Source organism: Thalassoroseus pseudoceratinae (genome assembly GCF_011634775.1).
In the GTDB taxonomy this organism is placed as follows: domain Bacteria; phylum Planctomycetota; class Planctomycetia; order Planctomycetales; family Planctomycetaceae; genus Thalassoroseus; species Thalassoroseus pseudoceratinae.
In genome coordinates this window covers 346,029-461,371 of the sequence record NZ_JAALXT010000002.1, presented here as the reverse complement: position 1 = coordinate 461,371, position 115,343 = coordinate 346,029, and the positions used below count along the sequence as shown (strand labels likewise).

The window sequence follows — 115,343 nt, the reverse complement described above, 5'->3', positions numbered from 1 at the left end:
AAACCGTTGAAAAAGGGATTTTGTATCCCCCCACCCACATTCCCAGTCCCCTACGTCACCGATCGCACCGATTTAATCGCCCCAATCCAACCGTTCCCTGGTTCCTTCACATTTCCCAGGAACCCATTTCGCGATCAGTATTGATTTCAGCGAACCGACCCACTAAAAGAGTAACTTGATGTGTAACCCGTGCGAAAAGCACAACACATCAACCAAACGGGACGTGGCGCAGCCTGGTAGCGCGCTTGACTGGGGGTCAAGAGGTCGCAGGTTCAAATCCTGTCGTCCCGACTTAACGCAAACCAATGCAAGATAATAGTTTACGACGAGGCCGCGAAAGCGGCTTTTTTTGTTTTACGGACTCGGTGATACCTTTTTGGCGAAATTCGATCCGTAGATGGCGATTTGCCCGTTGCGTACATCCTCTTGCCTGACATGTCGCAATGTCACTCTTTTCTGTCGGTGACAAGCTACGAATTCCCCGGATTTCGATCCCCAGAGCTGATACTCTCTCCGGCAGCAAGCTATTCGATTGTCTGCCCGGACGCGGCCGATTAGATGCCTGGTCTTTGCGACCAGCGTTTTTAGTTTCCCCCCAGTTCAAGATCCTCTGGATCGAGTATTTTTGCGGGGACGTGCTTGGTCACCGTAGCCGGGTTCGAGTCGGGTGGGTGATGTCGGCTGGGAACTGTGGGAGATGATTGACCGCATCGCACGCGGTGGCGACTATGGTCGAAGCGTCACGGAACGTCCGCAGGCGGTGCGTCCGGAAAGCCCCCGCGGACCGACGCCAATTCTGCGTCCGGCGGTCGCCCATTCGCATGTCGAATCGCATTCGATCACCAGCGGGGCCGTTTACCGCAGCGACCGCCTGCCGCAGCTCCGCGACGCATACATCTACAGTGACTATGTCACCGGCAAACTTTGGTGATTTTGTCACCAAAACGGTCAGGTGACTGAGCGACAGGAAATAGCAGACTCTTCACTTGCAATCATCACCTTCGGTGAAACTCTCGTGGGGGAGTTGTCCATCGTTGGCTACGACGGCACCGATGCCAAACTCGTATCGACTGGTGGAACGGAAAAAAACGATTATCGTGTCGATGAGTCGATACCCAGGGGCCGTCAACAGCAGACGTGGCGGTTCGCGAGTCGGGCGGAATGCCTTGTCTGCCACACGACCTGCAGCGGTTCGATTCAAGGCTTCCGTGTCGAGCAGCTTGATCGACCGGTCGGCTCCGGTCAAAATCAATTGACGCATTTCGTCGAGATGGGGCTGTTCGATGGCCCCGACTCTCTACTTGCGAAGCTCAAGGTCCAGCCGCAAAGGTCCAGCCGCATCCGCTGACCGATCCGTCGGACACCAGTGCTGATCTGCCTGCCCAAACGCGGTCCTACCTAGCCTTGAACTGTGCTCATTGCCACATCCGTGGCGGCGGAGGGACGGCGAATTTTGAAGTGCGTCGCGACTTGCCGATGGAGAGAACAGGCCTTGTCGGCGAACGCCCGACACAGGGAAAATTCGAGCTATTCGCTGCGGAAATCGTGGCGGTCGGCGGTCCCGACCGCAGCGTCCTGTTCTATCGAATGGCAACGCTCGCCTGCAGCCGCATTCTGCACATCGGCTCATGTGTCATTGACGCAGCGATCTGGGAGCGGGACGACGCGAACTTTGCCCCCTTGGCTTCGCGAATGAAGAGCTAATGTCGGTCAAAGCCAACGTCTTTCACGCGTAACCGCACCGGCCTTGTATGACGTTTCTGTTCGTGGCCTCGCAGCTTTGATGAGAATGGGATCGGCGGCGAAATCAGACCGGTCCTTACGCACGCATTCGCAGGCTTCCTCCCCACGGTCGGTCGCCCTTCCGCAGTTGCCCTCACCTCGTACTTTGTCGATCGGAGCGATCATTGGGTATACTGAGCTCCTCAAGACTCCCAATCTCGTACAAGGGACTTGCACCCCATAGAATCACGCCCATGCCGGGCGTACACAAAGCGATGAACGCGGAGCCGCCGAAAGCGCGATTTCAAATGGAAGATCAACCGCGGCGGCCCGGTTATCGCAATCGTTATCTGGCAAGATCAGCGTCGTACAGAGCATGGGCACGATCTTCACATACATCGCCGATGTCATCTTGCCCCAACGCTTACTTTGGGGGATATGGATCGAGGAGTGAGTGTTGCGATTTGGTTGGTGACGGCTTGCGGGGCCGACGTTTGCGATCAGGTGGTAGAGGTGGTGTCTTTGGTTTGGTAGTCAAAGGGTCAAAGAATCGCATGTTCTTGCCGACACGGTCGTAGTCACCAAGATCAGATCGCATTTCTTCCGCTAGTCCTAGCAATTGTTGAACCACCTGGGGATGTTCGGCGGCGACATTCGTTGTTTCACCAATATCGTTTTCGAGGTCCACTAGGAACGGCTTGTCGAAGCCGATTCGATCCGCCGGTGCGATATGTGTATTACGACTAAAGGGCGCCGCCCCGACCGGTTCCTTTTCTCGCGGCAGATGCAGCTTCCATTTCCCTTGGCGAACAGCTTGAAGATGGACGCGAAGATAGTAGAAGAATGTTTTCTCACGGTTGGCTTGTTCGAACTTACCGTGAAAGAGATGTGTGATGTCTTCGCCATCGATCACGCGGTCGGTTGGTATCTCCGCCCCGGCGAGATTCGCAAATGTTGGCAGGATGTCTAATGTGCTTGCCAATTGATGACACGTTAATCCCTTAGGAACACGTCCGGGTCCCCATAGAATGGCAGGCACACGCACACCACCTTCGAATGTCGAAACTTTCCCGCTTCGCAACGGTCCTGCCGATCCCCCATGATCGCCTTTCAGATGTCCATCGGCGTGTTTCCGATTCTTGATTAGCCACGGCCCGTTGTCGCTCGTAAAAAGAACATATGTGTTATCTGCTAGTCCGAGGTCGTCGATCGCATCAAGAAGTCGCCCCACATTGAAGTCGATTTCCTCAATGACATCACCATAGATTCCACGGGGACTTTTCCCTTTGAACTTTGCAGACGCTGCCAACTTCGTATGTGGCATTGTATGGGGAAGGTAAACGAAGAAAGGCTGCTTCTGGTTCCTAGTCATGAATGCGATTGCCTCATCGGTATAACGCTGAGTCAGCGTCGCCAACGGTGTCGACTTCTCAATCAACTCTTCGTTTCGATAGAGATTGGCAATTCGGTCATTGCTTGTTGGTGTTCCAAAGAAATAGTCGAAGCCTTGCCGAGTGGGAAAGAGGTCAATGTGGAAGTCAGTCTGTGAGTGCTTCGCAAGATCCCACTTGCCGAAGCAGGCGGTTTGATAGCCTTTCGACTTTAGAACTTCCGCAATTGTTACTTCGTCCTCGTGAAGAATCGGGTGTATCTGCTTGATATTCCCCCGCTCGGCAACACGCATTGGATAGCAGCCAGTCATCAACGCCGCACGAGATGGCCCACAGATCGGCTGGGCGTAGAAACTCGTGAATCTCATGCCTTGCTTGGCCATCTCATCCAAACGCGGTGTCCGGATATCAGGCGAACCGAAACAACCAACATCTTGATAGCCCTGGTCGTCCGTGAAAATGATCACGAAATTCGGTCGAGCATCGTTCGCAACTGAATTGGCACTCCATGAAATGAGTGTAGTGATCACAATGGCAATGAGTCGACACCCGCTATTGAGAGTCGATTTGGTCCCGAAAGTACGATTCATTGCGTGACCTTCAGTGCAAAGAATAGTGACAGAGTCAGGCGATAATGTCGTGGATCACATGACCATGCACATCGGTCAGCCGCATGTCGCGACCGCTAAAGCGGAAGGTCGAACGTGTGTGATCAACGCCGAGAAGATGCAGCATGGTGGCATGGAGGTCGTGGATTTCGACGCGATCTTGAATCGCTTTGTATCCCCATTCGTCAGTCGCTCCGTAGATCATGCCCGGTTTCACGCCTCCGCCGGCTAGCCAGACGGTGAATCCATATTGATTGTGGTCGCGACCGTTCTTCCCTTGGGCGAATGGCGTCCGTCCAAACTCACCTGCCCAGACAACGAGCGTGTCGTCGAGCAGACCGCGTTGTCGGAGATCCTTCAAGAGTGCGGCAATGGGTTGATCTACCGCACGCGCATTGTTCTCGTGACCGGACTTCAAGTTCGAGTGTTGATCCCAACGATCCCCACCAACTTTTGGACAAGTCAACTCGATGAAACGAACACCCTGCTCGATCATTCGGCGAGCAATCAAACACTGGGCGGCATAGATTCGTGTTGGCTCGAAATTGGATTCCATCCCATACATTTGTTGTAAGTGCTGAGGTTCTTTCGCTAGTGACATCACTTCAGGAACTGCCATTTGCATTGCATAGGCTAGCTCATAGTTTTTGATTGCAGACTCTAGACTATCGTGTTTCCCAAATTGCTTCGTTGCGAGTCCATCGAGTTGATTGATGAGATCGAGTTTCGCGCGTTGTTTGACCGGTGTTGTTTCGGTCGGTTTGATGTTTGCGACACCGGTTCCGGATGGTTTGAAGACTGAGCCTTGATAACTCGCCGGCAGAAACCCACTCCCGAAACAGTCGAGTCCACCTGGCGGAATAAGTCCGCCGTTAAGAACGACGAAACCGGGCAGATTTTGGCATTCACTTCCTAAACCGTAGTTCACCCAAGCGCCCATACTCGGCCGCCCTTGCAAGCCGCTACCGGTGTGTAAGAAGTAATTCGCGAAGGTGTGCTCCGGGAAGTTTGACGTCATCGAGCGTACGACGGCTAATTCATCGACACATTCCGCCACGTGGGGAAAAAGTTCGCTTACCGGGATACCCGACTCACCATGCTGCCGGAACTTCCAAGGACTGGCAAGCACCGTGCCGTTATTGTTGAACTGGGTCGGCTCGACATCGAAAAGGTTTCCGGGGTCCTTGCCATTGTATTTGTCGAGCATTGGCTTGGGATCGAACGTATCGACTTGGGACGGTCCACCGTCCATATAGAGAAAAATGACGTTCTTCGCTCGAACCTTATGGTGCGGGCCGTGCCCAGCATGACCCGGTCCCGATGTTGATTGATCACCAGCGAACGTCGGATCAGATTGCAACGCCGCCAGGGCGAGCGCGCCAAATCCACCGGCACACGTTGCCAGCATTTCGCGGCGTGTTGTGGGTCGTGATTGGTAGCGTTGGCAGGGGTATGGGTTTGGTGTGTTCATCGGAGAAAAATAAACTCCTTTGTATTGACCAGCACATGAGCAAGGTCGGCCCAGAGGTCCGAGTCGTCAGGCGTCACATTCCGCTCCGCCGCCTGAGACTGAAGAAAATTGAGGGCTGTCTCACGTTCCTGTGTGGTTGGGTATCTACCGAAACCAGAAAGATACAGCCAGTTGATTCGCTGAGCGGCTGCATCTTCGCTGGCCCCTGCTGTTTGCTCTAACGCTCTCTGCCCCCATTCGCGGGATAACTCCACTACCAGGGGATCGTTCAGAAGTATTAAAGCTTGTGCTGGCACATTTGAAACATTTCGCCGTCCCATCGAACTGAAGGGATTCGGCGTGTCGAATGTTAGCATCATTGGCGACAAGAAATTGCGACGCACCGCAATATAGATTGAACGTCGTCCGGCCCCATCCAATGGTCCACTTTGATTCGGACGACCGCGACCGTCCATAAATGGTGTGAGGTGAATCGGAATTGGCGGACCGAACTGAGTTTCATCCAGACGGCCCGACAATGCGAGTAGCGAATCCCGAATAACCTCCCCTTCCAACCGTTGAGGCGGTCGGTAATGCCAAAGCTGATTTTTGGGGTCGGCTGCGATGGCATGGGGGTCAGCGTGACTCGACATTTGGTACGCTCGTGACAGGACGACGTACTTGATCATCTGTTTGAGACTCTGGCCATCCTTGCGAAGTCGTGTGGCGAGGTGGTCGAGCAATTTAGGATGCGTCGGTCGTTGGCCGAGAAATCCGAAGTCATCGACGGTGGGAACAATCCCCCGCCCCATCAAGTGATGCCAAATGCGATTGACAATTACTCGCGATGTCAGCGGATTCGTTGGGGCATTGATCAGCCGGGCAAGTTTCAATCGGCCACTTCCCGATTCGATCTCCAGGGGTTCATCGCCGGAGATTGCCGTCAGAAAATGACGCGGTTCGATATCACCTGGTTTCGAGGAGTTCCCACGAATGAAGATATGTGCGTCTTCTCCGGTTCCATCCATCATCGCCGGTGCCACGTGCGACTTCCGCAAAATTTGTCGACTGATCTTCTCACGTTCGTCAGTCCAGGCACGGAGGATACGATTTGCGACCACACTGCCTTTCGTTTCGGAATCGGCTTTCTGGAACACAATGTGATCGACCCCGATATTCCCCCAACCGCCTTGGTGATTGTCGACAACCTGAATCATCGCCTTTTTGCCTTGATACGGCCGCACGTCCCAACGGTGAACCGACATCTGGTTGTTGTTGCGTCCCGTGGCCGTCAATTCGACTTCGTCGTCAATGACCAAGTTAACGCACGTCTTTCCCTGATGACTTCCGCCACCCACGAGGAATTCAATCGTGTCGAAGTCGATCGTGAATTCCGTCGAAGTCAGCGTTCCCGTCAGCCGATCCCCTTTGCGAACGTCGCCCCCGGGGCGAATGTTGTGCGAATTGACGAAGTATTTCCCGCGGCCGTTGATACGTCCCTGGTACGGAGCGATCGTTTCCAGCGTTTGTGGGATCGCCCCGAACGCCTCGCCGGTGGCTGTCCAACCGTCGTAGTTTCCGGATTCGAAGTCAGCGAAGATGCGTTCCTCAACTTGAACCTTGCTGTTCAAGACAGCTTCAGCAGCCTGGGCATATTCAACATGAGGTTTGTCCAACACGGTCAGTTTTCGGTCAATCTCCGCCCGTCCCGCCGCATCCAATCCCTGTGTGATCATCCGGACGGACAACTGAGCGTTCTTCGCCGGAACAAATTCCAGATGAATTCGATGACCGACATATCGTGAGAGATTCAGATTGACCCAATGCGTGCCGGGTTTGATGGGCCGGATTGTCTCTTTGTGAAGTGGACCAGCGACGAGGCGATGTGAATCCACGCAAGCGAAAACGTGCCCTTCCCCTTCGACAAGGCAACTCACAGCCCCATCTTTCAGTTCAAACGTAGGCGACCGCAGGGTGCGACCGCTTTTTGGAAGTTTCGCAATCGTGCTTCTATTGTGAACCGACCCTGCTGTGATTGACTCCAGTCCCGACCAGATCGGATCGTTCACAGCGGATGCAAACTTGGCAATTTCGACCGAACCACTTTGAGCCGTGGGATATGCGAAGCCCTCTCGTCGCGGTGACGATCCGAAGATGAAGCCATCCTGTCGAAATTCGGTTTGAGGAATGGTTCCGTAATCGACAACAATTGCTTCGTCATCGAGATAGCTCGTTTGCTTTGGTCGTGAAATCCCCTGGTTATCAAGAAACTTGGCAATCTGACGCTGATATTTCGCATCAACCTCCGCAAGACGTTCGGCCAAGCGGCGATTGTGGGCCGCCGTTTCAAACCGAACTTGGCGATAATCGCTGCTTTGAAGAAATCCCGTTAGCGAATAGTAATCCGCCGTTGAAATGGCATCGAACTTGTGATCGTGGCACCGAGCACAGGCTACAGTTACACCTAGAAAAGTCTTCGACATCACGTCGAGCATGTTGTCAAAACGATCGGCCTCATCCTTGCGAACATCAACGGGTGAGTGTACCCATTCGCCGAGATGCCAGAATCCTGTGCCCAGCACCGATTCGTTGAACTTTTCCGTCGGGTGCAGTCGCGGTTTGGGCAGCAAGTCCCCTGCGATATGCTCGCGGACAAACTGATCATACGGGACATCGGCATTCAATGCCCGAATCACATAGTCCCGATATTGAAACGCATTCGGCGTATCATTGTCGAATTCATGCCCCCGCGATTCCGCATATCGCACGAGATCTAACCAATGTCGAGCCCACCGTTCACCGAAATGCGGAGAACTCAGTAACTCATCGACAACTTTCTCGACCGCTCCATCGCTCTCGTCCGCAAGAAATGATTGTACCTGGGCGGGCGTTGGCGGAAGCCCGATCAAATCGAAATAAAGTCGTCGCAACAAAGCAGTTCGGTCCGCATCACCAGACGGCCTGAGACCGGCCTCTTCGAGACGTGCCAGAATGAAACGATCAATGTTGTTCCGGGGCCAATTGTCTTGCTGAACCAAAGGGGCTTTTGGATCGGTAATTGGCTGCCAAACCCAGAACTCGGCTTTGCGTTGAGCGAGGTCAAATTCTTCGATGGTCGCCTCGGCGGTCGGTGCTGGTTCGTCCGGCCAAGGGGCCCCCATGTTGATCCACCGCACAAGAATTTCGATCTCGCGATCCGGTAGTTTGCCTTTGGGCGGCATCTCGTAGGATTCGTAGCGTACCGCTTCGATCAGCAAACTGTTGTCGGCATCCCCGGGAACAATGGCCGCTCCTGAATCCCCGCCCCGCAAATGAGCTTCGCGACGATCGAGCAATAGTGAACCTTCCACACGTTTGGCATCGGCACTGTGACACTGATAGCAGTGCTTCGCCAGCAACGGCCGAACTTCCTTCTCGAAGAACTCCAGTTGTTGAGCGGTCGCGGCTTGTTCGTCTGCGTGGACCGACTTCGGACCGACCAGCCCAAAAACGCCGGATGCCAAAACCAATGTGAGAAGGGTTGGGAAATTTGTCATAGCGGTTATCGGAGGGATAAACTGCGGCAATTGAGACAAGCACCTAGCCTGCAAATCAATTATCGCACCGACATGGCCGCTGTCGAGTATAGAATGCGACACGGGATTAATGATTTGCGACACTTCGATGCTGCGCGGAACTGATGATTGCAACTCGGCAAACTGCATTTTTGCCGGGGTGACATACGACGGTTCCGAGTGTTCACGGCATCGTCGGAAAATTCTACGACACGAATACCAGAAATGCCACAACGCGGCGGTTGTCCCGCCTTAACCACGTTTCTTCAGATGACCGGAAAGTCCGGGAATGCCAATCAAAACTGGCCACGATGAGTCCATGAAAGTCCGTGTCGCATACTTTCGACTCCAACCGCCAGCCGGTTTCGTGTGCTGGGATGTCATCCATGTTCCAGTCGAGTTCAGCACACACTCGATACATTGGATGCGTGCTTCGTGATCACCGATCTTACACGTAGAACTCTTCCAATGGCCCCCGGTGCATGGATTCGTCCAGGTTCGGATCGAGCGAGCCGAATTCGTCGCGTGGAAGTCCAGCCGCGTGAAGGAATGTGTGGTACAGGGCATTGATGGTCCGATGCCCGTCGGTGCCGTAGTCAGGATATTGCAGATATCGCCCAGCTCGCAGACGCCCATTCGCGTTGCCAAGCACAACGAACGGCCACTCAAAACACCGGCTATGATGGGTTTCCGCTCCATCGCTAAGATAGACAATCACCGTGCGATCGAGCATGGTGCCATCGCCTTCCGGCATCGAAGCGAGCTTTTTCATCGTGCGGTTAATGAGCTGAAAGTGAAACGCCCGAATCTTCTGTGACTGCTCCCAAGCCGTGCGGTCGTCTTCGATGTAAAGACCATGACCAATCGGGTGTTTGCCGGTTTGGATTCCGAGTCCAGTGAATGTAATGTTGAAGTTAGGAAAGCCGACACCCGACGCAATTGTGGCACAATTGGTCATCCCACCAATGAGTGCCGCTGTGGCCAACTCGAAGTGCGCATCGAGTCGATCCGTCTCGACCGTTGAGGAGAATTTGTCCGTACGCTCCGGGACGACACTCTCCAACGTCTCACGTGATTCCACCAGGCGTTTGGACGTTGCATCAAGCCCCTCGTAAGCCGAGAGGTATGCATCCATTTTCGCTTTTTCCACCGAACCAAGTTCCCGTCGCGCTCGCTTGATGTCATCTTTGATATAGTCAAGCACATTAGCACGAGCCCGGAACGAAGACTTTGCCCTGCCTTCAGCGATGCTCCCGAAAAGTCGTGTGTAAGCGATATCAGGATGAAGCAACGTCGCGAGACTGCGACCACGAGCGGCGGCTGAGCAGTTGAAATCCACCGCTTTCCGCACATCACTCGAAATGCCCAAGACGAGATTTTCAAAAATACCGGGGTATGCTTGCCCCAACACCGCATCAATTGTGGGTGCCAGAATGCTGCGGCCGGAATTCGCGTGATAGGCACCGAGTGCGCCGTGATCACTCGAATGCCCCCCCGAACACATCCGCCCAGAAAGCCCTTGCACAATCGTCAGCTGATCCCGAAAGTCTTCAATCGGTTTCAGTGCCGTTGGCAACGTTGTGTCGTGCAACGAGTGTTCTACAAACTTTGTGCGTTCTTCGCGTTCCACAAACGGAATGCCGTCTGGGCACACCTGACGCGGCGGCACACTGTTGCCTTCTAGAACAAACAAGAACCGCAAGGGCGGCGTGTCGCCGTCGGCTCCCATGGCGATCCGATTCAGCATGGGAACGAGTACAGGCGCACTTGCTCCTAGCGTCAGATTCTTGATGAAATGACGGCGATTGAGCGTTGATTGGTTTGTCATATCGGTTCGGTTCCTGATGGATTGACTAGGACCGCTCGTTTGTGGCTGCGGCTGTTTCCGGTGAAACAGTCACGCGACGATAAAGGAAAGAATCGGACGTCAATAGCGAGGTGACTAATGCTTTGAAACTGCCGCCGTGCTCGCGATATGCCCGATGCGCATCGATGAGTGTCGGTGCGTCATCCAGGGTCTCATTGCGACCCAGGAAATAGCGAAAGACGTGCCGCACAAAAACTTGTTCCACATGCTGGGACGCCGCAAAACGCTCCATCATCTCAAAAGGATCAGACACCGGGCCGTCCACCTCGGGCACTCCGACGGTGACCATGCCTGTGGTGTCGACCGGACGGTCAAGCTCCTCTTCCCGCCAACGACCGAAGTCATCGAATTGTTCAAAAGGCAGCCCCAGCGGGTCCATCTTTTGATGACAATTCCAACAGTAACCCGCACTCGTCACTTGTTTCATCTTTTCACGCAACGTGAGATGGGGATCGGTCGGTAATTTGGCGTCCACACCAATGGGCGTGTCGGGAACTGTGCCGCCGAGTAATTTCATCTGCACCCACCGGCCGCGTTGAATCGCCTGATTCTTTTCGTTGTCCGAGAACGCCAACAACCAAGCGGGATGGGTCAGCATACCGGACCGACGACCGATCTTGGGTTTCAGCGGTTGCTGTTTTTCCCATTCCCAGTTGCTCGGGAAACCATAATCAGGCAGAAGATCCCGGCGGAACCGTCTTTCGGTGGGCGCGTTCATTCGTTGAAGTCCCTTCGAGACGACGAACAACGTATCTTCGGTGAGTAGTCGACGAAGAACCTGTTGGTCATCCTCCAGAATGTTCAAGACAAACTCGTCGGCGTCTTCCAACCGCTCTCGGGCAAAGATCGCATTGGCCCGGCGGCGATCTTTGAACACCGCCCGCGCTTTGGGGTACTCGAAATACTCTTGAAAGAATCGTAGCAACCGCGGTGATGTCGTCTCGAAATCAGCGAGTAAACGCTCGACTTCACGTCGGACATCGGCACGCGTCGCGAGATTCCCCGATGTCGCGGCCTTGTCGAGTTTGGCATCGGGGACGTGGTCAGTCAGAGCGTACGCAATCGCATGCTTCAATTCGTAGGGCGAGAGGAACACACGACCGAACTCATCGGGCTTTCCATCACCAACCTCGAACCGATACACGGCTTCCGGCTTCAATAGCACGGCGGTGAAAACGGATTGCAAGGCAGCATCGAGCCCTGCTTGCTTCTCGGTCTTCCGTGCCAGTGCCAACAAGCCTTCGGTTTCATCTTTTTGGGGATTACGTCGCAACGCTAGACGCAATTGCATTGAGATCAATTGCCGCCAATCACGATCGCTTCGTTCCGTTTTGTTCCGAAACCTCCGCACATGAGGATTGAGACGCGGAGAATCAGGAAGCGTCTGGAATCCGGCGATCTCCCAACAGACATTGAACAGCAACTCCGTCGTCGCCGCCTCGAATGCGTGGGTGGCTGCATTGTCACGAAACGCGTGCGGCGGTGTCATGTACGCGAAGGCCGGATGGAGACCATCGCCCCCCTGGTTTGGCCGAACCACGAGCATCCGCATTCGCGAAACGTCGTTCGCTCGCTGCATAAAGATGTGAGGACTCAGTCGCCACAACCGCGCTGGGGTCGCCGCCCGACGGACATCCGGTTCGGTGAAGAGTGCTTGATGATCGACCAAGTTCCCCCAACCGGGTTCTAGCAGTTTATTCTCAGCGTCCGAACGCGTCTTGAGAGTTGCCGTCAGTTTTGCGAGAAAACTCGCTCGAACTTTCTCACTCGGTTGCGGCTCATCGACGGGGGGCATCTCCTGATTCGCAACCACCTCATGCAGTCGTTGCAGCAACACGGAATCGGCTGCCGATGGGTTCTCGGCAACGTGTTGCAAATTGAGTTTCCCCATCAACAATTCGGCGTTATGACAGACAACACAATGCTCTGCAACGAATGTGCCAAGCTCCGACTTCGGCGTCTCTGTGGCAAAGACAGTCGTGCCGCACAGAATCGCACCGAGGGAAACTAGCCACCGGAGATTGTGAGAATAGGACATCGTTTGCATAGTTTTCTGATGGCGATCAAGGTTTGATGGAAAGCGGTTTGACGGCCAAGCCGTACATGATTGTCAGAGCATCGCCATCGTCGGCTCGTGCTGAGCCGAGTTCGACCACGCCCGCATCCGCGACCCGCCGCCACACTGCGGCGATCAAGTACGGCTCTCCCTTTTGAATCAGCACGCCCGGCTCATCCGCAAATTGCGGATGCCATGGCCCGACACGAAGTCGAACGCCGGTGTCGGTGAATTCCGACTTCAGCCAATTCGGAGCATCCTCGCGAACATCCCGAAGAACGAAAATTTCCGCGGAACTCCGAAGCTCCAAACGTAATCGGTAATTCCGTTTCCAGCGAAACTGGTGATAGGTCCGAATCAAGTCCGCCCCCTCCAAGAACGCCGGAAACTTGCCGCCCTCGACGGCCCACCACGCGGGACGCGGTTTGTCCGTGTAAGCCACGGCTCCGGATCGCATTCCGCCCTGCACCAAACCGTAGAAGGGATGGAGTTTCTCCGTTCCAAGATTATCTTGGATCGTAGCGACCACGCCGGCATACGGTTGCGATGAAATCCCGGCGGCTTTCGCTGCGAGCGCGACTTCCCGCCACTGCCGCAGTCCTGCCAAAGCGGAGAAGCGGGCTGCTTGTCCTTCCGTCAATCGTACCGTTGGACGTTGTTCCGTCGCCCCGTCGGCACATCGCGGACGAAGTTCCACTTCACCAGAGAACACCGCAACACGACACTCCCCTCCAGCGTCCGCTTCGATGCCAAACCGCGTGCCCAGATCGATCACGTCACCGGCATCTGTTCGCACGGTGAAGCCCTGCCCTCGTTGGCCGACGTCGGCATTTAAACGACCACTCAACAAACGAAGTTGCATGGAATCGATCAGTATCCCGGCAAACGGGGCGATCATTTCCAGTCGCACACCGGATTCAAGCTCAACTTCCAACCGGCCTGATTGCAAAGCGATGCGGCCAAGATCAATCGACTCACCCGCCGTAATCTGGTTGGTGTGACCTTCCAAAACAAGATTGTCAGCATCGACGACAATTGCTCGAACGGTGCTTGAAGTGTCGGTCCGCCAGAAGACGGCCACACCAAGAAGCACCATCGCAACCGAAACCAGCATCAACTTCAGAACCGTCAGATTCGTCGATTGCCGAGGACGTGGCGTCACCACCGCATCGTTCCGCTGGGCGACAGCTCCTTCGGTCTCTCGGGCCCGATTCACCAAAGCGTCATCAAGCAAGAAATACTTAACGTGAAGTTCCACAAGCTCAGGATTCGCCCGCATGAGCGTCTCGAGTTCTTGCGATTCCGCGGCGGTCGCAAGTCCCTCCGCATGGCGTCCGATCAACTCCAAAGCCTGTTGAGTGATGTTGTTCATGCGAGTTCCTCCCGTGCCAACTGCCGCTGCATACACTCCATCAGTGCTACACGAATCCGATGAAGCGTCTTATAGAGCGCCATCGGTGTGCGTCCCCGCAGCTTGGCGAGTTCGTCGATCCGCGCCCCAGTCACGTAGGCTTGGTCCACCAACTCTCGTTGATCGGAAGACAGCTTGGCAAGACATTCGTCCAACGCCTCCTGTCGACGGTCTGAATGCCGCGTTTGCACATTCACTTGCTGCTCGATCAATGCCTGCACATCTTCGGCGAATATATGCCGATCCCGACCCTGATCTCGATAAAACTCTCGCACTTGCATTCGGGCCACTCCGAACGCCCAGCTTCTGAACTCCACGGGCGGATTTTGGGAATCGAATTTTCGCCAAAGGACCGCCGCCACATCTTGCATGACTTCGGTCGAATCCTCACGCGACACCATTAGTGCTCGCACGTACCCGCGCAAAGCCTGCTCGTGCTCCAGAAAGAGCCTCAGAAAGACTTCTTGTTCATTCGACTTCGAGTTTGCCATACAAGAACCCGCCAAGACCCTCACCGATTTGCCGCTCTTTTTCCGATAAAGATCATTTTTTTTCGGAAATTGAACATTTCGGCAAGGACTCACGTCGTTCGGCAAGCGAGCCCATTCGGCTTCACGCGGCGACTCACCCTGGGAACGCGATTAGTCCGGTTCCGACGGCGATGATTCCTCGAACGCTTGGATGGCGTTGAAAATGCCTTGCCATGTGTATTCGGTGGCAACCGTGGCGACGGGAAGACCGACTTCCGCAGCCGCCGATGCCGTCACAGGACTAATGGCGGCAAGTCGAATTCGATTCCCAAGATGCTGCTCCGCCGTTTTGCCAAGGATGTCTCGAAGATTGCGGGCGATGGACGGACTGCTCAGGCCAATCCAATCGATTCCACCGGCTTCCAGCAACGCTTGTTCGGCTTCGGGGAATGTGGTGGCATCGTGGTTGTGGTAGACGACCAGTTTTTCCACGGTCGCACCGATTGCGGTCAATTCGTCGATCAGTACTTCCCGTCCGCGATTCGCCCCCGCCCACAACACCCGCTGCCCGGCGGCGAGCGGCTTCAAGGACTCAGCGAGAGCTTCGGCCCGGTATTCCTCAGGAACGACATCGGCTCGCAAGTGGTACGCTTCGAGGCTTCCCGCCGTCGATGGACCGATTGCAGCGATCTTGACGTTCGCCAATCGTCGAGAATCGTAACCAAGCTGCCAAAGTCGGTCGAGATACGATTGCACGCCATTTGTGCTCGTGAAGATGAGCCAATCAAACTTGTCAATTCGGGCGATTGTGTCGTCAACGGTTTGCCAATTTTCCGGCGATGTGATTTCAATTGTCGGCAGCAAGACAGGCCGCGCCCCGAGTGCGAGACACTGACTGATTTGTTCTTTGGTTTGACCGATTGGCCGGGTAATGCCAATGGATTTCCCGAACAACGGCTTCCGTTCAAACCAAGCAATTTGCTCGCGTTGGGAAACGCACTCGCCAACAATGATCAACGACGGTGCTTGCAGCATCGCTGCCGCGACGGTTTCCGGTAAGTCTTGGAGAGGAGCCGTCACCGTTCGTTGCAGTGGGGTTGTGGCGCGACTAATGACACACGCGGGCGTCGCCGGATCTTTACCGGCTTCAATAAGAGCCGCCGCGATTTTCGGTAGCCGGTGCAACCCCATGTAAAACACGAGTGTTCCACGAAAGGCCGCGAGCTGATTGTAGTCGAGTGAGGACTCCGACTTTGTCGGATCTTCATGACCGGTAATGAACGCGACAGCGGAAGCAAGATTGCGATGAGTCAACGAGATGCCGGCGTACTCACCCGCTGCGACGGCAGCGGTCACTCCTGGTACGACTTCAAACGGAATGCCCTCCGCCGCAAGTGCCGCAGCTTCTTCGCTGCCGCGACCAAAGATAAACGGATCGCCGCCTTTGAGTCGCACAACCGTATGACCCGCTTTCGCGGCGTCGATCAGTCGCTGATTAATCTCGGCTTGATCGATCCGCCGCCCATCCGGGCCCATCGCTCGACTTGTTCGTTCGGCGGATGCTCGTGTGTGCCGAAGAATCAGCGGATTCACCAAGCCATCGTACAAGACAACATCCGCCTGCCGCAGACACTCGACCCCTCGCAACGAGATCAAACCTGGATCACCGGAACCGGCTCCAACGAGATAGACAGTACCAGGGTTCGTCATAAAACTAGAGTTTGAGGGGTAAAGTTATAGTAACTAAGAACTTGGTCCGGGCCTGATCGCTCGACGACTATTCGCCTTCCGGCTTCGCGATGTCTGCAATCCGAAGATTACGGAAATCAAGATTTGTCGTTGGGTCGTGTCCCTGAAGACTGATATGGCCTGGCTCGGTTCGGAGCCCGCGACGGGGGTTCTCATCGGGTTTGCGGTCGTCAGTCCAGGCGACGACAGGTTCACCGTTCACCCAAGTGGCAATGTTCGGCCCTACGGCAACTAGAGTCAGATAAGTCCACTCTTTGTCATTCGAGACAACCTTACGAGCCTTCACACGCCGATAAATACCACCGGTGCCGAAGTCAGCAGGCTTCGTGCGATCGTCATCTTCGTACGCATTTTGAACCTGGTATTCATAGCCGTTGGCTGGGTCTTTTTCGGTGCCCGGCATGGCTCGAAAGAAGATCCCACTGTTGAGGGCGTCGCCATGAGTCATGACCTCCCCTTGCAGGACAAAGTCACCCCATGTCTTTTCCGTCTCTAAATACCCCCGCCCATTAGTGACGTGAATCATGCCGTCTTGCAGTTTGAACTCACTCTGCGATCCAGGCACTTCCCGCCAACCGTCAAGAGTATCTCCAGTGACAAGGGGTTCAAGGTCTAGGGGTTTGAGGGAAACATTTTTGAACTCAATTTTTCCTGCGTTCTTCTGGAGACCGATGAAGCCGCTGGCTCGGGAATTCTGGCTTTCATCCTCGAAACTCAAAACCTGCTTGCCATTCCAACTTGCGGTAATTTGATTTCCATGACAGCGGACTTCGACGGACTGCCACTCACCATCGCCGGACACAGGTTCTGAAGGCTGGACACGCCCCACGAGACTCGCGGTTTTAAACTCATCGTGGGTATCGCAGAAGTTGAGTTCATAGCAGTCGACAGCCGGGTCCTTCGGGTTGCGTTCACTCCTCAGGAACACACCGCTGTTTCCGCCGGTTTCGAGTTTGTACTGAAACTGCAATTCAAAGTCGCCGAACGGCACATGAGTGAATAACAAACTTTTGCCACCCTCGCTTCCGACAATGACACCATCCTTCACTTCCCACTTGACGGCATCATCGGCGTCCGCATCATTGGCTTGCCACCCAAACAGCGACTCCCCATCAAACAACTTCACCCAGCCTTCCGTGATTTGCTCATCAGTCAATGGTTCAACAGTTTTCGTTGGCTGTTCATTAACGGAATCTGATTGTCGAGTCTCTTGGGATGAGTTTCCGCATCCCGCAGACAACGCAAGAACAAACAGCACAGAACTTCGCAGGAATGGGTAAGTCATAGGGGGAATTTCAAGAATAGTCATTGAGGGAAATTGGGAGTTGCGTGTAAAACGAGAGTTTCAATCGGAATCTCAGTGTTGGAATCCGAAGCATATCGAATCAATCGCTGTCTGGCACGGCAACGTCATCGAATCTTATAGGGCATATGCTGGTCGAGTTGTTTCCGTTCCTCTTCCGTCAACCGACTTCGCATCAGTCTTCTCGAGTACCCGCCCACTAAGAATCCATCGTCAACATACATCCAATCCGAGATCTCGTCCGCGGCCGCCTCAACGCGGTCTCCAACACTCACTTTCGTGATTTGGACCGGTTCGTTGTTGAGGATTCCCGCGAATCGACCGTTCTCAAATTGAACGGGAGTTAGCCACATGTGCTCGACTAATCCGTCTTCTTCGACCGGCACCTTGACGGAGAAATTTGACTGCGACGGCTTCGGGGACTCAAGCGCGCTGACGAACTGATCGACCGTCGATCGGGCTTCGTCACGCGCCTGTTCCATTTCCGGGTCGCCCTTCTCGACATAGACCACGTCCGGCTGACCATCACGCTCAATAGTGTCGCCGGATTCGATATTCGTCTCTTCGCATCCCGTCGATGCAAGAGTGAAGCCGATTCCGATCCATACGATCAAAAGGCGAGTTAGGACGCTCATAGCTAGATTTCTCGTGGTCTTGCAGAGGCATTCGAAAATCAAGAACTACGGTTCTTGGGTGCTGGTTTTTCCTGCGGAAGGAAAGTTCTTCGGCACGGGCAAGGTCACTTCACCGGTGGCGACCCATTCCGCTCCACGGGCGGTGACCGTTTGAAAACCGACGCAGTGCATCGAGTAGTCGGCGTGCCCCATGACATTCGTGAAGACGCGGCCTTCGCCGTAAGGAATCCACCAAACCATCGGTTCGTGGGCTCCGGTGCCGCGTTTCGCCGGGTCGGAATACGCCGTGGCGAGGATGTGCATATTCTGAGCGGGTCCACGTTGCCCGTGGTAGAGTTCGTCTTTGAAATGCATCCATTCCGCCGGAATGCCGTCCATCACCGCGTGACCACGATCGCGAATCACGATGGAAAACTCATGTTGAGGGCCGTGTCCGGCTCCTGGGCCTTCTCCAGCTTCCGTACGAACGGTATCGCCATCGTCGTTAACAGTCACTCTCGGGCCGTACTTCGCATTCCGCCAGCCGAGGCCAATCATTTTGTTCCACTCAGGCCAACCGGGAAACGCATTATTCGCGGCATGCACGATGACCAACCCGCCACCGCCAGCCACATATTGTTCCAGGTTCTTTTGCACCTCTTCCGGCCAAGGCTCGCCGTTGTAATTACTGAGGACGACATCGTATTTCGCGAATTGCGGGCGGAACGTCTTCCACGCATCCGGCTGGGATTTTTTCGGTGGTGATGTGGCCACATCGACGCGAAACCGCCCTGTTTGCTCCAAAAACGCCTTCAAGATAGGCGTCGTTTTTTGCCATTGATGGTTGTTCTGTCCATCGACGATCAGCAATTCCAATTTGTCCGCGGCAACTCCGGAGGAGCAAACCGCCAAGCAAAGGGCGAAAGTTAGCGCAAGTTTTCGCATGAAACATCTTTCCAAATGAGTTTGTGTGATGGCTACTTTAACCGCCTTCAGCGAGAGCCACAATTTCCAGGGTATCACCCTCGTCGAGAGCTTGAGTGTCGAATTCCGACCGCGAGAGTTTCTGACCATTGTGGAACAGTAGCAAGTACGGAAACACCGCCCCTTGGGAATCCAATACCCGAGATTGTAGTTTGGGAAACCGCTTCCACAACTCATTCAGAGCTTGGCCGACGGTGTCCGCCTCGACGGAAATCGCTTCCTGCTCGTCGGTGAGGCGGCTCAGTGCCGCTGGAATTTCGAGCTGTATCATGGTGTTTGGTCGCCTAAATCTGACATTCGCTGCCAAAAGTATGACAAATCGGACCGGCAGCAACAATTCCGCGGTGGAAGGACGCGATGCAGCTTGCTACGCTTTCGCTTTGATCCAAGGATCACCAACCGCTTTCGGACGTTCTGAATTTGGCCGCCCCATGACCACCGCATTTCCGCCCGTCGATGAACAACTTGCCATCATCCGCCGAGGCATCGAAAAAATCGTTCCCGAGGAAGAACTCGCTCAGAAGCTTACGGCTAGCCGCGAAAGTGGCCAACCGTTACGAGTGAAGTACGGCATCGACCCGACTGCGGCTCATGTGCATCTCGGTCACACAGTGCCATTGCGGAAGATGCGACAGTTCCAAGAACTCGGCCATCAAGCGGTGATCATCATCGGCAACGCGACTGCCATGGTCGGCGACCCAAGCGGTCGTGACGAAGCCCGCAGCAAACGGCTCTCGGCGGAGGAAGTCGAAGAGAATGCCCAGTTTTACCTGAGTCAAGTCGGGAAGGTCGTCGATTTGGACAAAGCCGAAGTGCATCGCAATGGCGATTGGTTCGGCGAGATGGGTCTGGCGGATATCCTCATGCTTTGCGGGAAAGTCACCATCGCCCAACTGCTGACACGCGACGACTTCTCCAAACGAATGGCGAACGAAGCGGCGATTTATCTTCACGAATGTCTCTACCCGCTGATGCAAGCGTGGGATTCGGTGAAGATCAAAGCCGACATCGAACTCGGCGGCACCGAACAACTTTACAGTTTCATGCTCGCCCGTGATCTGCAGAAAGACGCCAGTCTGCCCCAACAGATCGGCGTGATGAGCCCCATCCTCGTCGGCACCGACGGCGAACGGCGAATGGGCAAAAGCCTAGGGAATTACATCGGCATCAGCGAGTCGGCATATGAAATGATGAAGAAGTTCATGCAGTTGCCCGATGCGGTGATGCCCATGTACTTCGAATTGCTGACCGACTTGCCATTGGACGAAGTGAACACGTTGGTTGCTGGCCATCCCAAAGACGCGAAGGTTGCGCTGGCGAAAGCAGTCATCGAAGACTACCACTCAGCAGACGACGCCAACGCCGCGGCGGACCGCTGGCAAGCCGAGATCGGTGGAGGCGGACTCCCGGCGGACATTCCCGTCAAAGTCCTCTCGCTGAAGGAACTTCAAGATGGCCAAATGCCGCCGCTAGATCTCTTCGTCGCGCTGGAGTTGTGCAAATCGAAAGGCGAAGCGCGACGCCTTGTCCAACAAGGCGGAGCCAAACTTACGGCGGACAAAACGCCCATCAAATCGATCGAAGAACCGATCACCATCGAAGACGGTTTGCTTGTTTGGGCCGGCAAAAAGAAGTTCTGTCAGGTCAAACTTGTCGATTAGACAGCTTAAAAAACCGCTATGGACCTGATTCGAGGTTTTTGCAAGACTCCGCGCACTCTCTCTCAAAGTCTCCATCTCAAACCACTCTTGATCCGCCACGGATGCGTCCGTGTGTGGTCGGGATCTTTGTATGTCTTGCAAAAAGTATCTTGTCCTGGGCATCGCTGTGGGCATTAGTGGATGCGGTTTGATGAAACCCATTCAAGCGACCAGCGATTATCTCGTAAGTTCGTTGGCACCGAAAGGCCACGATCAAAAAGCGTGGGCAGATGAGGAATCAGACGCCTGGGTTGAGGAAGCCGGCCGCGAAGCACGAGCCGACCAAAAACGCCAGGAAGACCCGGATCAATGGTACAAAAACTACTTCATGTCGGAAAAAGCCCGGAGCATCGAACGCAACTTGGGCGTTGATTAACACCGGCCAACCCCAGAGTCCCCGGCCCGATCAATGACTTTCGATCACCTTGCGTGTCGCGTTGGGGCTTCGCATGATAAAGTGCGAAGTCCAATCATCAATCGACGCTCATGCTAGAAGGCCGAAGGAATGAACGGAGGGGGCTACTTTACTTGGATCGACTGGCTAGTTCTGGTCAGCTACTTTGTGCTGACCATGGGAATCGGGGCGTTTTTCTATCGAAAAACACGCTCAACCGAGGGGTTCACCGCTGCCAACCGATCGCTACCCGGTTGGGTGTGTGGACTTTCAATTCTAGCGACGTATCTCAGTAGTATCAGCTATCTCGCGCTCCCAGGGAAATCGTTCGCGGACAATTGGAATCCGTTTGTTTTCTCACTTTCGATTCCCCTCGTTGCAATCGTAGCGGTTCGCTACTTCTTGCCCTACTACCGGAATAGTGGTGAGGTCTCCGCCTATGCGTTGCTCGAACGTCGATTCGGGTTGTGGGCGAGAATTTACGCGAGCATCTTCTACCTACTCACCCAAGTGGCCCGCATTGGTGTGGTGATGTATTTGATGGCTTTGCCAATGCAAGTCATCTTTGGTTGGGACATCTATACGATCCTGATCATCACAGGGATCTCCGTCACACTATACTCATTCATCGGCGGAATCCTCGCGGTCATTTGGACGGATGCGATCCAAGCATTGATTCTCATGCTCGGCGCAATCGTCTGCTTGCTAGTGATGCTCAGCAAGACACCTGGTGGCGTCGGTCATGTCATCGAAGTCGCCCAGGCTCACGACAAGTTTTCACTCGGAAGCTTCGCCCCCACTCTGACACAATCGACGTTTTGGGTGGTGCTAATCTATGGCATCGTCATCAATCTTCAGAATTTCGGCGTCGATCAAAGCTATGTTCAGCGTTACATCGCTTCACGAGACGACCGAGAAGCCAGAAGAAGCCTATGGCTCGGCGGATTGCTGTATGTTCCTGTGAGTATGCTGTTCTTTTTCATCGGAACGACGCTGTTCGTTTTCTATCAAGCGGATCAACCCGGCTCGACCAAACAAGGGAAAGATCTTTGGGAAGTCAATCAGCTCGTGATTGCACAGAAAGAGGCTCAAGGACGTACAGTCGATTCCGCATCAAGTGAGCAGATCGAACTATCAACGATTGGCGACCGTGTCTTCCCGCACTTCATTGCCTCGCACTTGCCACCGGGAATGACAGGACTACTAGTCGCCGCCGTGTTCGCGGCCGCAATGAGTACCGTCTCCACAAGTCTCAACTCGTCGGCCACATTGATCATGACGGACTACTACCACCGATTGATCAAACCGGATGCGAGCGAAAAGTCATCGATGCTAGTACTCTACATAGCTACTATTGTCTGGGGAATTTTAGGGACGGGTCTTGCCTTAGTGCTCGTGCGACTTTCCGAGAGTGCTTTAGACATCTGGTGGACACTATCGGGAATCTTCGGCGGCGGAATCACCGGCTTGTTTCTGCTGGGTTTCTTAAGCCGCCGAGCAAATAACGTCGCCGCAATTACGGGAGTATTGACGGGAGTTGTGGCGATTCTCTGGCTGTCCTTGCCCAAAGTGTTGGACTATCTACTTGATTTACCAGCAAACTCGTCACTCCACCAAGCTGCAAAGTCTTTCCAAACGCAAAACGAGCATTGGATCAGTTCGTTTCATGCATTCTTGGTCCCTGTATTCGGCACACTAGCGATTCTAATGGTGGGAATGATCGTTAGCAGTTTTTGCCGTCGGCCAGATGTAAGTCTCTGATCGGTCGAAACGAAAAAAGCTAAGCCCTCAAACGCGAGAGGCTTAGCTTGAAAAGTTTCGTAACCAGCGTTCACAACTCAGCAAATACGAACTTTGGTCGACGCCTAAGCGAAGACTCTAGACCCTGTCTAGTTTCAGTATGATGGCTAACGTTGTGCTTTCTCTGAGAAGCAACTATCGACAAACGCTCAACGCGTTCTAGGTTGCGGCTCCAAGACCTGAATGATTGCAGTTGACTATGTACTAGTAGGTTGGCAGTGGGTTGACTGGCATTGCAACAGCGGTCGAGGGGTAGGTGACCGTAGGTTGGTATGCAACGGGGCCGTTGGTGACGGGAACACCTGCGGGAACAGCAGCCGTCGCGGTTCCGTATGAGTTATAGAAGCCGGTTTGTGGATATCCGGCAGCCGATGCAGTTGGATACCCACCAGGTGCAGCACCAACGCCACACGCGCCATTCGGGCAACCGCCGCCAGCGGGTGGATAGTAGGCTCCGTAACCGCCACCAGAGTGACAGCAACCAGCGAGTCCGAGAGAAACTGCAACGATGATTAAACTAGCGAAAGTTTTCATGTCATTTTCCTAGCAAAGAGAGAGCAGACGTGTCGAGAGAGAGGTACTAGCGAAAGGCGTGCCACCTTGAGTTAGGCAGCGGGATGTGTCGTAGTCGAGACAGAATCGGACGTCGCGAGAGATGCGACTGAGTTTCTTGCTGGAGTCATAGACTGAATTCCATCCGGCCACCACGAGGTAAAGCCGGCGGGATGACGCTTCGACTGTTGTTCAAATACGAGTCCATCGAGACGAACTTTTTTCGATCGGCTATCAAGTGGCACACTCGCCACATGACCTCCGCGCCAAAGTTCGATGGCAGCCGTACAGTCGTCAGGAAGGTTCTCCGCGTGAATTCGGTAATGGCCCGCGTTTTGAACAATTCGCAATTGAATGCGACTTCGGTGTCGCCACCAGCGAGTGAATTCTCGCTGACTAGCTTGCCACATGAAGGGAAATGCTCCGAGACCGGGCGTTTCCCAGACATCGCTTTCTTCGTACACGGCCGATGCTTCAAGTTTCATCGGTAAACCAGCCCGATATCGGCGGGTGATTCGTTCCGTGAGACGATTCAAAGGTTGATCGGATTGAACGTCCGTCTTGGGGATTGTTAGTGGAATGGGCTCGCTGCCGGGAAGTTCACCATCAATGCACAGCACGCATCGATACGGGAATGGATAGTCCGCGATCCGGGCCCATAGCCCGTTGTTTCGTTCAATAACGTTTTTCAAACGATCCAGAAACGTGGAACGTGCTGGGTTGTCTGGACCATGATTTGTGATGATCGTTGATAGTGTCGGATTGGCGAACGGCCCTGCTGCCGCACCTGTCGGAGCTTCATAGATCAGTGGGGCGATATCGAGACGTGTGATGCCATACCGTTGACACAACTGCGTATCGGGTTTGAGTTCCGATCGCGCCGAGTTGTATAACACGAACCGCCCTGGTGGAAACGGTGCGTCTTTTCCGGTCACACGAGCAAATGGTGATCGGGATCGCGATGCCAACTCCGGCGACCAAGCGGTCACGGGAATTCCGGCTTGAATCAGCCAATCGGTGACGCGGCCGGAAATTCCGGCGAGCATCAACGGCAACTGAAGCTGTGCGTTCCGTGCAGCCATGAGTTTGTGTGATCAATTTGCGTGTGAGAGTTGGAGAGGCTCCGTTCGAGCGGGCGGAACGATACGTGAGTTCCGCCAAACCGTCAACACGACTTCGCCCAGACTTGAGTCTTTTTTGGTAAATTCTGCGATCACGATTGTTATTTTTGCCGATTCATCTGACGGCGCTTGGAGTTGCGACTTTGCAAAAAATTCGCCCCACCCGAGACGATGTTGCGAGGCCACGAATTTTGGAGAATTAAGGTTGTCTTTGGAAACGGGGCGTGGATATACTTCGCGTCCCCGTGAGGGCGGTCTCGACATGGAATGGTCGAATCTGCTCCTCAATTTTTGGAACGAAATCTCGCACTTGGTTTCGCTCCGAACGACCCGCAACGCAAGGAGGCTTGGCGTGGAAACGATTCTCATCACCGGCGCGAACACGATGGTTGGCGCAAATCTTGTGGCGGAACTGTCTGAGTCGAATCAGGTCTATGGCGTTGATGCCAATACGTCGGCCTCTGAGTGTTTCGCGACGTATCAACCCACTATTGTGATCCACTGTGGATCGGCAAGCGAAGCGAGTTGGGTCGCTGACGGCGAGGCGGATCACACGGCGAGCGAATGGGCGAACGCAGCACAATCGGCCGGTTGTCGGTTCGTTCTCATTTCTTCCGATGTGGTTTTCAGCGGACCGTGGATGTTCCACGAAGAAGACTGCCAAGCGCTTTGCGATAGCCCCGAAGCCAAGGCGATCCGCAAACTCGAAGAGAGCGTATTGAAGATTGATCCGAATGCCCTAGTGGTGCGAACGCACGCCTTCGGATGGAGCCCTAACAGTCAAGGGTGGCTGGAAAATGGCTTAGCGGAGTTAGAGTCGAAGAAGGTCTTGGCCGCCGATACAACCCGTCACGCCACACCGATTCTTGCAACCGAGTTGGCAACGATCCTCATGCGAGCGATCGAGAACGACCTTTCAGGGATTTGCCACATCGCGGGTGCGGAACGCGTGAATCCCACACAGTTCTGGCATCAAGTCGCTCGGGAATTCGACATCGCGGGAGCAACCAGCGAACTTGCCACCGCAACCGCGAAGTCACCGCGTGGGTTCGGTCGCGGCGAAACCAGTCTTGATTGCCAGCGTGTGCGACAAGAACTCGGTTGCGGTTTGCCGATGCTGACCGACAGCCTGCGAAAGCTTCACGAACAAACTGAGAATGGGTTCCGCGAATCGCTGGGCTCCACCACAACGGAAGCGCTGTCGGCGGCTGCGTAAGATTTGCCAATCGTGTAAATGCGGCAGGAAACAAGAATTGAAGATGGTCGCTCCATTTTGATCGGTGGAACGCCATCTTCAATTTCTTCGTTGAATGCGGATAGAACTCGGTCTGCCGTTGCGACCTGCGGACCGAGACAGTGGCCCGTCGTGCTTTAGAAATTATCGCCAATCAGCATGCCGTCCGAGCGATGGCCAAGACTTTGGAAGACGGCCGGTTCGAGGTTCTCGCTCATGAACCGTACGGAGCCGTCACCAAAGGCGAACTGAGCGCCGCCTGCGTGGAAACTGCCGAATCCACCAACTGCCAATGGTTCAGCGGCGACGAAGTTTGCATCGGGTTCCCTGCTGAATGCGGAATCGTTGTTGAGTCGGCTCGTATTCCGCAAACTCGATCTCGTTCCCGATCCCCAACCGAGATCATCCAGATCAATGAACTTCTCGCCCACGAAAATCGTGTTGGAGCTACCATCGGGGATGTCTTGATAGCGGATCGCGCTATTCAAGAACATCACTCCCGAGTTATCGGTGTCGATGGGCTCCTCCGTCGAGTTGTGACACGCTGCGTAGTTCGTCACTGCGATCTCAACGGCAGGTGGCACGGGGTCATCGAAGTCAACAATGTGATCTCCGCTTTCTCGCACTTGAGGTCCGGGGCTGGAGGGGCAAAAGTAAGTGTTCAATGCCACCGCCCGTACCTTCGCGTTTTCCGGTGCATAGATACTCTTGGAAAAATCGAATTGTCGAAACATTTGCACCTGTTCGACATACGGTAAGAGTTGCACCATCCAGCTCATGTGATATCCCTCAGGAACCGAGCGGATGGGTCCGGTGGGATTGACGACGCCGGGTGGCAACACCTCGTAGGCGTGTTCGTAGTTCAACAATGCCAACCCGATTTGTGCAAGATTGTTCTTGCAGGTTGTCCGGCGGGCGGCTTCACGTGCCTGTTGCACGGCCGGTAGCAGTAGGGCAATCAGAATGGCAATGATGGCGATCACGACCAATAACTCAATCAGTGTGAAGCCACGTGAATTCTTGGTGGGACGATTTGAACAAGTTGTTCTCATGGAGTTCTCCAGGGCGATGGGTGTGTTAGGAATTTGGTTTCTCGGCGACGGCCGGACGCGGCGGCATTGGTGATTGGTCAATCGTCACGGTGACGGTTCTCGTGCGGCGGATCGGTGTGGCAGAGTCAATGGGGAAAAACGCCGTCACGGTGACTTGCGAACGATCATCCTCTAATAGTTCAATCGTGACCTGACCACTCTCAAAGCCGTTCAAGTCGTCCGCGGGAATCGTCCATGTTTCACCGGAGTAATCCGGATCACGGCGAAGTTGGAATGCCGCTCGCGAGACGCCCGCTTCCGCCAACCATGTGGCTTGTTCGAGATGCAGTTCTTGACGTTGTTGCGTTCGAATCGCGAATGTCACCCGCGCCAAATGCAACACCAAAAAACTTGCGAGCATCAGGCAAACCATGGCGATGACAATGATCCCGCCACGACGTTGATGAGTTCGTCTTTGAAAACGATTCATGGCGTGTCTCCCTCGCCAACTGCGGGCGATTCGTAACGATGGTTCCGCGCTAATCCCGCGACGATCTGATACTCACGTCGTGATTCCGTCTCGGGGGCAGGGGAGACCGGCCCCGACAATCGATGCACCCGCAAGATTGCCAATGGTGTCGATTCGGCTTGGTCCAGAACGAATATCACACGTGTTGCTTCGGGGAGCCGAAACTCGTCGGAGTGCGTGGTTTCGTCATCGTTGTGAACCGTGCGTGATAACTGCTCGTTTTCAAAACTCCATGTCACGGCCTGCGATTCGGACGTATGAAACTGAATTCCCGTGACCATCTCATCTTGGTTTTGAATGAGTTCCGCGTTGGCCGCTGCGTGGGCATCCTGGCGAAATTCATCGACCATTCGCCGTGAACTTCCCGTCGTCTGCATCGTATTACTGATCGTTTTCTCGACTTGATACAGCCGAACGATCATCGCAACCGAGACAGCGGAAATCGTCGCCCCAATGCTGATGGCCATCAACACTTCGACGAGCATCGAACCGCGACGTCGCAGAGTTCGTCTCTGATTCATAGCTCCTCTCCTGTGGGGTAGACCCAAGTGGTCAAGCGGATGGGAGCCAACTGCTCACCGGCGGTTCCCTGCCAACTCAGGAGTACACGAATCTGCTTGGCATCGTCTCGGGGTTCCACCTGAACTTGTAATTGGGCATCCGGAAGTTGGTCGGCAATTGATGTCGGTAGTGCAATTTCCGCCGCCGTCTCCGAGGTGATTTCATCCCACGGTTTGAGGGTGATCCGTTCGAGTACGTTCGAGGCCGTCATCAACGCTTCGGTTTGCCGAGCGTTCTGACGGTCTGTCGTCATCGCGATACGCAGTGTTGGAACCGCAACGACGAACATCGTGCTCAACAAAATGGCCGCCATGAGAAGTTCGATCAATCCCAATCCGCGACGTTCTGAACGTACCGTTGAGTGAAAGACACAATTCAAAACCAAGGTCCTTTTCAGTATTCGTGAAACACAACGGATTAATCACGACAGATCGTTAAGCAGCTTCACCAGCGGCATGAACAGACTGATGACGATAAATCCGACGAAGATACCGATGGCGAACAGAATAAATGGGCGTACGATTTCCAAGAGAATTTCCCAACGGTCGCCGCGACGCTGTTCGATTCGAGATGCGAGTTCCTCCAACGCCCAGGGCAAATTCCCGAGTCGTTCGGCGGCGTGGAGAATTCGGGCTTCACGGAGTGTGAGGAACCCCTCATCGACGAACGCTAGCCACACATCGTTACCGCTTTCGGCGGCCTGCCGGAGTGCCAAGATTCGGACGGAGAATCGGGAGTTTCCACTGGGACGAGCCAATGTCGACAAAACGCCGGCTAACGGTCTTCCAGCGGAAACGGCGTCACTCAGAACTCGCAGGATGCTCGGTGCCCGGGCTCGTACCGGACGAAAACTCTCGACCAATCGTGTCCACCAATACCAACGACGCCAAAGCAACCGTAACAACAGCCCGACGAACGCCAGGAGAAACGGATAAATCGCATACCGAACCATGAAGTCGGAGAAACTCACCGTGAGCTTTGTCATCGCGGGGAGTTCCGTCGCAAAGTCTTCAAAGATCTTTTTGAATTTCGGGATGATGAAGACCATGATGAAAGACACCACAGAAGCCATCACTACCAATAAAACAAAGAGATACAAAAAGAACCCCAGCCAGGACGTTCGTCTCTGTTCCTGTTCGACCAACGCAGTGGCTTGATGTTTGAGAGTACTTGCGAGTGTGCCAGACTCCGCACCGGATTGTATTGCGAGTTGCACGTCGGGCGGGAACAAGTTCGGCACTTGGTCCAGTGCGTCGGCAATGGGCATACCATCATCGAGGTAGTCCGCGAACATTTCCGTTCGCCGACTCCATCGCGGAGCCGGAGAATCGGCAGCGACCGCGCGTACGGTGTCGGAGATCGGCATATTCTGCTCGACCGCAGCGGAGAGCATCCAAAGCAGACTGCTTTGTCGACGTCTGCGAGCCCGCATTAAAAACGGCTCGAACAAGTGGGATGGATTGAGGCTCAGCCAGTAAAACATATTCGGCGTCTTTGGCAAATCGAAGAGTGGTCAACTCAAGTCGTTCAACAGGCTCATCAATGGCAGGAACATCGCAATGACGAACCATGCGATCGTCCAACCCGTTATCAGAATTACGACGGGTTCTAGCACCGGTGCCAGTGCAATCACACGGACTTCGGAACGGTTTTCGTAGTCGTCGGCGAGTGTGGACAATGTCTGCCCGAGATTGGGTCGCCGACCGACGGCTGTAAACACTTGAATCAAGCTGGGGGGAAACCGTGAAGCCACTGCAAATGGCAGATCATCGGGTCCTCGAGTTTCCAACTGCTGGGCCAATTGCTCGACATCGATTTCCATCGCGTCATCGTTCGTTGCTCTTGCGGCCAATCGGACGGCTTCCGGCAACGGTGTGTTGTTCTCGACGAGCAAACTCAGCATCCGTGTAAAACGGGCAAGCGTCATGTGACGCAGCGTCGGCCCGATGATCGGTACCCACCGCAAGACTCGTTGTTTCCAAACCGACCACTGCCCGGCTCTGGCAATTCTCACCCCTAAAAAGAAGAGGATCAACAAGACCGCCAAGATCAAAATTCCATACGTCCGAAGCGTGTCGGACAACGAAAGAACCGCTACGGTCAACCCGGGCAGCTCCGTGTTGAAATCAATGAAGATGCTTTTGAACTGGGGAACCAATATCAGTAGGAATACGAGCAGCACCGCGATACACGCCGCCCCGACGACGGCTGCATAACCTATGGAATACATCGCCTTGTGACGCAGTTCCATGTACTTGCGACTCTGCTTCACATACTCACTGAGAACCTCCCCAATCCGACCGGAACGCACGCCAACCTCGACCAAGGCACGCAATTCGCTGGGTGCCCCCGGTCCGTCGAGAGCCTCGTCGAGTGAATCGCCTCGATCCAATCGTTCCGCGACCCGTTGCAACGCCCGTTTGGTTTGGCCTCGTGGGATTTCTTCGGCAAGAATTGATAACCCAGACGCTAACGGCAAATCGGCGGCGGTTAATTCCGCGAGGTGCTTCCCTAGTTCGAAATCGGTTTTCGAAGATCGGTGAAGTTCCGGTTCGTCCGCATCGTTCCGGTCGACTTCCGTAATCGATTCGACCGTCCACCCCAACCCGGTGAGCTGGTTTCGTGCGTCGGCTTCGTCACGAGCGCGAATCCGTCCCGTGTTGCTGCCACCGTCGATGTCGATCGCTGTGTAATCAAATTCCGCCATATTTCCGCTCGTCGTCGGTTGAGAATTTCCCAGGGCAAACAGACTTTCACCCGATGAACCCGCTCATCACGAGAGCATTTTCAGCAATTGCGTGAATGGCCAGAACACTGTGAGGCAATAAAACACGGTGACGCCGCCTCCCAAAATGACCGCCGCCGCTGCGGGAAACACAATGCGAATCCACGCGATTTGAGACTCCGCTCGCGTTCGATACATTTCTTCCGCACTCTTAAGCGACTGCACTAGTTGCGGTTGCTCTGCCGATCGCGAGAGCAACCAATGCAGAAACGGAGGCATGCCCGGGTGACGACTGGGGCGTCGTCGTCCGAGTCGCAAATCGTCGGCGAGTTGCTCACTGGCGATTCGCAAACGGGAATCCGGCATTGCATCGGCGGCGAGTTCAATGGCATCGGGCAACGGTACGCCGTGTTCGATCATGATAGAAAGCAAATTCGAGAACGATGCGTAGCCGAACTTTCGATTGACCGAATCCACGCCGGGAATCCACGCCAACGGCCGACTCAGCCCACGAAAGTGCAACGAGCCTGATCGCTGAATGACGATCCACCACAGAAAGATCAGCAGAAAGACTGCCGGTCCCATCCACCACCACGCCGCCATCGATTCGGCTAAGCTCACGAGCACTGTCATCAGCCCGCCGGCTTCCAAATGGAACGATTCGAAAGTCGCGTGCAGGATTCGCACCAGGATCGGCAGAATTAATCCCACGAACAACGCATAGGCAGTCATCATCACAATCAATGGATAGATCAGAGCGACCGCAATCCGATGCCGTAACCGACCGATTTCCTCGGCGTGTTCCGCGAGCGATTCCAACGCGACCGGCAACCGATTCGAACGCAAACCGGCTTCGACGACGGCCTGATAACTGGCGGGCAATCGTTTGCCTTCCGCACGAATTGCTGATGGAAGCGTTTCACCTTGTTTGAGTCGGGCTTCAACCCGCTGGGCCAATTGGACGACTTGCCCTCGTTGCGTGCGGGCAAACGTTTGCAAGCCGTCTTCCAACGGCACACCCGCTTTGACCAACGCAATGATTTCGTCGTTGAACGCAATCAACTCTTCGAGTGGAATCGCCCGCTCGTCACCAGTCATCGGGTTTCCTTTGATCCAAAAATGCGTAGGAATTCCGCGGGGGAGGTCCGACCATCTCGGACAGCGTCCAACCCAGAATCCCGAAGTGATCGCAGTCCATGAGCCTCGGCGGTCTTCTCCAACGTGCGAGAATCCCGGTGTGAGGCCATTTCCGGCCCAACGCCGTGACGCTCCGGGTCCAAAAACTCGGTCACAATGAACCGCCCGGCGTAACCGGTGAAGCGGCACTGTTCACAACCGATTGGCTTTCGGACGGTTTCCACAGGCAGACCGAATCGGTCGGCGGAATCCCGGGATTCTTCCGCACATTCACAGAGTCGCCTCATCAATCGTTGACACAACACCGCCGCCAAACCGCTGCGAAGTAGATAGGGTTCGATATCCATATCCAACAGCCGACCAATCGACCGAACCGCGCTGCCGGCGTGAAAAGTCGTCATAACTAGATGACCGGTGAGTGAAGCCTGGAACACTGTTTCGGCGGTTTCCCGGTCTCGGATTTCCCCGACGAGTAGTGTATCCGGGTCTTGTCGCAACACACTTTTTAATCCGGTTGCCAAGTCAAATCCCGCATTGGGATTGACCTGTGTTTGATCCGCTCCCGGCACGACGACCTCGATGGGGTCCTCCAAAGTCACCACACTTCGCTGCCCGGCTGATGTGGCAATGATCTCCCGTAAGGTGGCATAGGCGGTTGTTGTTTTTCCGCTGCCGGCCGGTCCTGTCAGAAGAATCACACCGTCCGTTTGACCGATGAGCTGACGAAGCTCGGCAACCACTTCGGTTGGCAAACTGAGTTCGTCCAACCGCCGATAGCGTCCCGCACCAACAAACAAACGAATAACGGCTTTCTCGCCAAACAGCGTTGGAAATGTACTCAGCCGTGTTTCCGTGTCCGAACCGGCTGTGGGCAGTTTTTCGTTGTTGTCGTCGTCCCGCCACGGGCGAATTCGACCTTCTTGGGGAATTTCCGTCCGATACGTCAGCAAATCCGCGAGAACTTTCAGCCGAGCAATCACCTGGGGACCACTTTGCCGAGGAAACTCACAAATCCGCTGCAAAACCCCGTCGAGCCGCCATTTCATCGCCAACGCATCGGCGGTTGGGACCAGGTGGATATCGCTCGCGCCCGCCGTTCGCGCTTCGCTCAGCACCGTCTCGACGAGCCGAGGCACATCGACGGGCATCGAACTAAACGAGGCAAACGCATCCGCGAGCGACATGGGTTTCCGATCTGTTCTTGATGAAAACGACACTTTGAAAATCAGAGCCGTGACACACAACCAAAAAACTCAAATTCCGAGTATTGATCTTCCAGCATGCAGAGAGACCGGCTCACCACGCGGATTTGTTTAGCGGATTTTGCAGAATCTTTCTGCTATTGTTCCTCTCTGGTTCTTGCCCACAAACTCTGGCCCCCTGCGTCACAATGCGGACCGTTCATCTCATCACGCGATTAATTATCGGCGGTGCTCAGGAAAATACACTGCTGACCGTGGAGGACCAATTCCGCGATTACCAAGATGAGGTGACGCTTATCACTGGACCGGGATTAGGGCCAGAGGGAAGTTTGATCACACGAGCCGAACGCGGCGGATTCGATTTGCGAATCATCCCGCAGTTGGTACGGAACATCCGACCGCGAGCGGACTGGCAAAGCTACCGTGAGTTCATTCGGTTGTTGCGCGAGATCAAACCTGAAGTCGTGCACACACACAGCTCGAAAGCGGGGATTCTTGGGCGGATGGCGGCCGCGAAACTCGGCATCCCGGTGGTGCATACGATTCACGGAGCGTCATTCCACCCGTATCAGAATCCGCTCGTGAACCGCGTTTACACAAGCCTGGAACGCCGGGCGGCGAAGCAGTCGACGAAGATCATTTCCGTCTGCGATGCGATGACGAACCATTACCTCGCTGCGGGCGTCGGGCGTCCCGAGCAGTACGTCACCATTTATAGTGGCATGGAAGTCGAACCATTTCTCACGCCGCCCAAACCGCGTAAGCAAGTACGAGAGGAATTCGGCTTCGGACCGGATGACATCGTGGTTGGCAAGATCGCGAGGCTGTTTCATCTGAAGGGGCACGAGGATATTGTTGCGGCAGCAGCGAAAGTTTGTGGTCGGTATCCGAACTTGAAGTTCTTGTTCGTTGGTGACGGCATCTTGCAGGACGAAATCCGGAATCAAATCGCCGCCGCCGGATTGACGGATCGATTTGTTTTTACAGGACTCGTCCCCCCCAACCAGGTGCCGGAGTTGATCCACGCCATGGACATCGCCGTCCATGCCAGCCTGCGAGAAGGATTGGCGCGGGTGTTGCCTCAAGCGTTGATCGCGGGCAAGCCGGTGATCACGTATGATATCGACGGTGCCCGCGAAGTCGCGATCCCCGGCGAAACCGGTTACCTGTTGCCCCCGCGTTCGGTCGACGGCATCGCAAACGCCCTGACCGAACTCGTCGAGCAACCAAAGTTACGCACCCAACTCGGCCAAACCGGTCGCGAACGATTCACCGAACAGTTTCGTCATGAAACGATGACACGGCGCATTCGAGAAGTTTACGCCGAGATCTTGAGGAAATGCGATGTCTGAAAGATTCGTTAAGAACGGCCTCTACTACGTGTGTCACGGTCTTCACTCAGGTTCTCAACATGGCTGCGTCATCCACACTTACCAATTTATGAAATGCGAATGCCCGCTTTGCATCCCCGGGAATGACTTGAACCCTGATAAGTGTTGGTTTCATGTTTATGGCCGATTTTCCAGGTCTGGTAGGCACCGAGTTCTGTCCTTTCAGACTTGTGAAGGTGCCAAAGCGTATCCGATGCTGACCTTTGACGAACTCGTCGCAGAGATTTCGCGATTTAAGAGTTCGATCGATTAAACATTCAATAGCTAGGAAACATCATGTTCGATTTAGAAGCAATCCAAACCGCGTTGCGGGAGTTTGGGTGGGATGGTTGGTTTTTGTATGACTTTCGCGGGTCGAATGTGTTGGCTGGGCGGGTGTTGAAGCTCGATCCGTCGCAGATGGGGTCGCGGCGGTGGGCGTATTGCATCCCGGCGAACGGGGAGCCGAAGAAACTCACGCACCGCATCGAATCGGACGCGCTCGATCATTTGCCGGGTGGGAACACGATTTATCTCTCTTGGCAGGAATTCGAATCCGGCATTGCTCATCTGCTCGATGGGATGCAGAAAGTCGCGGTGGAATACTCGGAACGCGGCGGCAATCCGTATGTGTCCAAGATCGATGCGGGCACGTTGGAACTCGTGCGGGAGTGTGGCGTGGAGCCGGTTTCGTCGGGGAACTTGATTCAACTCTTCGAAGCGGTGCTCTCACCGCGTCAACAAGAGTTGCACCTCGGAGCGGCTCAGGTCACGGATTCCGCATTCACGAAGGCGTGGCAGTTCATCCGCGATGGCGTGCAAAACGGCGGCAGTGTGACGGAGAAAGCCGTCGAGCAGGTCATCATGGATCACTTCGCCGAGCACGGCATGACGACCTACCACCCACCGATTGTCGGCGTCGATTCCCACAGCGGTCTGCCGCATTACGAGACCGGCAGCGGGGCGGATACGAACATCCGCGAAGGCAGTTTTGTGTTGGTCGATTTATGGTGCAAACACGACGACCCCGATGGCATCTACAGCGATCTCACCCGCACCGGATACGTCGGCACGGAAGTCCCGCAGAAATACACGGACGTGTTCAACATCGTCGCAGCGGCTCGGGATGCAGCGGTGGAATGCGTTCGGTCCGCATTTGCGAAGGGCGAGGAACTGCCTGGCTGGAAGGTCGATGCGGCATGCCGGAAGGTTATCGACGACGCCGGTTACGGACACGCGTTCGGACACCGCACGGGTCACAACATTGGTCGGGAAGTCCACGGCAACGGGGCTCACATGGATAATCTGGAAACCCGCGAAGATCGGTCCGTCATGCGGAACACGCTGTTTTCCATCGAGCCAGGAATTTATCTGCCGGAATTCGGGATTCGCAGCGAAATCAACGTGCTCATCGAAAATGACGGCACAGTGCGTGTGACCGGGGGCATTGGGAACGCGGAGCCACAATCGGCGGTCATTCCGATATTGAAGATGTGAGAGAATCCGGCATCAATACAACATATCGCGTTCTTCTTCCGCAACGCGTTCGTGAGGAATGGGTTGATGCGGAATCGTTTCCGGTGGAAGTGGTTCAGGCGGTGCTTGCGGGTCCGGTTGGAAAATGTCGCCGGTCTTCGGGGTGAGTTCCTCGTCGGCTTGCATTCGGTCGGCGTGGATGTGCTTGGTCCGCAGGCGATCGTACGGATCAACGATCAAACCGGTGTCGATCAGGGTCAACCAAGTCAGTAACCCTAGGAATCCGAAGCAACCAATGTTGGCATGGGCGGCTTTGCCGAACACCTTCATGGCACTCCCGGCGGATCTCTTGAGCTTGATCCGCGTGCCAGACCACTGCACGCTGTAAAGTTCATCCAAAATGAGGTGCGAGAGAAACCCGACCGCCACACCACTGGCCATCAGCAATTTGACGGTTTTGTCCTCGCTGAGATAGCCTAGATAAACCAATTCCGCGGAGATGAGCAACGCCGGAATGCTGTGAAACATGCCACGATGCACGGACAACCGGCGGATCATCGTCGCACCGCCGTATCGAATGATGGCGTACAGAATGACCGCGACCAAAATCGCCGCGTCGACCGATCCGAACAATCGGACCAATCGGCGAATCACGATCATCGGTACAACCGCACCGACAAGTGCTGAGATCTCACGAACCGGTCGGCCGCCGTCGGCATCCAAGTCGGGCAACATTCCACCGACCCAGGTGAGCACACCCGCAAGTGCCGCTTGCACAGGCGTAAACCCCAACCCCATGGTCGCCGCCGCACCAACCGCGACACCACAAAGTCCACTGACGCTAATATGTTCACGATAACCCGCCATCAAAATCCCTCCGGGCGGGACGATATCACGACCAGTACCGAGCGACAATGGCGTTTTCGAAGCCAACCCGTTCCCACGAAATTGCGGTTCTATCGTGGATTTCGCTGCTGAACTTCAGTCGAATTCCCGAAACTCATGAGATTTCCTGAAAATCGTTGGGGATATGCACATTCTACGCGAAAGGGGAAACAGCCGTAACTAGGGGCGTGTTTTTGCATTGTGACGGAAACAAGCCTCTTGCTTGCCCTCTGACATGGTTTAGAATGGAAGGAGTAAGGGATTTGCATCCCAACTGTTCCCCTTCCGTCCGGGAAAAGGGTCATCCCGGTCCGGTGCCGCAACCAGTCGTCTGCGGATACGGAAACTTGAGTCGTCAGCCGGCGGAGACTTGTCGATTATGCCAAAGAAATATCACAGCCTGGAAGAAGCCGCTCAGCTTGTCGGTATCAATACGGACGAATTGATGAAGCTCAAGGACGCCGGCGACATTCGTGGCTTCGCAGACCGAGGCACGTGGAAATTTCGCGAAGATGATCTGGAAGAATTGAAGCGAACCCGCAATTTCGATTCCAATCCGGATGTTCCGATTCTCACCGACGACGATCTCGAAACCGAGGAAGATCGATCCGTTTTGGCCGGTGAGGAAGATTCCCTCGGCGAAATGCCGACCGTAATTCGGGGCGAAACGCCGAATATGGCCGAACACAAATCCGATAGCGATGTTCGGTTGATTTCCGATGACGACCTGACAACCGACGGCGGACCAGTCACGGATGATTCCGATAGCGACGTGCAATTGTATGATTCGTCTCCGTCCTTGGTAGACGATGACGACAGTGACAGCGATGTCGGTCTGATGGGCGGTACCGAAAGTGATCTTCGGTTGATCGACGACGACAGCGACAGCGATGTGCAACTGATCGAATCCGATGACGACAACGACGCAACACTGATCGGCCCTGACGATCACACCGACAGCGATGTGCGTTTGATCGACATCGACAGCGATAGCGATGTCACACTGGTTCCCGATACGGGGAGCAGCACGGATTCGTCGTCATTTGAATCGTCAGTGTTTGAAGACGAGGAAAGTGGCGTCTCGCTTGGCGAAGGCAGCAGCATCAAGTTGGCCTCCGAGAGCGGCATTTCCCTGGAAAGTCTCGATAGCGGGATCGACCCGGATCGCCCGGACAGCGACTTGGCATCGAGCGGAATGCTGGACGACGGCGACGATAGTGGACTCACGTTGGACGTGGACGATAGCGGCATTGCCCTCGAAGGTTGGGACGACAGCGGAATCACACTCGAAAACGATGATGACGACGCCTTCGTCCTCGGCGACGATGACGACAGTAGTTTCGCCGGTCCCGCCGACAGCGGGATCGCATTGGAAAGTCTCGAGGACAGCGGGATTGGTCTCGAAAGTGGCTCAGTCGATATGGGTCGCACCGTTCCCATGATGGACGCGAATGATGACCTCGATCGCGACGACACCGCGATGGAAGTGCCCGTTCTCGGTGGGGAAAGCGAATATGAACTCGCCACCACAGGGTCTGACGACAACGTCTTGATGTTCGACGATGAGTCAGACTTCAACGAAGACGAAGCCACCGTGCTCCGGAAAGAAGCGAAGTCCAGTGAGGAATTCGATCTCACGGGTGGCGACGACTTCGATATGGAGGACGACTTCGACGACGATTTCGGTTCCGAAGACGAACTTGCGACCGCCGCTGATGAAGACGAAGACGAATTCGCCACCGCGGACATGGGTTTCGAGGAAGCGGACGATCTCGACGCCTTCGGCGATGACGAGTATGACGAATTCGACAACGAATACGACGAAGGTGAAAGCCACGCCGACTTTTCGCCGGGAGTTGCCGGTGGTGGTCAGCAAATGGTTGTTGCCGCCCCCGAAGCCGAATGGGGTGGCGGAGCCTTCGCAGGCTTGGCAATCTCCACATTGTTGATGGCCGTCTGTGCCATGATGATGTTCGACCTCGTCCGCTCCATGTGGTCCTGGCAGGACCCGTCCGGCTTCAACAGCACCCTGCTTGGGATTGTCAAAGACATGATCAAGTAGTTCGCAAAACCACGGCTCAACAAAAACCGCGTGCTCGGCTATCAGCCAGGCACGCGGTTTTTGCATTGACGCATGCAATAGTAGACGAGTGTCATCAAACCAACCGTTTTTCGCGTTGCTCTATGCAATCGACGACCGTAAGTCGTGACTTATGAAGCTGGTCAAGATGCGAGATTGCGATACTTATTCCATACAAGAACAAAATCAAACGTCCCGCCTGCTTTCAAGGAGAACTATTCCTTAGTTCCCAAAGCATGTTCTCTGTCGAATACAAAAGACGGCGAGACATCGTGGTCCGGAAACCACCCCTCTTGAGTATCTGGGGGACGATTCAAAATGTTTTGGTCATGACACACACGCATCCAAAATGGTTCTAAACTCGCAATCTGGCGAATGGGGCCGACCGAAGAAAGTCGGTCGTGCTGCTCAGTGAATACCGTTTCTATTTGATCCACCGGCTCAACACAGGAAATAAATGAATTGCTCCCATGGTTCAAACTCCGAACCCGCCCACGAGCCCAAAGTAAGCCTCTGGGAAAGTTGAGGAATTCTCTGTCGACATAACGTGCCGAGCATTGAATCATATTTACAAACTCAGAGTGGAGAACATCATCATTATCTACTCGCGTTGTGATCACGTAGGAACTCTGACTAAAGAGGGTTGTCTGTTTCTTGATAAAATCTGCGATCACCTTAAGTTGCTTCGCCCCCTCCAACCAAAGAGTTTTCGTTCGGCCATTCTCGTAAGCCGTCAACCGCCTTCGCCAAGAGGCCGGAGTCGCTTTATTGCATAAGAGCAGCCAAGTAAAGTTGTTGTTCGACTGACTTCGAACAGACGGTAGTGTGAACTGTTCAAATAACTTGATGCGATGCTCAAGCCAATCAGGATCGAGATTGCCCAGGTTGAACCGAGTCAGAAGGAGATGCGCGAAGGAAGGTGGGGATTGCGATTTGCGAGACGAATGAATTCGATCGTTCGTGCCGATGCGTTGGGGGATCTCCGGGATCGTTTCCACATCCGGACTAGCATCGTGAGGTGTTCCATCCAGAAACTCCATCAGCTCATTTTCATTCACGACCCGCATCAACTGATTGCGTTGCTGCTGAAATCGCGACCAAGTCAATGGACCTTTCACGTGAATTGGCGCCGAGTTCGGCCGAGGGATCACGATTCCAAGCCCCCAATCTCCCTCGAAAACGCATGTATCGCATTGGTCCATTTGACGCAACTCAACAATAGCCTTCCAGACATCTCCGGTCCACCCCCCGGATTGTTTCTGCCGAAGTTGATGAGCCTCACATTTTGGCAAGCAATCGTGAAGAACAATCACGCCGTTAGGCGTAAGTCTTGCCAAGCTGTTGTGCACATCCCTCAACACCTGTTCGTGCAGATGCAATCCGTCAATGAAAATCACATCGAATTGGTCTGTGCACGTCTGAAAGAACTCATCCGAAGTCGCACGGACAGTCCCCCCCCGAACCGGGTCTACCCCCACCTTTGTTCGTGCTTGAACCGCATTAAATGTACGGTTCGAAGCGCAACCGATCTCGAGGTATCGTCCATCAGAGCACTGCGACAATAGATGGTTGATTAGGTGAACTCGATTCATAGCCAATCCTGAACGCATGAAAGGATCAGTCGGGACCGGAACTTGGTTTCCTCGCGACTGCGGGGTGGAAAGTTTTAATCGTCTTCCTTACGGCCCAAGAAGTAATTGGACACGGCTTCGACCATCTTCGACTTCCGGCGGAGTGCAGAATCTGTCCATCGCCAAATTCCGACCTCTGGATCAATCTCCAGATCCTGACCCGGATCGAATCCTCCATCAAAGAGATGACGCCATCGGTCACGATAAAGCCGATTTTTCAAGGAACCATGATAGAGATGGCGAACAGTCCCGCGCGTTGATGCGATTCTTCCTCCGCACTTACGATAGACGTCGATCGCTTGCTTAGCCCATTCGTGTGCCCAAGCATCTGTCATCATGGGTAGCTTGCCATGATCAAGCCGTCCTTTGAGAGCCCAAAGATAAAGGGTGTCGCCGCCTCCCATGATATGCATATCGTGGATGGGCCAAAGTTTGCGACGGAAGGCCCATCCTCCGCCCGGGAATAAACCGTTGTTGGTGGGGTTCGCGACAACAGTATTTTGCTGCTTGATGACTGCTCCCGTCGCCGACAACAAACTGACTTGCGTAAAGAGTTGCACAGCGCGATACCGCTCCAGCAGCCGACGCGTTTCGTCGTACCAAGCAGGGTTATCAAACAACAGGTCGCAGTCGATATAGCCGACCGCATTATAGTGAGACGGGACTTGCTCTTGAGCCAGGTTCAATAACCGCTCTTTTTGCCAGAGTTGATGATGGGCGCGTTTCCCTCGGACTCGAATTGTTCGCTCCGCTTCGATCGTGAATGGGTCGTCGTCGAACGCTAGTTCTATTGTCCAGAGGTGGTTCGCGATCTCCCCTAGTCCTTCGCGGAATCTTTCATAATTCTTTCTTTGAGTTTGATACCCGGCGGGATTGAAAAAGCAAGTCACAAACGCGAGAGCGACTTCTGAGGTCGAGTGAGAGCCATTCGGTTCGACGTTAGTCGGCGAACCGTTGGTCTTCACGATAGGATTGCTTGCGATCCGTTTGTCGGTCCCACTGCCCTTTTGGAATTGGGGTGGATGAGGACCTCCTGCAAACCAGTTTGCCCGCCGTTTCCCTCGGGTATTGGCTGTGGGCCAAATCGTACTACTTTCCCCAATGTGCTGAACCAAGCTTGGGTTCGGGTAGTAGATATCCAACTTGTGTTGACGAGCCCACCGTCCAATAGCCACATCGATATTCGCCTGCCGCTTGGTTTGAAAACAGTGATCGACAATGGAGGCGTCAGCCAAAATACGACGAACAGCCTGATTCGGAAAAACGAATGCTAGTGCCCCCCACGTCCATTGGGTGTGACTTTGGTGCCAACCGGCTACGAATCGGTTATAGGCGGAAGAGCAATAGAGCGAGATGGCAGCGATATTCGGCCCTGGCCACAGTATGGTTTCCAACCACTCTCTCAAATTCTCTTTGTCGTAGAGGACTGCATCATCCTGGAGCATGAGATAGGCATCTGCATTGGGGTCCTTCAAAAACAGCTCCGAAAGAGCTAGCAGGAAATTTCCCCAAGCACCCGCACGCCGTTCCCGATATGTGACCGGAAGATGGGAATGATGGGCGGCAATCGATGTTCCCTGATCGACAAATAGCGTGAGATTCGGCCACCCGGCTCTGATAATCGAGTCGACACAGATCTCTAACGTCGGCTCCTTCCTTGGTGACGTCGTGACACCGACAGCCCAACGCGAAATCTTCGGCCCAGATTGGGACGCAGCCGGTATGAGATCTCGAATTCGGGTGAGCTGATTCTCTGATCCATCACTATAGTCATAGCAATAATGGCAACTTCGTAATGTCGTGTGCTCATGATTGAAGTGTTGACAACCAAGAATAGTCGGGTCTGTCAGATCAGACTCACACCCAATAGTCTTTGGTGATTCAACGGGGCCGATGTGGATACAGGTGCGGGGATCCCGCTCGAATCTCAAATTCTCCGTGATGGCGGATCGTCCGAACTTCCATTCAAGATTATCTTCGGCGAGTTTCCGCAGTTTCTTTGCGTCCTCAATTGAGACGTGCTGATCCCTACCCGATTCGACAATGTCTCTTGCGAACTTGAACAATTCTGAAGCGACGATCGGATTCAGAGTTGCAGATTCTGTTTCGAGACGTCGACAGGATTCGCAAATGTGTCGTGGGACCTCTGCAACTCGATGATCTGTGGTCTGAGTCAACTCGATGAGCCGCCCGCAGACAGCACGTTCCTCACAGTCAACGATCCGAACCGAACGACGAGAGGAACAAAGCTCGACTTCCCTGGATTGATACGGTGCATTCAGTATCGTAGATTTCGCGGCCTCCCGCGTCGGCGATTCGATTCGTTTCCGGTAGAGAGTGCCCGACTCGATTTCGATGTAATTCGAATCTGCGTGTAGTAAAGGAACTATCGGAGAGGTTGAACCAGGGGAACCATGCCCCTCTTGGATAGCAATGTATCCTCCGCGAACCAGGAGTCGGTCCACAACCAACTGCAGCAGTACATCCGCATGTTCCGCAACCGGCTGGCTCAACAGGACACAATCAATTTCCGGTTTTAATTCTTCGGCGAGAAGTTTGCTCAACCCGACGGCGTAGGCACTGTTTGAGCCGTCCTGACATTCATACAACCGCATGTTGCGATCAGTGTGATGCGATATATTCGCGAATTCTTGCAAATTGCTATCTGGCAGAAACCAGTGCAGGACTGGGAGTTTCGGTTTGTCATGCGGCTCCGATCGCATTGCTGAGATGTCGATCTTCCCAATGATGGCAACATGAGAGAGATGTTTGGCATTAATCAGCTGAGATGCGTACATGGAGAAAATCGCTTCTTCAACGTGCGATGTCTGTCATAACAATTGAGGTAGGGAGCACACCGACCACGACGATAATTGTTGAAGCGTTTATGAAGGACTCCCGAAGGACAGGAGCAACTCGTTTGTTGGGTTATGATCGCGTCAACCGGGAGTGCTTGCCATTAGACTTGAATAAGAGCGGAAGGGACAAATTGGCAGTGAATCTTCGTTGACTGCCGAAAAGAACTGAAAGACAGGTCGGCAAGAAAAACAGTTCGGCCCATCATCTGTTTTCTCCGAGGGATATGGTCGATGAGGTGATAGATTCTGGCGGCTATAGTGATTGAGAATTGAACATCACTTGAAATCATGAAACATGATTGATCACGAAATTCTGGATCGCCATCGCTAGCGATCACAGGGTGTGATCCAGTTTCGCACAAAACACGGTAAAAACAAGATACTAGTTGGAGACGCGAGGTGTCGATGACACCGCAAGTCCAATGGTGGATCGGTATAGCGGATACGGCTATGTGGAGAAAGTCAAGATGCTCCCCAACGCCACACGACCAAACCCGGGCGAACAAACTGACGTTGGAGGCCACGAACCCAACTAGTACTTTTTCAAATATCAGCCATTTTGTTGGTCATGCTCTCGCAAATGGAGACAGCTAACTGCCCTTATCGGTCTTTGATGACCCCTTCTTCTTACAGACGGACTTAACCACCTGCCCTGGCGTGTAATCGTCCATCCCTCTTGCACCTCCGCCGGGGTCTCTGCACTCGTAACCCTTCTTACAATGGCATTCCAATACGGTATTTCCTTCGTCTGAAATGAGGTACAAACAATAGCCATCAACAATAGCTCCACCACTGCTATCATAGGAGCAATCGTCGGAATTTTGCATGTTCATTTCCTTAGGAGTCTTAAGAGGGGGTGAGGTTCTATTATAGTCAATTCTTCAGGCTTGTACATACGATTCGAAAACCCGCGAAACCGAGGCTGACAGACTTGAGATTGGGTCGTCTGCGCATCGAATGTAGTGAAGAAGCGTGGCCGAGGAAATTGCTTCCGCGAATGACACCGACTGTACTTCGAGGGTGCTGAGGGTCATACGCATTTTGGCACCACTCTTCGACGTTGCCAATCATATCGAACAATCCAAACTGATTTGGTTTCAGCAACCCGACCTTTCGGAGTGCTTGGTTGGAATTATCTCTTCCCCAAGCATAGGCAGGCAATAGCGTGGCTAGTTCGCCAAAGTAACGACTTGTGGTCGTACCAGCCCGACAAGCAAATTCCCACTCATCCTCAGTGGGCAGCCGAAAGCCTTTTCGTTTGAGGTAGTCTGGATATGGTCTCACTCGCCCCGATTTCGTTTCCTGGTAACAGTACTGATCTTCAGGAATGTTTGCTTGTTTCGAGAGCCAAAGACAGTAGGCCATCGCATCCTCTTGATCGACGTAAGTCTTGGGCCTGTTCGGCTGGGAAGTTTCTGAGTTCTCATCAGACGGGGAACGAAATGCGTACCATTGGGCTTCGGTCACTTCGGTAGTTGCGATCCAAAACGGCTCGGGTAGTGAAACCTTCCTTTGAGTCTCACTCTGATCTTCGAATTCACGCTGGTCATCAGGGTTTCCCGCGAAATCGTTTCCCTGCGGCTCGATTCGAACCATCGTGTGTCCGCTCTCCAGAACCTGCCAAGCTCTCCCAGTTTTCTTGGGTGATGTGACCTGAAGATCGTCGGCGAAACCGTACACGTTTGCCAACCACTGCATGGCGGAGTGGATACCAGGATCTGGGTTCGCGTCAAATTCCTGTTTGACAAGTTCAATCAATTTGGATCTCGCATTGCCAGAGTCTCGATACTCCCCGAGAGCTAACGCGAGGGACAATTTCTCCGAAACATCCGAGACCGCAAGGTAACGATCGAGAACTGACTGAATAGGAACGCCGACTGGTCCCAAACGATGGATGAAATGGCTACGCAAGTCGATGTTTGTTGAGGGAGACAACAGATGCCAAACAGGGGCCGTCGGATCGATTCGCAACCAAACTGCCGCGACATTGGATTTTTCAGCACAATAAAACTTCAGTCGGGTAGTCGACGTTGGCACGAGTTCGACCGACTGCAACTCCCTTTTAAACAGGCTGGTCATACCCTCGCCGTGTCTCGTCGCTGCGGATGCGAGGACACTCAGTTGATCAAGTTGAGCCTCTTTGATGAGTTCCAATATCAAGGCCGGATCGCTGGTGAGAAGATCGCATAGGATGACTGCCGATGAGACCCTAACACGTTCTTGATCGGAAAAAAAACGCCGCTGGAGCACCGGAAGGAGCGCTGACCGACAAGGTTGGAACGGCTTGGTCCACTTTCCGATGTCATAGAGAGGTACGTCCATCAGACTATCGACGACCGCTTCCTGACTTTCCGCCCAGCGAGAATCTTGCGGCGACCATGTCGCTAAAGCCACCGCCGATCGTAGACGTTTTGCCTGAGGCGTGGTTGCGTCCTGCAACATCACCCAGAGTTTGCTTTCAATTTTATCAGCGTGAGGTTGAAGGGCATCGGAAATGACAGTGACCTCAGAATGCGTGCCAGAAAGCAAAGCGTCGACTAATGGATCAACCTGATCCGGATCAGATCTGAGGAGTGCAAGCCGATAGTTAAGGGTTTCTCGTCTGGAAAGTTTTGAAGGCGAGGCCAACAGTGTTTCGATTTGATGGTTGGTCCAATAATCAAATTTCCAAACCTTCTCGAGCAAGGGAGGGACTTCGTTGATCTCAGCCGAGCCGAGATGCTCGACGGCGGCAACCGAGCGGGAATGGCTGAGCCAGGCCCCGGTTGTGAAGACCGACAAGAAGACGAAAAGCCCGAACAACGCGAACCGTCGATAATGGTAGCGAGACGCGGACGTCATCATCTCCTTCTGCTGAGGCGTCCAGTCAGTGCGTGGAACCGAAAGGCGTATTTGGAGCCATTCTAGCCAGGTTGGAAATTGCCGGGACTCTTGCCCGGTGATCCAAAGATTGGTTCGATGGATGAGCCGAAGTTCCGCACGACCGCGACGAGTCACTTGTTTCCTCTTGGCGACCCAATCTCTGACTGCAGGGACGAGATAGTCATGGGTTAGTTCGTACCACGCCTGGGAACGACGGATTTCTTTCGAATCCTGTGATGAATCGGACTCGAGCTGAGTATCCTGTTCTGCACAAAAATCGACGGGTGTGATAAGACGGAGATGATCTCCAAGAATAGTGACCAGTTCATCAAACAGACCGGATTGACCATCGTACCCGGCAGCCTGTCTCAATTTATCAATTGATTGGGCGTTTCCTCGAATGCCAGTTTCGGTCGCAGGTAGGAGGCAACTCAGTACGCCAATCGCGGCGTGCAGATGAATCCGCTGCGTTTCCGGTGCCAACCGTGATGCAAACTGGTCCTCTAGAAACTGTACGCCGATTCCATGCAACCCGCCGATTCGTTGCAACTCGCTGGTCACCCAAGGGCGGTCAGACATCATCGTGGCGAGTATCACCAGCTGAATGCAAACAACACGATTGTCAGTTCCGGCTATCATATCGACAGCGGAATTCAGAAATTGTTCTTGCTCCGGTGTGGGCGGAAATTCAATCTGCTCGCAGCCCCGACCAAATCGTTCAAGAATGACTTTTGCCTGCTTTTTGCTGAGCAGGTCGATGATGGCGTAGTTTTTGGTGGTGTCTAACTCGGCATCCACCGCCAAAAGCAATCGTTTGAGCGATACGATAAACCCATCTCGAATGCAAAGAACAACTTGGAGTTGTTGTCCATCACATTGCCGAAGTGCGTGAACGAGTTCTCGTCCCTCGTCCTCCGAGTGGGCATAAAGCCATTGCTCGAATTGATCGATAATAATGAGCACTTTTTCATCGCGAGCAAGTAGGTCGGATTCCCGCAACTTGCAAAAGCTATCCGGAAGAGATAGGCCTCTCAGAAATGCAAATCGATCGACTAGTGCTTTTCGGAGGTCTTGCTCGGTCCGCTCAGCGGTCGCTCTGATGAGCACGGGACGAATTTGAGTTCTACGGAGCAAAGGCAGAAGACCAGCTTGAATCAGGGACGATTTCCCGCTGCCACTGAGCCCGCTGAGCACACCGATCCGGAAGGCGGATGGCCCTGTATCTGTCATCCGAGATGTCCAATAAGAAAGACACTCTGGGATTCCGTCGGCGTCGCGGATTCCTGGAAGTAACTCTAAAAAGGCCTCGTGGTCTTCGGCTCCAAATGACCTCAAGCTGGGTTTAACAACGCGATCAAGAGACGCATGGCCAACGCTCGAATGCTCTCGTTGGAGATCATCCAGCAAATCGCTTGCTGATCGGTACCGGCGATTGATTTCTTTGGTCAAGCATTTCAGGCAAATCCATTGCACATGTGTCGGTATGGACGGGTCAATTTCCCTGAGACCGCGGGGCTCCCGATATTCGATCTCTGCAAAAATCACATCCCAAGCTTCACCGAGAAACGGCCGCGTCTTAGCAAGCAGTTCGTAGAGAATGACGCCAATGCTCCAAATATCGCTACTGGCAGTCACTAAATGGGATTCGCCTCGAAGTTGTTCGGGGGACATGTACGCCACCGTGCCGGCGATTTCCCCCCTCCGCTTCCAACCGTCACGGAACCGCATCGCCAATCCAAAATCGACGATGTGGGGACACCCATCCTTGTCGACGAGAATATTGGCCGGTTTGAGGTCTCGGTGATATATCCCGCACTGATGAATATGGACGACGATCCGCGTGAGTTTAATAACGAGGTTGATGATCTCAGTGCGGTCAGGTTCGAATCGTCGAACGTACTCCTCGAGATTCCATCCATCGATCAGTTCTTGGACAATGAAGGGTTGCTCGTTGTCCGAGTTCACTTCGAGAATTCTCACAATCCCTTCCTGATGAATGCCCTGAGTCTGCCTGGCTTCAGAAAGGAACTGCTCGACATGCTTCGGCTGGCTGCACCATTTTTTTCGGAGCACTTTAATCGCGACCGGATCGGCTTCACCGGTTTTTCTGGCTTCAAATACTAGCCCGTACGCCCCCTTCCCGAGCAACCGACTGATTTGATAATCCCCAATCCGTTCTTTCTGCTCATCTTCATCATCCGATTCGTCGGCGACCTCAGCTTCGCCATCGTTGTCCTCGTAGAAATGGGAATGATCTGTCGCCTTGACCGTTTCCACTCCCTGCAGTGCATTGTTCTTTTTCTGTGTACCACTCGAATCGAACGAGGACTTCTCCGCCCTCGTACCGTCGACGGATTGGTCCTCTTCGTCGACACCGAGCTCGATCGGAATATGCGTCTCGAGAGGTGCAAGAAACCCCTCGCGTTCGGCTGCCTGATCTGCTTCGAGCAACTGCTGGAGTTCAAAAAACTGCTGGCTGTTTACCTGGCGTATTTTTTGAAGGACTTGATTTCGGGAGTCAGTTGAGAGAGAGAGAAGGTAACGAAACTGCTCCTCGATCCCTCCATCTGGGCTAAGTCCCGAGACATCCGTGCTCATTGGTTTTCATCCTTTGAAGCCACGATGTTGACGAGTTCTTCAAAGTGGGCACGGAACCGATAAGCACGATGCACCTTCACCGGCAAATAGAATGTGTTCGTTAGATTGAGCGGCATGACGGCGTCCATGATCTAAGACATTCTGCTTCCATTCCGTAGAAATCGATATAGCCACGCCCGAGCCAATCGCCAATCCCCTTCGACTTTGCTTTCAGAAATGGAGAGAACTTGGGCAATCTGCTTTGTCGTCAATCCCGCAAAGAACCGCATGAGAACGACCCGCTGGAGTTGTGGAAATTGCTCTTCGAGACTCACGAGGCCTTCCTCGAATTCGAGAAAGTCAAGGTTTCTCTCCGATTCAAGCGTCTCTAGTATGAGGTCAAAAGGCTCTCGCCTGTGCTCACCATCCGTCGTGCTGGATTGTCGCGATTCGGCTTGGTCAACGAGAATTTGACGAATCGCTCTGCCGGCAATGCCGAAAAAATGGCGACGTTCATCATCCTTAACCAGCACGTTGTCTGAATAGAGCTTCCGATACGTCTCCTGAACAAGTTCGCCGCTCGTAAAATTGGTCTGCTCCCTAGCAGCCAACTGTCTGGCCATGTCTTTCAGTTCTTCGCAGGCCAATTCGTAAAGTCGCGGGAACAACTCGCCCTCTTTACCAGTTTGAATCTGGTACAAAGGATGCGAGATGTCCGTGGAATTTGGCATTTTGAAAAGAGTGTGGATGAAGGGAAATTGGAAATGAGCAAGCGAACGACTTAATGAGTTATGAACGGTCGAAACCCTGCTATCCAGACTGCGCTCGATTTCCGCAGGGATTTGGAAAACGCCTGAAATTCGGTTGTTGATATCAAATCAATGTTGTGGCTCAAATCCTACCAGAAAGCCCCCCCGTTGTGGAGCATTTTTCATCGTCTCGATTGTCGTCGAGTCACACCAGGTGGTATGGATTCGGATGTTGCCCGGCTGATCGTGAAGTCGCAGTTGAACTCTAGCAGTGATGACCGGATACTCAGTTCTCCACATCCCGCGTGATTCAAACCGTTGCTCGATTGGAGATCCCCCCATGCAATTTGGGAGACACAACCCATTAACGAAATCTCTGCCGCAATCACGATACAGAATAGCAACGCTCATACTGTTGATCGTGACACCAGTCCTGTCAGCTTGCTCGTTCAAAACTGGGCATGCGGCCGGACCACGGAGCGTCCCCAATGTTGTGCTAATACTTGCGGACGATAAGTATCACCAGCCCAGTCGATTTGTCAGAATCACCAACGCCCGTGGGACGAATCTCCATGAAATTTGCAGTTTACGTTTTAGACACAAGCTGTCAAATCCCGTTGAATTGAGAAGAATTAACTACACTTTGCTACAGACCTTGTCACCGGGCATTGGTCTCTACACATCTCAGGAGGAATCTTGGAAGGGTAAGGCTTGGTAGGCGAGTTGTTGGAGTTGATGGATGTCGAAATCGGTTTGGGTGAATAGGTCGTGCATGGCGAGCAGGACCATGTAGCCAGCGAGCAACGCGGGAGCGGTGGCCGGGCGGCCCGGCTTCATGCTGCGACCGCTCAAGCGAATCAGAATCGCTTTGGTTTCGTCGGCCTCGGGGGATTCATCACGCTCCGAATCCCAAACGACCACACAGGCCATCGCCGCGACGAGTAACCGCCGAGCAATCGCTTCACTATGGGATTGTTGCCAATGCTCAAGCTCTTGGCCGTGAATTTTGAGCAGCTTGAAGAACGACTCGATTTGCTACCGGCGATAGTGCCAGTACGCTACCGTCTGGGCGGAGATCTCAGACGAAGCGACGTTCGTCAAGAGCGTCCATTGGGCGACAATGAAATCCTCGTCATCGATCAATCGCAGCACCACCAACCGCAGCGGAAGCGGACGTCCCGAGACGGTGCGTTTCTCGCCTTTGCGGCACTCAGTGTGGGGGCGATCGAGTACGATCTCTGCTTCAGCCACCTCTTGGGTTACAGAGTGTCCCTGATGCTTCGCCTCGCCGACCGACTCGAAGAGCATCTCCCGATCGAGCGTGTCGACGATCTCCGAGATCAGCCAGGATTCGCCGTCCCACCTCACGCGGCGATCATCGCAACGAATCACAAATCGATGGCCGTCGGCATTCCAAGTTCGCATCCGACCTAGGGAGTCGGCCTCGCGATCGATCACGTGCACGATCGTCTGCGGCAATCCCCACGTCGAGCTTTCCTGCATCGTCGGCCCCACCTGAGCGAGGTGGGATGTCTCGGGCGTGGGCACGTCTTCGGCGGTCGAATGCACGGCTTCAGAAGTTTTGAGATGCACCTGCATGGGGGCGAGCGGACTGCCGCTCTGCGCATCGATCAAGAGAGCGGTCCAGAGGTCGTAGCCCACATCGTCGGCATGCGTAATCTGTCGAACATCGTTCTTGCTCGCATGCGATTTGTCGTTCAGTTTGCACCAGTCATGCGCGAGCCGCACAAACGTCGAATCGTTCTGCTCATAGGCCTGTCAACCGGCGTCCCGCAGCGACTCGGCAAGTGCCGAGAGTTTCACCCGCGGATTGTTGAGAAACCGCCACGCTGCCTGCGTTGCCGAAGCCGACTGAGCCTGCCCGACCAATAGCGTGTGAACAACGGTTGGATAGTGCAGCGATCGTTGGTTGAATAGTGCAGCGCTCGGAGAGTTTGTTAGTTTACGGTTTCAGGGTTCGTTCTCAAAGCCTTCAAATTCCTCCTCCGGAGGAGGAATCGGTTGTACCGATTATTCGGGTGGCTTGGGTTTTGCCGGTTGTTCTCGGCGTCGCTGGGCGTCTTGGAGTCGGTAGCTGGGGCCGGTCGCTTCCAGGATGTGGCAGCGGTGCGTGAGCCGATCGAGCACGGCTCCGGTGAGGCGTTCGCTGCCGAGCACTTCGGTCCACTGCTCGAATGGTAGGTTCGTCGTCACGATCACGCTTTGCCGCTCGTAGGCGGTGCTGATCACATCGAACAAGAGTTCCGCTCCGACTTTACTCGTCGGCACATAGCCGAGTTCATCGAGGATGAGCACGTCCCATTTTCCTAGCTGCTTCTTGAGTTTGAGCAGTTGGCGTTCTTCGCGGGCTTCCATTAGTTGGGTGACCAGTTCGGTCACACGATAGAACCGCACGCGGCGGCCTTGATGACAGGCGGCCAACCCGAGTGCAGTGGCGATATGCGTTTTTCCCGTGCCGGGGTTGCCGATCAGAATGATCACCTCGCGGCGGTCAATGTACTCTCCCCGCAATAGCTCTGAGATCAACACCCGATTGAGCGATGGCTGAGCTGAGAAATCAAAGTCATCGAGTGTTTTGTGCTGTGGGAACTGCGCCGCTTTGAGACGCCGTTCGGTCGAGCGTTTCTCGCGGTCGATCAGTTCCAACTCGCAGAGTTTGAGCAGAAAGCCCAAGTGATCGATGTTGTCGTGAGAACACACACTCGCGATCTTCTCGCATTCACGGAGCATCGTCGGCAACCGCAATGCTTTGAGATGATGATGGAGCAACACAGTGCTCTTGGTCTGTTGAGATTTCATCGCGCACCTCCACTAGTGAGCGTGGCATACACATTGAGTTTGGGGAGCGGAACATCATGGCCTTGAAGGTGCGGTCGACCATCCAGACGGAACCACTTCGCCGGTTGTTCCTGAGAACACTCGGCTAGCAATCGGATGGCATCGACTGTGAACGCACCGATCTTGAGCGCTCGGTCTAATGCGTCTGCTAGTGTCTTGAGTGAGTATGTTTCTAACAGCCGCAGGACTTGAATGAACTCGCGACGTCCCTGCGAACCGAGTTCGCCTTCGAGGCGTCTGCGCAAGATCGCAAAACAACTCGGCAGCGGCCAATCCTCGAAGGGTTTGGCAAAGTCGAGTGATCCCGGTTTACGTTCCAGCAGTGCTAGATAGTGCTTGGGATCATAGTGCACTTGTTCTTTACGCCAGTCCCGTGGATGCCGAGCAACGACACGATCGCCGACCACAAACCGCACTTCACTGATGCCACCGATCGCTAGAACCCGCTGATGACCATAGGCCGTCGGCACCGAATAGTCATTACAATCAAAGCGGACGAGTGAGAGCGAATTCGCTCGGCAACCTTCTAACCGCCGCGATTCAAACGCCGACTTCGGCAATGCGAGGAACGCCGCTTGATCGTCTTTCAGCAATTCGGCTTTTCTCGCCGGTTGACCTCTGAGCCTTCGCTGAAGATCAGCTTCACAGCGACGCACTAGTTCTTGATTGAACTCTTCTAAGTCGTTCACGACTGGCATTGGCACCATAAAGTTGCGTCTCGCAAAGCCGACGAGATTTTCAGTGTGTCCCTTCTCGTTCGGTCTGCGGACCAAACAGAAGTGGTGCTCGAACAGGAAATGACTCTCCAGTCGCAGAAACTCTCGAGTCGGCGTCTCGCCTCGCTTGCCGACGATCCGACTAACGGCGATCTTGCTGTTGTCATAGCTGATGCGTTTGGGTACGCCTCCAAAGAACTCAAACGCTCGGCAGTGACCTTCCTGAAATGTTTCCGTGCACTCCTTCGGAAACACCTGACAGAAGAACGCATCGCTGTACGGCAGCGACATCACAAAGTACGCCACCTTCGTCGGCTCGCCATTCAAGATGACCTGGGCCTCGCCGAAGTCCGCCTGAGCCGTCCCCGGCAACTGCGAGAGCGGCATGAAGACTTCCGCACTTTGCTCCCGCCACCGCCGGACCTCTTCTTGCACCACGGTCAAGCCACCCGTGTAACCATGCTCTTCTCGCAACCGATCAAACACTCGCTTGGCGGTATGCCGCTGCTTCGGCGGCGAGGTCCGGTCGGACTTCAGCATCTCATGAATCATCGGCACAAACGGATCGAGCTTCGGCCTGGGCCGCGGCTTCGATTGCCGATAACCCGGCGGTTCCTCATGCGTGAGAATCTTCTGGAGTGTCTTCCAATGAATCTCGTATTCGCGGCAGATCGCCCGTTTGCTCTTCTGTCCCGTCAGCACCAATCGGCGAATCTCGGTCCACATGGTCATGTCGCAGTACACCTTGAAAACCTCGCTGATCGGCCGGCTGTGACGAATATTCCGTCACAAACCTGCCTCACATTTCAGCGAGAGCAGCCAAGAACGCCACACTTTTCCACCGACCATCGGCAACCCAACAGCGCCACACTTTCCGGGCGTTGTTCACATAGCGATGGCCCCGCCGCACTGCGATTGGCTGACTTCATGTTTTCAGAAACCAAATGTTCATAACGCCGCTGCAGCCGCCGATCCAGTGGCGGCCAATGAATCCCATCCAGACAACCCTAAATCATCGCGAACAAGATGTGTAGAGACCAATGCTTTGAGCAAGACTCTTGCTCAATCCTAACACCCTGCGACTCAACCCACTACGAGATTAATGAAACTGCTCTAGGGAATGCGGTTGTTGATCGGTTGTCCGCTCAGCTTCCATGCTCCGCCTGAGCACCGCTCATTGCACAATGTCGCTCCGTCTTGTGTTCACTCCACTCTACGTACCGGAAGGAACCAACCCCTGTCCAATTTGAACGCCGCCTCGAAGCAACTGTTCTCCCATCCGCCCGACGAGATATTTTCGGCGCTCGATGAACTTCATTGACACTGTCGCAGCTAGAAGGACTCCGCCACCGAGCATTCGATGCGGCCAACAGACGTCCTGCCAGAAATTGACCGCCGTCGCGTGCAGTTACACCTGAATGGCTCTGGCACATTTGCCCTCGATCACCGGTCGCTTTCACGGCTGTGTTCGCTTTGCGGCGTCAAACTTGAAACGCTCAACCGACTCTCGCCCGAGACTGCCAGTCAAGCCCTCAAAGAACTGCTGCCGTCAGGACAAAACCCGTTGCAGTGCCTCTCCAGTGAGAACACTGTTCGTGCCCCCTCCGCCAGGTCTCAACGGTGCCACGGGACTCTACAGCGGCGAAGAAGTCTTGTTTGTCTTTCTGATCGATCCGGCAGGCTGGAAAGACATTGGTGACGAAGCGTTTGTGCCAGTTTACTTTGCCTGGAACAACGAAGTAGGCCGAAGATCCTTGGGCATTCAAGCCTTTTGATTCCAAGCAATATGCGAGAATCATAATGTTCGGGATACCGTGAAGGTGAGCTCCTTCACCTGCAAGCATACTGGAACCATCGCCGAATCGCTCGATGACACTCGCCGCATTCTAGACAACCTCGCTGGCAAACGTGATGAACGGCAAGACGGCTTTGCGTCAGACGTCGCCCGGTCGATGAACGAGACAGTAGGAGACACGGCGGAGGACGCGATAAAGTTTCTTTCAAAGCACGGCATCCCCCGCCGCCGCATCATGGCGACGATGAAACACGTGGGTAACGAAAAGAAAAGCCCTTCACGCTCCGGTCTCTCGTTGATGCCCTCACAGCCTTAAACAGTAGTGTGCGCTACACCGAAGACGCATGGAGGCAGACAAACAGGTATCACAGCTCCTTCAACTCGTTGCGGCACAAACTGCGAATATTACGCTCGGACATGCCCCCGACATCGAATGGTGTGGGGCGCCTTTCATGCAACCAATGTAACGTTCGGTGATAGGTTTTAGAAGCTGATTTGACCATTGGAGTGCGACTCGAAAAGAAAATTTTAGTTTTCGACCAAAATTTGCACTCCGACCGTTCAAGACAATTAATCCTTATACCAAAAGCGTTTATGTCGAAATGCGATCCGCGTTGCAAAAATGCCACACCGAACTGGTCAAACAAACAAGTGGTCAAACACTTTCAATTTTCGAGAGTTGATGGTCTAATCAAGTATTCCGATTGTGCATGGCAGTCACCGGAATTCATTCTCAGGGAAGGTCTCCCGCGATCCGGCCCAGATTGGCCTTGGTATGTCCAAACCGTCTTCCGATAACATCCCTAGGTATTTGGAAGAACGAGTCCTGGCGAACGAGCGACGGAAAATCACAGTTCGTCGACAGCGAGCGGGGTTTTCGTCACCAAATCCTTCATCGTCTGATACGGACACAGATTCGCACGACATTTCCGTCGACGATGAATGTGTTGGGCTCGCCCTCTCGGGTGGGGGTGTTCGTTCCGCTGCTTTCAGTCTCGGCCTGCTTCAGGCATTCCATCGATTTGGAGTGCTCAGATTTGTCGATTTCATCTCGGCGGTTTCGGGTGGAACTTATGCCGCAGCCATGCTGACAAATGCGGTTGATGGAGGGGAAAAGTATCGGAAGGACAATTTCTGCCTATCACAGGAGGAAACAGGTAAACAACACCAACGAGTACGGGAGGTCAGCAAGAGAACGAATTATCTATACCGTGTCGATATTTTCCTCGGGCGATACCTGCCAAATCTACTGCTAAATCTCGCGCCACGTGCAGCAACCATTATTGCCGTCGGCGCGGGAGTAGCCTTTTTATGGCGGTGTTTAGATTACCACGGTGTCCGCGATCATCTTGCGGTGATGGGCCTCGGCGGTGATCTTCTCCCTGCGTTCATACCAGCCGTCACTGTGGGAATACTTTGGATTCTCAGTTACCTCGTCGGCATACTTGTTGAAAGCCCAGTTCTCAAGAGGCTTGCCACCAAACTCATGTGGACGACGCTGGTTTGCATTGCCATTGGCTTCGCGGTCATCATCGGCAATGGAGACGTCTCCATCGGCACGAAGGCACTCAGTGACAATGATGGAGAAGAGATCAGTTGGCTGAGCAACGTCTCGTTTCTGTTCGCAACGTTGGTTGCGTTAGGTTGCCTGCCATTTCTTGCGCCGCGACGGCTGCTCAAAAGCGGTGTTGCACCTGAGAAGCTGTCGGATTCATGGATTTTTTACTATGCGTCACTAGCGTTGTTCTTAGGTGTTCCCCTAGTCGCCATTGGATGGTTTTCACAAGAAAACATCTCTTCCTTCAACGATGCGCGTGGACCGGACGTACTCGCGGGTGACATTCGCGACCAACGTGGCTTCGCTCAACTAGCAAGTGGGGAATTCGATGGATACATCGTCGATTTCGAAGATTTGGGATTTCGTGCGGAAGTCCAAATTAACGGAGCTTTTGGTCTGTTTCACTCAGGCGATGATCTGAGAAGTTTTCTGTCAGAAGGTCAACACACAAAGATCGACGAACTTTTTGATGGCAGGAAAGCCCAAGACATCCCCGATAAAATTTCCGATGACATGCTCTACATGGCTCTCTTGGAGCTTAACAATAAAAAACGCGACGAACTTGACGTTGGTAAGATTTTTCCAACAGATAATCAACGACTCGCGAGCGAGGACTTCAATGACACGGCGGAAGAAAACAACCAAACGGTGAATTCATGGACCACATGGAAATTCGGTCGGCTATTTACCGAGCGCATCCCCAATTTCACTCACTACTTGATGACTGGTGACATGTTCTCAGACCTTTCCCAGCTCAAAGATGCAAAAGAGCCCAAAAGCGATGTCGGGAAAGCAATTCAATTCACGCAGATACAGAGAAAAGTCACACGAGATTTGTTGAGGCACTTCAATTCGAATTTGAATAGTCAGTTGCTTTTTAAGCCACAAAAACCAAATTTCGAGGCAACTAATGGCGGTCCTGGCACCGTAATTGAGCTTTCGAAGGCAGATCTTCCACATTTTCTTGTTGAAAAACTCAAGGTGATTGCAGCCGACTTAGATAAGTGGAAAGGAAAGTCAGGTCAAGACAGTGAACTGATCGGTGCCCCCCCCCATCGGGAAGAGTTTGCCCAGATTAATCGAGGGTTATTGGAAAACGTCTTTCCGAACATCATTCGTCCAAAATCGGAAGTTAGACGCGCCATCCTAATCAAGTATGACCAACGGCACCGATTGATCTGGTTTTGTGGCAGCTTGGTCGTTGCATTGGCGTTGGCATGGTACGTCAACCCGAATAAAACGGGCCTGCATGGATATTATCGAGATCGGCTTGCCGCGACCTATTTTTTCGACCAAGTCGAGGACGAGCAGACGACGTATCCTGATGAAGGAACGCCGCAGCTGTTCGACATAGCTACAGAAAAACAAGGACTGCCATACTTGCTGTTCAACGCGGCCACGCCAACGCGGGTCGGTTGGAAAATCGCTGATCAGCTGGAAACGCCATTCTCGTCGTTCTTGCTCTCACAGAAATACTATGGAAACAAGGAACTTGGATACGTAGAAACTAAGAAATTAGGGAAAAGGGGCCCTTCAATCGCCGATACGATAGCAATTTCTGGCGCGGCCCTTAATCCGGCGTACTTTGTTCAGCACATCGTCTCTTTGATCATGAACGTCGTCAACTTGCGAACGGGGCAGGTTTTGCCAAACCCCAATACCCTGGGGCAAGGACCGATTCGCCCCTCCATGCTTCGAGAATGTATGCAGAATTTATTCCGTTCGCCCGAAGAAATGTCGAACATATTGTTGACAGACGGTGGATATATTGAAAACTTGGGAGTCGAGGAATTACTGAAGCGGCGGTGTCGCTTAGTAATTGTCTGTGACGCCGGCAATGATCCTGATCATCATTTTGACGATTTAGCAAAGGTACTACGCCGCATTCAAGACCATCATGGGATCCGCATTGCCGAACTGCCAACTTCTAGCCCGGAAAGTAGTGTCGAAGGACTTCCAATCCGCATGCCGATTGCATTGACGGATCCGCTACTGACAGGAAGCGAAAATCGAACGAAGAGACAGGAACATCTTGCCGCCCTTGCTGACGAGCGATGTAATAATCACCGTTCACATTTCTTTGTTGCACGCATCCTATATCCTGAGAGTCACTCAGATCGGGAATCAGACGTGTCAGAACGCCGAGATCGAGAAGGTATCTTGATCTATCTAAAACCCTCGCTCACGGGGGACGAGGGAATTCGGTTGTTCAATTTTGCCCGTCGAAGCGATTTTTTTCCGCATGATCCGACTAAAGACCAGTCCTTTAGCGAATCGCAGTTTAGTGCATACCTTCAATTAGGATTTCATGTCGGTGCCGATCTCGGCCAACACATGAAAATTCCCGATCTTCAAGGTGAAGATATTCAACTCGAAGGAAGACAGCTTAAGGCGGGGGCAAATACTTTGCTGCAGTTGTTATTTCCACAAGGTTCGCCGCTAGGAAACTTTTTCGATCCGCAGAATAACGAGCAAAACGGCGTCAGGGAAACGAAAAATGAAATCGAATTACGCGAGCCCGACCTAGAACAGGCAAATGATACAGCTAAGGCCGAGGAACCGAGTGCACGAGACGTTAAAAACGCGGATGCGAACGACGAAAACAAATCGCACGAGCCGGACCAGGAAAAGCCGAGTCAACCGGCCGATGAATACAAGCTAAGTGAACAAGCTTACAAAACGCAAACGTGCACAGAAACCATATCGTGCGAACCGGTCGAAGAGCAATCGAGCGGACCAGCTGAGGTCAAGACGCTGATTGATCGAATAGCAGAGGACATTGAAGAGTTCGCTGCCGCCCCATTGGATCGGAGAAGTGAACTTCGCAGTACAATAGAAGAACATGGCTCACACCTTGGTCTCATGGCTCATAAAGTTGCCATTCATCAAGAGGTGTTTCGTAAAAGCGAAATGGATCCGAAAAAAATTCCAATTGGATGCGGGTGGGATGGCACCTCGCTCAAATCAATTGAAAAAATATTCAAGCGAGGACGGGTCAAAGAGGTGAAACTTGCGATCGATTGGCTCAAGACGTTGCAGAAGATCGGTATTTCAATCCAGGACATTTTGGCCACACTCAGAGATTTTGCTATTTACAAGTCTTCAAAATCAAACAGAACTGGTCCCTCGATTGTGCAGTTGATTCGTGAAGAATGTTGTCGCGAACCAAAAACCACCCGTGCTTGTCGACAAGCACTTAATGAGATCGTAAAGGATGCCGATGACGATACCCAGGGGTCAGCAAGAGAAGCTTTAACGCAACTTAAACAATAATATGGAGACAAGTAGTAGAACCACCGAGCGATGAAAGGGGCTCTCAGTTTATCATTAAGTGAGTATTACAAGAATCCTTTTAATGGCAAGCTTATATGTTTTCCCGCGAAGATCTCCGGAGTCTGTTGTATTCCCGTGGAAACGCTACTCGGTTCACATCCGATTTCCCCGTTCTACCGGATGTTTGGATTGCTTTTGCTGAGCAATCTCCATTAGTGGCATTGAAAGGAAGTCCCCACAAGCCGCGTTATGCGGTGGATTTGCTGATCACACCCGATCAAACCAATACAGGTCCCAAAGCGGCGTTTGAACTGGCGGCCTATCTTCATAATGCCCTCAAAAATAAAGAATCCCGACATAATGACTGGCCCCATTCAAATATTGCCTCCAGACAGCTGGCCTGCCACCATTTTGCCGTCACGGTGCGAATGGATTTTGACGAACTCGTGCGGGTGATTCTCCCTCGGACAAAACGCTGGCAAGAAGAGATCGCCTCGAAACAAAGCGACATCGTAGATTCCATTCATGAAGCTGATGGACGAAAAGAACTAGCGAACTTCCTTGCTCTGATGGATCTAACTGGTGGAACGCAAGCTGAGATTTCGTCGGACATGCTTTGGATGGCGCGAGTCATTGGCACCATCGCGGAACTGCACTGGACCGTTTACACGCAGAAAACACTTCGAACCAGACAGAATGTATTTGATCGGCTCTGGCCGCCTCCCACATTGGAAACGGGTGAGACATCCAAAGAACTTTACGATCGGTTAGTGATCTACTACGAGAATATTGCAAACTCCACAGCTCGTTTGGTGGAAGGAATCGACATTACGCCCACTGAAGAGAATCTTCCCTATGTCGCTCAAGTCAGTCTCAATCGCTCCGTGCAATCGGCGGTGCAAGACTCTACACTCGCGGTCAAAGCGGATGCCGCTCGGCGACTGTTCGACATCAAATGCAGTCATCTCACCTGGGCCATCGTGGATAATGGCATCGACGCCAGCCACCCTGCGTTTCGAGATCATCCGCAGGCAAATCCGGACAAAATTGATTGGCAGGACTTTACCCGAATCACGGCTACGTATGACTTTGGGCAGATTCGCCAACTGCTCTCTTTGGATGAAGACGGCCAAGCCGACTTTCCAGACGATCTCAAGCAGCGTTTGAAACGTCATCCGGAGATTCGCAAGCAGCTCAAAGAAAGTTTACTCAGCGGTCGCACGTTGGATTGGGACCTTGTCAAACCGTTAATTGAAGTTCGACATGATGATGGCTATCCCGTCCCGGAATCGGGGCATGGCACGCATGTGGCTGGGATCATGGCCGCCGACTGGCTCGAAGATGGGAATGTTCGATTGCAAGGCATTTGCCCCGACATCCGCCTGATGGATTTCCGAGTTTTCGATTCTTATGGCGTGGGTGATGAATTCACGGTGATGGCCGCATTGCAGTTTTTGCGACACCTCAACGGCGGCAGCAGTCATCGTAAAGTTCATGGCGTTAATTTGAGTCTATCCATCAAACACGAGGTGGCCAACTATGCATGTGGAAATACACCGGTCTGCCTCGAATGCGAACGCCTTGTGGGAGATGGAATCGTCGTTGTCGCAGCAGCGGGTAATGACGGCTATCAAGTGGAAGATACGTTTAACGCATCACCCGCATTTCGTATGGTTTCAATCACTGATCCTGGTAACGCAGAGACAGTGATCACCGTTGGAGCAACGCATCGACAACGCCCTCATACTTACGGCGTTAGTTATTTTTCCAGCCGAGGACCGACGGGAGATGGACGGCTAAAACCGGATCTCGTCGCGCCTGGTGAAAAAATCACGTCCTGCGTTCCCGGCGAAAGCGACCTAAGACAAGATGGAACCAGCATGGCGGCTCCCCACGTGAGCGGAGCGGCCGCTTTACTCATGGGACGTTACGAGGAATTCGTTGGTGATCCGCGGCGGATTAAGCGAATTCTTTGCGACACGGCAACCGATTTGGGTCGGGAAATGTATTTTCAAGGACATGGCATGCTTGACATTTTACGAGCTTTGCAATCTGTTTAGCGTAAAGGCGACATTCGAATGTTATTCACTCTGGAAGCTTTGAATGCCAAGCATGGGGACATGCTTACTGCTGTACTTTGGAACACAAGGGGCGCCTAGATTGATTGTCATCGACGGCGGCCCTTCTGGCGTGTTCCGTAGTCAACTCAAGAAGCGGCTCAAGGCCATCAAGACCGAGCGTTCTCCAGACACCCCTTTGCCGATACGCATGGTGATGATCAGTCACATCGACGACGACCATATCCGAGGAGTTCTTGATTGGTTCGAAGAATTTAACGATTTGCGGGAGAACGGGCGGGAGTTGCCCCAGAATATCCTCACACTTTGGCATAATAGTTTCGATGATCTGGTCAAGCACGATGCAGACGAGTTGTTGACCGCTTTGGAATCCGAGGCGACTACTGCAGCCCGTGGCGGAAGTGTTTCAACACAGTTTCCAATGTCTCGCGATTCGGCGGCTGTTGTCGCTAGTGTCCGTCAAGGCCGACGCCTACGAGAGTTAGCCTCGGCATTTGCCCTTTCGGTAAACGAAGGATTCGATGATTTAGTCATGGCGAAAACGCAAGCGGGGCCGACTAGTATCGATGCGGGTGGGAATCTACGGTTCCTCGTCATCGGTCCTTCAAAAACTCGACTCGATGAATTACAAGCCGAGTGGGATCGACAGCTAGATAAAATGGGACTCGCCCGTACCGCCAGACTACCGGAGTTCTCGGATGAGTCGGTATTCAATCTCGCTAGCGTTACCGTATTGGCCGAGGCGACCCAAGGCCGAAAAACATCGCGGATATTGCTTACCGGCGATGCCCGAGGCGACGACATTCTTAGTGGTTTGAAACAAGCAGAGTTGCTGAATCGGCGAGGCAAACTTTACGTCGACCTGCTCAAAATGCCCCATCACGGCAGCGAGCGAGATGTCTCCACATTTTTTTTAAGAATATTACGGCGGATCATTATGTCGTTTCAGCTGACGGCAAACACGACAACCCCGACTTGGCGACATTTCAAATGTTGCTCGACGCTCGCGGAGAAGCCGAATTCGACCTCTATTTGACTAATCCCAAACCGGAACCGGTCATGGAGTTTCTAAAGTCGCAAAAAGGCCGTCGCGATCGTAAGTTTCGGTTTCATATTCGTGATGAGAACGCCCCTTCCATTAGCGTGCAACTCGGCGATGAAAGCATCTCACTCTAGATGCATTTTGATTTTTGAGTCTGTCTCATGTTCCTAACATCTCTGACGAAAGTTATTGACTGATGGCAAATAAGGCGTTCTTAAACGGAATTAACGACTATAAACACATCAGCGACCTACGTGGCTGCGTGAACGATGTGGAGGAATTGGAAAACCTTTTGACGAGCCAGTATGGATTCAAATCCAACAACGTTCGAACACGCACGGATCGGCGGGTGAATAAGGGTGAAATCAAGAGCGGCTGGAAATGGCTGCTCCGCGGTGCGCAAGCCGGAGATTGTTTGATTTTCCATTTCTCCGGACATGGTTCCTATACCGTGGATAAAGACGGTGACGAAGAAGGCGACCGTCGGGATGAGTTGTTGTGTCTCTACGATATGGATTGGGATGATGAAGAAAGTTATTTACTCGACGACGAATTGTGGGAGATGACTCAAGAGATTCCGGACGGCGTTTTACTTACAATTCTTCTGGATTGTTGCCACTCTGGAACGGGCACGAGAGCGATTATGCCTCCCAGTACCGTCCGCTCGGCTGAATTCACTCCCGAGAAAGTTCCGTTGGTCATTCTTCAGGACACTGTTGAGCGTGCGGGTAGCGCTGAGGATGGAATTCGCGCGTTGGCCGTGGCGGCAAACGATCCGGAAGACGAAGATGACTTCGCCAGTCAACAAACTGTGCTGGCCCGGTTTGTGGCACCGCCGCCGGAAATTCGTAAACGAGCTTCGGAAGCAACAGTACGAAACGCGTTCTTTTCAGGAGAAGTTCAGGGCGAACGCTGCGCGAAGGAGTTGAATCATGTGCTGTTCGCGGGTTGCCGGGATGATCAAACCAGCGCTGACGCCTTCATCGACGGCACTTACCGAGGTGCCTTCACGCATGCTTTTTGCGAATCCGTGACGTCGCATGGGGCCAACGTCGAACATCAATCATTAATCCAATTCCTACAAACCTGGATGCGTCAGAACCGGTTTTCTCAAGTCCCACAACTCGAACCTTCCAGAACAACTGGTCCGATTTTTCACTTTGGTCAGAAGTCTTCGTCAAATACCGGATCGGGAACTTCCTCAACCGACCGAGATGAGTTGCTAATTCAATTGATGCAGGAACTGCTTGCTCAATTCCGTTCTGGAAAATCAGCGGGACTTGCGGCCGATCGGAGCCCGGGACGGCACTTGGTTTACGTCCATGGGATTTGCGAACATTTGGCGAATTACTCCCAACCGTGGTGGGAAGCCATGAAACCACATCTCTCGACGCCGTTAGGCTCGACTTTGGAAACCGCTCGCTCTGAAGTCAATTGGAGCAATATCGTCAATGACCGGAGTGTGATGGGATCCTCGTCACGGAACGAGGAAATCAATTCCCAGCGAGTCGCGGAGCAAATCAAGGCGGTTTTGCAAGACCGTAGCGACCGAATTTTGTTGGAAGGAGCCCCCCCATTGGACCGCCATATGACGCCCGAGGGTATATCGGGGGCGATGCGTTCTCGGGGAGCGTTCGATATTCCTGGCATGGGTTGCGCGGATGACTTTGCCCGCTATCTAACACAATCACAAATTCGTCGGCGAATTTTGGATCGATTCCACGAGGAAATTCGCCCGCGGTTGGAAGCCGGCGTTCGCTTGGATATCATTGGCCATAGTTGGGGAACTGTTGTGGCTTATGAAGGTTTGAGGGAGCTTGATGAAGAGTTCCTCGATGGAAGGGTTCTCAACTTCTTCACGGTGGGGAGTGCCCTCTCCATCTGGCCGGTAAAAAAAATGCTCGCGGAAGCATTCCGAGACGGTAGGAAACCGCGACACGTTCAACGCTGGATTAACCTGGACGCTCAAAGTGATGTGGTTGGAGGGCCTTTGTCGGGGAATCCGTTCGAAGTCGACGAAGAATTTCTCAATCTTTATCCGATGGGGTGTGAAGAACAGGGGTTCTGGCGCCTGAAGTGGTTCAGCCCCGGTTGTGCTCACTCTTCCTACTTCCACTCCAACAACCGCGCTGTCAATCGGGAGATCTTCGCCCGGTTTATCAATCGCGACTCGGAGTAAGATCTTAGAGATATTTCCTTCTGGCCTGCCCCCTGAAAACTGAGCCATTGTTTGTGAGAGTCAATTGCCGATATGAGCTTGCCCCCAAGTTTGATCCAACTGCAATGTTAGACTTTCAAAAGATTTCCTCGGGGGGGGGCCGCTGGCCCAAGGCACTATGCGGACGGGGTTGATTGTAATCCAATCGCCACAAATCGAGTTTCTCCTGAGCGTCCTCCAATGACAAAAACCATTGCTGATTCAAACACTCCTGGCGAAGCCGACCATTGAAGAACTCGATCACAGCGTTATCTGTTGGTTTTCCAGGACGACTGAAGTCGAGTTCCACTCGATTCCAGTGAGCCCACCAATCCAAAGACTCCGACACGAACTCGGGGCCAATATCCACACGAATCGATTTCGGACAACGACCACGACCTTCGACCACCTGTTGCAAAACTTGGACGACACGGTCTCCAGTGAGCCGCTGAACAGCAACGATTGCCAGACTCTCACAGCTCATGTGATCGACTAACGTCAGCAGCCGAAACCGCTGGCCACCGATGAGCTGGTCGGCAATGAAGTCCATGCTCCAAATCTCTTCGGTTCGCTGGGCAGTCGATCTGGATTGACGCACTTGGCAGCTCTTGTGACGCCGAGGCGTCTTGGTCCGCATCTGCAAGCCTCTTCACAGTACAGCCAGTAGACCAGCTTGTGGTTGACCCGCCTACCTTCCCGCTCAAGCAGAATCTGCAAACGCCGATAGCCAAACCGAACTCGGACCGCTGCCAAGTCCCGCAGCCGAATTCGGAGTTCCGCCCGAAAGTCCCGCACGCTCTGGTAGCGATGAGTGGCTCGGGGAAAGCCAAGCACACGACAAACCCGCCGCTCGCTGACTTCAAAAGCCACCGTCATCTCCTGGACCAGAACACGGTAACGATCGGGCTTCACAGCTTTTTTCGGAGTACGTCCTGCAACATGCTCTTGTCGAGACTCAGGTCGGCGACCAACTGTTTGAGCTTGCGGTTCTCTTCCTCAAGTTGCTTGAGCCGGCGAACCTCAGCGACGCCCATCCCCGCAAACTTCTTCTTCCAGCGATCGAAAGTTTGCTCCGTAATCCCCATTTTTCGCACGATCTCCGCGACTGCCGTTCCACTCTCTTGCTGACGCAGAGCAAAGGTGATTTGCTCCTCGGTGTACCGTTTCCGTTTCATTGATTCGACCCTTTCTGGAAAACGTAAGTTACCAAAAAACTCACATTCCAGCTGGATCAAGAAACGGGGGGAAGGTCAGAGTTCCACCGCCGGAGCGTGTAAGGTGACCCAATTACTCATTTTCGCCCCAAGAACTGCCACATGCGGACTGCTCGTAATTGAAATTATAGGCACGATAGGTGAACATCACGTTGTGGCCGTAGACATTCGCGGTGTTTTAATGCAGCCATAGCGCGTTTCTGTGATGGGTTTGTTGATTTGTTTGGTGAGGTTTCTTCACCCCGCTGAGGATACGATGACTCCGATACGGAGCACACGAGGGAGTGGCGCGGAAAGTGGGAATGAACAACTGTTGCGAATCACTCAGCGGATGGTCGGGATTGTCTCTCCGACTCCAAAATTCGCAGGATTCGGCGTCAACGCTTCGATGGCTCGAAGGTGCTCCGCTTGGCTCTCGGGTGTTCCTTTGAAAAAGCTTGTCAGCGGAAGTCGTTCCAATGCGGCTCCGACAGGACCGACGATCCTCTCGCCAATGTCGTGCACACGATCCGCTGTCGTCATACAGGCGTCGTGCATGCCACGACCGACATGCTCAACGACATTGGGAACGCCCGTTCGTTTAACCCACTCTTTACTCGACTTCGCCACGTGTGTGGCAGCATTGTTTAAACGACTTCTCCATTTCTGACCACTCATCACCACAACATGCGGTTCGCCGCACAGACCGAACTTGATGATTGTCACCTGATGACCATAGTCATAAGCAATGCAGTCATGGAAATAATACACTTTGGGAGCACCTGGAAGCAGTTGGACATCCACGTAGTACTGCTCATTGGTACGAGGGTGATTGACAACGAGAATCGTCGGTCCACCCGGCAACAACGGGGCTTGAAAACAGCGATTCCCAGTGTAGTAGAGTTTATGCACAATAATCGTCGGAGGGATTTCCACTCGCTGCCCGCCATCGGGAGAGGGAACAACGATAGCCCGAGGCTTACCTTCCGGGTCGACTCTGGGATCGAGAATCTCCAACTCATCAACCGCCGGCACGGGAGCGGTATGCAGACCTGCTAGAGCAAGCTGAGGACTCATGATCAGGATGAGCAACGCTATCGGCATTGCTAGTCCGAGTGAGAATCTGATCTTCCACATAGTCGACGACCTTTACCATTGTTTTCGGTTACTGGGTAGCCTGGCCTAAACCGTATCACGGTCTTCTGTGCCTAGGGTAGATGCGTCAAATCTTTTGTTTTTCGGACTTCCACGAGACAAACCCTGCTACATCCAAATATATACCGCGTTTGACATATAGCCACGACTATTCGACTCGCAACTCAACTTCCATCCGCGAGACTCGATCAAACAGTTTATGAATTGGAATATTTTGGGCAACGAAATATGTAGTCGCCCCACAAGATGGACTCTTAAAAGGTACTGGAACCTCTCCCAACTGTGCGTCAATACGATGTCCGATCGCTTCACCTCGCTCAACCCAGAACGATTGCTGAACGCGGAAGATTTCCGGCTGTCCGAGTTCGGATAGAATTCCGTCGTTAGCGTCATTGCGAAGCGGATAAAAACCATACCCTCGAACTGTCACAACAAAGCGATTGCGCTTGAAACGCATCGCGGGTTCCAGAATATCAAGGGGAATGTAGGGCGGACTCTGTTCAGCTAGCAAATTAACAACACATCGCCCGTCTTCCCATAGCGAAACCGCCACACGGGAAATTGCGCAATGATTCACGACAATCCGCGGTTGAGCAAGCTGGAAGAAACGGATTTCAGGTCCGCGTGGCACCTGTTGTGCCAGCCGAGGCGAGTTCTGCAGATTCGTTCCAGAGCGATCGGAGATTGCATCCTCGGATGGTGCCTCTAGCAACACAGCTGTAAATGTCGTGGCTGCGTTCGGTAAAGATGTTCGCAATTGACGATAGTCGTACAAAGGCACTGAACAACGCCGAGGTGCCATCCCAAAATGCGGTATTGGCAATTGCGCCTGCAGAATGGCGGGCCAGCACACAGCGCCAAACACAATATATTTTCCGTATCTCATTTCGGTCTGTTCACCCTTCGATTTGGATGCGGCTGTTGGAATCGACTCAATCACGTCGACAGTGTTCGTAGTCAACACGAAAAACTATGTTTTACACGCCTCGGCAAGATCGAACCCGTAACAATAGAATGCGAGCCGAGACTATTTCTTGAACGGAAGCCAACGGCGCCAGTTTGACTTCGTTTTTTTTACTGGTTGTTCGTAGTTCGCTCGCACAACCGCACCATCTTCGAAAATGGTTCGAGGCGGTGTTTGTATAGACGATGGAATTGATTTATTCCGCATCTGGGTTGTAGGTATGCTTTCGTCTGTACGAATGGGATCTGGAACTTCAGGTAGCGAAATGGTGGCACGCCCTTGATCCGATGATGGAACTGAAGTCCGAATCGGTCGTCCCTGATATTCTTGGCTAACACCCAATGGTTTCTGCCCATACGCGCCATTGAGATTCGGTGATGGCACAGACGGTATTCTCGCTGTATCACCCGGACTGTCGGCGACATATGGTCGAACCACAGTATTACCATTCCTTGAGGTATCGAGTACCGGATTCAGTGCCCCCTCGGTTGGATGTTCGTAGTCTTGGAATCCAGAATCAATCGAGGACTCGGGGAATGCTAGGTCATGCGTTGGGTATTCCAACTGAGGAGTATATTGAGTATTCGGGTTAAATTGAACACCCGGATCACCGTGAAACGACATGGGTCGTGGAGGCACGCCATCACGATTCGTTGGTTCGCCTAGAGATCGGATGACAGATTTGCCCTCAGAAGAGAATCGAGGAACAAGACGCGTTTCCGGATAAGCCTCGGTTGGTGAATAGCCTTCGTGAAGTTTACTATGCTCAAAGTTCAACCCTGAACCTTCATATCCATTCGGGTGGGAATGCGGAACGGTATATTGTTCACGATACAAATCGGGGCGTCGTTCCGTGGGGGGAACACGCAAAAAGTCGTCGACCGCCCAGCCCGAATAATCATAAACCCGCTCTTCGAGTTTCCGATGACGTCCTCGAGCCACATGCTCGGTTTCCATCAAAGCCAATGGATCGAGATCCGCAACTGCGGGTGCCCATCGCAAGCCCATTAAATCAAATAGTGTGGGGTAAATCGTCGCCTGAGCCAAAATGAGATTCTCTTGCAATGACGACTCTTGTTGCGGCAACGGACGAAATAGCAAGCCTAAACCTGGCACATCCTCTAAAAAGGGGACACCGCGTGAGGTACGTGAGGCTTTCAGTCCGACCTGGAATCGACTCACTTCTCTGAGTTCATAGTTTCCAAGTTGCACATCAGTATCGACAAAGTGTCGTTTCACGCGCCCGAGATGCTTCTCGTCAGCCCGGACCGGTTCACGGACATTTGTGGTATACATGTAATGCAGACGAAAAACGACTGCTTGACCATCAGGCTGAATCACAGGGCGAATTTCAAAGCCGGTTCCCGTCTCAAACTTATAGACTGCGGGGTCAGGAATGAGTGCCTCAAGTTGTGAACCAAATTGTGGTGGTGTACCCGGCGTTTGAATCATCAGATCTTGATCAACACTTGTCGGTAGAGACGATGGCACTACATCTCTGACCAGCGGTGAACTCGATGGGACATTAAAAGCCGAAGCCGGGGGTTGCCCACTATACATCTTGGTCAACGCCAGGAAATTGGGGTCGGCCATCAACGCACCATAGTCACTATAGGCGGCATACGCCGACTCGAAAGCCTCGTTGATGAGAATGTCCCGCTTAGGAAGATCAAACTCCATCGTGGCTTGCGGCATCACCTTCGCAAATTCGCGATTATTGGTTAGCACGGACTCCGTCTGAATGGCCGAAAGATTGACATCCCAGTAACGACTCGTTTCTCGCAACGCTCGAAATGCGGGAAAGTAGAATTGCGTATTGAAATCATCTTCAAGAGCAGTCGCGATTCGTTTGATGTAAGCATCAACAACCGCCGTATGTGCCCGCGTACCTTCAAGCAGGTCTATATATTTCTCCTCGACATCATCAACGAACATATCCAAGAACTTCTTATGGTCGAGATCACGGCGCGAATCTCTGGCGACCGCCACAGCGAACTGCCGCTTCAACTCGAAAAGAAGAAGCTCCTGAAAACCCCGGTCCACGCCCCCGAGATGCTGAGACAAGACATCCCCCTCGCCAGTGGAGTTGATCGTTTGAGATAGTTCTGTGCGAACCGCGATCCATTTCCGATAAGTCAACGTGATATCTGCATCTTGACGACTCATCGCAGCGATGAGCTGTTCCAGATCGTACGCGATCTTTCCAACCTTTTCCGCTTGGTCCGCTGCAATCGTTCCGTAGAGATAGCAAGCAGCTCGTAAGCGCAAGACATTGTCAGGGTACTCAGCCAAATTCGCGGCAGATGTCTGAGCGATAGCGAGCAGAGCGTTTGCACCTTCCCACCGCTTATCGCCCGGACTAACATACGGCTGAATTGCACGTTGAATCTGGCTTGCTCGTGCTAGCTGGTTGTCCAACTGCGTTGAAAGTTCTTGCCAATTCTCGTGCTCAATGAGTCTGGCATCATTGTTATCGTCTAGCTCGACGACTAATTTACTCTCACCTAACTCAAATGTCTGCCGAAGTCTGCTCGCGCCAGGATTCATTTTTCGAAAATGCTTAACAATTGGATTTTCGGACGCTTCCAATCTTTCGTTGATAGCCCGATAGTACTCACGAACAAGCGGCCCCCATTGAGTAGTCCGCCAATTGAAGGCGGCCTCAGCAAGCTTGGAACTTTCATCTTTGTAAATAGAACGATACTCGTCCAGGGCACTTTTTTTATACTTGGCGAATTCCTCGTCATTGACCATTCGTTCTAGTATGGCTTCTAATAGTTCCTTGTTTTCTTCTGTCTCAGAGTCTGGGAAAGTCGCCTCTAATTCTTCGATTTTTCCACTGATTGATGCTTCGATGACTTTTTCCACGAAATTAGAAAAGAACTTCGAAAGTTCAGCCGACGTCTTCTCAGCTGCTAATTGTGCATTGCGTTGTACTTTGGCTTCGGCGACGACTCGGGATGCTGCCCGAAGCACGATCACTCGTTGCTGGTTTGACTCGGATTCTAGCTTCCGGAGAGCCTGTATCGCCTGGTCTTCTTGCGAACGAGCTTTCAACAACTCTTCGTAATAGTCGCCAAGCCGCTCTTCGATAACGGACCGCTGCATGACGCGTTGCCGCCATTCAACTTCTGTAATCAGGCGACTTTTAAAGACCTGCGCGAGGCGTATGAATTCACGTTGGAATGGCGAGAGTGTATCGGCACCGGCGAGTTCCGCATCGAACATGCCACGCAGGGAAACAAACTTGGCGTTATGCGCAAAAAACTTGAATTCCTCTTTGCAGAGTGGCGGGCCAAACTGGAATTCGGCTCCGGAGGCCGTGAAGTACTCTTGCTCTTCCCAGGGAAGTTTCGAACCGACAAGCTGTTCAAACTCGAATAGGATTTCGTGCCGAACATCGTTCTTAGCAAGCGCCAGCATGAACAGAGCCGACGCGAGACTTGTGGTATCCATCGAATGGATCGAGAGCAACTTGTTGCCGGTGTGGAGAAACTCCGAATCCATCAACTCCAACTCACGGATCATGTCCTGCCCGAAAAAGGCAATCAAATACTTTCGATCACGCATTGCTTGAGTATCGTTCGGACAAGCTTGATTGACAGCTTCCGCTCGTCGACTGGCAACAAGAACCACTGCGTTGCGAAGCATCTGCGCGGAGCGAGTCGTCAGGAAACGCGCATGATCGATGTATCGTTGAATTCGCGTGACGACCGGCTCCATCCGGTTGCCATGCTCTCCATTCACCTGCACGGTATGAACTTGAACCCGAACTTGTCCGACGGGTGCGTCAAGTTGATTAATCATTAACCGCACAATATTGACACCCTTACGAGGACCACGCAGATGAACTTCACCTTCCCCAACAACTGAAACGGAAACTTGCATCACCGGATCGACTGATTTCAGTGTTGCCGGTGCGTAGGTGTCCGGATCGGTTCGGGCGGCTGTGACGGATCGTCGGAAGCTTTCGCGGAACGCCAATTCCTCTTCGGCTTCGGCGGCCTCCCATTCTTCCATCGCCTCAATTTCCTTCTGGCGATTCGCCTGGACCGTAGCCTGCAAGCTAGCGATTTGCTGTTGGAGTTGCTGCGAGTCGGTGGATGCACCGGTGACGTTGAGCTGCAGAACATCACGCGTTCGCTCTGCGTCTTGCAGGCGTTTCTGTAGATCGCTACGAACTTCCGGAGTCAAATTCGGGTTTTCCAAATCACGTTGAATTTGCGCGATGTTGGATCGCACGTTGACCAATTGCCTAGTGGCACTGTCCTCGGATCGCTCCGCTTGTTCTTGCTGTTTTTGTAAGGACTCGAGCATTTCCTCGGATTGCCGGGCGGATTGTGCGGCACGAACAGCCCGGAGTTCCTCCGCTCGCCGTTCAAAAACCGCACGTTCGGCAGTTGAGAGGGCACGGTCGGCAATCACTTGGTTGGTATCTGCTTGCTGCCGATTGTAGGACTTCACTTTGCGATTGATAATTTGAGCGACTCGGTGAGCATCTCGAAAATAGTAGAGTCGAGCGACTGCTGTCACGACCTTATCCGACGGGTTGAATCCGTTAGTGGGAGGACGCGGCGGCGTATACTCCGGAAACTCGACAGGAGGTCCCGTGACACCGGAGATCCCGCGTGTGACGGTCGGTGGTAGAGTTCCAGCCGCTTTGACAAGTTCGATCGTGTGCCGTGCTCCCGTTGGCTGCGTTGAACTTTTCTTCAGCTCGTTTCCAAAGACATCAATGAGTTCCTTGGACACTGTTAACTTATAGATACCCGGATTGAGATCCGTGAAAGTAAGTTTGACGGAGTTTGTCGAAGGATCGAAATCTACCGAGGTTGGATAAGGATTCGGCAGAAGAACATTCGCCTTGGCAATGGCTTCTGTCAGGCCTTCGTCAGTGTCAACATTTTCTGCCTTGATGATATCGCGAACAAGGTCTATCCGTTGTCCATCATTCAAGCCAACCGCTGAGGATAGCGTGAATTTCTTAGTATCAAGCGCCGTTTCCGGGTTGAGGGGGTTTTCAGAATTGAACTGAATAACGACTGAGTCACCGCCGGTCTCAAAACTAAAATCTCGGGAATCGACATTGGAAACTACCGGTCCAACACGTCTAACATGAACATGAATTGGTGACGACGCCGCACTAGTAACTCCGGCATGTGCGAACAACGCCTGAAACTGATACTCACCTGGAGTCGGGATGGACATTTTGACGGCGAACTGTGTTGAGTCCGTCACAATGGCATTGGCTTTGTCGTCGAAAGGGGCCGTCTCTTGATGGACCACTTTGCCGGTTCGTGAATCGATGACGAGCAATTCCGTGGTTTCTGTCACATCCGGCTTTTCGAATACGAGCCACACGGCATCGGATTTCGTGAACAGCATCGATTTCATAGGCTTCTCTAGAACTGACGGTTCGCGGCCTCCGCCACTCGTAGGCTCAACGGCACCGAGCAAACTTGGCTGAGGAAGTTGAGTTGGCCTGATGAATTGAAACTTAACGGGAGATTCAGCAAATCGATGAATGTCTGTATTTTGCGCAACTGGATATGCAAAACCACTGACGTTCGGCAAGTCGCCTAGCAACGTTGTTGGCAATGAGAATTCGGCTTCCCAACCACCTGGAACGTTACGTGTTATCGGCGGAATAGTTGTCTGATGTGCCGCTGCACCGGATGGCCCCAAAAAGACCTCGAATACAGTCGGGATGTTTCCAACACCTTGCACCAGCATCTTCCCGGCCGTTGTGATTCCCGTGCCACTGAAATCTGTCACAGGCGATCCATACACGCCGACACGAGCGTGTTGAATCGCGATCGGCAACGTGGCAGCATCCGATGGTGGAACTAGCGTCAGCGGCGGCGACTCGACCACTGTTTTAGCTTTGTTAAGAACAACAACTTTGTACGTGTAGGCGCGGCTTGGTAGTTTGATCGAGAATTGATGCACGTTTTCATCAACCACTACCGAAGTGTCCGGTAGCTTCTCAGGGAAATTGGAGCCTGGAACTTGGCGATACAAGAGCACCGACTTGTCCGGCGTCACGGTCACCGCGGGAAACGACAAACTGATATCGCGTGAGCTAGTTCGAATCGGAACTGTTGCAGGAGTTCCCGGCCAAGTCAGCTTGCCGTCATCAAGCACCTTTTCGATCTGAAACGGCAATACATCAAGCTGAATGTCACCTAGTTCCCGAACAACGGAACCCGTTGGAAAGATCGTGTCTCCAATTTTCGAAATATAAAGCTTCGCAGTATAGGTATTACTCGCTGGTGGCGTAAACGCAGCTGTATCACCCCCTTCGAACTCGCCGGCAGAGACAATACGCTGGTCGGGAGTAAAAAATCTGAGTTTTGCCTTGGCAATCGGTTTGTTCAGGGAAATCGAAAGATTTCGAGAGTTATAGACTTCGACTCTAACCGTATTACTCTCAGCCGAGACATTGATCGGCCGATCAGCTCGAACGCCATCTCCGATCGATGTAATAGCGAGTTCAGGCTCAACAATCTGTAAATTATACTCCTTGGTCGTGGTTGTGACCGCGTCACTACCCACGTGATCCACGGTTACAGCGATCTGAACGTTCCCAGAAAGCGTGCCACCAGGAATTGGAACGATTTCCGTTCCCGGCAATTTCTCCGCTTCCCCTCCATCAACAGTCAACGTTCCCATCAGCTTTTTGTCGAACTTGAGAGAAAGTTCTCCAGGTTTGTCAACATACACCGAGATTGTTGCGTCCTGATCCGTCACTGTCGTGACGCCGCCGGTCTTGACGTGAACCTCCTTCAGTTCGAAAAGAGACGTCGCGCCAAGCAGCGCGGGAGCCATGACTGTCGAAGGCTGTACGAAAGCCGCTTGTTGCACACGTCTCGCGACTTCGCGCTCGGCAGGAGAACTCGAAAACGGTATCGTGTGAGAATCGGGCAGACGATACCGTTGTAAGCTGTCAAGCCTCAGAGGCTCTGAGCGTTCGGCAGGAAAGGCCAAATCACGCCGTGAAACGCTTCCTGAATTCGGGTCGGCCGTCTCGGCCACCGTACTGTGCGCTTGGTGTTCTTCCCATTTTAGGTAGCTGTTAGCAAGGATAATACCGCCTAAGACAGCCACGCCAATGAGTAGCGCATTCCCTAGCGCCCTAAGGATTTTCCGCATAATCGCGTCCTGCTTGTGGGGTCACATCAGCGACGATCCATTCATCGCTCCCACTGTTCACTATCGGCGCTGAGATGTTAAATCTTGCGGATTATAGCAATTGATATACAAAAGTCTTGGTGTTACGATCCAAACTGGTGTAAGTTTGGATAGACGGTGCGATATGAGGAGAGATCCGTGAGCAACTTTGAGGTCGGCGAACTTGTCTCCATTGATGGAGGTGAGCATTTAACAGGGAAAGGCACGGTTGTTAAGACATTTGAGACGGTCGTGCATGTCGAAATTTGGGAGAAAAACCTCGTCATTTCGTTCCCGATTGGAATCGTTAAAAGCCTCAACCTCCAAACTAACATTCAAGCTCAGACAACGGGGGTTCCCAAACCGGGTCAACGAGTGAAGCTTAAAGACGGTTCAAAAGCGTGCGTGCACAGCATTTCTGACGACCAAAAAATTGTGTATGTTTGCCAAGATGGAAGCGATATTCTCAAAGCTAAGTTACCGAAGAATTTAGAAATCATTAATGGAACCTGCAACTGTTGACCGTGCAACGACGACCAACGATGTGAAGTGCTGGACCTGAGAGTTTCTCACCGGATTTCTGCCTTGAAGAAGTCGAAGTCGGGTTCGCTGCCGAATCGGGCGGTGGCGGTTCTTTGGATCGTGTAGCGTGCAGCGTCTCTTCCGGTGGTTTTAGCAAGCACAGGGGACCAGCCACGATGTGAAACACTCCAAGCCTTGGTGGGATGGCTGGACTCTGTTGGCTCAGGACATATCGTTATTGGCGGTAGCGTTATCGTGCCGCAGGGCTGGGGAGGGCAGTATGCTTGGCCTTGGATGTAAACAATGAATTGCAGGCGAACTACCAGAGGTGTCCGAGGCGATTCAACTACGAAGCGAACCTCGTAATGCCCGCCCTCGGTGACTGCAACCGTCATTCCTTCATAGAGAATCGCCGCCGGTCGAATCTCTTTTCGTCCTGCGATATTGAAGTACGAACGTGGAAAATGAGCTGACTGCTCGAAGACTGCCTGCCATTGAGGAATGAGCTGGTCATCCTCCTTTTCGTTTGACTTGAGTTCAACCTGAAGCGATCGCTCTAGTCGAGTTGGCACAGGCGTGACTTCAGGGACTTGATTAAAGGCCAGCGGAACTGGAGACATCCCATGACAGAAGCTGGAAACACCAGGGGGCAGACGCGGATTCACGGGAAGGAACGGTAACCCTGAAGAATCATTCGTCACCATTCGAGGTATCGCTGGCTGTTCAATGACCGGATACAAGTCACCAACTTCCTGAGATTTCGGGTCAGTACTGTTGGAGCCTTCGCTTTTGGAAATAACTCCAGCTGCGGATATCGTTGGGACTTTCTCATCGGTAGGAGTTGGTACGAGAGCAGCAGATTCTGGCTGAAGAGTTTCAACTCGCTGCAAGAGCGGGCCGCTTGGAGTTTCCGCAAAACTTGCGGTCAAAAATACTCGCAAAAGCAAAATACTTAGAAAGAAATACCTTAAGTTCGACATGGACCACTCGCACAATTAATTACCGCGGACGTTCGAAACATCACACAACTTCACTAATGGCATCGGTTCATCAGTGCGTCATCTGAAAATTGGTCGGGTAAAACCACATTATCGAATTAATCCTCACTAGCGCTTGTAAATCCAGTTCATCGAGCAGAACGAGCCAAGCAAACAAAATGGTGCTATCAGCGTGTTATCCATTCGCCCAGGCAAATGACCCTCGATTCGTTACCACGGTCTCCGGAGACCGACGGGCCGCTAGCGCAACCTATGTTTTAATCCAAACTTAGAAACTTGAGCCAGTCGATACTAACAATTTTGGTTGCAGGAATTGCTGTCAGTCATTGACTCTCGCCGACACACCAACTTCGTGTTCTTGCACTTTTGCAGAACCAGCTTCGCGAGTCACTTGCGACGACAAAATGAAGGAATTAGGAGATGCACACCTGCAAGAAAAACCAGGTAGGCTAGTTCCAAAGTTGTGGAGCGAAGGTTGAATGAACTACTCAACTTCGCCCATGGAACTTCCTCTCGGGGACTGCTCGTAGAAGAAGTCATGGGCTCGATCGGCGAGTTTTTGGACGAGCGGGAGATCATTGCGAACGAAACGCCGAGTTTCCCGCGTATTGGTCGGCTTCATTGAACAGCTTGTCGAAGGTTACGTTGTAGCGAGGACCATCTGCAGTGTCATTGTACCAGGTGACGGGTTTCCGAGTTCTCAATGGTTCGAATGCCCGCGTCTATCGTCTGCGGGTGATGAAATATGAGAACTTCAAGAAGGAGAATGAGGACGGCATCAATTCGCTTGAGGGGGGAACCGGCGACGATCCCATCGATGAAGCCGGAGATCATCGCAACCAATACGACCGCTACTCGGCTCCGTTCTTGCGGATCGGCAAAGATAGCTGGTTGTGGAGCGAAGCGATGGAGATGAAAACATTCGTAATCGCGATGGCGAAGCGGGCGGACTTCGTCGTCGACTTTGGCGCGCTCGCGGAAGGTCTGGGCGAGATAGAGACGCAGGAATTTGTGCTTGTCAACACATCCGCAATCCGCTCGGCCTCGGCCCGCTGCTGATTCGTCAATTCGATCCCATCCATCGCCACACCTCCGTGAAAAACGCATCCACTTCAACTGATGCCAACCCAAAAAACACAATCATCCCAAATTTTCCACCAACTTTCACGAGACACACACGGAGTCTGCTTGCAGTGTGATAGTGCGTTTGAAAAGAGCTTGTTGTAAATTCAAACAGGCTTCCCCATAATTTTTTGAGCAGTTTTGCAGGCATTCACAAGTTGGGGTAGCACCATGATCCACTCGATCGAAGAACTTGCCAGCCAAATCGGGATCGCAAGTCAACGGCGAGACCTCGAACGGCTAGAAGAACTTGAGAAGTGCTTTCGCGCAACTAGGGAGCCGGGGCCGCTTCCGCTCGCACCAGATATTCAGCTGAACTCCGAGCTTGTTGACGTCGAGAAAGTTGCTGTCGAGTCGGACCGGGTTCTCGGTCTTGCTAACGCTCTCTCGCGAGCCAAGCGGCGAATTGTTTACCATCAGCAGAAATGGACAAACTTCCGCCGCCCCGTCATTGTTAGCGAAGGTGACAGCTGGTTCCAATACCCTGTCCGGCTGGATGATGTCATAGATGTACTGCTCAAAGATCATTTGATTCTTTCGCTCGGTGCAGCGGGTGATTTGTTGACCAATATGGCCGCTGAGGGCGAATACCTGAACGCGATTGAGAATGAAGAGGCTGACGTTTTTCTTCTAAGTGGTGGTGGAAACGACATGCTGCACAGCGGACGGCTTGCCGGGTATCTCAAGCCTTACCGGGATGGGATGGATGCTCAGGCGTTGTTGCAACGTAGTCGGTGGAATGAATTTCGTGAAGAGTTGCGATCGACATACGCGGGCATCTTCCACGCGGTCGCAACTCGATTTTCAAGCGTGGTCACATTCTGTCACGGATATGACTACGCGATTCCCCGTGTGGACGGTAAATGGCTTGGTGGGCCTCTTGCGTCGCGAGGCGTGCCGAAGGAATTGTGGCCGGATGTGATCAAAATTCTGATTGATGAATTCAATGACACACAAAAGACACTGGCCGCGGCGTCATCAGGAAGAGTCGTGCACGTCGATTGTCGTGGCACTGTTGGAAAGTCACTTAACAGTTGGTTCGATGAACTCCACCCAAAGGACACAGGTTACAAGAAAGTTGCACAGTTGTTCGCGCAACGCATCGCGGATCACTTTGGAAAGGACTCGTCCTTTGATGAGTCGATGGCGGCAGAGTACCCGACGCACGAAGTCGCCGCAACCATTTCTGTCCCGGTATTTTCCAGCACGACGGCAAGTCTTCCGCTGGCGGTAACAAATCAGTTCGTTGCGAGAAGTCGTCCGATCGGCATGCCGTCCCACGTACACGCGTATGAACAGTCGAATGGGGGACTCGTTGACGAAGCTATTATCGACTCTGGACGATCGAAAGTAGGTCCGATGCTGCCGCCGGCACCTATTTCAGTTCCAAGCGATATATCGAGGAAGGACATCCCATCAGATACGTTGCATGCTAATCCTGAAGCCGATACTCCGTACAGGACATGCGCAATTGTTCGAGCGGTTCGTGACAACGTGCTTGAACGTTGCTGCATGCCGTACTCGGGAATTGGCTCTGAAGTCGTCACATCCGATTCACGCACTGACGATCAGTTGCGCAAGTTACCGCCTTGTACATCGCTGGCAGTCTGGCAAGCTCACCTTCGCAAAGACCCTCAAACACTTCGGTCGTACAACGACTTCGTTGAAGTGCGGCGACAGTATGAACAGGAAGAGCCTAACAGTCGCGTTCAGACTCGGCTCGAACTCTTACCCGAGAGTGACTTGTTTTTTCAAGAGAGGATCATCGGACGCTCAAACCTCGAACAGATTAATTTTTTGTCACGTGGCGAGCGCGCTGCGAGAACCGTTGGCAGAATGTCGATCTTCACTGAGTACGGTATCCCCGCAGGCACAGGCTCAGGGTTTCTGGTTGGTCCAGGGCTCCTGTTGACGAACAACCATGTGATCGGAACTCAGGATCGCGCATGTTCTGGAAGCTACATTTTGTTTGACTACGAATACGATGCCGACAATCGCTTGAAGACTTCCGAACGGTTTGACCTAACCGATGATTTGTTCCTGACCGACAAAGAACTCGATTTTACCTTCGTGTCTGTCGCTTCGGTCGGGAGCCGTGGTACGAAGATTGACGATTACGGGCGCATGCGACTAGTCCGTGAAAGTGGTAAGGCCTTGAAAGGTGAGGAAGTCTCAATCATTCAACATCCTGAAGGGCTCCCAAAACAGATCGCGATACGAGAAAGCACCGTGGTCGGACGCAAAGATGCCTTTATATACTACTATGCAGATACGAATCGTGGATCATCGGGTTCACCCGTCGTCAATGACCAGTGGTTCCCAGTTGCACTTCATCATCGCAGCGTTCCTGACTACTACAACACCTGCGAATATGTAGCCAATCGAGGAATCAGAGTCAGCGAAATCTACAAGCGGCTCGAACAAGCTGCGGATGCCGGCAGTGAAACGTCAGCCCGCATTATTGATCGGCTGGAAACAGAGCCATCGCCATCGAATGTTCCGGTCACGATTTCTAGCGACGGTGTCGGTGCCGCTGTGGAGCGATTCGTCGAACCGTTCCATGAACTTCCGTATGACAATCGCGAAGGCTACGACGACGAGTTCCTTGGTCGTCGTATTCGGATGCCACTGGTGACTGACGCGGCAAGCATTGCAGCTCCTCGGACAGATACAACGAGCCCGAAGTATCTGCTGACCTACGAACACTTTTCGGTCGTCATGCACAAGCAGCGTCGGTTAGCGATCTTCACTGCCGCGAACGTAGATGCTTCGCCGACCGCAAAACGACCAGAGCTGGGGAAAAACTACAGCCGAAAAGGACTTGGCGGCCTCGGACGAAATGACCGAGAGAGATGGTTTGAAGACCCGCGAATCTCGTCATCGCATCAGCTACCGGATCGTTTTTTCGAGAATGACGGGACTGCTTTTGACAAAGGTCACCTAACAATGCGGGCGGACGTCGGCTGGGGAAGTGACTACGACGAAGTTCGCCGAGCAAACGGCGACACTTTTCACACTACCAACTGCTCGCCGCAAGTCGCCAAATTCAATCGAGCCATCTTCGGCTTCCACGGTTTGTGGGGCGAACTTGAAGAAGTCGTGCTTGAGCAGGCGGAGGACGAGAAATTATGCGTCTTTTCCGGTCCAATTCTCGCCGACGCCGACGAACTTTTTCGTGGTCTCGATAGTTCTGGTGAGGTTCTGATCCAGATTCCTGCGGCCTATTGGAAGGTCATCGTTGCCCGCAACGGAAACGGGATCGAATCGTTTGCATTCATACTTGAGCAAGACTTGTCAGACGTACCTTTGGAATTCGACTTGCCGAGTATATGGAAAACTCGTCGCGTAAAAGTCGCAGATGTGGAAGCCAGAGCTGGTCTGTTCAAGTTCCCCGACGAGGTCCGCGACAACGACGGTGGGTAATCTTTTCTAACACTGTACGATAACGAAAACTTGCGTTTGAAACGCGTTTATCCGATCCGGAGATGGGCTATGCAAGGAAAAACAACTGTTTCTATGTTGCTTGCGATTGCCGTCAGCGTCAGTCAGATTTGGGCACAAGAAACGCCAGCAGTGAAACTCGGTCCAAATGCGTCGGAAGAGAACAGGAGCACTCTGTCAGCTCTTCTGCAAGATGCGGCGATCAAGGAGTTCAATGAAAGGACGTTTTCGGCCAGTGGGAAGGATGAAGTGCGCATTCGCGAAACCATTCCAATTCGCAAAAAGATCAAGCTACCCTTTGGGGAATCTATCACAATTGACGAAACAATTGAGATCAACAAGAAGCTCGGGGATGTTGAGGCAACCGCTACTGCTTCATTCGTCGGTCCCGCCAAACACCCGAAAGTCAAGATTCCCGAATCAAAGGCGGAAGTCTGTTTTGGTAATGCAGGGTGTATGCGAAACCTCATGCCCCTTTCGCGAGACAGTGCATGCAAAGGCCCTCCTTGCCAAATTCATCGGCAATCGACTCGCATAATATCCGCACTACTATTCCGGGGGCAGGCCAGCCCGGAGTTGCAACGGCAGAGGCGTTAGTTTAATGTTTAGGGGTGTATGACCCAACAGTGTGTTCAAGTTCATAACTCTTCAGTTGACTTACGAGGTTGGCCGTGGCCGAGGATGCTAGTGGCGAGGAGCGGACAGAGGACTCCTTGTTTACGAAGTTGCTAGATTATTTTCCCGCGTCAGCTCAAGGAGCTGGGGCGTTCCTCATCATTAGCTTGATGTTCTTCCTGGCCGCCTTGCGGGGAGCCAACTCATCCGACATCTGGCTGTTTGGTGTAATCGTTATGGGTATCAGCGTTCTTGTTGGAATTGCCGCCGCGTATCGTGTTCTTAAAGAGCCGAGGAAGCTTTCGCGCGAATCTGAGATTCTCGTAATACTTTTATTGGACTTGGAGAAGGGAAAGATCGGTGGTGTAAAGCACGGTTACATCAGCGGTCCGCTTCGAAAGGTGCTGAGATCGGTTTCTCACAAACGGGTCGTAGAATTCTTGGTATCTCTGACAAGTGACTGATGGCGCGTCGAATAATTTGGTTTCGCCATCCGATGGCATCGTTAGCGAAAGTGTCGTTTGTTTCGCTCGTGAAAGCTTTGACTATGGGTGCTGCTGTGAGAGAAATCCCAACTTTGCGTGAACTCTTCCTCAACGGAATCTTTGGAGTGCCCAAACAGAGCGATGTAGTGAAACGGCCGTTGGCCTGCAGTTCGACGGACGTCTTGAGATTGAGGTGAATATTTCATGTCTGGTGGTGCGACTGAACCTGTGGACGAAATACTGATGGCGTACGTCGATCTTATCAGCGAAGAGGGGTTGCGATCAGAAGAGGTACGGAAGTTTGAGGAGATTCATTCGAGCAATCCGGAGGTTTCGAGTTACCTCGCTTCAGTTCGCGAGCTGCACATTGCAGAGAGAATTGCACGGTTTTGGCGTGCTGGTACGCCTATCCTGTGGGCCGTTTCGGTAGCACTTTTCGGCGGCGTCACGGCATTGTCTATGTGGCGTGCAAGCAATGTCTCCGACCTTTCGGCGAAAGTGCAAATGCAATCGGAACAGATCAGTGTTGCGAAGCCGTGGGGCTGGATTAAACCTAATGTGTTTTCTCAAGAGACTTCACCAGCCCAGTACTTGCGCAATCTTGCAAGTGTCCTTGAACGGGATTGGCAGAAGATTGAGGCGGACACGACGTCACGTTCTGACATTGGGCGCCGATTGGCGGAATTTCGGCTTGGTTGCACAACACTTCTATTCTCCGAGTTGGAGCCACTTCCACCTGAAATAGCTGGGCAAATTCGTGAACTGTGCCATGCGTGGTCTGCACAAATAGATGACCAACTCGCGGACGTGGAAGAAGAATTCGTGACTGTCAGTGAAGCCAAGACAAGTCTGACAAGACTCATCAGTTCGATCGTCAGTGAGTTCAACAACGTTGCAGAAAGTCTATCTTAGTCACAATGAAAGATCTACGAACGATTCGCTCTGCCTGCCTGTTCGTTTGCCTTTGCATAATAATTCTTAACTCCGTGTCGGCCGGAGGTTATGCTGCGGAAATTCCGCAACTTCACCCACGTGTCTCGTTTGATTTTCCGCTACACCGCGGCCGGCTAACGGGTATTTCCGTCGTCGAGCATGATGCAAATGGCACGATGCTTGTGACTTCGGCTTTGGATAAGCGAGTGCGTTGCTGGTCATGTGAGGGTGATCTAATTGCCATGATGCGTCCCCCGTCTGGTCCTTTTGGACGTGGACTAACTTTCACATCGGATTCCACCGAAGGAGGGTTGACCGCGCTCGGTTGGCTCGCCGGTTGGGGATCTAATTTCGTGCCTGACTTTAACGGATATCAAGGTAACTCATCGAACTGGGGGTTGATACTGTTGATCGAGCCGATGGAGAATCGTATACGATCCGTCCTTCGTGGCCACCAGGATACTGTCACTGACATCGAGCTTTCGAAAGATGGTCGAGTGCTGGCATCGGCTTCCTATGATCGAACATTAAGGCTATGGAGTGTAAGCGAAGGCGGTCTCTTGGCAACGTCCCCCCAGCTCGGTGCCACGCCTACGGATGTTACCGTCACCCATGACGGTGATCGCGTGCTAGCCGTATTGCAAAACGGTAGCTGTAGTTTGTGGCGTAGCGATACGAATGATATTGAGGAAATTTTCAGACCAGAAGAAGGTGCCATTTCGAGTGTGTGTTGGACACCGGAAGGCGACTCGGCGTTGATTGTGTCGGCTGACGGGCATCTTCACCGTTGGACAGTCGAAGGTGGTGTTGAGGCAACAGCAGCACTTGGCGACGGTCAGGCAAGTCGTTTGTTGAGCGTTCGAACGTTGGTCGCGGAACGTGGCACAGCTGGTTCGTTCTTGGTTGGTGGGCACACAGACAGTGAAGCACGACTCTGGCAAGTAACATTAAATACGCTAGAAGCCAAAAGGGTTCAGTTACCAGTTCGTCTCACCAGCGTTGATTTTATCGCCACATCTAGCTCCTCAAATACCGTTGCAATTGCTTCAAACGACGGCCGGATCGCCGTTACGCAGGAACCGGACTTAAGCGATTGGCGGGAAATTGTTGCAGCATTCGAAGGCCCAAAGGCAATCGCGTGGTCCAACGATGGGACATCGCTCGCGTGGTCAACGGAGTACCAACAAGTTCCAGGTCCGATCAACTCGGAAACCTTCGACACGGAATTCGAGTTTCAAGGTCCTGTTTTGCGTCCAGCGAGTCCTGGAAAAACCTATTGTCATCCTCCCGGTAACGAAGATTTTGAAGTGACGCACGATGGCGAAACGCTTAAGATTCTCCGTGATTCTGAGACAGTTGGTACTTTCAAGAGCCCGTTTGGAAAGATCACGTGCCACAAGCTCATCACTAAGTCAAGGGTAGTCGTTGGGACATCACGCGGATTGTTCTGCTTCAACTTTAGCAATGGTGCCGAGCCCGCCATTGTGACATTAAATGCTGACGACATTCAGTTCTATGATCTCTGTAAGTCACCAGATGGACATTATATTGCATCTATTTCGGCCGACGGAGTCGTCCGAGTTTGGGACCCTGAATGGAACCAAGAGCTCTTGGCGATCTTTGCTAATAAAGCATCTGTTGCGGCCTGGTTGCCGACTGGAGGCTTCTACGGCGATCACGAAAATATCCGTTGGACAATCCACAATGGTTCCGATGGATCACCGCACGAATATGTGGAGCCCACAGATATTCACAGGCGACAAACACTAGGTGCAGTTGCCATTTCAGATTTAGGCATGATTCGAAATGGCAAGGAGAACATTACGAATGCTGTAGCAGCGTTGGTCCTTGAGGATCTTTCAACGTGTCCTAACGAAGACCGCAGGCATATGCGGTATTTGACGTATCGGAATAGGGTTGTCGGTCTCAGAAACAGTCTTTCAGAAGGCTATTCGTTGCGCCTTAGTGATGCGCAGAGCTTTGCCAACGAGCTTACATTTGGTGTAAATAGTTTATCGACTTCGGCGGAGATCTTTGTACCTCGGATAATTGATGCCCGACGAACTGTGTTTAGGTTGGACCTGCGAAAGCTAGGATGGACAGCATTAGGCTGGGATCAAGTTGCCGCTATGCACCCGGATCCCGGAGGTATTGCTCGCTGGACAACGAACGGGATCGAACGGCACACCGGATGCAATAAATCGATCTTGCCAGCTGACTGGTTTCTCCATGCATGTCTTCAGCCGCCCGCGTATTATAGGTTGCTGAGATTGCCTCGAACAGTCAAGAAGCTGGAACGCCGGATTGGAGCGAGCGTTCGAGCAGCACAGAAACCCAAGGTTGGTGACATCCTGCGGATAGGCATCTCCCGGTCGACGTTCTTTAAACCAACGGTGAATCGGATCATCGACCGTCACGAGATCACATTGGATGGTCGCGCCTATTGGCGGACATTTGACTTCCGCGATGGGAGTGGGCGAGGCAATATTTTTCGATATCCCTTCGGGCCAGGCAACGAAGAAATCTGCTTCAAACACAGTGGCAGCAAAATTCACTTTCATTTGCCGAATGGACTGCAGGCATTCTTCCTCGCTGATCGAAACGGTTTGCGGGCTGACGCTACTACAGAGGCGTATGGTCAAGAAAGCAGCCCCCAAGTGCGGATGGGAACACTGCATCATCGTCAAAGCACTTTTGGTAGATTGATCGCTGGCCGGGATTGCTTGTCTAACTGCCACTCATCCTCCCCGATTCATTCGATTGGAAAATTCGACGAAACCATGCCGTATTTACAAGCATTCGGCGCTGAGGCACTTGGTCTTTCAAGTACCGAAATGGAAGGTCTTGGGAAACTGTATGCAGACAAAGATTCCCTAGCTGAGGCAAGGTCAAGAGACATTTCCCTGATTCGCGAAGCGCAACGACGCTGTCTTATCACGCAACCGCATAACGCATACGATTCCCCAACTGCCGTTTACATCGTAAGTCACTATCGCGAAAAACTGTCCTCACATATGATAGCGGCTGAATTGGACACCTCGGAAGACACTCTTAGAGACGTGCTGAACGACGAGCGGCTGTCTGGTGTGGTGGGACCGGCGTTCATTCGTGGCGGCAGTGCCGATCGTCAAGCTATTGAAGAGTGCCTGTCGGACTTGCGGCAAGTAGTGAGAGCCAAAGGTGAATTGCTTCCTTGAGTTTGCTGTTTGTTGAAAGGCGTAGCTGCTAACTGATCTTCTTCAACAATCACGAGAACGCCACAGGTTTGACGACTTCCCATCTCCATCCGGCAGTAGATTAACTACACATCGGCGTTTGTCCCGACGTCTTTCTTCCCGATATCGCGTAATTCTATTTCGATCGATGTTGCTGATGCTAGGTTACCCCTAAAAGCAGTACTGCAACCAGAATCGATTGAGTCGCCTGAACTGCCGTATTGACGACAGTTTGTAAAACTCGACCTCGGGGTCTCCGGAGACCGAGGGGTAGCGAACACAAATATCAACGCTTACCGAGTTTGCGACTTTATGACTGTTGGAGGTTGTAGGCATGGTTGCAGCAATTGTTGTCACTAGATCGCACAACCTTCCTCCACGGCTTCACCGCCCTTGGTTTGTTGTAAGTCCACATTGCAGTCGCGAGACATGGCCAGCCCAGCCGAGAGACAAACTGAAACTACCAGCAAATGCAACGTTGTTTATTGGTAATTTCGTTGTAGGACCGGGGACCCAAACTGAAAGATGAGGAGCGAATCTGCTGCCTATCGTCTTTGATCGAACTCTAACAGATTGAGCTTGCAGGCAAACGTGACCTTGGTTGGCAAGTTTCTGCGAGCCGTGAAATGTTGCCACGAGCATCCGTGGTTTCTTGTCGTGTATCATCCTTCGTGAATAATTTGGCGGCGGTCTGGCATCAGCATATTCGGTGGAGGTTTGCCTTCTATCAGGCCATTAGTATCTACACATCTTCTTCAATGCACAAACTGAACCAATTGTCAACAGTTTGAAACCCAGGCGAAACCGCAGCCCTCAGGCCGAAGTGCACAAAAGAACCGTCAAAACACTAGTTCATAAGTTTTTTTCTTAAACGGTTTATGACTTGTGTAGACATCAATGCTATCAGGTGAGGGCTGATCCTGAGCCGATTGTGCAACCGACTGTTGGACAAAGCTCGGTACGACTAAGTGCAGAGGGCAACCCGTCAGCGACACCGAGATATAGGTCCCTGATTCGAGGTTCGATCTCGTTTGCATGGCACTCGGCTATAAGATCGAATGCACCGCTTTTCTGCTTTGGGAACGCAGGCCTTCGGTTCCGTAGGTCGGATGTGGAAGGCTGCAAACACCGTAAAAACAAGGCTTTTCGACCAAAACTCTTTCCACAGTTTACACGATTTCGTGCAGTTTTGGATGGGTTTAGTGCATCGAATCGTGCAAAGCCTCTGGTCACTGAGCTGATCGATCTTCCCTACGCAATACAATCGGCCCAACCGATTTTCCGACTGTCAAAATGAAGAAAGCCATATTAGTCGCGCGCTGATTCCTGCGCGCGCAACACTCGTTGGCTGACAGTCTCGAAGCTCTCGCCCAGATCACCTGGTGTAAGATGTGGCTCAATAGCGTGAAACTCGCGATGTACCCGACAACGTGTAATCTCGGGTGAGCGTCTGTGTAGTAATATCGAGAGTGCAAGCATCTCCGGTGAGCTAAGGCCGTCCCGAGCACACGCACTCGCGACGGCAAGAGGTGTAGGCACTTGCAGCTCAGCCACCGAATCATGTTCCTGCAAAGCCCGATGAATTTGAGGAAACAGACCAACGAGATACGAGACGTCAAGTGCTGTTCGCTGGGTCAGTTCTCGGGCTCTGTGGCAATGTGAATTGCTTCTCTTCGCTGGAGGACAAGCAGCCTCTATGTCCGCCAACGTGGAACCCGCAAGAAACTTGTTAAACACCGTTTCCAGTGTCGAAATTGCATCTGAAGGAATTGGGTTAACGGATTCTGGTGTCCCAACAATCTTCTTTACAGCTGACCGGTCAAACATGCGATCAGCTAGTTTCAGGTGCGATTTCGCCCACCTGAATGCGAACTCGATCCATTGGAGGACAGTCCAATTCCCAACGTCAGATTGAAAACTCAACTCTTCGCCGATACTCTTGAAAATGACGGCCGGCACACCATTGGATGAAGCAAGTTCATCTGCCCATGAGACAGTCTTGCCATCCAGCAAAAGTTCTGTTCGCTTCCCGATTGCCTTTTGGATCTGTTCGGTGAATTCCTGAAGTCGCGACTCTGATTGGGCCTTGAACGCGCCGAGTGAACGTCCCAGCAAAGATGCCGTCGGCTCCTTGTCACTGCCGATAGGCAATCGATTGGCAAAATATGCTGGAGTCCCGCGCAGCGCCTCCGTGCTAAGCGCAATTTCATCAAGCATCAATTCGACTGGATCCTCAATCGACAGGCACTGGTCTTCCTTTGAAAAAATCGAATCCTTTAACTCAAACCAGGCGTGTCCGATCGTCGTGGTTTCTTCATTGATGTCGAATTCAATCGGCGAGTCCGTAACCAGCAACACAATCCCTTCAGGTCGAAATCCGGCCCGACCGGACCTACCGGCGGCGTTGAGTAGGTCGTGGGCATCCATCAACGCTCGAGCATTGTTCGTCGTGTCAAATCGGTGGGCACCGGCGATGATCACGGCTTCAGCAGGCAAATTCATACCTTGAGCGAGCGTCGGAGTGGCAATGATAATACGACCACCTCCGGCCCTTCGGAACACGCATTCCGCTAACGATCGTTCGACAGAATTCAGCAGGCCGTGGTGACAGCTGCTACCTTTGCGATGAGGCAACAATGCATGTTCAGAGCCTCCTGCCTCCTCAATTGCTGCATCCTGGAGAACCCTTTCGTTGTCAGTCAGAGTGATTGTCGCTTCAGGCGGGAGACTGCCGTCCGCGTTGGCCGCCATCTTCTCGCAGTGCAACTTGTTCTGTGAAAAAACGATCGTCTTGATGCCGCGCTTGGCAAACTCGGCAGCAAGCAACTCCGCTACTGAATTCTTGTTGTTCGTTAGTTCCCATCTCGCGTTGATGTCCAGCGGCAGTTTCTGTGGAGGTAGTCGACAGAAACGGAAATCGTCAACATCGTTCGAATTCCAGGTTTGACGCAACGAGAACAGGCCATATGGAGTTGCGCGTTGCCGTTGCTTTAGCGCCTTTGGCGGCCCCTTGGTTGTCGCAGAGTTCCGTGTTGTCGTGATGTCACTTCTTAGACCAGTGATCTCGTCAGCCCCGTAGACAAGACACCCCTTGGCCTGACGAGTGGGCTTCCACCGTAGATCAAGAGCCAAGCAACTCCGCCCGAAACTCGTCGAAATCCAATCGGAGATTTCGTGGGCATTGCTAATCATTGCGGATAGGAGGACAAAGTCGGCAGTATCCGTTGCCTCGACAAGCCGCAGGAGAGCCAGCATGGCATCGATTGCTCGCCTGTCTTCGGTGCCTCTCGATGGATGGAGAATGTGGCATTCGTCAATGACGACAAGACCAATTTCTTTAAAGGCTTTCGGATGCAGGTCCAACAACATGAGGCACCGCTCGGGCGTCATGACAGTTACATCTGCGAACGTCGACTCGTCATCTCCCAGCTCCGCATAAAATCCGTCGCCGATTATGGAGTCATGAATCTTGTAATTCGGGAAAGTTGACGTAAGCGAGGCACGTACCTGATGGCTGAGTGCGTGTGTTGGTGCCAGGAAAACGACCTTCCGGCCAGACAGCAGACACGGTGCTATCTTCAGTTCCGCAAGGGTTGATTTGCCAGCTCCTGTTGGGAAGCTGATCACTGATGACACTCCACAGTTGAGGAACCCGGACTTTACCGCCCGCAGATGGTTGTGCCACAGTAGGGGACGAGAGGCAGCCATTCCGCGTACGAATTCGATCCACTTTTCCCGCTCAACCCCGCTTGGTGACGGAGTATGCACGACACCGCGCGGAGGCAATTCGTCTGACAACCGCCGTAAGAGAGCCGCGAGAAAATAAGGTCCTGAGAACATAGAATCGATTGTCAGCTCATCATCGCCCTGATCAAGACTTACCGATTCAAGCGAGAGTGTCATGACCTCATCAAAAACGTTTGCTGGTGCCACTGTCGCGGTCGCCTCTGACAGTAATTGTGCACACATTAGTCCGACCCCCTCCGCCAGTCGCAGCCATAGAAGGCCAGTGGCCACGTCTCGATCGTATTGCTCGTCATTTTCAACTGTATCGAAGTACCCGAACCGCGATGATTGGGCGGATTCTCCGTGCTCAACGGCTTCTTCGAAACGGGTAACTGCGAGCGCACAGATCGCATCTCGCAGGACCGCCGCTTCTGCTGACGACACGTCGCTTTTTGTCGCAAACCTAGCGACTTCGCTCGCATCGGCGGGATACCCAGCAATCAATAGCAACACAATCGCGGACATTGCATCGGGAACCTGATGTGCTGAGAATTCCGAACTAACGAACGTCGACGTTTCCGCGATAACGGTAGCTTCCGCCAACAGGCGAAACGCAGTGCCAGACACGTACGCGGCCGGTTCGGTTTGTTCGACTGCAACGCCAGCAGCAACATAACTTGCGTACGTTGAGGCCATTTCCCGAAGCCTTGTGAGCCGAGATTCGAGCTCGTTATCCAGCTGAGCGCTTCCTGATGCCATTGTCAGCCGGAGGGAAGCGATCTCAACGAAAAACTGAGACAGTTCCTCTGGTAGGCGATCTGTGTCAACGTCCGCTAGGTAAGGAGCATTCTGAATCAGCTGTCGTGTTTCCTGATCGAACATGTTTCTGGTTTCTACTTCGTTGGGAGTTTGTTCAGGTGTTCGACAACTTTGTCAGCGAGTTGCTGGAGCCAAATGCGAACATCATCAGCCAAGATCAATTCGCCGCCACGCCGTTCGATATCGCCGGATACGCAATCGTCGAATCCTTTAAAGAGATCGATCTTCTTTGGCAGTTCTGACTCACTCGTAGCGATACAGACCCGGTACCGAATCGTCTTTCCGAAAAGTGAAGATTCCAACAATCGCTGACGTTCTTCTTCGTCTGAAGTGTGCGCTCGTACCAAGGTTGTTACCCCTGTAAGAATCTGGTTTTCTCGACTTCCACTTTCGATGTCTCCAATCTCCGGCACAACCTTCTTCAAGAACGTTTGCCTCGGATTCTCAGTCGCCTTGTCTTCCGTCAACAGAACGAATTCAACCCTTTCATTGGAATCTGCAATACGAATTGCCAGCCCATCGAACCCCTTTTGAGACGGCATCGGGTGTGGGGCTTCAAGAAGTACTTTTCCCTTCGTCCGCAATGCCAATGCGATCCACGAGACGAATTGAAAAAGCCAGCCATCACGGTTTTCCAAGCATCCGACATCAGTTTTGGACAGCTCTTCAATCGCACGCTCAACAGGTGCTTTTCGGGTGGTCCAACGTCCCGCTGAAAGTCCTGTCAATACGTTCGACACATGGTGAAAGTGCCCGAGCATAAGCATCCCGACGTACTCGACAAGCCGATCATCATCAACGACCTTCCAGCGAAAGGCGCGATGTGTCTTGGTCTTTTTCTCTTCAAAGCTGATAGGCACGTGAGGCCCCGCGAACCGATATGAAGTCCCGGACAAGAAAAACAAGACTACATTGTAAAGCGTGTTGAGAAACAATCTATTCAGCTGGGCGATTTCAAACCACGATTGCTCGGCAGTCTGGGCAGAGGCACAACGGGCAAATAAACGTTAGTCAAACCGAGGTCTTGTGGGCTTCTACGAGCCTCTAGCCGTGAAGAGGAACCCAGATAACGCGTGATCATCTCGGCGATCGAATGCGTTCGATACGACTAACCATCAAACGTAATTTCATCCGGCGTCAACCGATCTTGCTCGGCCGCTCGGACGGTGAGCACAAAGACTTCGTCGCCCTTGATCGTAAACACGGCACGATAGCGGGGACGTGAACCGAGCCCGACCAGCTTCTCGCGAATCTCATACGAAAACTTGTCATTCTCGATGGATAGCGAATGGCTCTCCGGGAAATCACGCAGAGATTCCAGCTGCGTTTCCACCGTATCCAGCCAGTGCGCCGCCTGCTCGGCCGAATGGTGCTCAGCCCACCATTGGGCGTTGCGTAAAACTTCACCCTTGGCCTGGGGAAGAACGATGACGCGAAAGCTCATTGCTGCCGTTGTCGAAGGCTCAATTCTGCGCGAATTTCATTGAAGGCTTGACCGAGGGGAACGCCTTCGCCCGCCTCCATTTCCGTAATTCCTTGAGCAATGGCGTCACGGTCTTGTTGTCGACGCAATGCATCCATCGCTTGACGGTGCGTATCGCCATCGACCACCACATAGATGCGGTTGTTTTCCGGATTGACGACCTCCAGTTCCCCCGTCTGGGAGTCACGCAGGGCGTCAGCCAATTCTTTGCTCAGTTTCGGCGTCATGTGAAAAGTATACCACTCACGGCAGGGCAAGAGAACAACAAACGCCGCTAATCCCCTCCTCGGTACGGCCGGGGACGTAGCACCACACCCACCGCTGATTGGTGACGTCCACGTGACGAGCTTCGACTTTCAAAGACTCCTGCGGACGACAGCCCGTCTCCCACGTGACCGTTATCAAGTCTCGTAGCTGCGGATTGCGGACGAACGAAAGCAGTCGAGCGAATTCGTCCGGTTCAACCAGCATTTCCTTTTCTTCGGCGCTGGGCACTTCCAGATCGGCAATCGGATTTTCCGTGAGGTAGCCCTGTTTCCTGGCCCACTTGAAACACCGCTTCGCCGAGCGGAAGTAGTTCCGCCGAGACGTGGTCGACAGTTCGTAGCCGCTGACCCAATCTTCGACGTGGTACGGCCGCAGCTGATGAGCCACCAGCTTCGGGTATGCCTGACAGAGTCGTTTTAGACGGTAGCGATACCACTCGTAAGTGTCGGCCGCCCGATGTCGCTGGACCCAATCCAGGAATGCATCGACGACTTCGGGCAGCGAGATGGTGGTCGTCTTGGGGGCAGATCGGCTCCGCTTTGGCTGAGCCATCAACTCGTGGAACCGCTGGAAAGCGGCTTGGCGATCAGGCCCTAGATTGACCTGCTTGCCTTCGAACCAGACGTACCAACGCTTGTTGGACTTACGAAACCACGGTTTGTTCGGACGTGACATGGATGACCTCCCGGCTTGAGAAAACACTCGAAGCAGGCCGAAAGGTCTTGTTTCACCCCTGTCCAGTTGCCGCTAGGCAGGGGTTTTTAGTGCATGTCAATCGTGCATGTGACTCACGAATCGTCGTAAGTCGAGTACACCCCAGAGGATTCGAACCTCTAACCTTCGGTTCCGTAGACCGATACTCTCGCCAGTTCACTCTGTTGCTTGTTCTTGGCGTAGTTGTGGACACGACCACGCCGGTAACAATCATTTTCATGTAATATTGCAAGTTCCCTCGAGATAATGACTTATGCCCTGCGTCCGCTAAGACTCAAGGTCGCACTCGGCAGCGGATCGGCATCCCCCCTCAATCGAATGACAATCTCGCTGATAAGACGACCAGCCGGATTTTCAAGAATCAGATTTATCGCTTTGCCTCTGTTCTTAGTTGATCTGGCAGAACTCGTGCTGGACGCGCGATGGAATATGCCTGACGTTCTGCAGTTCACTCACGGATCAGATGCTGACAACAGGTCCCCCCGCTTTTGTCCAAAACGCACCGAGTTCCTTGGCAACGATTCGCACTTGCTTCATCACTAAATCGGCGGACACGACATGGTGTTCGAAAGTGTGCAGAAACTCGAACTTTTGCCGTTTGACAGTCACGCTGGGGTCCTTATGCCAGGCCTGGGCGTGCAGTCGAGGAATCCGTCGCCAACCGTTGAACTTTGCGGAATTCTCAGCACAATGGGTCGACTTGCACACATATCCACATACGGATCGTTTGTTACGTTGGACAGGATCTGGTCCCGGACGACGTAAAATTGATCGCGGAGTCAAACAAACCACCAACTGGCAAGTGGTTGTAGTTCAACTTACCCGTGAAGAGGCATCCCATGACAGATTCGCAACCGCTTCGGCGACAGTGGAACCTGCTCATGCGGCTGAATGCGTTGCGGTTTGGGGCGACGGTCGGCGAATTGGCTGCAGACCTGGAAATCTCGCAGAAAACGATCCGTCGGGATTTGGAAACGCTGCAAGCCGTAGGGTTTCCGCTGGAACCGGTGGAAGAATCACATGGCCGCAAACGCTGGCGATTGGACGGCGAGTTGCATTCGCCGGGTCTGACATTCTCGCTGGAGGAAGTCGCGGCTTTGCACTTGGGGCGGCGATTTCTGGAACCGCTCGCTGGAACGGTGTTCTGGGACGGCTCGCAGAAAGCGTTTCGCAAAATTCGTTCTGCGTTGGGCAATCAAGCGCTCAGGTACCTGGAAAAGATGGCGTGGGCGTTTCACCGCACGACCCTCGGCCAGTGTGATTATGCCGACCAGGCGGAACTCATCGATCGGCTAATGATCGGCATTGAAGATCGCAAAATCACTTTCGTCACGTATCGATCGGTGCATGCAACCGAACCGGTCACCTACGAGTTGTACCCGTACGGATTAGTGTCGCATCGGCAGGCGCTTTACCTGGTCGCCTTTGCCCCCGACCGCCGAGAGATCCGCCACTACAAAGTTAACCGCATGCACGATGTCGAGGTGCAAGCCTTGCCGTTCAATAAGCCGGCGGATTTTCATCTGGCAACGTACTTTGAACAAACCTTTGGAGTGTATCACGACGGCAGCGAACCCACCCAAGTTCGAGTGCGTTTTCTCTCCACCGCCGTGCGATACCTCGAAGAGCACCGTTGGCACCCGACGCAACAAATCACGCGGCAACGCGACGGCAGCGTCATCGCCGAATTTCACTTGGCAGCGACCGAGGAATTCAAAAGCTGGGTGCAAAGCTTCGGCGCCCAAGCCATCGTACTCACACCAGAACGACTTCGGGAAAAGATACAGGCTGAGCTCCGAAAACTTCTGCAGTTGTATGAATCAAAATCGGATCGTCCCCAAACTAGCAACGCGAAAAGTCGTCGCTGAATTCGCCTCGGATGGAGATGACAAAGATGTCATGCCTCGATATTCGTTTCACACTGACAACTCAAAAATCAATTCCGTCAGATCACGGTTACTTTTTGTATTCGGCGATTTCGCGGGTGTTGCCGGAGATTCATGCTAGCGACGGGATCGCGGTGCATCCGATTACGGGTCGGCAGACCGGCGGACGGTTGATGGCGGTGATGCCGTGGAGCAGTCTCACGCTCCGAGTGCCGGACGGGCGTGTCGGAGAAGTGCTGCCGTTGGCGGGGCAGTCGTTGCGGATTGGCGAAGCCACGCTACACGTCGGCGTGCCGCAGGTCGCGGCATTACGACCGACCTCTGCACTTCGCAGCCGATCGGTGACAATCAAACTTCCCAAGCCGGTGACGGACGACGATTTCGCCGCCGCCGTGCGTCGCCAACTCGATGCCCTCGACGTTTCTTCACAGACAATCATCACTCTCGTCAAACGCCGCACCCTTCGAATCAAGCAGCGAGAAATCATCGGTTATGAAGTCCTCATCGAAGGACTCACCGCCGAAGAATCCCTCGCCGTGCAATCCGAAGGCATCGGTGGGAGGCGTAAGTTGGGTTGCGGTGTATTCGTTCCCGTGAATTAGAGTCAATCAGGAGACCATCAGTCGTGGATCCACAACGCCTTTGGGCTAAGAGTCAGCCCTATCATTGGGACGATAACGACCCCCGCATTCACTCCCTGTACCTGCCCCAACATTTGCGAGACGTCTATCAGGCGGCCACGCAAATCTTGGACTGTAGCGGAGAAGCTCAACTGCGGGCATTGGGACTTGATCCGGAACTCTGGAACACGCGATTTCGGCAAGTCGTGTTGCTCGCGGCGGCGATTCACGATTTAGGAAAGTGTGGCAGTCATTTTCAGAAGATGTTGAAGGACCGCGGCCGACAAGCGATAAGGCACGAGTGGGTCACGCTGCTGATCGTCGATCATCCCGAGTGGACACAATGGCTGAAGCCCGCCCTCAGCAATCAGGCGGATTGGGAAATTGTACGTTGGGCGGTCGCCGGTCATCATCCGAAGTACGGGCGGACGGCGCCGCCGAATCCCGAAGACGGGCCGGCCGCTATTCGTTTGCCACTCGACGATTCGGATTTCACGAAAACCGTGACTTGGTTGAAAGAAACATTCGGTTTGGACGGCTCACCACCGCAAGAAACGCGTTCCGTTTCACTGACCTTCGAACCGGGAAACGGGTTCGATCAACTGGCAGAGCATCACTATTCGGCGGAAGACGAGTTTGATGACTTCAGCCCCGACCAACGCCGGTTTGTCGCGGCTGTCAAGAACGCTTTGATTGCCGCTGACGTTGCTGGATCGGCCCTTCCTAAAGATGTCCCAGATACCGAAGAACGTAAAAACTGGGTCGCCGGTGTCTTGAATTCTGCCACGCTTCCGAACTCCGAACAGTATCGAAGGATTACCTTTCAAACCCTCCACAAAAAGAACTCGTCGTGCAAATTGGAGTCGATCGAAGAGTCTCTCCGGGAGTTTCAAAAGCAAGTCGGGAGTTCGGCGTCGCGGGTCACGCTGGTCCGGGCCGGTTGTGGGACAGGAAAGACAATCGCCGCCTACTGGTGGGCGGCTCACACTTGCGACAGTCGCCGCCTGTTTGTCTGCTATCCGACCACCGGCACAGCAACTGAGGGGTTCCATGATTATCTGATGGACCCCAAGTTGGCGGAAATCGTGAAAACGGATCTCGTGCATGGTCGCCGATCGGTTGATTTCCGAATCCTCGAAGCAGATGAAGACCGAAACCATGTCATTGCCCGAATTGCCTCCTTGGATATCTGGCGTACTCCGGTGGTCGCCTGCACTGTCGACACTGTGTTGGGGGTGATTCAGAATAATCGCCGTGGCCTGTTCAGTTGGCCGGCGATTGCTCAAGCCGGGTTCGTCTTTGATGAAATTCACAGCTACGATGATAAACTCTTCGACGCCCTCTTGCATTTTCTCTCTGCACTGCGAGGCGTACCGATCCTCTTGATGACGGCGAGCCTGCAAGCCCACCGATTCGAGGCAATTCAAAAAATTCTGCAAGCCGGAGGCGAAGGACTTGCAACCATCTCCGGCCCCAAGAGCTTGGAAACCGCACCGCGGTATCAGTGGCGAGACGACATCAAACTCAAAGACACAAAAACAGTAGATGCTCTTATTCTTGAGGAACATGCCCGCGGCGGAAAAATTCTCTATGTCTGCAATACCGTGACTGAAGCTTTGCGAACGGCTGAAAGATTGGAGGAACTCAGTCCGATTGTTTACCACAGCCGCTTTCGGTATTGCGATCGAGTCGAACAACACCGCCAAGTTGTAGAAGCGTTCCTACGAGAGAAGAAAACTCCCGCTTTGGCAATTTGCACGCAGGTTGCCGAAATGTCACTCGATCTATCGGCGACTCTGCTCGTGACGGCGCAGGCACCGGTGCCGTCATTGATCCAACGCCTTGGTCGTTTGAATCGGATGGAGAATCCCGAGCGGCCGCGACCGTTTGTCATCGTCGAGTCTGTCGGGCGGGACGGTAAATATTCTTCGTTACCCTATGAGGAGGACGATCTCAAAATCAGCCAGGAGTGGTTGGAAACGCTGGGCAGCAAGCCGATCTCCCAACGCGACTTGGCCGAAGCTTGGGAAAGCCTCGAAATGAGCCGGTCATCGACGGAGCCGCCACGTTGGCAAAGTGCTTGGTTGGACTACGGCCCGGCAACACCGGTTCTGGAACTTCGCGATGGCTCGCCGACACTCACGATTGTGCTCGAAGAGGATTGGCCTCGGCTGAAGGACCCTCAGTGTGCTGCGGATTTAGTCGAGGTGGCTGTCCCGATGCCGGTCCGACCGGGAAACGATTGGCAACTTCAGGATTCACTTGGTCGGCCCGTCGAGTTCAACGGCGTGGCTGTCGCCCGTTCGAGCAGTTATCAGTACGATCCTCATCGAGGTGCCCAATGGCTGTAACCAAGACCAAGAAACCGAAGCCGTCTCCGGACTTGACGTTCGACCTGTTTGCTCCCGGCATGACTCCCTTGCATCGAGCAGGTCTAGGAGGGTTGGCCGCAACGCTCGTTGCAATGGAACGGCGGAACAAACTCGGTCTGATCTCTGCGGAAGCTCGACCGGGCGATTGGTCCGATCACAAGCCTCCCTGGACGCTAGAATCCGATCGTTTGACACTACACTTCGGCGAACCTCAGCAAGCCGGTGATTACCTCCGGAAATTGTTCACGTTCGCCTTCGCCATCAAAGACAAACTGATCGACCTGCCGGGCACCTACCGAGACGAATCGAATCGCGCCGTGCGAGCAGAGTTGCAACATGGGCTGACTCTGACTTTTCTACAATTTGGTCCGCATCGCAAACTCGATACAGCGACAATGCAATCCTTCGATGTCGATGGTGACGGAAGTGCAGCCGTTGTCGTCGGACTCCGGGCGTGTCAGTCGTATCTGCATCAAGATGCGATCAAACGATTGAAACTTTTGGACAAGCGAGAACGCATTGTCTGGAAGGCGACCGAGACCCCCAGCGCGTTTAATCCGGGAGCCGTTGTCCGTCATAACGCTTATGGCTCTGATACCCGGATCGAAGAGCTTCCGCCTGCGGGCATCGCGGCCTGCTTCGCTCTCGTGGGCTGTCTCTCGCTCGCCGTCAATCGAGGTTTGGGGGTCTTGTTAATTCCAAATGTCGACGATCTGGAGAAATTTGCCAAGGCCCGGCCAAGGATGACACCGACGACGCTTCGGGAATGTCGCGTCGCGGGTACCAGCGATGCTGCCTTACAAGCTCAAACGCGACTTCGTGCTCGAGGAGTCATGCAGCGGCACGGCTTGAGCGGATTCGACGTTATGCGTCTCCGTCCAACACAATGGAACGAGAAACAAAAAACACGTGTGGCGACGGTGAATGTTCCTAATGGCAACGATTTAGTTCTAAGTCGATTCGATTTGGTATTGCGACATCTTCCACCGCGGACTTACGCCTATGCCGAATCGGTGGTCCGCAGCCGCGGACGCAGCAAACGGACTCAAGGAACGGTGTATGTCTGGCGGTGGACGGATAGCATCGTCCGACCTTTAGTGGCCGATAACCTCGCATCCGGTCGTCGCTGGTACACCGGATTCACAAGATTGATGACTGAACGGGATAGTTCCCATCACCCCAACCACGAACGAGTTTCTTATGAAGCGGAAGGTCTCTATGCCATGATCAACGAAGACCAACATCAAATGACCGAAGAGAATGAGCGAGTTTTTATCGCCGCTATTCATCAAGCTATTTCAAATCAACTTGGCAAAATCAAGTCTGAGACGCTTGGACGAGGAGCCAACGCGAATGCACCACTTTCACAAGCGGTTAAGAATCGATGGAACAACTTCATGAACCGTCTGCGATTGTCCTTGATCAATGCAAAAACAGAAATACAAGTGCGTGGAGCTATCAACCTACTACTCATTCGAGGTGGCTGGATCGAGGGCATCAAGAATGAAGAAGGTCTCAACCATGTTCATCACTTGATCTTTCACGACGATTGGCAGCGGCTTCGTGATCTCACCATGCTCGCAGTTGCAAGCCATACCTCACGCGTTGAGAAAGATTCTTCCGAGAACTCTGCTGAAACTTAATGAGAAAAGAGATTCGTCGGTCAAATAGTCTTCGTATCAGGGAATACCAAATGACGCTACATGTTTTCGCCAACATTGTCACTAGTTACGGTACCGCGGGGAACAACCGCGGTGAGACCGAAGGTAACACCACCACGCTGCAAAAACTCATTTGGCAGGGGCAGCCGCACACGACTGTCAGTGCGGAAGCCATCCGCTTTGCATTGCGGCGACTGCTAGCCGACAAAGAGGAAGCCGGTACCAATCGGACTTGGAATGAAGTCACTCGCAAGAATGATTGGCAAGATGCCGAATTTAAAGATTGGGGAGCTGATAGCGCCGGCTTTATCGACGACGATTTGCTCGGTTTCATGTCGGCCGAAGCTGCCAAGGAAGAGAATACGAAAGGTTCTGCAAATGTACGGCGGGCCGTTCTGGAAATGACTCGGGCGGTCTCGCTGACTCCCTGGACTGGAGATGTGGTCTTCAATGCAGCATCTCCCCGAGCCACCGCTTCGGCAGCCAAGGGCGACGGTGACAACCCGGTCCCCTATATGGCCGAGATTCACGCCACGCGGTATCAATACGGTTTGGCAATGACACCCGCCGCTCTTCAGAAGCCTTCGCGTGCGGCCAAGGCACTGGAGGCAGTCGGCGAACTTGGCACCGTGGCCGGTAACCATGCTCGCTTTCTCTTCGACTTCGCCCCGGACGCGATCGTCATCCGCTTGACCAACGACCCCGCTCCCCGGTTGCTGTATTGCTTCGAACCAGCGGAAGGCGGAAAAACGGTCCGCGTTTCTCCGCTGACCAAAAAAATGGAAGCGGGCGACATCCGACCCGATGAACTAATCGTCGGTGTTTCCGACTTGAATGCACCGTTAGTCGATTCACTCCGAATAGCAGGCGTGACGGAAATCCACGGGGTCCGTAACGCCGTCGAGCTGGCTGCTCGACGTATCAACGAACATTCCGGTGTGAAAGGATAACAAAATGCTCGGCCTCTATGTCACCGTGCCCGTGGCCTGCTTTCGGAAAGGGTTCGCACGTGAGTTCCTAGAAACCGAAATTCTCCCGCCGCCATCAACTTGTTATGGATTCCTGCTATCTCTCGTGGGGGAGTCCGATCGGCAACATCATGTCGGTTGCCGCGTGACCGCTGCTTTGATTGCTCGTGAGCCGCAAACGAGCACGGTGCTCCGCACGGTCTGGCGGCTCAAACATCGGGATCGCGAACCGGGAGCATCCGGCAATATGCGGCCGGACTTCCAGCAGCTTTTGACCGGATTGGAACTTGCCATCTGGATCGATTCGGCTGAGGAATTGGGGAACGAACCGAGTTTGGAGGAACGCGTCGCGACGGGATTGAAATCTCCTGAATCGATCCAACGCTACGGCGGCTTGAGCCTCGGCGAAAGTACACATCTAGTCAATGATCTTCGCCGAATCGAAGATTGTTCGTCTCTGAAATCGAATCAGGTGACCGTTCAGATGTTCGCAGTCGCCGAACGTGGGCGGCTGACTTTCCCGGTATGGGTCGATCACGTGGGATCGGCGCAGACGCGGTATGTCACCGGCCAGCTCACTGAACAACCAGCGATGACGCCACCAGATCGAAATCGAATGCCTCAAATCTGTCCCTGAACTACGCATCCCTTACAAAGAGAGATGGCCATGAGCAATCGACCGCGTTCCGAGCCGAACTCTTCAATAACGATGCCACAGGCTTCATCCGCGGTCGAGCCGCCCGAGGACGAGCCGTTGGTGCGGGTGATGGCGTTGCATGCGCTTTCCTATTGCGAGCGGTTGTTCTATTTGGAGGAAGTCGAAGAGATTCGTGTTGCGGATGCGCCGGTGTATGCCGGCCGACGGCTGCACGACGATCTTCTGCCGGATGACGAGCAGGCAAGCGAACGACGCAGTTGGGAACTCTCCAGCACTCGCTGGGGCATTTTCGGAAAGGTCGATGCGGCTCGTCGGCGGGATGGGCCGTGGGTCGTCTATGAACACAAACGCGGGCGTTGCCGACGCGGACCGAACAAAGAACCGCGGGCATGGCCAAGCGATCAGTTGCAGGCGGTCGCTTACGCCGTGCTGCTCGAAGAAGAACTCGGACAGCCGGTTCCTGAGGCTCGGGTGAGATACCATCGCGACAACGTCACCGCTAGGGTTGCCGTCGATGAGGCTGCTCGCGAGGAACTGCGGCAAGCGATTCAGCGAGCCCGAGAACTGCGAGCACAAACGACCCGACCGCCGGTTCACGAGAACGAACGCGTTTGCACTGGTTGTTCGCTTAAAGTCGTTTGTCTGCCGGAGGAAGAACGCCTGGAAGAGCGTCCGCACTCGCCGACCTTTTTCCCGGCGAATCGCGAAGGGCAAACGCTGCATGTGGTTTCTCCCAAAGCTCAAGTGTCTCGCAGTGGGGAAACTCTGGTCGTGCGTCAGGATGATAGTCAGCGTCAAACCGTCCCGATTCGTCTCGTCGATTCGGTGGTGGTTCACGGTCATGCGCAAGTCACGACGCAAGCGATCCACTTGTGTGCTCATCATGGAATCGGAGTCCACTGGCTAACAGCCGGCGGCCGCTTTAAAGCGTCGACCATGAACTCATTTGGGCGCGTGCAACAACGATTGCGACAGTATGAAGCTTTGTCCGATGAAACGACTTGCATCAACTTGGCTCGACAACTGGTGCACGCCAAAGTCGAGTCGCAACTCCGATACATTCTGCGAGGAACCCGCGGGAATGAATCGGCGCGTTCGGCCGTTCAAACCGACATCGAACGGATTCGTGAAGCGATGCGGAAACTCGATTCCGCTCAATCGCCCGATACGTTGCTGGGATTGGAGGGACTCGCCGCGAAGTCCTATTTCGCCGGTCTCCCGCAATTGCTGAGCGCGTCCGTGCCGTCCGAATTGCACTTCAGCGGTCGCACAAAACGCCCCCCGCGGGACCGGTTCAATTGTCTGCTCGGCTTTGGATACGGCTTGCTGCAATCGGCCGTCACCCGGGCTATTCTGGCAGTCGGTTTGGAGCCGTCATTGGGTTTCTATCACCGTCCACGGTCCGCCGCTCACCCATTGGTGCTGGACTTGATGGAGTTGTTCCGCGTGCCGCTGTGGGACATGCCGCTGGTCGGCAGTCTCAACCGGGGCCAGTGGCAAATCGAAGACGATTTCGAATTGCGTCCTGGACATGTTTGGCTCTCCGACACCGGCCGCAAGAAAGCCCTCACACTCTTCGAACAGCGACTCGAAGAATCCGCCAAGCATCCTCATACCGGGCAGGCCCTCACATATGCTCGGATGTTGGAACTTGAAGTCCGCTTGCTAGAGAAAGAGTGGACCGGTTGCCCCGGCCACTTCGCGAAATTCCGCCTTCGCTAGCACAGTTTACTTTTGACCGTAGCGGTTTCTGTCTCGTGGAAGTCAGGGAACAAAGATCTTTTCGCGTCCTTCACGGACACAGAAGACCGTAATACGGTCTAGAGCAAGGGGCCCTATGAAACATTGGCATCTCATCACCTACGACGTCCGCGATCCGAAACGGCTGCGAAAAGCCGCGAAAACTCTCGAAGGCTACGGCACCCGGATTCAGTACAGCGTGTTTCGTATTCGGCTGGATGCGAATACGCTGGAGCGACTGCATTGGGAACTGGGTCAAATCCTCGCCGACGAAGACGATCTCCTCGTCATTCCCCTCTGCCCAACGTGTGCCGGCAAAGTTCCGCTCCACTCCACGGGCGACCAGAGTGACTGGACCGATCGGCCCCAATCGTTCAAAATCGTCTGAGACTGGACCTGCAAGCTGCAGACTCATGCACCGTCGGGTGGCCGACGAACTACGTGTATCATCTTGATCATAAACCCAGTGGACTGCGGCTGTTACGGCCAACATTGGGTCATTGAGGTTCATGAAAGGCCTGCTGGATGATGGATCTGCCTTTCCAGGCAGAAGTTAGGAGGAAAACGAACGCATGTTAAGCGACCACGTGAGCTGAAATATGTCAATCCGTAGTGTAAGCCCCATGATGCGTGAAAGACGCCCCATTAACCTGTTACCGCTTAACAGTTTACGACCGATGCCGTTTCAATTCCGATAACGCCAACAGGCGTTGAGCACTGGGACCAGCACGATGCGGAAAAAGCGATTGCGGCCGTTTCAATTCCGATAACGCCAACAGGCGTTGAGCACAGGATCCCGAAGTATTGCAAGCACCCGAACGGGCAGTTTCAATTCCGATAACGCCAACAGGCGTTGAGCACCTTGACCGCCGGGAAATGACTTTGATATCGCAGTTGAGTTTCAATTCCGATAACGCCAACAGGCGTTGAGCACATTCCCGTGGTTCGCGAATCTGGTCCATCTCGCCAGTTTCAATTCCGATAACGCCAACAGGCGTTGAGCACCAAAACAACACCGCGTTCGACGCTGACGTTGACTTGAGTTTCAATTCCGATAACGCCAACAGGCGTTGAGCACGAAATCCTGACGCGGTTTCTGACGCGAGCCCGAGGTTTCAATTCCGATAACGCCAACAGGCGTTGAGCACTCGCTTAAAGCCATGCCGTCGCCTCCTGCCAATCGTGTTTCAATTCCGATAACGCCAACAGGCGTTGAGCACTTCTTGGGTTGCGTAGGTCGCCTCTTCAAACGTCCAGTTTCAATTCCGATAACGCCAACAGGCGTTGAGCACTTTCGCCGTGCTTTCTGGGTGGCAGTTTATTTGTGTTTCAATTCCGATAACGCCAACAGGCGTTGAGCACGAGCCAGACGGCAACCGTGGAACGGCACTGGCACTGGTTTCAATTCCGATAACGCCAACAGGCGTTGAGCACCTGACGGTGTTCCGCAATACTCCGGTCGGATTGCGGTTTCAATTCCGATAACGCCAACAGGCGTTGAGCACCATTATCAACTGCGATAGCATTGTTCGCAAAGATGCCGGTTTCAATTCCGATAACGCCAACAGGCGTTGAGCACACGAGGGGCTGTTTCCCCATCCAGTAGAGTTTTTGGTTTCAATTCCGATAACGCCAACAGGCGTTGAGCACGCACCCCGCCAGCCTGAAAAGTTCGTTCGGCTAGGGTGTTTCAATTCCGATAACGCCAACAGGCGTTGAGCACCCTCCACCGCCTTGTCGGTGTTCTTGAGACCGGCAGTTTCAATTCCGATAACGCCAACAGGCGTTGAGCACAGATCGACAGCGTTATTCAGGCAATTCGAGTCTCGAGTTTCAATTCCGATAACGCCAACAGGCGTTGAGCACCGGCCCACCCGGTTCTGGAACCATTCCTCGACCGCGTTTCAATTCCGATAACGCCAACAGGCGTTGAGCACGGTTGGAGCCAGGAAGCTGCGGAACTACCGGCGACGTTTCAATTCCGATAACGCCAACAGGCGTTGAGCACACTCCAGCACGAACAGCGATACCCCTAGAACCAAGTTTCAATTCCGATAACGCCAACAGGCGTTGAGCACTCGATAGTCCCCGAAACGACAGTCCATGACCACCCTGTTTCAATTCCGATAACGCCAACAGGCGTTGAGCACAGGAAATCAACCAGGGGGGAGCTGGAAGTGGGATGTTTCAATTCCGATAACGCCAACAGGCGTTGAGCACGTGGGGCGCGTGCAGTTGCGAGAGGGGAGGGCAACTAGTTTCAATTCCGATAACGCCAACAGGCGTTGAGCACATTGTTGATTTGGATTTTTCTGTAGTCCCGATTGAGTTTCAATTCCGATAACGCCAACAGGCGTTGAGCACAACGCACGCGATTACATAGGCGACGCGGTAGCGGCGAGTTTCAATTCCGATAACGCCAACAGGCGTTGAGCACACTTCGCTCATGCCGTGGTCAGTAAGTGGCCAACATTGTTTCGATTCCGATAACGCACCAAGGAGTTGAGCATTTGAAGTCTCTCGTGTGACTCGAACTGTTTCCAGAGAGATACCAGCCCCTGATCGAGAACCGACCAGGGACTGCCGAAGTAGGCCGTTTTCCGATTTTTCCGATGATAGAAAGCGGTGCGAAGCAATAACGCGGACAGTCTTAACTCGTGCTAGGCGATTGGTAAGTAGAAAGATCGAGACTCTTGGTTCTTCTCACGTTAGTCCGCAGTTGCCGTTCGGCGGCTTGCAAGTTAGACCGTGGCGAACGCGGCTTCACAATCGAGTTCGCCATGGAAGGCCCGCCAGGCGTCTCGCAGTTCTCGGCGGAGTTGGCTGACTCTTCCCGCGGAGATGCGAAATAGCTTGGCCACCTTTTGCGTGCTTTCCCCGTTAGATAACTTAAGGGCAATTTGTTGATCGCGGGGATCGAGCGTCTTCAACCAAGCAGGGAAATCAATCCGGCTGGCGGCCAAATCTGCGGGAGTGGCGTGCCCGTCTTCGACGAGCATTTCCTGCCATTGGTGTTCGCGATCATTCCAGCGACACAGCGACTGCGCGCGTACGCCTGTTTGGCGTTGGCAGTGCCGGGAAGTAACGTCATGGACGTTCATCGATTGTCCGACAAGGCGGCCACTGCGGACTTGGGCAATCGCATATCGTGCTAGACTGGTGGGGTTGCCGACGTGCGAGCGGTTCTGCTCGACTAGACGGGCATACGCCTGGAAGCAGTTGCATACCACTTCTTGAATGGCCTCTTCTGCTCGGTTGGCATTAAGATGTCGAAAGGCGAAGTCGGCTTGCTTTTGGATTGTCGGCAGCATGTTCAAGAAATCGCGATGCCAGCCTGGACGGGAATCCGTAGCACAGGGACATGCGACAGTCGCTACGGCGGATGAAACATTGGATTCGGGCATGGGACGAACCTCGAGATAGGCCGCCCCCGTGGGGCGGCTGTGAAAAAACACAACCGCCCCACGCACATGCGTTGGGCGAAAACAAAAGCGGCCCCTTGGAAGCAAAACGCTTTTCCAGGGAGGCCGAGTGGGCGAAACAAAGACGTTCGCGAAAGCTAAATGTCGGGCATTATTCGACTTGCCACCTTTTCGGGTTGGACATAGCCAAGCTCCATTGGTCGGTGATCCCTTCGAAACCGAGACTTAAGCCGAGACCGGTTCCCAGACAACGGCGACGGTTACCGATTAATGTCGTTTCAACTGTTTTGAGAATTTGTCGCTTTGCCTGAAGGCTTCGATTGAGATCCGTCATCTCTTTGAGCCGGTAACTCGCTTGTCGAGCCACGGCGGTTTTCCGCTAAATCGTGGTTCTGGTGTCGAGACGATTCATCAAGTGGTTCGATTGTTCGCTGTTCGGCAAGCCAGCGTTGCAGCAAGGTCGGAGCAATCGCCTCGGCAAATTCTTGGTGGATGTCGTCGGTCAGCATGGTTTCTCTCCGCATGCGCATGAAAAAAGCCCGACCGTTTGGTCGGGCACTATGTGTGAAATTGTGGTTTGCCCTCAGTCAGCTGAGCGAACCCAAAAGCAGACGCTCACTATGTGGACTGCTGGCATTTCTTCTTGTTTCGCTCCAGGCGTAAAGTTCTTCCGTCGGGTGTGTTAAGGTTGTGAGACTTGTGCCAGTACTTCCAGGCTTTTGTGACCGTGTTTCGGTCGACGTTCAACTCGTCGGCAATCTCACCGAATGATTGATCGGCTTCGGCCAACCGGTGAACGTCTTCGGCAATTGCCTGATAAAGCGGAGCTTCGGTGTGCTTGCGTTGGAGCGTCGCTCGACGCGACCGGCCATCGGGAACCGGAAGCCCGCGGTCCTCGTGCCACTTTTTTAGAAGTGCAGTGACACGGCTCTTGCCGACACCGATCTTGTGGCCAATCTCCTTGCACATGAAGCCTTCATCCCAAAGTCGTTTGACCTCCTCGGCTTGCACGCCCGAGGTATCGGGTTTGACGAAATCGATTTCCACGACGAAATCATCATCCGCATTGTTGCTGTCGTGATCTGCCTGGGACGAATCGCCAATCGACAGCGTATCGGCGGGTCGAAAGCGAATCACGCCCCGCAGGAAATGACGTTTCCGATCCTGGAGTTTTATCTCATTGACGACAATTTGGCCGCCGACGAGTTTCCGCAAGGCATTAGCCGCCGCCGGGGTATCCTCGTGGAGAACATTCCCCAACTGCTGCAGTTGCTGCTCGACCCACTCCAGTGTGGGCTCAGTTCCATGCGTTTCTTGGCGGGTTCGGAGTGTCTCGACGCGACGGGCCAGCGAATCGCATTCGTTGCGACGATCTTGCAATCGTGCGGCGACATCGGAACTCGCGTCACCATTCTCGATCGCGTCGACCAATCGATCGATTTTCCTTTGGACACCACGGAGCCGTTCTTCTGCGGATGCCAACTCGCCAGGAACTTGTCTCTGATGACGCTGCCAGGCTGTGCGGAGGCAATCGAAGACTTTCCGCTTCCATTCGGGATTGGCCAAAATCCGTCGACCGATCAAGTCGAGAATCATCCGCTTGGCTCGTGTCCGCGGCAAAGCCGTCTGGCAGGTACAAGGTCCCTTCGTGTAGCTCGGACAAGCGAGGTACTTCCCGTTTACGCCGCCGACATGAAACCGGGCTCCACACTCACCACATTCGATCAGCCCCTGTAACAGATGTCGCGGTGAGTCCGATGTCTCACCAGCCGTCGAGCCGTTGAGTTGACCATTCGGGCGGCGGCGTTTCGATTGACTTTTGCGATTCGCCTGCAGCCGCTCTTGGGCTTTGTCGAATGTCTCTTGATCAATGATCTGGAGATGCGGAAAAGAGCGGGTCCACTTTTCGCACTCCTCAGCAGGCCGAGGTTCTTGCCGCACCTGCCCCGTCAGGGGATTGCGTTGGTTTTTTCTCTGTCCCCACGGCCACTGACCAATGTACTTTGGATTGTCGAGCAGACGCGCGACATACGCATGATGCCAGTCGGGTGTCGTCGCGCGGTGGTCCTTCGGAGCCTCCAGTTTGTTTAATTCGCGAGTAATCCAGCGAATCGACCGATTTTCGACGACGAACCAATCGAAGATGCGGACGACCCATTCGGCCTGCGAAGAATCGATCACATAGACTTTTCGAGGCTTGGCATTGCGACCGCCACGTTGATTCTCGCTGCCCGGCACCGGCTTGGAGGTATACCCGAAACAGTAGTCGCCCGCGGAGAATCCTGCCAAGATCGTCGCAGTCTGCCCCCGGTGGACATTGGCGGCCAAGTCTCGAATGAATTGCTCGGAAACGATACTCAGGACATGGGCCATCAATTCCCAGCCCGCGTGCTTCGAATCCAAGTTCTCGGAGATACACACGACACGGACGTTGTAGACGTGCACCAATTCCTTAAGCAACGGCATCGTAATCACAGACTCCCGGGCGAGTCGGCTGACACTGTAGATATACAGGACGCGAATTCGGCCCGTCTCCGCGGCGGTCAGCATTGCATCCAGCCCATCCCGTTGCAGCTTCGTTCCCGAAATGGCCGCATCCGAGAACTCCAAGTCTGGGTCGATGGCGTCGCCATCCTGCAAAGCCCGTTGCCGACAGGCCTGCTGCTGCGTCTCGATGCTCTCGTTGCTTTGTAAACTACTGCTATAGCGACTGTAGGAGGCGCAACCACTGGCGGCGGCGTGTTCGTTCTCAGTCGGTAGCGGAACACCCGTTTGTGGAGATCCTGTCTTGTGATCGTTCGGAGCAATAGTTTTGATTTGGCTGTCCACTGATGCTGACAAAAATGTCATGACGTTGACCTTTCTTGTTTGGTCGGTGATTGGCAACGGGTCGTACTTGATCAGCCCGATTGCCCAACAGTTTGAAACGCCTGTTGGCGACATCCGCGAAATCTAGAACGCGGCTCTCGCATGGCGCTCGCATGCGTCGGGAATCTAGGCGAGACTTTTGAGGGTCATGTCACAAGTTTGCGGGCGTGACGAGCGAGCGGAGCGACACCGACCAAGCGGATCGCGGCCACTTTCTTGATGAAGATTCTTCCAGACCGTGCGTGACGGGACGCTGGAGAAATCTAGCGGGGCTGGATTACCGCCCTCGAGATCCGGGACGGATGAGAAGAGTCCTGCGTGAAAGCATCACGGCAAGACAACCGACGCAATTCCGGTAAAGTGACCGCACTGGCAAGCGTACGACGGGGAGCCGACTCAGCTGGACGCGCATCGAACGCGTCGATGGCAGCCGATTTGGTCCCGACAGTGAGGCGGCAATAGCTAGAGTTTCCCCCACACTTCACTTGACGCAAAACGCGGCAAAATTTAGCGGCGTGGGGCCTGATGGTGAACTCGTGAAGAATTTCGACCTAACGCAGCGTTTGAATCCGACCGCTCTTGCAAACGCCCCGTGAATAGCTGGACTTCGTCGCGACTGAGGCGGAGACGGTAGGTGGCCCGGCTGTTACCGGGCGCGACGTGTTTCGCAAGGGGCGTCGGCAGTAATTCCTCCAGTCGACGCCAACGATTGTACATTGTCGAATCGGCAGGAATTTGATCGTAGAGATCGTGTGCATCGACCTCACTTCCGGACCTGGCTTTGCTCGCCAACTGCCAGAGCATCTCCCACGGTTTCTTTAATTTTTCCCAATCGGCTGAGATTTTTTCGGTCTTCCAGTATGCAACGCGGGGCTGTCTTCGCAATACAAGACCGCCGCTGGCCACGGCCTCCTCGAACGCCGACAATCCCTCTGGCAGTTCTTGTAGCAGCCGGTGAATCTCATTCAACGCGTTTGCCACGCGTTCAACAACCTCCAGGTTTCGACGGCTAAAGACCTCATAACGCAACGTGCCGCGGTGTGCGTCGATGATCTCCTCCGGTAAATCAAGCCAAGCCGCATCCGCGCTGGGAACATAGGAAACAAAAACTTGGGCCAACACGATTGCCGCATCACGTCGGTGGAAGTCCGGTCCCATCATGCAGGTCTCGCGTGTCTGATTCACATTGCTCTGCAATTCGTTCCAGGCTGCTTGTTCGGCACTCTGCTGCTTCCGATAACTTCCACCGCTCGCGCGTAATGCCGTGTAGAGCATCCGCCGAAACCTCTCCAGGACCGTCACGTGCCCATCAATACGTGTCATGAGGCAGCGGGTGATAAAGTCGCCGACCGGCAACAAACGGGGGTTCAAAGAGGTTACGAATTCGGCCGCTTGTAAACGTCTGCCGGTTGGCGTGAAGAGGACATCTTGAAACATGCGATCGCCGGTTGGCGTGAAGTAGTCCAGCGGACATACCAAGTCGGTCCAAGACTTCTCCCGAATGTTGATGACCTGCTGGCGAACCATCGCCAGTTCATCGAAGGTGTCCGAGCCGTCCCTTGAGACCTCGGAATTGTCGCCAATGACGCAGGTTCCGCTGGCGACTAGCTCCCGTGGTGGGTTCTGTTCGACAAGCTTTGCGGCAATACGTTTCGGCCTCGACAAAGTCTCCAGCGCCCGAGCGGCTGTTACCAACGCATTATCCACCGCTTCGATCGCTAATCGCTCCGGCGTGCCGGTGTTCACCACAAGATTGTGCTGGGGCCAAGCGGCCAATTCTTGAAAGCTTGGCCGTTCCCAAAGTTCCTCCACGCCCGGCACGACGTATTGCTCCATCCAAGCTTCCAGTTCTGTGACTGGGAGTTCGCGATATCGATCGACTCGTGACTTGCACAAAAGTTCATTCGACACAAGTGTACGGTAGCGACGCTCAGCAGTTTCGAGGCGATTCATGGATGAGTTCCTTTTGATGGAAGTCCATTTCCAGCCGAATTTCAATGCTGCTAGGTCAATTTTAGTCGGTCCACGACTCTTACTCCATCCATCGAGCGGAATTTCCCATGTCTGGCGAAGCTTTACGCTCGCGGCCTGCGAAATTCTCGCCTAAATGCGAGCGCGATGCGAGCGCCGTGCGAGGATTCCGCGATAGGGTTGGCGGGAGTTGGGAACGCTGTCACCAAATCGTCCGCCCTCACCCCGAACCATGTCGACTGAACGACTCACATCCGCACAAGCCGCCAGCCGCTTAGGCATCAGCGTCGCCACCTTGTATGGCTGGCTGCGTGAGTCCAATGTGGGCGAGTTCTTCGTGCGTGGGCAAAAATACACAATCGAGTATTTTCAAGGCGGTCGGAACGGGCAGGGACGCATCCGCATTGACGCAGCCGAGGTCGAACGCCTTCAAAACGCCATGCGAGTGCACCCGCGTTCGACGCCCGAGAAACCACCTCGAAGGATGCAGCCGCTTCAGTACCCCGGCATCACCGTCCCCTTGGGACGTCCCGATGACCATCTGCGTTGAAAAAACGCTGTGAAACTGAGGTGTCACCTCGTTGCAACAGCTTTTGCAACATGCGTCGGGGAATTCGTGGGGATCCAGGCGACAAATATGCATTTCAGGCCGTTCAAGGGATTCCCAATGCGGCCCAGAGTGGTTCTTGGTAATGCTGACCCCACTCGCGACCGTAGTGGTCAAAAGCAACCTTGGGTGTATCGCCCATCAGTTCGGCGAGCGTTTCGATCGAGCAGCCGACGCCATCGTTCCAAAAGCCCGCCAACATGCGATGAGCAAAAGTGTGTCGGCAGGTGTAGCACGAATAGTTCTTCCGCACAGGATCCTGGTCCCAGCCCAGCTCGCGTTTGATTTTTCGAAAACGTGTCCCACCGGTCCCCTTCTTCCAAGGCCGGCCCTGCGGATTGCGGAAGACAACGGTTTCGGAACCATCCGTGTTGTCCGAAATCAGATTCCGAGTCAACTCGGCGACGTCCGATCGGACAGGGATCTTTCGAGTTTTTTGGGTCTTGGACGAAAAAATCCGCCACAGCATTCCACGGTCGGTTTCCTCGACATCCGTCGCCGTCAAACGGGCTAGTTCGCAAAACGGCCGCAAGCCCGTTTGAATACCCGCAAAGAGAAAATTCGCAAACGGTTCGTCGGTGGTTGAATACAGAAGTGCCTCTTCCTCGGGATCGATGGAGTGCAGCCGAGGTTTCTGCGGTGGTTTCTTGAGTCCAGTCAACGGACTCCGAACATCGTACATGTCCTGAGCATGGTTGAAGGCTCCCAGCACAATCGTCATCGCATTCCGCTTCGTCACCGGGGATTTCCACGAGTCGTGACTTACGACCCAATGCTGCACGTGTCCTTTGCGTAACTCGTTGACGGGCAATGCTCCGCAATAGCCGCAGAAATCGTTCAAATATCGCACGACTTCCTCGTGGTATTCGGTCCGAATGGTTCCCGCCGCCGCGCGTTGTTGACAATAGTCGATGTAATGTGAACAGATCTTGGCCACCTGCCATTGGTTTTCCGGAGCGTGTTCCGGAGACGGACGCCAATTACCGGCCGCCTTGACGCGTGCCAACGCGAGTTCCGCCGCCTGACGATTGTCTTGGCCGCGGATGGGACGGCCCGCTTCGTCATACAGTCGAACGCGTTGCTTGGTTCCCGGCGGCGTGAAATACCAACTGTCGGTTTGTTTCCAATGCCAGGCTTTTCCACGCGAACGCCGTTGGCGAGCTGAGTGTTTCGTTGTCATTCCTTGGCTCGGCTCCTCTTGCTCGACGCGGTCGACGATTCCTTCGAGCTAGCCGATTTCCGGGGCGCTTGCGACGTCGGCGTTGATTTCCGAAGGGCTTTGCCGTCCGATTCGTCGTCAGCGAGTATTGTGGAAGCATGATTTCTTCGGTTGCCGCCCTCGCCAATCGCGTTCCAGAGCGGATCCTGATAATGCTGGCCCCATTCCCGGCCGTAGTGGTTGAAGGCCACCTTCGGAGTATCACCGATCAACTCCGCCAGGGTCTCGATCGAGCATCCCATACCCTCGGTCCAATAGCCGGAAAGCATCCGATGCACAAACGTGTGACGGCAGGTGTAGCAGGAGTAATTGCCTTTGACGGGGTCCTGGTCCCATCCCAACTTCTTTTTAATGGTGATGAACCGCACGACACCCGTCGTCCGCTTCCAAGGGTTGCCATGGGTATTTCGGAACAGTGGCAAGCCTGACCCCTTGGGTGCGGTTTTCATCAGCGTGCGTGTCAGCTCCGCCACCTCCGGCCGCACCGGAATTTTTCGCGTCTTTTTAGTCTTGGACGAATACACCCGCCACATCATTCCGCGGGGCATTTCCTCGACGTCATCGGCCGTGATGGTGGCCAACTCGCAGAACGGTCGCAGCCCCGTGTGAATCGCCGCGAACAGAAACTGCTCGAAACACCGTTCGGTAGCACCATAGATGGCTTGCTCATCGTCGGGAGTCAGCGAAGCCAATCGCGGTTCAGCTTTCGGCTTCTTCAAACCCTTGATCGGATTGGCCACACCATACATCGCGGCCGCTCGATTGAACGCCGCCTGCACCACCGAGATGACACCAGCCCGGGTGGCCGGACTCTTCCAAGTCGGATGATCGTCCATCCATTTTTGCACGTGCCCTTTCTTGAGTTGAGGCACCGGCAGTGCCCCGCAGTAACCACACAAATCGTTCAACCAAGCTCGGGAGTTATTGCGATGACTCTGACTGATGGAGCCTTTTGCCAACCCCTGTTCACAGTATTGCAGATACTCGGAGCATACCCGCGCGACAAGCCATTCGCCTCCCGCAATTGCCCCTGCAGAATCGTCTTGCCACGTGAGTTTTTCCCGGGCCAACGCGACCTCTGCAGACTCACGGTTTTCTTTACCACGGATACGCTCGCCTTGCTCATCGAAGAGTGGAACGCGTTTCTTGGTCCCGGGCCGGGTGTAATACCAGCAGTCCGTTTGTTTCCAATGCCAAGCGGACCCGTGCGATTGTCGCCGCTTCTTCGCTTTCCGCCCCATTGACTTCCCCCCCGAAGGTGTCGCCGCAGTTGAACTCAGACGGCGATCACCGGATACTCACTTCTTCATATCCCACGAGATTCGGAACATTGCTCGACTGGAGATCGGCCCATGCAA

Annotated in this window: 77 protein-coding genes, 2 tRNA genes, 2 pseudogenes and 1 CRISPR repeat array; of the genes and pseudogenes, 32 read left to right on the top strand and 49 right to left on the bottom strand. The window is 53.4% G+C overall.

What is annotated here, in order from left to right:
- Window positions 1-217 precede the first annotated feature (217 nt).
- Together G6R38_RS07420 and G6R38_RS07415 are read left to right on the top strand one after the other, a co-directional pair.
- A tRNA-Pro gene (locus tag G6R38_RS07420) sits at window positions 218-291 on the top strand.
- Between the two features lie 406 nt (window positions 292-697).
- Window positions 698-931 (top strand): hypothetical protein, encoded by a 234-nt coding sequence (locus tag G6R38_RS07415; protein ID WP_166822224.1) that lies wholly within the window; start codon window positions 698-700, stop codon window positions 929-931.
- 51 nt (window positions 932-982) lie between these two features.
- Here the strand turns inward: G6R38_RS07415 and G6R38_RS07410 are convergent, their stop codons facing one another.
- On the bottom strand, window positions 983-1,261 hold the full coding sequence (locus tag G6R38_RS07410) for a hypothetical protein (RefSeq protein WP_166822221.1): 279 nt from the start codon (window positions 1,259-1,261) through the stop codon (window positions 983-985).
- A 215-nt stretch (window positions 1,262-1,476) separates the two neighbouring features.
- Between G6R38_RS07410 and G6R38_RS07405 the strand changes: the two genes are divergently transcribed.
- Window positions 1,477-1,704 (top strand): hypothetical protein, encoded by a 228-nt coding sequence (locus G6R38_RS07405; protein WP_166822218.1) that lies wholly within the window; start codon window positions 1,477-1,479, stop codon window positions 1,702-1,704.
- 442 nt (window positions 1,705-2,146) lie between these two features.
- On the opposite strand, the gene G6R38_RS07400 is transcribed toward G6R38_RS07405, so the two are convergent.
- From G6R38_RS07400 to G6R38_RS07340, 12 genes are all read right to left on the bottom strand, one after another.
- On the bottom strand, window positions 2,147-3,703 hold the full coding sequence (locus tag G6R38_RS07400; RefSeq protein ID WP_166822215.1) for a sulfatase family protein: 1,557 nt from the start codon (window positions 3,701-3,703) through the stop codon (window positions 2,147-2,149).
- A gap of 34 nt (window positions 3,704-3,737) precedes the next feature.
- The gene (locus tag G6R38_RS07395; RefSeq protein WP_166824027.1) at window positions 3,738-5,129 is read right to left on the bottom strand and encodes a DUF1501 domain-containing protein; all 1,392 of its coding nucleotides are present in this window, start codon (window positions 5,127-5,129) and stop codon (window positions 3,738-3,740) included.
- 59 nt (window positions 5,130-5,188) lie between these two features.
- Window positions 5,189-8,707, bottom strand: coding sequence for a PSD1 and planctomycete cytochrome C domain-containing protein (locus tag G6R38_RS27820; protein ID WP_206028496.1), 3,519 nt, complete (start codon window positions 8,705-8,707; stop codon window positions 5,189-5,191).
- 466 nt (window positions 8,708-9,173) lie between these two features.
- Window positions 9,174-10,553: a DUF1552 domain-containing protein gene (locus tag G6R38_RS07380; protein ID WP_166822212.1), complete on the bottom strand. Its 1,380-nt coding sequence runs from the start codon at window positions 10,551-10,553 to the stop codon at window positions 9,174-9,176.
- A gap of 25 nt (window positions 10,554-10,578) precedes the next feature.
- Entirely contained in the window at window positions 10,579-12,630 is a 2,052-nt protein-coding gene (locus G6R38_RS07375; protein ID WP_166822209.1) for a DUF1588 domain-containing protein, read from the bottom strand.
- Between the two features lie 25 nt (window positions 12,631-12,655).
- Complete coding sequence (locus G6R38_RS07370; protein ID WP_166822205.1) at window positions 12,656-14,020, bottom strand: FecR domain-containing protein; 1,365 nt, start codon at window positions 14,018-14,020, stop codon at window positions 12,656-12,658.
- Window positions 14,017-14,550, bottom strand: coding sequence for a sigma-70 family RNA polymerase sigma factor (locus tag G6R38_RS07365; protein ID WP_166822202.1), 534 nt, complete (start codon window positions 14,548-14,550; stop codon window positions 14,017-14,019). Before G6R38_RS07365 ends, G6R38_RS07370 begins: the two co-directional genes overlap by 4 nt.
- A gap of 150 nt (window positions 14,551-14,700) precedes the next feature.
- Window positions 14,701-16,239 carry a uroporphyrinogen-III C-methyltransferase gene (gene cobA, locus G6R38_RS07360; RefSeq protein ID WP_166822200.1) on the bottom strand — a complete coding sequence of 513 codons (1,539 nt, stop codon included), beginning with the start codon at window positions 16,237-16,239 and terminating at the stop codon, window positions 14,701-14,703.
- A gap of 67 nt (window positions 16,240-16,306) precedes the next feature.
- A complete protein-coding gene (locus tag G6R38_RS07355) occupies window positions 16,307-17,563 on the bottom strand; it encodes a 3-keto-disaccharide hydrolase (protein ID WP_166822198.1) in 1,257 nt (418 codons plus the stop codon).
- A 125-nt stretch (window positions 17,564-17,688) separates the two neighbouring features.
- Entirely contained in the window at window positions 17,689-18,216 is a 528-nt protein-coding gene (locus G6R38_RS07350; RefSeq protein WP_166822195.1) for a YegJ family protein, read from the bottom strand.
- A gap of 45 nt (window positions 18,217-18,261) precedes the next feature.
- Entirely contained in the window at window positions 18,262-19,140 is an 879-nt protein-coding gene (locus tag G6R38_RS07345) for a ThuA domain-containing protein (protein ID WP_166822192.1), read from the bottom strand.
- A gap of 37 nt (window positions 19,141-19,177) precedes the next feature.
- Complete coding sequence (locus tag G6R38_RS07340) at window positions 19,178-19,450, bottom strand: MoaD/ThiS family protein (RefSeq protein WP_166822189.1); 273 nt, start codon at window positions 19,448-19,450, stop codon at window positions 19,178-19,180.
- Window positions 19,451-19,610: 160 nt separating this feature from the next.
- On the opposite strand from G6R38_RS07340, the gene tyrS reads away from it, so the two are divergent.
- The 3 genes from tyrS (at window position 19,611) to G6R38_RS07325 (ending at window position 23,034) form a co-directional block, all read left to right on the top strand.
- Complete coding sequence (tyrS, locus tag G6R38_RS07335) at window positions 19,611-20,840, top strand: tyrosine--tRNA ligase (protein WP_166822186.1); 1,230 nt, start codon at window positions 19,611-19,613, stop codon at window positions 20,838-20,840.
- 130 nt (window positions 20,841-20,970) lie between these two features.
- Window positions 20,971-21,255, top strand: coding sequence for a hypothetical protein (locus G6R38_RS07330; protein WP_166822183.1), 285 nt, complete (start codon window positions 20,971-20,973; stop codon window positions 21,253-21,255).
- A 129-nt stretch (window positions 21,256-21,384) separates the two neighbouring features.
- Window positions 21,385-23,034 carry a sodium:solute symporter gene (locus G6R38_RS07325; RefSeq protein ID WP_166822180.1) on the top strand — a complete coding sequence of 550 codons (1,650 nt, stop codon included), beginning with the start codon at window positions 21,385-21,387 and terminating at the stop codon, window positions 23,032-23,034.
- A 243-nt stretch (window positions 23,035-23,277) separates the two neighbouring features.
- On the opposite strand, the gene G6R38_RS07320 is transcribed toward G6R38_RS07325, so the two are convergent.
- Together G6R38_RS07320 and G6R38_RS07315 are read right to left on the bottom strand one after the other, a co-directional pair.
- Window positions 23,278-23,607, bottom strand: coding sequence for a hypothetical protein (locus G6R38_RS07320; protein WP_166822177.1), 330 nt, complete (start codon window positions 23,605-23,607; stop codon window positions 23,278-23,280).
- 71 nt (window positions 23,608-23,678) lie between these two features.
- A complete protein-coding gene (locus G6R38_RS07315) occupies window positions 23,679-24,707 on the bottom strand; it encodes a hypothetical protein (RefSeq protein WP_166822174.1) in 1,029 nt (342 codons plus the stop codon).
- A 391-nt stretch (window positions 24,708-25,098) separates the two neighbouring features.
- Between G6R38_RS07315 and G6R38_RS07310 the strand changes: the two genes are divergently transcribed.
- Window positions 25,099-25,962, top strand: coding sequence for a sugar nucleotide-binding protein (locus G6R38_RS07310; RefSeq protein WP_166822169.1), 864 nt, complete (start codon window positions 25,099-25,101; stop codon window positions 25,960-25,962).
- Window positions 25,963-26,117: 155 nt separating this feature from the next.
- Here the strand turns inward: G6R38_RS07310 and G6R38_RS07305 are convergent, their stop codons facing one another.
- The 8 genes from G6R38_RS07305 to G6R38_RS07270 all read right to left on the bottom strand — a co-directional run bounded on the left by G6R38_RS07305 (window position 26,118) and on the right by G6R38_RS07270 (window position 33,147).
- Complete coding sequence (locus tag G6R38_RS07305; RefSeq protein WP_166822166.1) at window positions 26,118-27,032, bottom strand: DUF1559 domain-containing protein; 915 nt, start codon at window positions 27,030-27,032, stop codon at window positions 26,118-26,120.
- Window positions 27,033-27,057: 25 nt separating this feature from the next.
- The gene (locus G6R38_RS07300) at window positions 27,058-27,501 is read right to left on the bottom strand and encodes a hypothetical protein (RefSeq protein WP_166822163.1); all 444 of its coding nucleotides are present in this window, start codon (window positions 27,499-27,501) and stop codon (window positions 27,058-27,060) included.
- Window positions 27,498-28,061 (bottom strand): PulJ/GspJ family protein, encoded by a 564-nt coding sequence (locus G6R38_RS07295; protein WP_166822160.1) that lies wholly within the window; start codon window positions 28,059-28,061, stop codon window positions 27,498-27,500. The genes G6R38_RS07300 and G6R38_RS07295 overlap by 4 nt, the downstream gene beginning before the upstream one ends.
- Window positions 28,058-28,414: a hypothetical protein gene (locus tag G6R38_RS07290; protein WP_166822157.1), complete on the bottom strand. Its 357-nt coding sequence runs from the start codon at window positions 28,412-28,414 to the stop codon at window positions 28,058-28,060. Before G6R38_RS07290 ends, G6R38_RS07295 begins: the two co-directional genes overlap by 4 nt.
- Before the next feature lie 108 nt (window positions 28,415-28,522).
- Entirely contained in the window at window positions 28,523-29,584 is a 1,062-nt protein-coding gene (locus tag G6R38_RS07285) for a type II secretion system F family protein (RefSeq protein ID WP_166822154.1), read from the bottom strand.
- Window positions 29,585-29,614: 30 nt separating this feature from the next.
- Window positions 29,615-30,808, bottom strand: coding sequence for a type II secretion system F family protein (locus G6R38_RS07280; protein WP_166822151.1), 1,194 nt, complete (start codon window positions 30,806-30,808; stop codon window positions 29,615-29,617).
- Window positions 30,809-30,874: 66 nt separating this feature from the next.
- A complete protein-coding gene (locus G6R38_RS07275) occupies window positions 30,875-31,924 on the bottom strand; it encodes a type II secretion system F family protein (RefSeq protein WP_166822148.1) in 1,050 nt (349 codons plus the stop codon).
- Window positions 31,921-33,147, bottom strand: a complete 1,227-nt coding sequence (locus G6R38_RS07270; RefSeq protein WP_166822145.1) for a GspE/PulE family protein — start codon at window positions 33,145-33,147, stop codon at window positions 31,921-31,923. Before G6R38_RS07270 ends, G6R38_RS07275 begins: the two co-directional genes overlap by 4 nt.
- A gap of 206 nt (window positions 33,148-33,353) precedes the next feature.
- On the opposite strand from G6R38_RS07270, the gene G6R38_RS07265 reads away from it, so the two are divergent.
- Both G6R38_RS07265 and G6R38_RS07260 read left to right on the top strand, forming a co-directional pair.
- Complete coding sequence (locus G6R38_RS07265; protein WP_166822142.1) at window positions 33,354-34,517, top strand: glycosyltransferase family 4 protein; 1,164 nt, start codon at window positions 33,354-33,356, stop codon at window positions 34,515-34,517.
- 315 nt (window positions 34,518-34,832) lie between these two features.
- Window positions 34,833-36,032, top strand: coding sequence for a M24 family metallopeptidase (locus tag G6R38_RS07260; RefSeq protein ID WP_166822139.1), 1,200 nt, complete (start codon window positions 34,833-34,835; stop codon window positions 36,030-36,032).
- A gap of 12 nt (window positions 36,033-36,044) precedes the next feature.
- Here G6R38_RS07260 and G6R38_RS07255 read toward each other — a convergent pair whose 3' ends face one another.
- Window positions 36,045-36,878: a metal-dependent hydrolase gene (locus tag G6R38_RS07255; protein ID WP_166822136.1), complete on the bottom strand. Its 834-nt coding sequence runs from the start codon at window positions 36,876-36,878 to the stop codon at window positions 36,045-36,047.
- Between the two features lie 397 nt (window positions 36,879-37,275).
- Between G6R38_RS07255 and G6R38_RS07250 the strand changes: the two genes are divergently transcribed.
- Window positions 37,276-38,958 (top strand): helix-turn-helix domain-containing protein, encoded by a 1,683-nt coding sequence (locus G6R38_RS07250; protein ID WP_166822133.1) that lies wholly within the window; start codon window positions 37,276-37,278, stop codon window positions 38,956-38,958.
- Between the two features lie 233 nt (window positions 38,959-39,191).
- On the opposite strand, the gene G6R38_RS28380 is transcribed toward G6R38_RS07250, so the two are convergent.
- The 7 genes and pseudogenes from G6R38_RS28380 to istA all read right to left on the bottom strand — a co-directional run bounded on the left by G6R38_RS28380 (window position 39,192) and on the right by istA (window position 53,960).
- Window positions 39,192-40,568: a glycosyltransferase gene (locus G6R38_RS28380; protein ID WP_390881376.1), complete on the bottom strand. Its 1,377-nt coding sequence runs from the start codon at window positions 40,566-40,568 to the stop codon at window positions 39,192-39,194.
- A 74-nt stretch (window positions 40,569-40,642) separates the two neighbouring features.
- Entirely contained in the window at window positions 40,643-42,082 is a 1,440-nt protein-coding gene (locus G6R38_RS07240; protein WP_166822126.1) for a hypothetical protein, read from the bottom strand.
- 2,256 nt (window positions 42,083-44,338) lie between these two features.
- Entirely contained in the window at window positions 44,339-48,925 is a 4,587-nt protein-coding gene (locus G6R38_RS07235) for a bifunctional serine/threonine-protein kinase/formylglycine-generating enzyme family protein (RefSeq protein WP_166822124.1), read from the bottom strand.
- A gap of 131 nt (window positions 48,926-49,056) precedes the next feature.
- Entirely contained in the window at window positions 49,057-49,635 is a 579-nt protein-coding gene (locus tag G6R38_RS07230) for an ECF-type sigma factor (RefSeq protein ID WP_166822100.1), read from the bottom strand.
- 702 nt (window positions 49,636-50,337) lie between these two features.
- Window positions 50,338-51,543: pseudogene (locus G6R38_RS07225) on the bottom strand (IS4-like element ISRba2 family transposase).
- A 141-nt stretch (window positions 51,544-51,684) separates the two neighbouring features.
- On the bottom strand, window positions 51,685-52,473 hold the full coding sequence (gene istB / locus G6R38_RS07220; protein ID WP_166822097.1) for an IS21-like element helper ATPase IstB: 789 nt from the start codon (window positions 52,471-52,473) through the stop codon (window positions 51,685-51,687).
- Complete coding sequence (istA, locus tag G6R38_RS07215; RefSeq protein ID WP_166822094.1) at window positions 52,470-53,960, bottom strand: IS21 family transposase; 1,491 nt, start codon at window positions 53,958-53,960, stop codon at window positions 52,470-52,472. Before istA ends, istB begins: the two co-directional genes overlap by 4 nt.
- A gap of 863 nt (window positions 53,961-54,823) precedes the next feature.
- Between istA and G6R38_RS07210 the strand changes: the two genes are divergently transcribed.
- The 6 genes from G6R38_RS07210 (at window position 54,824) to G6R38_RS07185 (ending at window position 65,153) form a co-directional block, all read left to right on the top strand.
- Window positions 54,824-55,003: a hypothetical protein gene (locus G6R38_RS07210; RefSeq protein ID WP_166822091.1), complete on the top strand. Its 180-nt coding sequence runs from the start codon at window positions 54,824-54,826 to the stop codon at window positions 55,001-55,003.
- 45 nt (window positions 55,004-55,048) lie between these two features.
- Window positions 55,049-55,339 (top strand): hypothetical protein, encoded by a 291-nt coding sequence (locus tag G6R38_RS07205; protein ID WP_166822088.1) that lies wholly within the window; start codon window positions 55,049-55,051, stop codon window positions 55,337-55,339.
- 459 nt (window positions 55,340-55,798) lie between these two features.
- Window positions 55,799-59,854 carry a patatin-like phospholipase family protein gene (locus tag G6R38_RS07200; RefSeq protein ID WP_166822085.1) on the top strand — a complete coding sequence of 1,352 codons (4,056 nt, stop codon included), beginning with the start codon at window positions 55,799-55,801 and terminating at the stop codon, window positions 59,852-59,854.
- A gap of 95 nt (window positions 59,855-59,949) precedes the next feature.
- Window positions 59,950-61,914 (top strand): S8 family peptidase, encoded by a 1,965-nt coding sequence (locus G6R38_RS07195; protein ID WP_166822082.1) that lies wholly within the window; start codon window positions 59,950-59,952, stop codon window positions 61,912-61,914.
- Window positions 61,915-61,957: 43 nt separating this feature from the next.
- Window positions 61,958-62,968 carry a ComEC/Rec2 family competence protein gene (locus tag G6R38_RS07190; RefSeq protein WP_166822078.1) on the top strand — a complete coding sequence of 337 codons (1,011 nt, stop codon included), beginning with the start codon at window positions 61,958-61,960 and terminating at the stop codon, window positions 62,966-62,968.
- 202 nt (window positions 62,969-63,170) lie between these two features.
- The gene (locus tag G6R38_RS07185) at window positions 63,171-65,153 is read left to right on the top strand and encodes a caspase family protein (protein WP_166822075.1); all 1,983 of its coding nucleotides are present in this window, start codon (window positions 63,171-63,173) and stop codon (window positions 65,151-65,153) included.
- A gap of 115 nt (window positions 65,154-65,268) precedes the next feature.
- On the opposite strand, the pseudogene G6R38_RS07180 reads toward G6R38_RS07185, so the two are convergent.
- The 4 genes and pseudogenes from G6R38_RS07180 to G6R38_RS07165 form a co-directional block, all read right to left on the bottom strand.
- A pseudogene (locus tag G6R38_RS07180) lies at window positions 65,269-66,346 on the bottom strand (IS3 family transposase).
- A gap of 363 nt (window positions 66,347-66,709) precedes the next feature.
- Window positions 66,710-67,468: a hypothetical protein gene (locus tag G6R38_RS07175; protein ID WP_166822072.1), complete on the bottom strand. Its 759-nt coding sequence runs from the start codon at window positions 67,466-67,468 to the stop codon at window positions 66,710-66,712.
- Between the two features lie 199 nt (window positions 67,469-67,667).
- On the bottom strand, window positions 67,668-68,459 hold the full coding sequence (locus tag G6R38_RS07170) for a hypothetical protein (RefSeq protein ID WP_166822069.1): 792 nt from the start codon (window positions 68,457-68,459) through the stop codon (window positions 67,668-67,670).
- Between the two features lie 87 nt (window positions 68,460-68,546).
- Window positions 68,547-75,311 carry a coiled-coil domain-containing protein gene (locus tag G6R38_RS07165; protein ID WP_166822066.1) on the bottom strand — a complete coding sequence of 2,255 codons (6,765 nt, stop codon included), beginning with the start codon at window positions 75,309-75,311 and terminating at the stop codon, window positions 68,547-68,549.
- A gap of 501 nt (window positions 75,312-75,812) precedes the next feature.
- Here G6R38_RS07165 and G6R38_RS07160 point away from each other — a divergent pair.
- Window positions 75,813-76,175, top strand: a complete 363-nt coding sequence (locus G6R38_RS07160; protein ID WP_166822063.1) for a hypothetical protein — start codon at window positions 75,813-75,815, stop codon at window positions 76,173-76,175.
- A gap of 47 nt (window positions 76,176-76,222) precedes the next feature.
- Here the strand turns inward: G6R38_RS07160 and G6R38_RS07155 are convergent, their stop codons facing one another.
- Window positions 76,223-77,170 (bottom strand): hypothetical protein, encoded by a 948-nt coding sequence (locus G6R38_RS07155; protein ID WP_166822060.1) that lies wholly within the window; start codon window positions 77,168-77,170, stop codon window positions 76,223-76,225.
- Window positions 77,171-77,839: 669 nt separating this feature from the next.
- Between G6R38_RS07155 and G6R38_RS07145 the strand changes: the two genes are divergently transcribed.
- The 6 genes from G6R38_RS07145 to G6R38_RS07120 all read left to right on the top strand — a co-directional run bounded on the left by G6R38_RS07145 (window position 77,840) and on the right by G6R38_RS07120 (window position 86,966).
- Window positions 77,840-78,232, top strand: a complete 393-nt coding sequence (locus G6R38_RS07145) for a cupredoxin domain-containing protein (protein ID WP_166822053.1) — start codon at window positions 77,840-77,842, stop codon at window positions 78,230-78,232.
- Window positions 78,233-78,466: 234 nt separating this feature from the next.
- A complete protein-coding gene (locus G6R38_RS07140) occupies window positions 78,467-81,718 on the top strand; it encodes a DNA/RNA non-specific endonuclease (RefSeq protein WP_166822049.1) in 3,252 nt (1,083 codons plus the stop codon).
- A gap of 69 nt (window positions 81,719-81,787) precedes the next feature.
- Window positions 81,788-82,333, top strand: coding sequence for a hypothetical protein (locus G6R38_RS07135; RefSeq protein ID WP_166822046.1), 546 nt, complete (start codon window positions 81,788-81,790; stop codon window positions 82,331-82,333).
- Between the two features lie 74 nt (window positions 82,334-82,407).
- Complete coding sequence (locus G6R38_RS07130; RefSeq protein WP_166822042.1) at window positions 82,408-82,815, top strand: hypothetical protein; 408 nt, start codon at window positions 82,408-82,410, stop codon at window positions 82,813-82,815.
- Between the two features lie 225 nt (window positions 82,816-83,040).
- Entirely contained in the window at window positions 83,041-83,748 is a 708-nt protein-coding gene (locus G6R38_RS07125) for a hypothetical protein (RefSeq protein WP_166822039.1), read from the top strand.
- Window positions 83,749-84,122: 374 nt separating this feature from the next.
- Window positions 84,123-86,966 (top strand): WD40 repeat domain-containing protein, encoded by a 2,844-nt coding sequence (locus G6R38_RS07120; RefSeq protein ID WP_166822036.1) that lies wholly within the window; start codon window positions 84,123-84,125, stop codon window positions 86,964-86,966.
- Window positions 86,967-88,292: 1,326 nt separating this feature from the next.
- Here G6R38_RS07120 and G6R38_RS07115 read toward each other — a convergent pair.
- The 7 genes from G6R38_RS07115 to G6R38_RS07085 all read right to left on the bottom strand — a co-directional run bounded on the left by G6R38_RS07115 (window position 88,293) and on the right by G6R38_RS07085 (window position 94,602).
- Window positions 88,293-91,235 carry a DEAD/DEAH box helicase gene (locus G6R38_RS07115; RefSeq protein ID WP_166822033.1) on the bottom strand — a complete coding sequence of 981 codons (2,943 nt, stop codon included), beginning with the start codon at window positions 91,233-91,235 and terminating at the stop codon, window positions 88,293-88,295.
- Between the two features lie 368 nt (window positions 91,236-91,603).
- Window positions 91,604-92,389: a hypothetical protein gene (locus G6R38_RS07110; RefSeq protein WP_166822030.1), complete on the bottom strand. Its 786-nt coding sequence runs from the start codon at window positions 92,387-92,389 to the stop codon at window positions 91,604-91,606.
- 248 nt (window positions 92,390-92,637) lie between these two features.
- Window positions 92,638-92,973: a type II toxin-antitoxin system RelE/ParE family toxin gene (locus G6R38_RS07105; RefSeq protein WP_166822027.1), complete on the bottom strand. Its 336-nt coding sequence runs from the start codon at window positions 92,971-92,973 to the stop codon at window positions 92,638-92,640.
- Complete coding sequence (locus G6R38_RS07100) at window positions 92,970-93,239, bottom strand: hypothetical protein (protein ID WP_166822024.1); 270 nt, start codon at window positions 93,237-93,239, stop codon at window positions 92,970-92,972. Before G6R38_RS07100 ends, G6R38_RS07105 begins: the two co-directional genes overlap by 4 nt.
- A gap of 16 nt (window positions 93,240-93,255) precedes the next feature.
- On the bottom strand, window positions 93,256-93,954 hold the full coding sequence (locus G6R38_RS07095) for a site-specific integrase (RefSeq protein ID WP_166822021.1): 699 nt from the start codon (window positions 93,952-93,954) through the stop codon (window positions 93,256-93,258).
- A gap of 135 nt (window positions 93,955-94,089) precedes the next feature.
- Window positions 94,090-94,158 (bottom strand) — tRNA-Arg (locus tag G6R38_RS07090).
- 294 nt (window positions 94,159-94,452) lie between these two features.
- Window positions 94,453-94,602 carry a hypothetical protein gene (locus G6R38_RS07085; protein ID WP_166822018.1) on the bottom strand — a complete coding sequence of 50 codons (150 nt, stop codon included), beginning with the start codon at window positions 94,600-94,602 and terminating at the stop codon, window positions 94,453-94,455.
- Window positions 94,603-94,832: 230 nt separating this feature from the next.
- Here G6R38_RS07085 and G6R38_RS07080 point away from each other — a divergent pair, with 230 nt between their 5' ends.
- The 8 genes from G6R38_RS07080 (at window position 94,833) to cas2 (ending at window position 104,286) form a co-directional block, all read left to right on the top strand.
- Complete coding sequence (locus tag G6R38_RS07080; RefSeq protein ID WP_166822015.1) at window positions 94,833-95,861, top strand: helix-turn-helix transcriptional regulator; 1,029 nt, start codon at window positions 94,833-94,835, stop codon at window positions 95,859-95,861.
- 26 nt (window positions 95,862-95,887) lie between these two features.
- Window positions 95,888-96,481, top strand: a complete 594-nt coding sequence (gene cas6 / locus G6R38_RS07075; RefSeq protein WP_166822012.1) for a type I-MYXAN CRISPR-associated protein Cas6/Cmx6 — start codon at window positions 95,888-95,890, stop codon at window positions 96,479-96,481.
- Between the two features lie 23 nt (window positions 96,482-96,504).
- A complete protein-coding gene (gene cas3, locus G6R38_RS07070; RefSeq protein WP_166822008.1) occupies window positions 96,505-98,850 on the top strand; it encodes a CRISPR-associated helicase Cas3' in 2,346 nt (781 codons plus the stop codon).
- Entirely contained in the window at window positions 98,841-100,514 is a 1,674-nt protein-coding gene (gene cas8a1, locus G6R38_RS07065; protein WP_166822005.1) for a type I-MYXAN CRISPR-associated Cas8a1/Cmx1, read from the top strand. The genes cas3 and cas8a1 overlap by 10 nt, the downstream gene beginning before the upstream one ends.
- A 50-nt stretch (window positions 100,515-100,564) precedes the next feature.
- Window positions 100,565-101,482, top strand: coding sequence for a type I-B CRISPR-associated protein Cas7/Cst2/DevR (gene cas7i, locus G6R38_RS07060; protein WP_166822002.1), 918 nt, complete (start codon window positions 100,565-100,567; stop codon window positions 101,480-101,482).
- Between the two features lie 4 nt (window positions 101,483-101,486).
- Complete coding sequence (cas5, locus tag G6R38_RS07055; protein WP_166821999.1) at window positions 101,487-102,137, top strand: type I-MYXAN CRISPR-associated protein Cas5/Cmx5/DevS; 651 nt, start codon at window positions 101,487-101,489, stop codon at window positions 102,135-102,137.
- Window positions 102,138-102,167: 30 nt separating this feature from the next.
- Window positions 102,168-103,880, top strand: a complete 1,713-nt coding sequence (locus G6R38_RS07050) for a type I-MYXAN CRISPR-associated endonuclease Cas4/Cas1 (protein WP_206028495.1) — start codon at window positions 102,168-102,170, stop codon at window positions 103,878-103,880.
- 115 nt (window positions 103,881-103,995) lie between these two features.
- Window positions 103,996-104,286, top strand: a complete 291-nt coding sequence (gene cas2, locus G6R38_RS07045) for a CRISPR-associated endonuclease Cas2 (protein ID WP_166821996.1) — start codon at window positions 103,996-103,998, stop codon at window positions 104,284-104,286.
- Window positions 104,287-104,580: 294 nt separating this feature from the next.
- A CRISPR array of direct repeats spans window positions 104,581-106,408; the repeat unit is 36 nt; unit sequence GTTTCAATTCCGATAACGCCAACAGGCGTTGAGCAC.
- Between the two features lie 231 nt (window positions 106,409-106,639).
- Here the strand turns inward: cas2 and G6R38_RS07040 are convergent.
- From G6R38_RS07040 to G6R38_RS07025, 4 genes are all read right to left on the bottom strand, one after another.
- Entirely contained in the window at window positions 106,640-107,302 is a 663-nt protein-coding gene (locus tag G6R38_RS07040; protein ID WP_166821993.1) for a hypothetical protein, read from the bottom strand.
- A 296-nt stretch (window positions 107,303-107,598) separates the two neighbouring features.
- A complete protein-coding gene (locus G6R38_RS07035) occupies window positions 107,599-107,829 on the bottom strand; it encodes a hypothetical protein (protein ID WP_166821990.1) in 231 nt (76 codons plus the stop codon).
- A gap of 109 nt (window positions 107,830-107,938) precedes the next feature.
- On the bottom strand, window positions 107,939-110,170 hold the full coding sequence (locus G6R38_RS07030; protein WP_166821987.1) for a recombinase family protein: 2,232 nt from the start codon (window positions 110,168-110,170) through the stop codon (window positions 107,939-107,941).
- Between the two features lie 525 nt (window positions 110,171-110,695).
- Window positions 110,696-112,141, bottom strand: coding sequence for a hypothetical protein (locus tag G6R38_RS07025; RefSeq protein ID WP_166821984.1), 1,446 nt, complete (start codon window positions 112,139-112,141; stop codon window positions 110,696-110,698).
- A gap of 250 nt (window positions 112,142-112,391) precedes the next feature.
- Here G6R38_RS07025 and G6R38_RS07020 point away from each other — a divergent pair, with 250 nt between their 5' ends.
- A complete protein-coding gene (locus tag G6R38_RS07020) occupies window positions 112,392-112,709 on the top strand; it encodes a helix-turn-helix domain-containing protein (protein ID WP_166821981.1) in 318 nt (105 codons plus the stop codon).
- Window positions 112,710-112,812: 103 nt separating this feature from the next.
- Here G6R38_RS07020 and G6R38_RS07015 read toward each other — a convergent pair whose 3' ends face one another.
- A complete protein-coding gene (locus tag G6R38_RS07015) occupies window positions 112,813-113,946 on the bottom strand; it encodes a tyrosine-type recombinase/integrase (protein ID WP_166821978.1) in 1,134 nt (377 codons plus the stop codon).
- The gene (locus G6R38_RS27815) at window positions 113,943-115,226 is read right to left on the bottom strand and encodes a tyrosine-type recombinase/integrase (protein ID WP_206028494.1); all 1,284 of its coding nucleotides are present in this window, start codon (window positions 115,224-115,226) and stop codon (window positions 113,943-113,945) included. The genes G6R38_RS07015 and G6R38_RS27815 overlap by 4 nt, the downstream gene beginning before the upstream one ends.
- Between the last annotated feature and the right edge of the window lie 117 nt (window positions 115,227-115,343).

What these genes read in the sequence shown, in the direction of transcription:
- G6R38_RS07415 (WP_166822224.1), top strand. Translation starts at nt 698, where the DNA reads ATGATTGACCGCATCGCACGCGGTGGCGACTATGGTCGAAGCGTCACG.
- G6R38_RS07410 (WP_166822221.1), bottom strand. Translation starts at nt 1,261, where the DNA reads ATGCGTCAATTGATTTTGACCGGAGCCGACCGGTCGATCAAGCTGCTC.
- G6R38_RS07405 (WP_166822218.1), top strand. Translation starts at nt 1,477, where the DNA reads ATGGAGAGAACAGGCCTTGTCGGCGAACGCCCGACACAGGGAAAATTC.
- G6R38_RS07400 (WP_166822215.1), bottom strand. Translation starts at nt 3,703, where the DNA reads ATGAATCGTACTTTCGGGACCAAATCGACTCTCAATAGCGGGTGTCGA.
- G6R38_RS07395 (WP_166824027.1), bottom strand. Translation starts at nt 5,129, where the DNA reads ATGCTGGCAACGTGTGCCGGTGGATTTGGCGCGCTCGCCCTGGCGGCG.
- G6R38_RS27820 (WP_206028496.1), bottom strand. Translation starts at nt 8,707, where the DNA reads ATGACAAATTTCCCAACCCTTCTCACATTGGTTTTGGCATCCGGCGTT.
- G6R38_RS07380 (WP_166822212.1), bottom strand. Translation starts at nt 10,553, where the DNA reads ATGACAAACCAATCAACGCTCAATCGCCGTCATTTCATCAAGAATCTG.
- G6R38_RS07375 (WP_166822209.1), bottom strand. Translation starts at nt 12,630, where the DNA reads ATGTCCTATTCTCACAATCTCCGGTGGCTAGTTTCCCTCGGTGCGATT.
- G6R38_RS07370 (WP_166822205.1), bottom strand. Translation starts at nt 14,020, where the DNA reads ATGAACAACATCACTCAACAGGCTTTGGAGTTGATCGGACGCCATGCG.
- G6R38_RS07365 (WP_166822202.1), bottom strand. Translation starts at nt 14,550, where the DNA reads ATGGCAAACTCGAAGTCGAATGAACAAGAAGTCTTTCTGAGGCTCTTT.
- cobA (WP_166822200.1), bottom strand. Translation starts at nt 16,239, where the DNA reads ATGACGAACCCTGGTACTGTCTATCTCGTTGGAGCCGGTTCCGGTGAT.
- G6R38_RS07355 (WP_166822198.1), bottom strand. Translation starts at nt 17,563, where the DNA reads ATGACTTACCCATTCCTGCGAAGTTCTGTGCTGTTTGTTCTTGCGTTG.
- G6R38_RS07350 (WP_166822195.1), bottom strand. Translation starts at nt 18,216, where the DNA reads ATGAGCGTCCTAACTCGCCTTTTGATCGTATGGATCGGAATCGGCTTC.
- G6R38_RS07345 (WP_166822192.1), bottom strand. Translation starts at nt 19,140, where the DNA reads ATGCGAAAACTTGCGCTAACTTTCGCCCTTTGCTTGGCGGTTTGCTCC.
- G6R38_RS07340 (WP_166822189.1), bottom strand. Translation starts at nt 19,450, where the DNA reads ATGATACAGCTCGAAATTCCAGCGGCACTGAGCCGCCTCACCGACGAG.
- tyrS (WP_166822186.1), top strand. Translation starts at nt 19,611, where the DNA reads ATGACCACCGCATTTCCGCCCGTCGATGAACAACTTGCCATCATCCGC.
- G6R38_RS07330 (WP_166822183.1), top strand. Translation starts at nt 20,971, where the DNA reads ATGTCTTGCAAAAAGTATCTTGTCCTGGGCATCGCTGTGGGCATTAGT.
- G6R38_RS07325 (WP_166822180.1), top strand. Translation starts at nt 21,385, where the DNA reads ATGAACGGAGGGGGCTACTTTACTTGGATCGACTGGCTAGTTCTGGTC.
- G6R38_RS07320 (WP_166822177.1), bottom strand. Translation starts at nt 23,607, where the DNA reads ATGAAAACTTTCGCTAGTTTAATCATCGTTGCAGTTTCTCTCGGACTC.
- G6R38_RS07315 (WP_166822174.1), bottom strand. Translation starts at nt 24,707, where the DNA reads ATGGCTGCACGGAACGCACAGCTTCAGTTGCCGTTGATGCTCGCCGGA.
- G6R38_RS07305 (WP_166822166.1), bottom strand. Translation starts at nt 27,032, where the DNA reads ATGAGAACAACTTGTTCAAATCGTCCCACCAAGAATTCACGTGGCTTC.
- G6R38_RS07300 (WP_166822163.1), bottom strand. Translation starts at nt 27,501, where the DNA reads ATGAATCGTTTTCAAAGACGAACTCATCAACGTCGTGGCGGGATCATT.
- G6R38_RS07295 (WP_166822160.1), bottom strand. Translation starts at nt 28,061, where the DNA reads ATGAATCAGAGACGAACTCTGCGACGTCGCGGTTCGATGCTCGTCGAA.
- G6R38_RS07290 (WP_166822157.1), bottom strand. Translation starts at nt 28,414, where the DNA reads ATGGCGGCCATTTTGTTGAGCACGATGTTCGTCGTTGCGGTTCCAACA.
- G6R38_RS07285 (WP_166822154.1), bottom strand. Translation starts at nt 29,584, where the DNA reads ATGTTTTACTGGCTGAGCCTCAATCCATCCCACTTGTTCGAGCCGTTT.
- G6R38_RS07280 (WP_166822151.1), bottom strand. Translation starts at nt 30,808, where the DNA reads ATGGCGGAATTTGATTACACAGCGATCGACATCGACGGTGGCAGCAAC.
- G6R38_RS07275 (WP_166822148.1), bottom strand. Translation starts at nt 31,924, where the DNA reads ATGACTGGTGACGAGCGGGCGATTCCACTCGAAGAGTTGATTGCGTTC.
- G6R38_RS07270 (WP_166822145.1), bottom strand. Translation starts at nt 33,147, where the DNA reads ATGTCGCTCGCGGATGCGTTTGCCTCGTTTAGTTCGATGCCCGTCGAT.
- G6R38_RS07265 (WP_166822142.1), top strand. Translation starts at nt 33,354, where the DNA reads ATGCGGACCGTTCATCTCATCACGCGATTAATTATCGGCGGTGCTCAG.
- G6R38_RS07260 (WP_166822139.1), top strand. Translation starts at nt 34,833, where the DNA reads ATGTTCGATTTAGAAGCAATCCAAACCGCGTTGCGGGAGTTTGGGTGG.
- G6R38_RS07255 (WP_166822136.1), bottom strand. Translation starts at nt 36,878, where the DNA reads ATGGCGGGTTATCGTGAACATATTAGCGTCAGTGGACTTTGTGGTGTC.
- G6R38_RS07250 (WP_166822133.1), top strand. Translation starts at nt 37,276, where the DNA reads ATGCCAAAGAAATATCACAGCCTGGAAGAAGCCGCTCAGCTTGTCGGT.
- G6R38_RS28380 (WP_390881376.1), bottom strand. Translation starts at nt 40,568, where the DNA reads ATGAATCGAGTTCACCTAATCAACCATCTATTGTCGCAGTGCTCTGAT.
- G6R38_RS07235 (WP_166822124.1), bottom strand. Translation starts at nt 48,925, where the DNA reads ATGAGCACGGATGTCTCGGGACTTAGCCCAGATGGAGGGATCGAGGAG.
- G6R38_RS07230 (WP_166822100.1), bottom strand. Translation starts at nt 49,635, where the DNA reads ATGCCAAATTCCACGGACATCTCGCATCCTTTGTACCAGATTCAAACT.
- istB (WP_166822097.1), bottom strand. Translation starts at nt 52,473, where the DNA reads ATGAAATCTCAACAGACCAAGAGCACTGTGTTGCTCCATCATCATCTC.
- istA (WP_166822094.1), bottom strand. Translation starts at nt 53,960, where the DNA reads ATGACCATGTGGACCGAGATTCGCCGATTGGTGCTGACGGGACAGAAG.
- G6R38_RS07200 (WP_166822085.1), top strand. Translation starts at nt 55,799, where the DNA reads ATGTCCAAACCGTCTTCCGATAACATCCCTAGGTATTTGGAAGAACGA.
- G6R38_RS07195 (WP_166822082.1), top strand. Translation starts at nt 59,950, where the DNA reads ATGTTTTCCCGCGAAGATCTCCGGAGTCTGTTGTATTCCCGTGGAAAC.
- G6R38_RS07190 (WP_166822078.1), top strand. Translation starts at nt 61,958, where the DNA reads ATGCCAAGCATGGGGACATGCTTACTGCTGTACTTTGGAACACAAGGG.
- G6R38_RS07185 (WP_166822075.1), top strand. Translation starts at nt 63,171, where the DNA reads ATGGCAAATAAGGCGTTCTTAAACGGAATTAACGACTATAAACACATC.
- G6R38_RS07175 (WP_166822072.1), bottom strand. Translation starts at nt 67,468, where the DNA reads ATGCCGATAGCGTTGCTCATCCTGATCATGAGTCCTCAGCTTGCTCTA.
- G6R38_RS07165 (WP_166822066.1), bottom strand. Translation starts at nt 75,311, where the DNA reads ATGGCTCCCGCGCTGCTTGGCGCGACGTCTCTTTTCGAACTGAAGGAG.
- G6R38_RS07140 (WP_166822049.1), top strand. Translation starts at nt 78,467, where the DNA reads ATGATCCACTCGATCGAAGAACTTGCCAGCCAAATCGGGATCGCAAGT.
- G6R38_RS07135 (WP_166822046.1), top strand. Translation starts at nt 81,788, where the DNA reads ATGCAAGGAAAAACAACTGTTTCTATGTTGCTTGCGATTGCCGTCAGC.
- G6R38_RS07125 (WP_166822039.1), top strand. Translation starts at nt 83,041, where the DNA reads ATGTCTGGTGGTGCGACTGAACCTGTGGACGAAATACTGATGGCGTAC.
- G6R38_RS07115 (WP_166822033.1), bottom strand. Translation starts at nt 91,235, where the DNA reads ATGTCCGCGATTGTGTTGCTATTGATTGCTGGGTATCCCGCCGATGCG.
- G6R38_RS07105 (WP_166822027.1), bottom strand. Translation starts at nt 92,973, where the DNA reads ATGAGCTTTCGCGTCATCGTTCTTCCCCAGGCCAAGGGTGAAGTTTTA.
- G6R38_RS07100 (WP_166822024.1), bottom strand. Translation starts at nt 93,239, where the DNA reads ATGACGCCGAAACTGAGCAAAGAATTGGCTGACGCCCTGCGTGACTCC.
- G6R38_RS07095 (WP_166822021.1), bottom strand. Translation starts at nt 93,954, where the DNA reads ATGTCACGTCCGAACAAACCGTGGTTTCGTAAGTCCAACAAGCGTTGG.
- G6R38_RS07080 (WP_166822015.1), top strand. Translation starts at nt 94,833, where the DNA reads ATGACAGATTCGCAACCGCTTCGGCGACAGTGGAACCTGCTCATGCGG.
- cas6 (WP_166822012.1), top strand. Translation starts at nt 95,888, where the DNA reads ATGTCATGCCTCGATATTCGTTTCACACTGACAACTCAAAAATCAATT.
- cas8a1 (WP_166822005.1), top strand. Translation starts at nt 98,841, where the DNA reads ATGGCTGTAACCAAGACCAAGAAACCGAAGCCGTCTCCGGACTTGACG.
- cas7i (WP_166822002.1), top strand. Translation starts at nt 100,565, where the DNA reads ATGACGCTACATGTTTTCGCCAACATTGTCACTAGTTACGGTACCGCG.
- cas5 (WP_166821999.1), top strand. Translation starts at nt 101,487, where the DNA reads ATGCTCGGCCTCTATGTCACCGTGCCCGTGGCCTGCTTTCGGAAAGGG.
- G6R38_RS07050 (WP_206028495.1), top strand. Translation starts at nt 102,168, where the DNA reads ATGAGCAATCGACCGCGTTCCGAGCCGAACTCTTCAATAACGATGCCA.
- cas2 (WP_166821996.1), top strand. Translation starts at nt 103,996, where the DNA reads ATGAAACATTGGCATCTCATCACCTACGACGTCCGCGATCCGAAACGG.
- G6R38_RS07040 (WP_166821993.1), bottom strand. Translation starts at nt 107,302, where the DNA reads ATGCCCGAATCCAATGTTTCATCCGCCGTAGCGACTGTCGCATGTCCC.
- G6R38_RS07035 (WP_166821990.1), bottom strand. Translation starts at nt 107,829, where the DNA reads ATGCTGACCGACGACATCCACCAAGAATTTGCCGAGGCGATTGCTCCG.
- G6R38_RS07030 (WP_166821987.1), bottom strand. Translation starts at nt 110,170, where the DNA reads ATGACATTTTTGTCAGCATCAGTGGACAGCCAAATCAAAACTATTGCT.
- G6R38_RS07025 (WP_166821984.1), bottom strand. Translation starts at nt 112,141, where the DNA reads ATGAATCGCCTCGAAACTGCTGAGCGTCGCTACCGTACACTTGTGTCG.
- G6R38_RS07020 (WP_166821981.1), top strand. Translation starts at nt 112,392, where the DNA reads ATGTCGACTGAACGACTCACATCCGCACAAGCCGCCAGCCGCTTAGGC.
- G6R38_RS07015 (WP_166821978.1), bottom strand. Translation starts at nt 113,946, where the DNA reads ATGACAACGAAACACTCAGCTCGCCAACGGCGTTCGCGTGGAAAAGCC.
- G6R38_RS27815 (WP_206028494.1), bottom strand. Translation starts at nt 115,226, where the DNA reads ATGGGGCGGAAAGCGAAGAAGCGGCGACAATCGCACGGGTCCGCTTGG.